This is a genomic window from Neisseria brasiliensis (genome assembly GCF_009671065.1).
Lineage (GTDB): Bacteria > Pseudomonadota > Gammaproteobacteria > Burkholderiales > Neisseriaceae > Neisseria > Neisseria brasiliensis.
In genome coordinates this window covers 2470358-2585700 of the sequence record NZ_CP046027.1, presented here as the reverse complement: position 1 = coordinate 2585700, position 115343 = coordinate 2470358, and the positions used below count along the sequence as shown (strand labels likewise).

The 115343-nt window shown below is 48.2% G+C and carries 121 protein-coding genes, 1 tRNA gene and 2 pseudogenes (2 of these 124 running past the window's edge); 88 read left to right on the top strand and 36 right to left on the bottom strand.

Translation table 11 applies throughout. From position 1 onward, the window contains the following. Positions 1-1611 carry the 3' portion of an alanine--tRNA ligase gene (gene alaS / locus GJV52_RS12925; protein WP_100562611.1) on the top strand. 1014 nt of this gene lie to the left of the window's left edge, so 1611 of the gene's 2625 nt are visible here — the last part of the coding sequence; its start codon lies off the left edge, out of view; the stop codon is at positions 1609-1611. A 166-nt stretch (positions 1612-1777) separates the two neighbouring features. After that, positions 1778-3181, top strand: coding sequence for an aspartate ammonia-lyase (gene aspA / locus GJV52_RS12920; RefSeq protein WP_095501582.1), 1404 nt, complete (start codon positions 1778-1780; stop codon positions 3179-3181). Between the two features lie 54 nt (positions 3182-3235). Here aspA and GJV52_RS12915 read toward each other — a convergent pair whose 3' ends face one another. Beyond that, on the bottom strand, positions 3236-4450 hold the full coding sequence (locus GJV52_RS12915) for a pyridoxal phosphate-dependent aminotransferase (RefSeq protein WP_095501581.1): 1215 nt from the start codon (positions 4448-4450) through the stop codon (positions 3236-3238). Positions 4451-4649: 199 nt separating this feature from the next. After that, positions 4650-4734, bottom strand: a tRNA-Leu gene (locus GJV52_RS12910). Positions 4735-4949: 215 nt separating this feature from the next. On the opposite strand from GJV52_RS12910, the gene GJV52_RS12905 reads away from it, so the two are divergent. Further along, positions 4950-5546 (top strand): MlaC/ttg2D family ABC transporter substrate-binding protein, encoded by a 597-nt coding sequence (locus GJV52_RS12905; RefSeq protein WP_095501580.1) that lies wholly within the window; start codon positions 4950-4952, stop codon positions 5544-5546. Between the two features lie 62 nt (positions 5547-5608). On the opposite strand, the gene GJV52_RS12900 is transcribed toward GJV52_RS12905, so the two are convergent. The 3 genes from GJV52_RS12900 to GJV52_RS12890 all read right to left on the bottom strand — a co-directional run bounded on the left by GJV52_RS12900 (position 5609) and on the right by GJV52_RS12890 (position 8549). Next, positions 5609-6847 (bottom strand): multifunctional CCA addition/repair protein, encoded by a 1239-nt coding sequence (locus tag GJV52_RS12900; RefSeq protein ID WP_100562612.1) that lies wholly within the window; start codon positions 6845-6847, stop codon positions 5609-5611. A gap of 51 nt (positions 6848-6898) precedes the next feature. Beyond that, positions 6899-8212 (bottom strand): DUF2130 domain-containing protein, encoded by a 1314-nt coding sequence (locus GJV52_RS12895; RefSeq protein ID WP_095501578.1) that lies wholly within the window; start codon positions 8210-8212, stop codon positions 6899-6901. Between the two features lie 97 nt (positions 8213-8309). Continuing rightward, the gene (locus GJV52_RS12890) at positions 8310-8549 is read right to left on the bottom strand and encodes a hypothetical protein (protein WP_154212922.1); all 240 of its coding nucleotides are present in this window, start codon (positions 8547-8549) and stop codon (positions 8310-8312) included. On the opposite strand from GJV52_RS12890, the pseudogene GJV52_RS12885 reads away from it, so the two are divergent. Further along, a pseudogene (locus GJV52_RS12885) lies at positions 8492-9928 on the top strand (TonB-dependent receptor domain-containing protein); the annotation flags it as partial. The gene GJV52_RS12890 and the pseudogene GJV52_RS12885 overlap by 58 nt on opposite strands. 305 nt (positions 9929-10233) lie before the next feature. Here the strand turns inward: GJV52_RS12885 and ruvB are convergent. Together ruvB and GJV52_RS12875 are read right to left on the bottom strand one after the other, a co-directional pair. Continuing rightward, on the bottom strand, positions 10234-11265 hold the full coding sequence (gene ruvB / locus GJV52_RS12880; RefSeq protein ID WP_095501576.1) for a Holliday junction branch migration DNA helicase RuvB: 1032 nt from the start codon (positions 11263-11265) through the stop codon (positions 10234-10236). Between the two features lie 68 nt (positions 11266-11333). Continuing rightward, positions 11334-11642, bottom strand: a complete 309-nt coding sequence (locus GJV52_RS12875) for a hypothetical protein (protein ID WP_100562616.1) — start codon at positions 11640-11642, stop codon at positions 11334-11336. Between the two features lie 245 nt (positions 11643-11887). On the opposite strand from GJV52_RS12875, the gene GJV52_RS12870 reads away from it, so the two are divergent. The 17 genes from GJV52_RS12870 (at position 11888) to GJV52_RS12785 (ending at position 28642) form a co-directional block, all read left to right on the top strand. Continuing rightward, the gene (locus GJV52_RS12870) at positions 11888-12787 is read left to right on the top strand and encodes a ParA family protein (RefSeq protein ID WP_100562618.1); all 900 of its coding nucleotides are present in this window, start codon (positions 11888-11890) and stop codon (positions 12785-12787) included. After that, entirely contained in the window at positions 12784-14358 is a 1575-nt protein-coding gene (locus GJV52_RS12865; protein WP_100562620.1) for a ParB family protein, read from the top strand. The genes GJV52_RS12870 and GJV52_RS12865 overlap by 4 nt, the downstream gene beginning before the upstream one ends. Next, a complete protein-coding gene (locus tag GJV52_RS12860; RefSeq protein WP_100562622.1) occupies positions 14355-14954 on the top strand; it encodes an STY4526/YPO1902 family pathogenicity island replication protein in 600 nt (199 codons plus the stop codon). The genes GJV52_RS12865 and GJV52_RS12860 overlap by 4 nt, the downstream gene beginning before the upstream one ends. 3 nt (positions 14955-14957) lie before the next feature. Then, complete coding sequence (locus GJV52_RS12855) at positions 14958-15695, top strand: hypothetical protein (protein WP_100562624.1); 738 nt, start codon at positions 14958-14960, stop codon at positions 15693-15695. Then, positions 15695-17272: a hypothetical protein gene (locus GJV52_RS12850; protein ID WP_195690049.1), complete on the top strand. Its 1578-nt coding sequence runs from the start codon at positions 15695-15697 to the stop codon at positions 17270-17272. Before GJV52_RS12855 ends, GJV52_RS12850 begins: the two co-directional genes overlap by 1 nt. Before the next feature lie 1105 nt (positions 17273-18377). Then, positions 18378-19424, top strand: a complete 1047-nt coding sequence (locus GJV52_RS12845; protein WP_100562627.1) for an AcaB family transcriptional regulator — start codon at positions 18378-18380, stop codon at positions 19422-19424. A gap of 73 nt (positions 19425-19497) precedes the next feature. Then, positions 19498-20067 carry a hypothetical protein gene (locus tag GJV52_RS12840; protein WP_100562629.1) on the top strand — a complete coding sequence of 190 codons (570 nt, stop codon included), beginning with the start codon at positions 19498-19500 and terminating at the stop codon, positions 20065-20067. Between the two features lie 572 nt (positions 20068-20639). Beyond that, entirely contained in the window at positions 20640-21077 is a 438-nt protein-coding gene (locus GJV52_RS12835; RefSeq protein WP_100562631.1) for a single-stranded DNA-binding protein, read from the top strand. Positions 21078-21266: 189 nt separating this feature from the next. Further along, a complete protein-coding gene (locus tag GJV52_RS12825; RefSeq protein WP_100562636.1) occupies positions 21267-23300 on the top strand; it encodes a DNA topoisomerase III in 2034 nt (677 codons plus the stop codon). Between the two features lie 93 nt (positions 23301-23393). Beyond that, positions 23394-23600, top strand: coding sequence for a hypothetical protein (locus tag GJV52_RS12820; protein WP_100562638.1), 207 nt, complete (start codon positions 23394-23396; stop codon positions 23598-23600). Positions 23601-23803: 203 nt separating this feature from the next. Continuing rightward, positions 23804-24379 carry a YcbK family protein gene (locus GJV52_RS12815; RefSeq protein ID WP_100562640.1) on the top strand — a complete coding sequence of 192 codons (576 nt, stop codon included), beginning with the start codon at positions 23804-23806 and terminating at the stop codon, positions 24377-24379. Between the two features lies 1 nt (position 24380). After that, entirely contained in the window at positions 24381-25067 is a 687-nt protein-coding gene (locus GJV52_RS12810; protein WP_100562642.1) for a hypothetical protein, read from the top strand. 338 nt (positions 25068-25405) lie between these two features. Beyond that, entirely contained in the window at positions 25406-25909 is a 504-nt protein-coding gene (locus GJV52_RS12805; protein WP_100562644.1) for a DUF3577 domain-containing protein, read from the top strand. A gap of 717 nt (positions 25910-26626) precedes the next feature. Beyond that, positions 26627-26974 (top strand): hypothetical protein, encoded by a 348-nt coding sequence (locus GJV52_RS12800; RefSeq protein ID WP_100562646.1) that lies wholly within the window; start codon positions 26627-26629, stop codon positions 26972-26974. 146 nt (positions 26975-27120) lie between these two features. Then, positions 27121-27621 (top strand): DUF3275 family protein, encoded by a 501-nt coding sequence (locus GJV52_RS12795; protein WP_229439444.1) that lies wholly within the window; start codon positions 27121-27123, stop codon positions 27619-27621. Between the two features lie 11 nt (positions 27622-27632). Next, a complete protein-coding gene (locus GJV52_RS12790) occupies positions 27633-28226 on the top strand; it encodes a hypothetical protein (protein WP_100562651.1) in 594 nt (197 codons plus the stop codon). 56 nt (positions 28227-28282) lie between these two features. Beyond that, positions 28283-28642: a hypothetical protein gene (locus GJV52_RS12785; protein WP_100562654.1), complete on the top strand. Its 360-nt coding sequence runs from the start codon at positions 28283-28285 to the stop codon at positions 28640-28642. Between the two features lie 27 nt (positions 28643-28669). Here GJV52_RS12785 and GJV52_RS12780 read toward each other — a convergent pair whose 3' ends face one another. Next, entirely contained in the window at positions 28670-28828 is a 159-nt protein-coding gene (locus tag GJV52_RS12780; protein WP_154212920.1) for a hypothetical protein, read from the bottom strand. Between the two features lie 42 nt (positions 28829-28870). Here GJV52_RS12780 and GJV52_RS12775 point away from each other — a divergent pair, with 42 nt between their 5' ends. From GJV52_RS12775 to GJV52_RS12635, 30 genes are all read left to right on the top strand, one after another. Further along, positions 28871-29296: a hypothetical protein gene (locus GJV52_RS12775; RefSeq protein WP_100562656.1), complete on the top strand. Its 426-nt coding sequence runs from the start codon at positions 28871-28873 to the stop codon at positions 29294-29296. Between the two features lie 542 nt (positions 29297-29838). After that, the gene (locus GJV52_RS13425) at positions 29839-29967 is read left to right on the top strand and encodes a hypothetical protein (RefSeq protein WP_255408749.1); all 129 of its coding nucleotides are present in this window, start codon (positions 29839-29841) and stop codon (positions 29965-29967) included. A 2-nt stretch (positions 29968-29969) separates the two neighbouring features. Continuing rightward, on the top strand, positions 29970-30098 hold the full coding sequence (locus GJV52_RS13420) for a hypothetical protein (RefSeq protein WP_255408750.1): 129 nt from the start codon (positions 29970-29972) through the stop codon (positions 30096-30098). A 136-nt stretch (positions 30099-30234) separates the two neighbouring features. Then, positions 30235-30954 (top strand): hypothetical protein, encoded by a 720-nt coding sequence (locus GJV52_RS12770; protein ID WP_154212919.1) that lies wholly within the window; start codon positions 30235-30237, stop codon positions 30952-30954. Between the two features lie 302 nt (positions 30955-31256). Next, entirely contained in the window at positions 31257-31553 is a 297-nt protein-coding gene (locus GJV52_RS12765) for a hypothetical protein (RefSeq protein ID WP_100562662.1), read from the top strand. A gap of 334 nt (positions 31554-31887) precedes the next feature. After that, on the top strand, positions 31888-32226 hold the full coding sequence (locus tag GJV52_RS12760; protein ID WP_100562664.1) for a hypothetical protein: 339 nt from the start codon (positions 31888-31890) through the stop codon (positions 32224-32226). 7 nt (positions 32227-32233) lie between these two features. After that, positions 32234-32680 (top strand): hypothetical protein, encoded by a 447-nt coding sequence (locus GJV52_RS12755; protein ID WP_154212918.1) that lies wholly within the window; start codon positions 32234-32236, stop codon positions 32678-32680. Positions 32681-32912: 232 nt separating this feature from the next. Beyond that, a complete protein-coding gene (locus GJV52_RS12750; RefSeq protein WP_100562668.1) occupies positions 32913-33476 on the top strand; it encodes a hypothetical protein in 564 nt (187 codons plus the stop codon). Between the two features lie 75 nt (positions 33477-33551). Continuing rightward, positions 33552-35936 (top strand): SNF2-related protein, encoded by a 2385-nt coding sequence (locus tag GJV52_RS12745; protein WP_100562670.1) that lies wholly within the window; start codon positions 33552-33554, stop codon positions 35934-35936. An 82-nt stretch (positions 35937-36018) separates the two neighbouring features. Then, positions 36019-36234, top strand: a complete 216-nt coding sequence (locus GJV52_RS12740; protein WP_100562673.1) for a hypothetical protein — start codon at positions 36019-36021, stop codon at positions 36232-36234. 175 nt (positions 36235-36409) lie between these two features. Continuing rightward, positions 36410-36685 (top strand): AbrB/MazE/SpoVT family DNA-binding domain-containing protein, encoded by a 276-nt coding sequence (locus GJV52_RS12735; RefSeq protein WP_100562675.1) that lies wholly within the window; start codon positions 36410-36412, stop codon positions 36683-36685. Next, positions 36682-37077, top strand: a complete 396-nt coding sequence (locus tag GJV52_RS12730; RefSeq protein ID WP_096295174.1) for a type II toxin-antitoxin system VapC family toxin — start codon at positions 36682-36684, stop codon at positions 37075-37077. The genes GJV52_RS12735 and GJV52_RS12730 overlap by 4 nt, the downstream gene beginning before the upstream one ends. A gap of 678 nt (positions 37078-37755) precedes the next feature. After that, on the top strand, positions 37756-38856 hold the full coding sequence (locus tag GJV52_RS12725) for a DUF6094 domain-containing protein (RefSeq protein WP_100562676.1): 1101 nt from the start codon (positions 37756-37758) through the stop codon (positions 38854-38856). Between the two features lie 70 nt (positions 38857-38926). Beyond that, positions 38927-39298 carry a hypothetical protein gene (locus GJV52_RS12720; RefSeq protein WP_229439442.1) on the top strand — a complete coding sequence of 124 codons (372 nt, stop codon included), beginning with the start codon at positions 38927-38929 and terminating at the stop codon, positions 39296-39298. 194 nt (positions 39299-39492) lie between these two features. Then, complete coding sequence (locus tag GJV52_RS12715) at positions 39493-39861, top strand: hypothetical protein (protein WP_100562677.1); 369 nt, start codon at positions 39493-39495, stop codon at positions 39859-39861. 288 nt (positions 39862-40149) lie between these two features. Further along, entirely contained in the window at positions 40150-40398 is a 249-nt protein-coding gene (locus tag GJV52_RS12710; protein WP_100562678.1) for a hypothetical protein, read from the top strand. Then, positions 40371-40532 carry a hypothetical protein gene (locus GJV52_RS12705; protein ID WP_154212917.1) on the top strand — a complete coding sequence of 54 codons (162 nt, stop codon included), beginning with the start codon at positions 40371-40373 and terminating at the stop codon, positions 40530-40532. Before GJV52_RS12710 ends, GJV52_RS12705 begins: the two co-directional genes overlap by 28 nt. Positions 40533-40678: 146 nt before the next feature. Further along, the gene (locus GJV52_RS12700) at positions 40679-41443 is read left to right on the top strand and encodes a hypothetical protein (RefSeq protein WP_100562679.1); all 765 of its coding nucleotides are present in this window, start codon (positions 40679-40681) and stop codon (positions 41441-41443) included. Positions 41444-41592: 149 nt separating this feature from the next. Continuing rightward, positions 41593-42348 (top strand): DUF1281 family ferredoxin-like fold protein, encoded by a 756-nt coding sequence (locus GJV52_RS12695; RefSeq protein WP_154212916.1) that lies wholly within the window; start codon positions 41593-41595, stop codon positions 42346-42348. Between the two features lie 88 nt (positions 42349-42436). After that, positions 42437-43204 carry a DUF1281 family ferredoxin-like fold protein gene (locus GJV52_RS12690; RefSeq protein WP_100562682.1) on the top strand — a complete coding sequence of 256 codons (768 nt, stop codon included), beginning with the start codon at positions 42437-42439 and terminating at the stop codon, positions 43202-43204. Positions 43205-43285: 81 nt separating this feature from the next. Then, complete coding sequence (locus GJV52_RS12685; protein WP_100562684.1) at positions 43286-43732, top strand: hypothetical protein; 447 nt, start codon at positions 43286-43288, stop codon at positions 43730-43732. Positions 43733-44012: 280 nt separating this feature from the next. After that, positions 44013-45788 carry a ShlB/FhaC/HecB family hemolysin secretion/activation protein gene (locus GJV52_RS12680; RefSeq protein ID WP_100562687.1) on the top strand — a complete coding sequence of 592 codons (1776 nt, stop codon included), beginning with the start codon at positions 44013-44015 and terminating at the stop codon, positions 45786-45788. Between the two features lie 70 nt (positions 45789-45858). After that, positions 45859-53616, top strand: coding sequence for a two-partner secretion domain-containing protein (locus tag GJV52_RS12675; RefSeq protein WP_154212915.1), 7758 nt, complete (start codon positions 45859-45861; stop codon positions 53614-53616). Continuing rightward, positions 53616-54062: a hypothetical protein gene (locus GJV52_RS12670; RefSeq protein ID WP_100564616.1), complete on the top strand. Its 447-nt coding sequence runs from the start codon at positions 53616-53618 to the stop codon at positions 54060-54062. The genes GJV52_RS12675 and GJV52_RS12670 overlap by 1 nt, the downstream gene beginning before the upstream one ends. Positions 54063-54144: 82 nt before the next feature. Continuing rightward, positions 54145-54312: a ribonuclease domain-containing protein gene (locus GJV52_RS12665; RefSeq protein ID WP_100564618.1), complete on the top strand. Its 168-nt coding sequence runs from the start codon at positions 54145-54147 to the stop codon at positions 54310-54312. 57 nt (positions 54313-54369) lie between these two features. After that, complete coding sequence (locus GJV52_RS12660) at positions 54370-55971, top strand: hemagglutinin repeat-containing protein (protein ID WP_154212914.1); 1602 nt, start codon at positions 54370-54372, stop codon at positions 55969-55971. A gap of 51 nt (positions 55972-56022) precedes the next feature. Beyond that, a complete protein-coding gene (locus GJV52_RS12655; RefSeq protein WP_100564626.1) occupies positions 56023-56466 on the top strand; it encodes a hypothetical protein in 444 nt (147 codons plus the stop codon). Between the two features lie 930 nt (positions 56467-57396). Then, a complete protein-coding gene (locus tag GJV52_RS12645) occupies positions 57397-61791 on the top strand; it encodes a hemagglutinin repeat-containing protein (protein ID WP_154212913.1) in 4395 nt (1464 codons plus the stop codon). Then, the gene (locus GJV52_RS12640; protein WP_100562691.1) at positions 61788-62183 is read left to right on the top strand and encodes an SMI1/KNR4 family protein; all 396 of its coding nucleotides are present in this window, start codon (positions 61788-61790) and stop codon (positions 62181-62183) included. Before GJV52_RS12645 ends, GJV52_RS12640 begins: the two co-directional genes overlap by 4 nt. Before the next feature lie 30 nt (positions 62184-62213). After that, positions 62214-62780: an RNA 2'-phosphotransferase gene (locus GJV52_RS12635; RefSeq protein ID WP_154212912.1), complete on the top strand. Its 567-nt coding sequence runs from the start codon at positions 62214-62216 to the stop codon at positions 62778-62780. Between the two features lie 187 nt (positions 62781-62967). Here GJV52_RS12635 and GJV52_RS12630 read toward each other — a convergent pair whose 3' ends face one another. Next, positions 62968-63663 carry a recombinase family protein gene (locus tag GJV52_RS12630; protein WP_100562695.1) on the bottom strand — a complete coding sequence of 232 codons (696 nt, stop codon included), beginning with the start codon at positions 63661-63663 and terminating at the stop codon, positions 62968-62970. Between the two features lie 233 nt (positions 63664-63896). Here GJV52_RS12630 and GJV52_RS12625 point away from each other — a divergent pair, with 233 nt between their 5' ends. Both GJV52_RS12625 and GJV52_RS12620 read left to right on the top strand, forming a co-directional pair. Then, entirely contained in the window at positions 63897-64163 is a 267-nt protein-coding gene (locus tag GJV52_RS12625) for a type II toxin-antitoxin system TacA family antitoxin (RefSeq protein ID WP_100562697.1), read from the top strand. A 3-nt stretch (positions 64164-64166) separates the two neighbouring features. Then, entirely contained in the window at positions 64167-64643 is a 477-nt protein-coding gene (locus GJV52_RS12620; protein ID WP_198511389.1) for a GNAT family N-acetyltransferase, read from the top strand. 82 nt (positions 64644-64725) lie between these two features. Here GJV52_RS12620 and GJV52_RS12615 read toward each other — a convergent pair whose 3' ends face one another. Next, positions 64726-65610, bottom strand: a complete 885-nt coding sequence (locus GJV52_RS12615) for a SprT-like domain-containing protein (protein WP_100562699.1) — start codon at positions 65608-65610, stop codon at positions 64726-64728. 146 nt (positions 65611-65756) lie between these two features. Here GJV52_RS12615 and GJV52_RS12610 point away from each other — a divergent pair, with 146 nt between their 5' ends. The 12 genes from GJV52_RS12610 (at position 65757) to GJV52_RS12555 (ending at position 73311) form a co-directional block, all read left to right on the top strand. After that, on the top strand, positions 65757-66488 hold the full coding sequence (locus GJV52_RS12610; RefSeq protein ID WP_100562701.1) for a DUF5131 family protein: 732 nt from the start codon (positions 65757-65759) through the stop codon (positions 66486-66488). A 44-nt stretch (positions 66489-66532) separates the two neighbouring features. Then, positions 66533-67801 carry a three-Cys-motif partner protein TcmP gene (locus GJV52_RS12605; protein ID WP_100562703.1) on the top strand — a complete coding sequence of 423 codons (1269 nt, stop codon included), beginning with the start codon at positions 66533-66535 and terminating at the stop codon, positions 67799-67801. A gap of 146 nt (positions 67802-67947) precedes the next feature. After that, on the top strand, positions 67948-68247 hold the full coding sequence (locus GJV52_RS12600) for a type II toxin-antitoxin system TacA family antitoxin (protein WP_229439440.1): 300 nt from the start codon (positions 67948-67950) through the stop codon (positions 68245-68247). 62 nt (positions 68248-68309) lie between these two features. Beyond that, a complete protein-coding gene (locus tag GJV52_RS12595) occupies positions 68310-68789 on the top strand; it encodes a GNAT family N-acetyltransferase (RefSeq protein WP_229439438.1) in 480 nt (159 codons plus the stop codon). Between the two features lie 164 nt (positions 68790-68953). After that, a complete protein-coding gene (locus GJV52_RS12590; RefSeq protein WP_100562708.1) occupies positions 68954-69901 on the top strand; it encodes a hypothetical protein in 948 nt (315 codons plus the stop codon). Positions 69902-70010: 109 nt separating this feature from the next. After that, positions 70011-70289, top strand: a complete 279-nt coding sequence (locus tag GJV52_RS12585) for a type II toxin-antitoxin system Phd/YefM family antitoxin (RefSeq protein WP_100562710.1) — start codon at positions 70011-70013, stop codon at positions 70287-70289. Further along, entirely contained in the window at positions 70264-70563 is a 300-nt protein-coding gene (locus tag GJV52_RS12580; RefSeq protein ID WP_100562712.1) for a Txe/YoeB family addiction module toxin, read from the top strand. Before GJV52_RS12585 ends, GJV52_RS12580 begins: the two co-directional genes overlap by 26 nt. 34 nt (positions 70564-70597) lie before the next feature. Beyond that, on the top strand, positions 70598-71305 hold the full coding sequence (locus GJV52_RS12575) for a hypothetical protein (RefSeq protein ID WP_100562715.1): 708 nt from the start codon (positions 70598-70600) through the stop codon (positions 71303-71305). Between the two features lie 218 nt (positions 71306-71523). Next, positions 71524-71820 carry a type II toxin-antitoxin system PrlF family antitoxin gene (locus GJV52_RS12570; RefSeq protein ID WP_100562717.1) on the top strand — a complete coding sequence of 99 codons (297 nt, stop codon included), beginning with the start codon at positions 71524-71526 and terminating at the stop codon, positions 71818-71820. Positions 71821-71837: 17 nt separating this feature from the next. Then, the gene (locus GJV52_RS12565) at positions 71838-72284 is read left to right on the top strand and encodes a type II toxin-antitoxin system YhaV family toxin (RefSeq protein WP_100562719.1); all 447 of its coding nucleotides are present in this window, start codon (positions 71838-71840) and stop codon (positions 72282-72284) included. 41 nt (positions 72285-72325) lie between these two features. Then, a complete protein-coding gene (locus GJV52_RS12560) occupies positions 72326-72718 on the top strand; it encodes a cold-shock protein (protein WP_100562721.1) in 393 nt (130 codons plus the stop codon). A 122-nt stretch (positions 72719-72840) separates the two neighbouring features. Next, positions 72841-73311, top strand: a complete 471-nt coding sequence (locus GJV52_RS12555) for a hypothetical protein (protein WP_100562723.1) — start codon at positions 72841-72843, stop codon at positions 73309-73311. A 29-nt stretch (positions 73312-73340) separates the two neighbouring features. Here the strand turns inward: GJV52_RS12555 and GJV52_RS13140 are convergent, their stop codons facing one another. The 4 genes from GJV52_RS13140 to GJV52_RS12540 all read right to left on the bottom strand — a co-directional run bounded on the left by GJV52_RS13140 (position 73341) and on the right by GJV52_RS12540 (position 78636). Further along, a complete protein-coding gene (locus tag GJV52_RS13140) occupies positions 73341-73508 on the bottom strand; it encodes a hypothetical protein (protein ID WP_195690048.1) in 168 nt (55 codons plus the stop codon). A 12-nt stretch (positions 73509-73520) separates the two neighbouring features. Further along, on the bottom strand, positions 73521-73922 hold the full coding sequence (locus tag GJV52_RS12550) for a M23 family metallopeptidase (RefSeq protein ID WP_229439436.1): 402 nt from the start codon (positions 73920-73922) through the stop codon (positions 73521-73523). 113 nt (positions 73923-74035) lie between these two features. Beyond that, the gene (locus GJV52_RS12545) at positions 74036-77110 is read right to left on the bottom strand and encodes a conjugal transfer protein TraG N-terminal domain-containing protein (RefSeq protein WP_100562727.1); all 3075 of its coding nucleotides are present in this window, start codon (positions 77108-77110) and stop codon (positions 74036-74038) included. Positions 77111-77121: 11 nt separating this feature from the next. Next, the gene (locus GJV52_RS12540; protein ID WP_100562729.1) at positions 77122-78636 is read right to left on the bottom strand and encodes a conjugal transfer protein TraH; all 1515 of its coding nucleotides are present in this window, start codon (positions 78634-78636) and stop codon (positions 77122-77124) included. A gap of 212 nt (positions 78637-78848) precedes the next feature. Here GJV52_RS12540 and GJV52_RS12535 point away from each other — a divergent pair, with 212 nt between their 5' ends. The 13 genes and pseudogenes from GJV52_RS12535 (at position 78849) to GJV52_RS12470 (ending at position 89861) form a co-directional block, all read left to right on the top strand. Continuing rightward, positions 78849-79079, top strand: coding sequence for an antitoxin (locus tag GJV52_RS12535; RefSeq protein ID WP_100562731.1), 231 nt, complete (start codon positions 78849-78851; stop codon positions 79077-79079). An 11-nt stretch (positions 79080-79090) separates the two neighbouring features. After that, positions 79091-79477: a type II toxin-antitoxin system tRNA(fMet)-specific endonuclease VapC gene (gene vapC, locus GJV52_RS12530; protein WP_229439435.1), complete on the top strand. Its 387-nt coding sequence runs from the start codon at positions 79091-79093 to the stop codon at positions 79475-79477. A 239-nt stretch (positions 79478-79716) separates the two neighbouring features. Then, positions 79717-81399: a type IV conjugative transfer system coupling protein TraD gene (gene traD, locus GJV52_RS12525; protein WP_229439433.1), complete on the top strand. Its 1683-nt coding sequence runs from the start codon at positions 79717-79719 to the stop codon at positions 81397-81399. Beyond that, on the top strand, positions 81389-82090 hold the full coding sequence (locus GJV52_RS12520) for a DUF4400 domain-containing protein (protein WP_100562735.1): 702 nt from the start codon (positions 81389-81391) through the stop codon (positions 82088-82090). The genes traD and GJV52_RS12520 overlap by 11 nt, the downstream gene beginning before the upstream one ends. Before the next feature lie 188 nt (positions 82091-82278). After that, positions 82279-82956 carry an IS1595-like element ISNme3 family transposase gene (locus GJV52_RS12515; RefSeq protein ID WP_095503842.1) on the top strand — a complete coding sequence of 226 codons (678 nt, stop codon included), beginning with the start codon at positions 82279-82281 and terminating at the stop codon, positions 82954-82956. 226 nt (positions 82957-83182) lie between these two features. Continuing rightward, a complete protein-coding gene (locus tag GJV52_RS12505; protein ID WP_100563981.1) occupies positions 83183-84094 on the top strand; it encodes a rolling circle replication-associated protein in 912 nt (303 codons plus the stop codon). 10 nt (positions 84095-84104) lie between these two features. Then, a complete protein-coding gene (locus tag GJV52_RS12500; RefSeq protein ID WP_100563983.1) occupies positions 84105-84380 on the top strand; it encodes a hypothetical protein in 276 nt (91 codons plus the stop codon). A 78-nt stretch (positions 84381-84458) separates the two neighbouring features. Then, positions 84459-84680 (top strand): hypothetical protein, encoded by a 222-nt coding sequence (locus tag GJV52_RS12495; RefSeq protein ID WP_100563985.1) that lies wholly within the window; start codon positions 84459-84461, stop codon positions 84678-84680. 9 nt (positions 84681-84689) lie between these two features. Then, positions 84690-84992, top strand: a complete 303-nt coding sequence (locus GJV52_RS12490; RefSeq protein ID WP_100563987.1) for a hypothetical protein — start codon at positions 84690-84692, stop codon at positions 84990-84992. Then, on the top strand, positions 84985-86904 hold the full coding sequence (locus GJV52_RS12485) for a virulence factor TspB C-terminal domain-related protein (protein ID WP_154212910.1): 1920 nt from the start codon (positions 84985-84987) through the stop codon (positions 86902-86904). The genes GJV52_RS12490 and GJV52_RS12485 overlap by 8 nt, the downstream gene beginning before the upstream one ends. A 1-nt stretch (position 86905) precedes the next feature. Further along, a complete protein-coding gene (locus GJV52_RS12480) occupies positions 86906-87184 on the top strand; it encodes a DUF2523 family protein (protein ID WP_100563991.1) in 279 nt (92 codons plus the stop codon). A gap of 9 nt (positions 87185-87193) precedes the next feature. Beyond that, positions 87194-87664: pseudogene (locus tag GJV52_RS13555) on the top strand (zonular occludens toxin domain-containing protein); the annotation flags it as partial. A gap of 1246 nt (positions 87665-88910) precedes the next feature. Beyond that, on the top strand, positions 88911-89861 hold the full coding sequence (locus tag GJV52_RS12470) for an IS110 family transposase (RefSeq protein ID WP_100564021.1): 951 nt from the start codon (positions 88911-88913) through the stop codon (positions 89859-89861). A gap of 54 nt (positions 89862-89915) precedes the next feature. Here GJV52_RS12470 and GJV52_RS12465 read toward each other — a convergent pair whose 3' ends face one another. Both GJV52_RS12465 and GJV52_RS12460 read right to left on the bottom strand, forming a co-directional pair. Beyond that, the gene (locus GJV52_RS12465; RefSeq protein ID WP_157798124.1) at positions 89916-90812 is read right to left on the bottom strand and encodes a site-specific integrase; all 897 of its coding nucleotides are present in this window, start codon (positions 90810-90812) and stop codon (positions 89916-89918) included. Positions 90813-91326: 514 nt separating this feature from the next. Beyond that, positions 91327-92847 (bottom strand): acetyl-CoA hydrolase/transferase family protein, encoded by a 1521-nt coding sequence (locus GJV52_RS12460; RefSeq protein WP_095502045.1) that lies wholly within the window; start codon positions 92845-92847, stop codon positions 91327-91329. A 345-nt stretch (positions 92848-93192) separates the two neighbouring features. Between GJV52_RS12460 and GJV52_RS12455 the strand changes: the two genes are divergently transcribed. Then, complete coding sequence (locus GJV52_RS12455) at positions 93193-93477, top strand: hypothetical protein (protein ID WP_095502044.1); 285 nt, start codon at positions 93193-93195, stop codon at positions 93475-93477. A 53-nt stretch (positions 93478-93530) separates the two neighbouring features. On the opposite strand, the gene grcA is transcribed toward GJV52_RS12455, so the two are convergent. After that, the gene (gene grcA / locus GJV52_RS12450; RefSeq protein WP_095502043.1) at positions 93531-93920 is read right to left on the bottom strand and encodes an autonomous glycyl radical cofactor GrcA; all 390 of its coding nucleotides are present in this window, start codon (positions 93918-93920) and stop codon (positions 93531-93533) included. Positions 93921-94132: 212 nt separating this feature from the next. Here grcA and earP point away from each other — a divergent pair, with 212 nt between their 5' ends. Together earP and efp are read left to right on the top strand one after the other, a co-directional pair. Then, on the top strand, positions 94133-95299 hold the full coding sequence (earP, locus tag GJV52_RS12445; RefSeq protein WP_095502042.1) for an elongation factor P maturation arginine rhamnosyltransferase EarP: 1167 nt from the start codon (positions 94133-94135) through the stop codon (positions 95297-95299). Between the two features lie 40 nt (positions 95300-95339). Further along, positions 95340-95900 (top strand): elongation factor P, encoded by a 561-nt coding sequence (efp, locus tag GJV52_RS12440; protein WP_095502041.1) that lies wholly within the window; start codon positions 95340-95342, stop codon positions 95898-95900. A gap of 61 nt (positions 95901-95961) precedes the next feature. On the opposite strand, the gene rpe is transcribed toward efp, so the two are convergent. Continuing rightward, complete coding sequence (gene rpe / locus GJV52_RS12435; protein ID WP_095502040.1) at positions 95962-96639, bottom strand: ribulose-phosphate 3-epimerase; 678 nt, start codon at positions 96637-96639, stop codon at positions 95962-95964. A gap of 277 nt (positions 96640-96916) precedes the next feature. Here rpe and GJV52_RS12430 point away from each other — a divergent pair, with 277 nt between their 5' ends. Then, entirely contained in the window at positions 96917-97348 is a 432-nt protein-coding gene (locus tag GJV52_RS12430; protein WP_369832070.1) for a Spy/CpxP family protein refolding chaperone, read from the top strand. Positions 97349-97398: 50 nt separating this feature from the next. Here GJV52_RS12430 and GJV52_RS12425 read toward each other — a convergent pair whose 3' ends face one another. From GJV52_RS12425 to lon, 4 genes are all read right to left on the bottom strand, one after another. Then, entirely contained in the window at positions 97399-98265 is an 867-nt protein-coding gene (locus tag GJV52_RS12425) for an ATP-binding protein (RefSeq protein WP_100563997.1), read from the bottom strand. Positions 98266-98288: 23 nt separating this feature from the next. Continuing rightward, positions 98289-98900, bottom strand: a complete 612-nt coding sequence (locus GJV52_RS12420; protein WP_095502038.1) for a riboflavin synthase subunit alpha — start codon at positions 98898-98900, stop codon at positions 98289-98291. A gap of 297 nt (positions 98901-99197) precedes the next feature. Further along, positions 99198-99467 (bottom strand): HU family DNA-binding protein, encoded by a 270-nt coding sequence (locus GJV52_RS12415; RefSeq protein WP_066078839.1) that lies wholly within the window; start codon positions 99465-99467, stop codon positions 99198-99200. Between the two features lie 186 nt (positions 99468-99653). Continuing rightward, entirely contained in the window at positions 99654-102107 is a 2454-nt protein-coding gene (lon, locus tag GJV52_RS12410) for an endopeptidase La (protein ID WP_100563999.1), read from the bottom strand. Between the two features lie 233 nt (positions 102108-102340). Between lon and GJV52_RS12405 the strand changes: the two genes are divergently transcribed. The 4 genes from GJV52_RS12405 to recA all read left to right on the top strand — a co-directional run bounded on the left by GJV52_RS12405 (position 102341) and on the right by recA (position 105576). Then, a complete protein-coding gene (locus GJV52_RS12405; RefSeq protein ID WP_100564001.1) occupies positions 102341-102628 on the top strand; it encodes a YbeD family protein in 288 nt (95 codons plus the stop codon). A gap of 1 nt (position 102629) precedes the next feature. After that, positions 102630-103244: a lipoyl(octanoyl) transferase LipB gene (lipB, locus tag GJV52_RS12400; protein WP_095502034.1), complete on the top strand. Its 615-nt coding sequence runs from the start codon at positions 102630-102632 to the stop codon at positions 103242-103244. Further along, entirely contained in the window at positions 103244-104227 is a 984-nt protein-coding gene (lipA, locus tag GJV52_RS12395; RefSeq protein ID WP_100564003.1) for a lipoyl synthase, read from the top strand. Before lipB ends, lipA begins: the two co-directional genes overlap by 1 nt. Before the next feature lie 302 nt (positions 104228-104529). Further along, positions 104530-105576 (top strand): recombinase RecA, encoded by a 1047-nt coding sequence (gene recA, locus GJV52_RS12390; protein WP_095502032.1) that lies wholly within the window; start codon positions 104530-104532, stop codon positions 105574-105576. Between the two features lie 221 nt (positions 105577-105797). On the opposite strand, the gene GJV52_RS12385 is transcribed toward recA, so the two are convergent. From GJV52_RS12385 to GJV52_RS12340, 11 genes are all read right to left on the bottom strand, one after another. Next, positions 105798-107024 (bottom strand): MFS transporter, encoded by a 1227-nt coding sequence (locus GJV52_RS12385; protein WP_095502031.1) that lies wholly within the window; start codon positions 107022-107024, stop codon positions 105798-105800. A 70-nt stretch (positions 107025-107094) separates the two neighbouring features. Next, positions 107095-108135 (bottom strand): Gfo/Idh/MocA family oxidoreductase, encoded by a 1041-nt coding sequence (locus tag GJV52_RS12380; protein ID WP_095502030.1) that lies wholly within the window; start codon positions 108133-108135, stop codon positions 107095-107097. Positions 108136-108369: 234 nt separating this feature from the next. Next, positions 108370-108570, bottom strand: coding sequence for an Rz1-like lysis system protein LysC (lysC, locus tag GJV52_RS13135; RefSeq protein ID WP_456152475.1), 201 nt, complete (start codon positions 108568-108570; stop codon positions 108370-108372). Beyond that, positions 108524-108865, bottom strand: coding sequence for a hypothetical protein (locus GJV52_RS12375; protein ID WP_229439431.1), 342 nt, complete (start codon positions 108863-108865; stop codon positions 108524-108526). The genes lysC and GJV52_RS12375 overlap by 47 nt, the downstream gene beginning before the upstream one ends. Next, complete coding sequence (locus GJV52_RS12370) at positions 108865-109020, bottom strand: hypothetical protein (RefSeq protein WP_195690093.1); 156 nt, start codon at positions 109018-109020, stop codon at positions 108865-108867. The genes GJV52_RS12375 and GJV52_RS12370 overlap by 1 nt, the downstream gene beginning before the upstream one ends. After that, a complete protein-coding gene (locus tag GJV52_RS12365; protein ID WP_100564009.1) occupies positions 109020-109526 on the bottom strand; it encodes a lysozyme in 507 nt (168 codons plus the stop codon). The genes GJV52_RS12370 and GJV52_RS12365 overlap by 1 nt, the downstream gene beginning before the upstream one ends. Then, the gene (locus GJV52_RS12360; RefSeq protein ID WP_100564011.1) at positions 109516-109761 is read right to left on the bottom strand and encodes a holin; all 246 of its coding nucleotides are present in this window, start codon (positions 109759-109761) and stop codon (positions 109516-109518) included. The genes GJV52_RS12365 and GJV52_RS12360 overlap by 11 nt, the downstream gene beginning before the upstream one ends. A gap of 51 nt (positions 109762-109812) precedes the next feature. After that, the gene (locus tag GJV52_RS12355; protein WP_100564013.1) at positions 109813-110142 is read right to left on the bottom strand and encodes a hypothetical protein; all 330 of its coding nucleotides are present in this window, start codon (positions 110140-110142) and stop codon (positions 109813-109815) included. An 87-nt stretch (positions 110143-110229) separates the two neighbouring features. Continuing rightward, positions 110230-110910: a hypothetical protein gene (locus tag GJV52_RS12350; protein ID WP_100564015.1), complete on the bottom strand. Its 681-nt coding sequence runs from the start codon at positions 110908-110910 to the stop codon at positions 110230-110232. A 402-nt stretch (positions 110911-111312) separates the two neighbouring features. Further along, positions 111313-112086, bottom strand: a complete 774-nt coding sequence (locus tag GJV52_RS12345; RefSeq protein ID WP_100564019.1) for a phage tail tip fiber protein — start codon at positions 112084-112086, stop codon at positions 111313-111315. Between the two features lie 95 nt (positions 112087-112181). Continuing rightward, positions 112182-113324: an RNA-guided endonuclease InsQ/TnpB family protein gene (locus GJV52_RS12340; RefSeq protein WP_095503172.1), complete on the bottom strand. Its 1143-nt coding sequence runs from the start codon at positions 113322-113324 to the stop codon at positions 112182-112184. Positions 113325-113368: 44 nt separating this feature from the next. On the opposite strand from GJV52_RS12340, the gene tnpA reads away from it, so the two are divergent. Together tnpA and GJV52_RS12330 are read left to right on the top strand one after the other, a co-directional pair. Further along, entirely contained in the window at positions 113369-113785 is a 417-nt protein-coding gene (tnpA, locus tag GJV52_RS12335; protein ID WP_095503171.1) for an IS200/IS605 family transposase, read from the top strand. Positions 113786-114346: 561 nt separating this feature from the next. Then, the gene (locus GJV52_RS12330) at positions 114347-114532 is read left to right on the top strand and encodes a ribbon-helix-helix protein, CopG family (protein WP_100562947.1); all 186 of its coding nucleotides are present in this window, start codon (positions 114347-114349) and stop codon (positions 114530-114532) included. Here the strand turns inward: GJV52_RS12330 and GJV52_RS12325 are convergent. The 3 genes in view from GJV52_RS12325 to GJV52_RS12320 are tightly spaced (at most 8 nt apart) and all read right to left on the bottom strand, a layout consistent with a single transcriptional unit that may run on beyond the window. Further along, positions 114488-115045, bottom strand: a complete 558-nt coding sequence (locus tag GJV52_RS12325; protein ID WP_100562948.1) for a hypothetical protein — start codon at positions 115043-115045, stop codon at positions 114488-114490. The two genes, GJV52_RS12330 and GJV52_RS12325, sit on opposite strands and share 45 nt — an antisense overlap. 8 nt (positions 115046-115053) lie before the next feature. Then, positions 115054-115185: a hypothetical protein gene (locus tag GJV52_RS13415; RefSeq protein WP_255408755.1), complete on the bottom strand. Its 132-nt coding sequence runs from the start codon at positions 115183-115185 to the stop codon at positions 115054-115056. Between the two features lie 2 nt (positions 115186-115187). Beyond that, on the bottom strand, positions 115188-115343 hold the 3' portion of the coding sequence (locus GJV52_RS12320) for a DUF1364 domain-containing protein (RefSeq protein ID WP_100562974.1). It continues 141 nt past the right edge of the window; 156 of the gene's 297 nt are visible here — the last part of the coding sequence; its start codon lies off the right edge, out of view; its stop codon occupies positions 115188-115190.

Below are 115343 nucleotides of genomic sequence, written 5' to 3'. Positions count from 1 at the left end.
AAAGCAATGGGCGAGGCTTATCCTGAATTGGTGGAAAAACAAGCGCAAATCGTAGAAGCCTTGAAAAACGAAGAAACCCGCTTTGCACAAACTTTAGAAACCGGCATGGCCTTGCTGGAAAATGCATTGGCCGATGGCACCAAAACCTTAAGCGGCGAAGTTATCTTCAAACTCTACGATACCTACGGTTTCCCATACGACTTAACCGCAGATATTTGTCGTGAACGTGGCATCGAATTGGACGAAGAAGGCTTTAACCGCGAGATGGAAGCCCAACGCGCCCGCGCCCGTGCCGCACAAAGCTTCAAAGCCAACACCCAATTGGCTTACGAAGGTCAAGATACCGAGTTCCAAGGCTACACCGAACTCCGCACTCAAGCCACTGTATTGGCTTTGTACAAAGACAGCGAAGCCGTGAACGAATTGGCTGAAGGCGAGAGCGGCGTGGTTGTGATTGATTTCACTCCGTTTTACGCCGAATCAGGCGGTCAAGTGGGCGATGTCGGTTTTATCTTTGCCGGAGAAAATCGCTTTGAAGTACGCGATACACAAAAAATCAAAGCTGCGGTATTCGGTCAATTCGGGGTGGTAACGTCAGGCCGTCTGAAAGTAGGCGATGCGGTGACCGCGGAAGTCGATAACGATGTACGTGATGCCAATATGCGCAACCACAGCGCCACCCACTTGATGCACAAAGCCTTGCGCGATGTATTGGGCGACCATGTAGAGCAAAAAGGCTCATTGGTTACCGCCGATTCAACCCGTTTCGATATTTCTCATCCGCAAGCCATCAGCGTGGAAGAAATTGCCGAAATCGAACACCGCGTGAACCAAGCCATTTTGGCCAACGTTGCAGTTGATGCCAATATTATGAGCATGGAAGATGCGCAAAAAACCGGCGCGATGATGCTGTTTGGCGAAAAATACGGTGACGAAGTGCGTGTGTTGCAAATGGGTGATTTCTCTACTGAATTATGCGGCGGCACCCACGTTGCCCGCACCGGCGACATCGGCCTGTTTAAAATCATCAGCGAAGGCGGCATCGCTGCAGGCGTGCGCCGTGTCGAAGCCATCACCGGTCTGAACGCTTTGAAATGGGCGCAAAACCAAGAACGTTTGGTGCGCGACATCATCGGCGAAGTGAAAGCCCAAACCGAGCGCGACGTATTGGCCAAAATCCAAGCCAACGCCGCCCAAACCAAAGCCTTGGAAAAAGACTTAGCCAAAGCCAAAGCCGAATTGGCCGTACACGCAGGTGCCAAGCTGCTGGATAACGCCAAAGACTTAGGCGCAGCCAAACTGGTTGTCGCCCAAATCGAAGCCGATGCCGCTGCTTTGCGTGAAATCGTGACCGATTTAAGCGGCAAATCCGATAAAGCCGTGATTCTGTTGGCCGCAGTTAACGAAGGCAAAGTTTCCTTGTGTGCCGGTGTATCTAAGCCGCTGACTGCAAAAGTCAAAGCCGGTGATTTGGTCAAATTCGTAGCAGAACAAGTCGGCGGCAAAGGCGGCGGCCGTCCTGATTTGGCACAAGCCGGAGGCACCGAAGCAGATAAGCTGCCGCAAGCCTTGGCAAGTGTTGAAGCTTGGGCGAACGAAAAATTGGCTTAATGAGTACAAAGGCCGTCTGAAAAGGGTTTCAGACGGCCCTTTATCCAAAAATCACCGCATAATTATGCCTTAAATATATGGACAAATCAGGCTAACAAGATTATCTTATCCCCTGTGTAGCCGCGTGCCGGTGATATCAATATTTTCTCAAAGAGGGTTTTAGAGTATGGGTTATCGTGTTGAATATGATTTATTGGGCGAACGTGAGATTCCGAGTGATGTGTATTGGGGCATCCACACCTTACGCGCTTTGGAAAACTTCCAGATTTCTTCGCAAAAAGTTGCGGATATGCCGCATTTTGTACGCAGCTTGGTACAGGTGAAAAAAGCGGCGGCGCAGGCCAATGGTAAATTAGGTGCGTTGTCGACGGAAGTGGCAGGTGCGATTGATAAGGCTTGCGATGAAATTTTGGTCAACGGCCGCTGCATGGATCAGTTTCCGACCGATGTGTTTCAGGGCGGGGCGGGTACTTCAGTCAACATGAATACCTGTGAAGTGATTGCCAACTTGGCTTTGGAGCAATTGGGTCAAGAGAAGGGTAATTATGAAGTCGTGAACCCGATTGATGATGTGAATGCCAGCCAATCAACCAACGATGTTTACCCGACTGCCTTCCGCTTGGCAGTGTATTACAGCGTGGGCGATTTCTTGAAAAATCTGATTGTGTTGAAAGATTCGTTTGCACAAAAAGCGGATGAATTCAAAGACGTATTGAAATTGGCGCGCACACAATTGCAAGATGCAGTGCCGATGACTTTGGGTCAGGAATTTAAATCGTTCCAAGTATTGTTGGACGAAGAAATCATCAATTTAGAGCGCACGCGCCAATTGTTGTTGGAAGTGAACTTGGGCGCAACCGCCATCGGTACCGGGGTGAACACGCCGGAAGGTTATGCCGATTTGGCAGTAAAAAAATTGGCAGCCATCAGCGGCTTGGATGTCAAGCTGACCGAAAACCTGATTGAAGCGACTTCCGACTGCGGCGCGTATGTGATGGTGCACAGCGCGGTGAAACGCACGGCGGTGAAAGTATCGAAAATCTGTAACGATTTGCGCTTGCTGTCATCTGGCCCGCGTGCCGGCTTTGGCGAAATCAATTTGCCTGAAATGCAAGCAGGCTCTTCGATTACACCGGCAAAAGTAAATCCGGTGATTCCGGAAATGGTGAGCCAAGTTTGCTTCAAAGTATTGGGCAACGACACCACGATTACCTTCGCTTCCGAAGCAGGGCAGTTGCAATTAAACGTGATGGAGCCGGTGATTGCGCAATGTATGCTGGAATCGATTTCACTGCTGAACAACGCTTGCGCGGGCTTGGCGGAAAAATGCGTGAAAGGCATTACGGCCAACCGTGAAGTATGCGAAAGCTATGTGTTCAATTCCATCGGTTTGATTACCTTCTTGAATCCGTACATCGGCCATGAAAACGGCGATTACATCGGCAAAATCTGTATGGCTACCGGCCAAAGCGTGCGCGATGTGATTTTGGATTTGGGCTTGATGGAAGCCGCAGATTTGGATCGTATTCTGTCGCGTGAAAACATGTTGAATGCGCAATTGAATAAATAATACGCTAAAAGAGAAAAGGCCGTCTGAAAGCAGACGGCCTTTTTTTGTATTTCACTATTGACGATAATTTTTCAAGAAACGTTCCAATTTCGCCATTGCTTCTTCAATTTGATGCACATAAGGCAAGGTGACGATGCGGAAGTGGTCGGGCTTAATCCAGTTGAAGCCGGAACCTTGCACGAACAATACTTTTTCCTGCACCAGCAAATCGTAAACGAATTTCATGTCGTCATGGATATTGTACATTTCCGTGTCAATTTTCGGGAACATATACATCGCACCCATCGGCTTCACGCAGGTGATGCCGGGGATTTGGTTCACCAGTTCGTAAGCTTTGTTGCGTTGCTCTAGCAAGCGGCCACCCGGTAAGATAAATTCGTTGATGCTTTGATAGCCGCCTAAGGCCGTCTGAATCGCGTGTTGCATAGGTGTAGTGGCACACAAGCGCATAGAGGCGAGCATTTCCAAGCCTTCGATATAACCTTGCGCGTGTTGTTTCGGACCATTGAGTACCATCCAGCCTTGACGGAAACCGGCCACACGGTAGGCTTTTGACAAGCCGTTAAAGGTAACGGTCAGCAAATCAGGGGCGAGGGCAGCGATATGGTGATGCACGGCACCATCATACAAAATCTTGTCGTAGATTTCATCGGCAAAAATAATCAGGCCGTGTTTGCGTGCCAATTCGGCGATTTCCAGCAGTATTTCTTTGCTGTACACCGCGCCGGTCGGGTTATTCGGATTAATCACCACAATCGCTTTGGTTTTCGGCGAGATTTTGGCTTCCATATCAGCCAAATCCGGAAACCAGTCTTTTTCTTCGTCGCACAAATAATGGCGCACATTACCACCTGCCAGCGTGGCAGCGGCCGTCCACAAAGGATAATCCGGCGCCGGAATCAGGATTTCATCGCCGTCGTTCAACAATGCCTGCATAGACATGGTGATCAGCTCGGATACGCCGTTGCCAATAAACACATCATTCACGGTAATGTCGCGCAAACCTTTAGTTTGGTAGTAATGCACGATGGCCTTACGCGCGGAATACAAACCCTTAGAATCGCAATAGCCTTGTGAGGTCGGCAGATTGCGGATAACGTCAACCAAAATTTCATCCGGCGCTTCAAAGCCGAAAGGCGCAGGGTTGCCGATATTCAGCTTCAAAATTTTATGGCCTTCTTCTTCCAGGCGCAGGGCTTCTTTGTGTACCGGGCCGCGGATGTCGTAGCAGACATGATCGAGTTTTGCAGATTTGGGAAAGCGATCCATGATGTGTGTTCCGTCAAATTGAAGATTGTTTACAATGTAGTAAATGTACCCTTTTTGTAATCAGAATAAAAGGGGATAAGCGACAATATTTGCGATTTTAGCAAATTTATCGGTAAAAACAGGCGAAAATGGCTAATTAGGCCGTCTGAAGCCGAGATACAAAAGCAAAAAGACCGCATAAAGCGGTCTTTTTAAAATTTGGTGCCCAGGGTCGGACTCGAACCGACACACCTTGCGGCGGGGGATTTTGAGTCCCCTGCGTCTACCAATTTCGCCACCTGGGCGGTGAAGAAGTCGTTATTATAGTGACTGCAAAAAATTTGTAAAGTAGTTTGCTCGACTTAATTTAAAAACGATTGATATATAATGATAATTTATTCATACGCTGCTAACTTATTTTCAGAAGGCCTGAATGGTTTTTTACATTTTATTAAAATTTCCTAATATCAAAGCAATTACAATAGCCAAACTTTCCCCACACCTTGATAAAGGAAAAAACATGACCCGTTATTTATCTGCTTTGATGTTGGCCGCGCCGATGGCAATTGTGGCTCCTTATGCTGCCGCTGCGACGCATCCTGCGCAAACGCAAATGCAGCAAAATATGGATACTGTGTTGAAGATTGCCAAAAGTTCGGCAAGTGAAGCGCAAAAAGTGAAGCAAATCGAAAGCTATGCCAACCGCTATCTGGATTATGAGCGCATTTCTGCTTTGGCTGTGGGCGCACCGTGGCGCAATTTTACCCCTAAGCAAAAAACTGAATTCATCAGCGCATTCAAAGACATGATTATCAACATGTATTCGCACTCTGCTTTAATGGGTGCGGCGGATGCTAAAGTGAAATTGTTGCCGAAAATGACTTCCAATGGCAACCGACACGATGTTTTCTCTGAAATCCAAACCAAAAGCGGTACCAAATACGAAGTGGCTTACCAGCTTTATCAAGTCGGCTCGGTATATAAAATCTACAATATCCGCGTAGATGGTGCCAGCTTGGTAACAATTTACCGAAATCAATTCAATGAGTTAATCCAACAAAAAGGCATTGACGGTGCGATTGCGACCGTGAAAGCCAAGGGCTTGAAAAAGCAGTAATGGATGGACAAAAAGGCCGTCTGAAAACGTTTGTTTTCAGACGGCCTTTTATATTTTTCGCCTTAATGGTGCTGCGCTCTAAAAGCTTCCTGAATCGGCTTGATTTTCTCCAAACGCGCTTCGTCTATGCGTTGGGCAATTAAATGTTGCTGCTGGTTTTGAGTGCACTGGGCGGCAATGTTACCGGCATCGATTTCATTGGCCGCTTGTAATAAATTCAACCAATATTCACGCTGCGGATATTCGGCATCTTCAAAATTCAGACGGCCTCGTTGGTCGGCCACGCATACATTCAAGGCCGTCTGAAATCGTTCAGGCCGTCTGAAGGCATCGGTTTTCTTTAAGGTATTCAATACAGTAGCCGGTTTGAGCTGCGCCACTTGATGAAAAATAATGTGCCAGCGACAAACCAACTCGGCCAATTCGGCACACGCACGCGGCGCACGCAAACGCTCGTTCACTTCTCGCACCAAACGCACACCGGCCAAGTCATGGCCGTGATGCTTGGGCAGAATGTCAGACGGCGTTTTGGCTTTGCCCAAATCGTGCAGTAGTGCGGCATAGCGTTCCGGCAAACTTAAGCCCATTTCAGCAGCTTTTTGCAACACCATTAGCGTGTGGATGCCGCTGTCGATTTCGGGATGGAAATCCGCCCGCTGCGGCACACCGAACAAAGCTTCTACTTCGGGCAGTAACACCGCCAGCGTACCGCATTCGCGCAAAACTTCAATCATTTTCGCCGGATTTTGCTCCATCAAGCCTTTGGCCAATTCCTGCCAAACCCGTTCCGCCACCAGCGCATCGACTTCGCCATCGACCACCATTTGCCGCATCAGCTGCATGGTTTCATCAGCCACTACAAAGCCATATCGCGCGGCAAAACGGGCAATGCGCAGAATCCTGACCGGATCTTCGGCAAAAGCAGGGGAAACATGGCGCAAAATGCCGTCTGAAAGATCTTGCTGCCCGCCGAACGGGTCGATAATCAGGCCGTCTGAATCTTGCGCCATGGCATTGATGGTTAAATCGCGGCGCATCAAATCTTGTTCCAGCGTCACATCTTTATCAGCATGAAACGCAAAACCGGCATAACCTTTGGCCGTTTTGCGCTCGGTGCGGGCGAGGGCGTATTCTTCGTGGCTGTCGGGATGCAGGAACACCGGAAAATCCTTACCCACCGGCTGAAAACCTTGCGCCAGCATGGTAAACGCATCGGCACCGACCACCACCCAGTCGCGGTCTTTGACTTCTAAGCCCAATAAATGATCGCGGACAGCACCGCCGACTAAATAAATCTGCATAGCAAACTTTCAGTGAAGTAAATGGTTTTCAGACGGCCTGAGACCTTTGTTTTATTTCGTAGCGTCGTTACCCAACGCTTCAAACGCCGCTTTCATAGTCGGATTTTTGCGCGTGAGTTTCTTCACGCTTAATTCTTCCGCCTTATTATTCGCTAAGCGCAAGTTGTTTTCCGAAGAGAGCAGCGCTTCTTTGGTTTTTTGCAAATGAGTGATGGTTTTGTCGATTTCTTCGATGGCCGTCTGAAACTTGCGGCTGGCCAATTCGTAATTGCGGGCAAACGCGGTTTTGAAGGTGTTTAAATCTTCTTCAAAATTCGTGATGTCGATATTTTGCGCACGCATTTGAGCGACTTCCTGCTTGTATTTCAAGGTATTCAGCGCAGCATTACGCAACAATGAAATCAGAGGAATGAAAAATTGCGGCCGCACGACATACATTTTCGGATAAGCGTACGACACATCGACAATGCCGCCGTTGTAAAGCTCGTTATCGGCTTCCAAAAGTGACACCAACACGGCATATTCGCATTTTTTCTCGCGGCGGTCTTTATCCAACTCTTTGAAAAAATGCTCGTTTTTCTTTTTGGTGGCGGTGGTTTCGTTTTCGTTTTTCATCTCAAACATAATCGAGATGATTTCATTGCCGTCTGAATCGCATTCGCGGTAGATATAGTCGCCTTTGCTGCCGCCGGTCGCGTCGTTATCCTTGCCGAACACGGCTTGCGGGAAAGCGGTAGTGCGGATGCGGTTAAACTCGGTTTCGCAATGCTGCTCAAGACTTTCGCCGACCATTTTGGTGGATTGGCGCGCTTTGAAATCTTTATAAAACGCAATCGCTTCATCTTTTTGCTTCAATTCGGCTTGATATTGCTCACGCAAGGCTTGTTTTTCCAATTCGCGCTCTTTGGCCTGTAATAAAAACCGCGCATTGAGTTCGCCCAACTCACGCTCTTTCACCGCGACGGCACGGTGGATTTCCAATTCTTTTTCAATGTTTTTCGATTCTTCCAACGATTTGGCCTGCAAACGCAGCGCGGCAATTTGCTGATCGCGCTCGGCCAATTGCGCTTTCAGACGGCCTTCCGCTTCGGCAACGGCCAATTGGCTGTCTTTTTCATGGCTTTTTAAATGCGCCGCCAATTCGGCCAATTCGCGTTCTTTGGCGGCAAGTTTTTGCTGATAAGCCGTTTCCAGCGTGTTTTCCGCCAGCTTGATTTCGGTGTCGAACTGGCGGCGGCTTTGTGCTAAACGCTCGTTTAATTCCTGCTGAAATTCCAGCGTGCGCACTTGGTTGGCAATGTCGGCATAACCGGCTTCATCTACGGTAAAAGCGGTGTGGCAATGTGGGCATTTGATTTCGGGCATGATGTTCTCGCGTGATGTGTTTGTGCGTTATTTTAGCAGAAAGGCCGTCTGAAAACTGGGTTTCAGACGGCCTTTCAGATGGTTTAAGCACATTGCGTTAATCGCATTTCACCGCGCCGACATCATAGTGAATATTGTGAAATTCATTCAGGCTGCTGCGGTGGCCGATGCTGATGATGATGCTTTCGGGCATTTTTTCGCGAATGGCGCGATAGAGCTGCGATTCGGTTGGCTCATCAAGGGCGGACGTGGCTTCATCGAGCAAAACCACTTTGGCGCGGTCGCGCGCGTATTCAAGATATTCAAAATACCAATGGCCGATTGTTTGACGCACCAAGCGGCGACACCAATTTGCTACCTTCGTGGAACTGGCAAAACACCCGCGGCCAAACCAATATGCTGACCTTTGAATATGACACCGACTACGATTTTCAAATCAGCGGCGGTATCGGCTACAACGATGCGCGCTATTACGGCACGCTGATTTCGCCAACAATAAGCACCACCGACAGCACTCAATACAACACCAACACCGCGCGTCTGACCGATCAGCGTTTTCAAACCACCAGCATGAATCTCACCGCTCGCGGCCAATTTGAAACCGGTGCGGTTGATCACACGTGGAGCGCAGCCTTAGACCGCATCGACCGCCGCCGCCAAACCTATCGCGGCAGCAAAGCAGGCAGCAGCAAAGCCACAATTGACGGCACCGGCTATATTGCCTCGCAACTGGCTTCGTTTACTGCCGACTATCCGACTACCATGGAAAGTACACCGAATCTGGATACCCGCATTGAAGTTAACAGCTTGGCCTTATCCGATACCATGGGTTTTGCCGATAACCGCTACCGCTTGACTTTAGGCGGTCGCTTGCAGCAAGTCGAACAAAAGAATAATCGTGATCAAACCAAAGCTGATGCCAGCCGCTTCAGCCCAATGTTGATGGCCGCGTGGGTGCCGCAACCGGATTTGGTCGTTTACGGCAACTACATGGAAGATTTGGAGCCGGCCAGCTTGAGCGTGGACGACACCACCGGCGATACCACCATGGCCAAACCGCGCGTCAGCCGTCAGTTTGAAATCGGCGTGCGTAAAAACTGGGGCGATTTTGTCACTACTTTAAATGCCTTCCAAATCCGCCGTCCGGGCTATTGGCGCGGCAACACCACCAGCGGAACCGATTTTGCCGCCAGTGGCGCAGCTGCGGGCGATGAGCAGGGCATTGAGCGCAATCGCAGTATCGAATTTAATGTTTACGCCAGCCTGCTCAACCAAACCTTACGCCCGAGCTTCGGTTTGATGTATTTGAAATCGCAAGTGAAAGATTATCCGAATTACAAAGACAATCTGGTCAGCGGCGTACAAGTTGTCAATCCGAGCGTGATTGCCAAAGCGGGCGTGGAATGGGATACGCCTTATGTGAAGGGCTTGACGTTGTCGGGCCATGTGCAGTATTTCGGCAAATCTTATCAAGACACGCAGAAACAATACGCTTTCCCGTCTTACACCTTGGTGGACATCGGCGCACGCTATCAAACCAAGCTGGGTAAAAACGATTTAACCGTGAGCACGGCAGTCGAAAACTTGTTCAACAAAGCTTATTGGCAAGTACAGCGCGGCCAGTATGACCGTAGCTTTGCCGTATTGGGCATGCCACGAACTTATTGGCTGAGACCTTTGCAAAACCCTAGATTTGAGTACAGTTCAAAGTTGTAGCAGCGCAGAAAGCGCAGACATATCATGAAGATAGGCAAGCTTTCGAGCAGCGCACAACGAAGAAATGTGCCAAAGATGGGGATTTTGCAAAGGTCTCTGGCTGAAAGCGGAATATTCGTTCTGATTTTGACAATGAAGAAAGGCCGTCTGAAAAAAAGTTTCAGACGGCCTTTATGTTTGATTTTTATGAATAATTTCTTATGTGCAAATAAATTGTACAAATAAATTGCGCTTTAATTCAATATAATATAAAGAATCATCAATTAAACCGCCTAAAACTTTCAGACGGCCTATCGATATCGAGTTTATTCAGCACCTTTCAAGCCAAAATGCAGGTAAGTGCGCTCGGTAGCGACACGACCACGCGGTGTGCGCTGTAAAAAGCCTTGTTGAATCAAATAAGGCTCAATCACATCTTCAATCGTATCGGTGGATTCGCCAATCGCCGCCGCGACGTTCTCCAAACCCACAGGGCCGCCGCTGAATTTGTGCAAAATGGCTTCGAGAAATTTTCTGTCCATCACGTCTAAGCCTTTGGCATCAACATCTAGCATGCTCAAAGCGGCATCGGCAATATCGGCATCAATTACACCATTATTTTTCACTTCGGCATAATCGCGCACACGGCGCAGCAGGCGGTTGGCAATACGCGGCGTACCACGGCTGCGTTTGGCCACTTCCATCGCACCTTCATCGCCCATGTTCAACGACAACAATTGCGCCGAACGGCTGACAATAGTCGCTAAATCATTGTTTTCATAGAATTCTAAGCGAGAAACAATACCGAAACGGTCACGCAGCGGATTGGTCAGCATACCTGCGCGCGTGGTGGCGCCAATCAACGTAAACGGTGGCAAGTCGATTTTTACCGAACGCGCCGCAGGGCCTTCGCCAATCATGATATCAAGCTGATAATCCTCAAGGGCAGGGTAGAGAATTTCTTCGACAACCGGACTCAAACGATGAATTTCATCAATAAAAAGAACATCATGCGGCTCAAGATTGGTTAACAGGGCTGCCAAGTCACCGGCGCGTTCCAATACCGGACCGCTGGTTTGGCGCAAGTTGACACCCAATTCTTTAGTAATAATATGCGCCAAGGTGGTCTTGCCCAAACCCGGCGGGCCAAACAATAAGGTATGATCAAGCGCTTCGCCGCGTTTTTTCGCTGCTTCAATAAAAATCGCTAATTGTTCCTTAGCCTTGGCTTGGCCGATGTAATCCGCCAGTGTTTTCGGGCGTAAGGCGCGTTCTAAAAGCTCTTCTTGGGCAGAAATCGATTGTGCCGCAATAATGCGCTGCGGCTGCTGGGCGGTAAGATTATCGGTTTGCAACATAATTCATCATTTCAATCATCGGCAAAAGCCGGAAATATTTTCAGACGGCCTCAAAGTTAATATAGCGCTTAGCCGCGCAATTCACGCCAAGCCAAGTAATCACGCAGCGGCGGCATGGGCGGATTAATACAATGCGGACACACGCCGGTGATGTCTTCATCGTCGCTGTCGATATGGTATTCATTCGGATCAAAACGCTGTTGCTGCAAAACCGCCTGAGCCAATGCCTGTGCCTGAATCACATCAAAATCAAAGCGCTGTAAAATTTCTTGAAGCAAACCGGTTTCAGTGGCGCTGAAATCGCCGCTGTTGACAATAATCATGCGCTGATAATCTTCGTTGATAATTTTCTCGCGCAGTAAATCGGTATTGAACATAAAGTCATTGGAAACATGAGATAATAGGCTGGATTATACAGCATAAGTGTATTCTTCGAGATGATTATATAAATTCGTATAATGTATATTATGTTAAATTATGGAATACAGGAAAAAATACCTGAATCCAACAGCGGTTTTCCCACCCCTCTAAAGGCATAATTTGCGTTTATTTATCTTCTTTTTTGGGTGAAAGTTGAAATTTATTTTTATCAATCTTCATCTTTCAATAGGAAGAATAAATTATGTCTGCACCCGTAATTTTAGCTGCCACCTCAACCAAAGGCGGGGTCGGTAAAACCACCTTGCTGGCCAATATCTCCGCCGTTCTCGCCGATATCGGACTGCGCGTTCTCATGGTTGATGCCGATGTCCAACCATCACTTTCCAAATTTTACCCGCTCAACTACCGTGCACCTAACGGCATCGTGGAATTGCTGCTTGGCGACAATTCTGATACCAATGTACGCTCAACAGTGTCCAATACGATTTTCCCAAATCTGGATATCATTATTTCCAACAATATCTCGGCCGATATCCAAACCAAAATCGCCAATCGTGCCGACCGTGCTTTCTTGCTGAAAGCCAAATTCCAAAATCCTTTTTTTCAAAATAATTACGATGTCATCTTAATCGATACACAAGGTGCAGTCGGAGCCTTGCAGGATGCGGCTTCGTTTGCCGCCAGTTGTCTGATTACTCCCATCATGCCTGAAATCCTCAGTGCCCGTGAGTTCGTCACCGGTACTCAGGAAGCTTTGTCACGACTGGCTCAAGGTGAAGTGATGGGACTTGGAACCCCACAGCTGCGTGCTGTTATCTACGCTCAAGACCGCAGCAAAGATGCAAAACTGATTGCCCAAGAAATCCGCGAATTTTTCAGTGCGTCACTCGATGACCGTAAAAAGCTGCTTCAAACTACCGTTCCAGAAGCAAAATCGTATAAAGAAGCGGCAACGTTGCGCATCCCTGTACATTGCCATGAGCAGGAACACCCAGGCAAGCTGATGCCTGCCTATGAGGTGATGCACAATATTGTTTACGAGATTTTCCCGGGCATCCAAGAACGTCAACTGCGCGGAAGCTGTTTCAACAACATGACCACCCTGCTGCCTGAGGAAAAATCTGAGGGAGTGTTGTCATGAGCGTAAACAACAAATTGAACCAAGGTGTGGCCGGTTTGAGCCTCCGTATTGATACCCCGGCTCAGACAAGCATGCTCTTAAATGACAAACCGGCCATGGCTAACGGCATGTTCATGCAGCTGCCGGTGGCCGAAATCGAGTTTTTCGACAAAAACCCGCGCCGCCAACATGATGAGGCCAGCTACGCTGCCATCAAAGAATCCATCCGTGCCACCGGTATCCAACAGCCTGTACATGTGACCCAGCGTCCAGGAGAAAACCATTACGTTCTGGCTCAGGGGGGCAATACACGTTTGAAAATCATGCGTGAACTGTATCAAGAAACAGGAGAAAGTCGTTTTCGAAACATTCCCTGTTTCTACGTGGCCTATACAAACGAAACCGAGCTTCAGATTGCCCATCTGATTGAAAACGAACAGCGTGCAGAGATGTGCTTTTGGGATAAGGCCTGCGCCTATGCGGAGGTGCGCGATATTTTTCAGGATGAGAGCGATAAACGTCTGTCTCTGCGCGAATTAGAAGTAATGTTTGGTGCAGCAGGTTTGGTTGTTTCTCACAAAACCCTGAACCTGTTCTTCTTTGCCTCAGATTCTTTGCAGGAACTGGGACGTTATGCCTATGAACTGTCAAATCCGAAGGTATCTGAAATCAAAAAATTGCATACAGCCATGGCTGTTGCAGCCAAAAAGGCCGGTGAAGCCGACGGCTTTCTCGCAACATGGTCGGATATTCTGGAACAGTGGCACGAACAATACACAGCAGACACTTTGGATGTGACTGCCCTGCTCGACTTTGTCAGCGACCGTTTCAAAACAGTGTATGGCACAGCCGCCTTTATTGATGAAAATGAAACTGGCTCAAACGACACCCAATATTCGGAATCTGGTTCAAACTTCTTAAAAAATCATCCATCTTCTGCAAAATTAAACGCTGAAGAAATCGGTGCGGTGCAGCGCCAAGCTGCACCTGCCACCGAAGGTGGCACTCTTGTGTCCAACAAAACTGTGCCAGTGTCTTTCACGCCGACAGGCGCGGCGCAGCCGGAGGTCGACCCTCCGGCTGGGACGGCACATGCAGTAGAAGCTGAAACAGTCGAACAAATCACCAAAACCCTGCATACCGCAGTCAAAAAATGGCTGAACCGTGTCGGCTTGGCTGAATGTTTTAAAAGCAATCCCGCTTTCCCACTTGGCTTCTATATTGAATATCCGGATTTTTCAGCAATTGCCAATAATCCTGATGTCATTTCCCCTTTTATTGTCGATAACCTTCATACCGAGGCCGGCAATGTGTTTACCTATTTGTGGAAGCTGTGCGGATTAGATGAGCTGATGCTCAATATTGATGATGCGGACAACCCTATTCTGGCACTCCCCGATGATTCAAAAGTCCGTATTGCCTATCACGATCCGGATAAATGGGATGAATTTTTGAATTTCGGGATTGGTGACCGCCCCACTCTGGTTAACTGCGTCTTACACTGGCAAACCCATGCAAATCATCCATTCTGCCCTGTTTTAGAGGAAATTCATTTGCTCGTTCGTCAAGTCAACGCTCAAGGAGAGGCATGATGACGAAGAACAAGCCTTTTGTTTACCGCATGGTCAGTACCGACAATCTCCATACTTTCTTGGCTTTGAGCAAGCTGGCTGCAGCGCCGCATTCAAAAAATGAGGCCTCATACAATGCGATTGCGCTGCGAGAGCATAAAGAGACTTTGGCCAAGCTGCGTCAAATGGACACCAAGCAATTGGAAAAATTAGCCAAACATTCCATTGGTGTCGTGAGCTACCTGATTGATCTGGACTGTCTGCAGAACAATCTGAACGTATTTGAAAAAAATGTTCAGCAGTATGAAGAAGAGCTTCAACGTGTCCGCTGGCTTGTAACCCGCAAAGCCAGTAATCAGATGATTGTGGATTTGTGCCCACTGGTTACCGTGGAAGAAATTAAAAAGGTCCGCCTTGACTTGGGAATACCTGTATCCCGAGGCCGTCTGAAAATGCCCGATACGGGTACTAGACTGCAAATTTTGAAAGCATGGCAAAACAGTCAGTCAGAGAAAAATCTTTATCTGCGCTACCAAAGCCTGTCTGCCGAATTTCTGAATTTGGATTTGGGTCAACTGTATACAGTAATTACAGACGATAAGTATTTTGGAGGATAAGGGATGAATACCGATATCAAATCATCTTTGTTTGTGCCAGGATTCCCCGCGCCCGATTATCGCGAGCATACATTGAAGAGCCTGGCTGCTCTGTGGGATGAACCGGCAACTTATGTCAAACAGTTCGCGGAAGCCATGCAATCTGTGACGCAAGGTTACTTTTTAAGCTACTTCACTGAGAAATGTATGCCCGGTGAGTGGGTTTCCCTTAATAACGACATCGTATTCGATGAGGCCGGTTTGACCCCTAAACAGTGGCGTAACATTCGACAGCAATTGATGGGAAAAGGCCTTTTATTAAACAAGCGCACCGTATTCCCAACAGATTCCCTGTTCACGCTGGATGACCTGCTGCTTGAGCGCACCATTCGCGAACATAGCACACGGAACATTACAGCGATCGGGTGTCCACCGGTATCCATCAACAAGTTGCACCTGAAAACACTGGCCAGCTTGGGCTTGTCGTTCAAGTCGGTTTTGTATTTATCATTTTTGCAGAACGAAACCGAATATGTCGCTTTTCAAAATCGGGGGGAATGGTCTCCATGGACTTACCTTGCCGAAGGCCATGTAACGGAAATGACGCGCTTGTCACGACGCGAGCAGGAAACTGCCATTGCAGAGCTGGGTAAAATCGGTTTGATCGAAGTCAAGTTGGAAGGTATGCCTGCAACCAGAAGCGGCCGATACAGCTTGAAGGTGCTCGGTGCTTTAACCGCACAATATTTGAACAGGACGTAATGATGACAACACTGACCTTGCCCCCACCGTCCCTGTTTAATACCGAGCTCTCACAGTGCTGGGAAGCTCTTCAGGGCGGTCGCACAATCGCGGTATACCGGTGCCTGATTGAGATTACAGGCTCTCTCAAAGCTGCCGCCATGCTGTCTCAGCTGCTGTATTGGACACGCGTCAGCAAGGAGGTTGCGCAACGTGATGGGTGGATTTACAAATCCATCGCACAAATGCAAGAGGAAACCGGCCTGACACCGAGAGAACAGGATACCTGTAAAGATAAACTGAAAAAGCTGAATCTGATTCAAACACGCCGAAAAGGCATAGGTGCGCCTTTGGCGTTCAAGGTCAATTTGGATGAGCTGTCTGCTGCTGTCTGCATGAATGAAGGAAATAGTGGCAATGTCGAACTGACCTTGGATGAGCTGCAAAACAGAAGCTCTTTATTTTACCGCCGCTATTTCAGTAAGCGTATCGCTTACCACCGTGATTTGGTCACGCTGACTGGGTGTATCCACGCAGCGGTCATGTTGACCTGTGCTTTGCAGGATGCTGTCAATCAATTGAACACCCACAAGCACCATGCCTTTTCGTCGCTGACGGCTGCTGAATGGCAGGAGCGGATTGTGTTGTCCGATAAATCACAGCGCACCGCACGTAACCGGCTTAAGGATTTGAAATTCATTTTTGAAAAACATTTCCTGGCCAGCCGCCGGATTTTCACCTTGGTGAATGGTCGTGCCATCTTGGAAACCATACGGAACCTGCTGAATACACCCGCACAGGAAAACCGTAGTAAATTGTCCGAAAAGGCAGAATTTCGCAGATTGGCGGAAAGGGCCAAAAAAGATTGGCGGAAAGGGCCAAATATGGAGGAGCAAGGTTCTCAGGGCGGTTTTTCGGCAGATTTACCCTCTTCTAAAAATATGACATTCGGAATCGACAAAAGGGAGGATTCAGAATCGACAAATGGGGAAATTAAGAAACCACAAAACAGGAAATTCATTTCCGACAAATGGGCAGTTTCAGAATCAACAAATGGGCAGATTGTTATATATTTAAATTACAAAGGTGTTTTTAACTACAACTACAAAACCGTGTTGCCGAACAAAAAACAGGCAATTCAAGGGAATGTTGTGGTAGTTGATGAGGAGTTGATTTACCCGAAAACATTCAACAAGACCATGCAGGAACAAGCTCAAACCATCTTTGGCCGTTACTGTCCGAATGCCAGTCTGAAACAAAAACAGGAAATTCTGGACGAAATTTCGGGGCAACTGAAACCGGTAAACAGCCCTTTGGGTTTGCTGATGACGTTCTGTAAACTGGCAGGACAGAATCAGTTTACAGCCATGGTTGCACACAAGGTCAGCGAGACCCGTAAAACGCAGGCATTAAATCGAAAACGCCAAGAGGAAATGTCACAGCTCCCATCTGAAAAACCGGATTCTCCCTATGCAGGTCTCTCGGTTGAAGAGTTGCGTGAAATGACCAGAAATGCAGTGAACAAAGCCAAAATAAAGGGCAATGCCGATAAACCGAATTTGCTGTCAAGACCTTTGACAGCAAATCCACAAGAGTAAGCAAACGCATGATTGGGGATACGGAACTGATTCTGACATCATGGTTTGAGTCCGGATATTTCTGTATCGAAGTCAGAAAAAACGGCCAAGTTTGGGATTGTGAAAAAAAGCTTTGTGTGAAAAACCAAACATCAGCAAACTTGGCTGAAGAGGAAACCCTCTTTTGGAATGGGTGGTCGAAACGATTTGTCGAAGCAAATTAATCTTTTCTGAAGCAGATAGCTGTCAAGAGTCTTGACAGCGCTGGAGACGCGCAGCGCCATCTGTATCCGTTTTTCGTGGTCGGTTGCAGGTAGGTATAGACATCGTGCTGTTAAGGGGCTTAACAGCGTCCGCGCGGCCCGGTGCTGTCAAGGGGCTTGACAGGGTGTCTGGATGGCCATGATTTTCAGACGGCCGCGCGGCTCAGCGGAAAACTGTAACGGTGGGTTCCCGCTGTTAAGGGGCTTAACAGCGTCCGCGCGGCCCGGTGCTGTCAAGGGGCTTGACAGGGTGTCTGGATGGCCATGATTTTCAGACGGCCGCGCGGCTCAGCGGAAAACTGTAACGGTGGGTTCCCGCTGTTAAGGGGCTTAACAGCGTCCGCGCGGCCCGGTGCTGTCAAGGGGCTTGACAGGGTGTCTGGATGGCCATGATTTTCAGACGGCCGCGCGGCTCAGCGGAAAACTGTAACGGTGGGTTCCCGCTGTTAAGGGGCTTAACAGCGTCCGCGCGGCCCGGTGCTGTCAAGGGGCTTGACAGGGTGTCTGGATGGCCATGATTTTCAGACGGCCGCGCGGCTCAGCGGAAAACTGTAACGGTGGGTTCCCGCTGTTAAGGGGCTTAACAGCGTCCGCGCGGCCCGGTGCTGTCAAGGGGCTTGACAGGGTGTCTGGATGGCCATGATTTTCAGACGGCCGCGCGGCTCAGCGGAAAACTGTAACGGTGGGTTCCCGCTGTTAAGGGGCTTAACAGCGTCCGCGCGGCCCGATAACCATACCAAGGGAGCTTTCGGCAGCATTAAAGCCGATGACTGCTGGGAAAGACCGGTTTCTATGACAGCAGCTTGTCAAAGGATGTGACAAGCTGCCCATTTAAAAAACATTAAAACGGATTGGAATAGCATATGGAATTAAAACAACATCACGTCATTAAACCTGGGAGTATCCATGTTCATCAGGAGTTTCATCTGAAGGTTGGTAACAAAAACTCTCCGTTCAGCAACGGTTACGATATGCCGCGTGCAGCAGAATCGCTTGGTAACAAGGTATTCGAGGCGGTTTCGGAAGAAGATCCACAGTTTACTGAGTGGGAGGTATTTAAGGCTCATGAATTGCTCTTGAAAAACTACCTAGGCAGAAATAATAAGCGCAAAGGTAATCTGGTTTGGGGTACCTACGAGATTTTGCCGTCTGAAAACGACCGCTTCAGTAAAATCGGAAATCTGACTTCCTCAAGCAGTGACAAATTTCTTCTGCATACCAAGCAAGGGGTTCGTATGTGGGAGGGAAACAATAACCGCCGAAATGGAGCGCGCTGGCCGGGTATCAAATACGGACTCAGTCTGAGTGGGGAGCTGTTCAGTGCGGCTATGGCAGACAATCCGTATGCTCAATATCACCTTTGTAGTCTTGAAGAACAGATTCAAGAAATCAATGTCTATATCCACGATGCTCAAGATGATGTAGATAAACAAATTCAGGAGCTGGCCTCTAGCGGTTTGAGTATTTCGATCGTCCGCAACGATGATCCGGTAGAAGTGAGCTTGATGAATACGAGAGGATATGGCTTTAAATTGGTTAAAATGCTGATGGACTATGACCAGTTTGTATGTGCGGTAAAAACCCTGACTACTAAGGGTATGATGTCCAATAAACAAGGTAACGATATTCTTTACAATGGTAGTCGCTTAATGAGACGCACTTTGAATTACCTGTACACGGTAGTCATGGAAATTCGATCGATTCGTAATATCCGAAGAGACAGTCTGTTTGATGATGCAACTCGTGCGAAGCTGAAAATGGCAACAGAGCAAGGTGCATTGCCCCATTTGCCAATGAGTCTGTGGATGTATGACAAACAACCGTCACTTGTATATATCCAGAAAAAAATGAAGCCGGATGAATTACAGAAGCTGGCGGCGGTGCTGAAGGAAGAGGGACTTGCCGAGTAATAACAATGGGCTGTAACCTATCAGGATGCAGCCCATTATCTTTGATCGGTCAGAAACTTTGGATGGAGTCAAAATGGAAAATGGTAAGAGGAAAAATACTGAAAATAGGCGTGAAAAAAGTCAACTTGATTTGTGTTACTGCAAAAGCCTTTTAAGGGTAAGGGGGATAACCGAGCTGGAGGCTAAGATAGAGGAAAAACTCAACGAGCTGTCAGATCTTGTTACAGAAGCTAAAGAGTATTATCGTGAATGTATGGGTTACCGGTTTGTAATGAGGATAATGTACCAGCAGTCACCCATTAGTTACAAAGGCATGCCGAAGTTAAATACCGATACATTACACATCCCCATTATGAATTTCACCAGTACGCAGTACGAGGGGAATACGGTCATCAAAAGACAAGTTGTATTTTCTTGGGAGAATATCAGCACTGCACTTGATGAGGCAAATGCTTCTTTGGATGAGCGCTTACTGCATATGCGTGTCTACTATGCGTTTAAAGATTTTTACTGTCGAAGTAGGGGTATTTCTCAGGAGTTAAGTTCCCTATACCATTCAAAAGCTCATTTTGAGAAAATGATTCAGCATGAAAAAATGGCTGTTCATAATCTGCCGAAATTCATGACTGAGAAAGTTGAGTAACTTTGATAGATGAAGAAAGGTTGTAACCTACGGTTACAACCTTTCTTATTAGCAGGCGCGGCCGTCTGAAAATCATGGCCATCCAGACACCCTGTCAAGCCCCTTGACAGCACCGGGCCGCGCGGACGCTGTTAAGCCCCTTAACAGCGGGAACCCACCGTTACAGTTTTCCGCTGAGCCGCGCGGCCGTCTGAAAATCATGGCCATCCAGACACCCTGTCAAGCCCCTTGACAGCACCGGGCCGCGCGGACGCTGTTAAGCCCCTTAACAGCGGGAACCCACCGTTACAGTTTTCCGCTGAGCCGCGCGGCCGTCTGAAAATCATGGCCATCCAGACACCCTGTCAAGCCCCTTGACAGCACCGGGCCGCGCGGACGCTGTTAAGCCCCTTAACAGCGGGAACCCACCGTTACAGTTTTCCGCTGAGCCGCGCGGCCGTCTGAAAATCATGGCCATCTCTTGACAAGATGTCATGAACTCCGTAATAATACCCCATCCTTAATCTCATGATGGGGTATTTTATCCCTAATTCTTTCTGCCATATTTTCTCTATTTCTTCAGGAGTTAAAATATGTCAGTTCAACTTTCTGTGCGCGGTAATCTTGGCAAAGATTTTAACTTGCGCCCTGTATCCAACCCAAGCAGCAGTGAACCAAGCATGGTTCTTAATTTCTCTGTTGCTTCTCCAAATCTTAAACGCAATGCCGAAGGCAAATGGGAAACGGTATCGACCGAGTGGATTAACTGTGAATACTGGAATCGTGAAGCCGCACATCTACACAAAATCTTAAAAACCGGTATGCCTGTCTATTTGGAAGGCGACGAGCGTTTCGAAAACTATACGAATCGTGATGGCATCGAAGTGCGTGCCCGCATCCTACGCGTGAAAAATCTGTTCATTGTCCCAAATGAACGTATCGAAGGTATTTCTTTGCGCCCTGCTCGTGACCCTGCATCAGGTAAAAATCAAGCTCCAGATGATGCGCTGGATGATGATATTCCGATGTAACCATGGCTGAGAAAAAGACATCAGCTTGGTATGAGATAACCTGCTGGGCAAAGGCTGTTCTGACCGAAGCGAAAGATATTATCTGGACCACTCTGTTATACGGGACTTTGCTCGCAGGTATCTCTTGGGTTATTTACACCACTTTTCTTTGGGTGTTTTCCGAATTGAAAAAAAGTATTGGGATTTGAGATGCGCTTATTCCTCTGTGAGAAACCTAGTCAGGCAAAAGACATCGGTAAGGTACTCGGTGTTTTGGACGGCCGCTATGACGGCTATTTCCAAAAAGGTGATACCGCTGTGACTTGGGCATTCGGGCACATTTTGAGTCAAGCCATGCCTGCTGCTTACGGTGAGGAATTTGCTGATTTTGGCAACATCACAGCCCTTCCTGTTCTGCCTCAGCAATGGAAAATGGAAATCCAGCCGAAGGCGGCCAAGCAGTTCAAAATCATCAAAGGGCTGCTGGCCAAAGCCGGGGAAGTTGTTATTGCAACAGATGCTGACCGTGAGGGTGAGGTTATCGGCCGCGAAATCCTGGAATATTGCGGTTACCGGGGCAAGGTATCGCGTTTCTGGACCAGTGGACTGGATCCTGCCTCGGTTAAAAAAGCCTTGGCAAGAATCAAACCCGGCCGGGAGACAGAAACCCTGTATCAGGCCGGACTGGCGCGGGGGCGTGCAGACTGGCTGGTCGGTATGAACCTGAGCCGGGCATACACCGTGGCATATTCAACAGGCTTCGGAAAAGAACACACCCTATCCATCGGCCGCATTCAGACACCGACGCTGAATCTGGTGGTACGCCGCGACCACATTATCGACAATTTCCAACCCTATCCGTATTACGTTTTGAGTGCCGTGTTTCAGACGGCCTCAAAAGAACAGTTTGCGGCGCAATGGCAGATTCCTGATGAGTTGAAAAATTCAGACGGCCTGTGTACCGACAAATTGTTTGTCGAAAACTTGGCCAAACAGCTGGCCAACGCGACAGGTCGTGTCGTTTCCGCCAAAACCGAGCGAAAAAAGACACCGGCACCGTTGCCGTACAGTCTGTCGGCTTTACAGAAAGAAGCCGGTAAAAAACTGGGCATTTCCGCTTCAAAAGTGTTGAAAATCGCCCAAGAATTGTACGAAAAGCACAAAATTACCTCTTACCCGCGTACTCCGTGCCGTTATCTGCCTCAGTCGCAGCAAAGCGAAGTGGCCGATGTATTTGCAGCCATGGAGGCCATTGACAGCAGTTTGGCACCGGTGTTGGCCAAAGCCGATCACAACCGCCCGTCACGGGTATGGAACGACACTCAGGTCAACAAACATTCGCACCATGCGATTATTCCGACCAAGGTCAGCAATTTCAATTTAGCCCAGCTGGATAAAAACGAGCGCGAAATCTATCTGATGATACGCAACCGTTACATCGCCCAGTTTTATCCCGACTACGAATACGATGCCACCGTGATTGTCGCCGAGAGCTGTGGCCAGCAGTTCAAAGCCACCGGCCAAACCCCGAAAATCCAAGGCTGGAAAACCTGGCTCGGCAAAACGGAAGATGAAGACGGTGATGAAAACGAAAATACGGTGTTGCCGGCCGTTTCAGACGGCCAACAACTGACCGTTACCGGCAGTAAACCCGAAAGCAAGAAAACCGCGCCGCCGCCGCGCTTTACCGAAGCCACCCTATTGGACGAAATGCAGACCCTGTCTGACTTTCTCAAAACTGTGGACGACGAACAGATTAAGAAAATCCTCCGCAGCACCGAAGGACTGGGAACAGAGGCCACCCGCGCCAACATCATCGACCGCCTGTTTGAGATGAGCTACATCGAGAAGCAGAAAGGCAAAATCGTTTCTACCGAAAAAGGCCGCAAACTGATTGCCCAAATACCGGTCATGGTGGCTGATCCCGTTACCACCGCCAAATGGGAGCTGGCTTTGGCCGGCATTGAATCGGGCAAGTTGACGATGGCGGATTTTATGGCCTATCAGGAAGACTTGATTCAGCAGCTGGTTGATCAGGCCAAGGCCGATGCAGTGAAAAGGCCGAAAGTGGTAAAACCGGCCGCTTCAGCTCAGCCGAATAACATTGCCAAGAACAAAGCCGGAGATACCTGCCCGGATTGTGGTGGTACGTTGCAGGAAAAAGCGTTGAAGAATGAACCGGAGAAGAAGTATTTGGGGTGTTCTAAGTATCCTGAGTGCAAGCATTTTGAATGGGTGCAGTGAGAATATTATTTTGGAGGCATAAATTGTGTGAAAAGCTGGAACACGCGGCGAGTCGATAGGCTGTGATTATTTGTTTTTCGAAGGAAAGTTAAAATGAAACAGAAGTATCAAGTAGAAATCCGTTTTCAACTTAACGGAAAAGATGTGGTTGTTGAAAATTATTCCGGTGAAATCAGTAGTCAGATGTTACGACGAGACTCACTAGGGCAACAATTATTGGATGCAATTGAATCTGTCAATACTGCCTGCCGCCGATTGGAGACAGCAGGGAAAATAGGTGATTATCTCTCCTGCGAGTGAGAAGAATGATCGATTTCCTTAAACTTTTGCAGGTAATCAGCCTCGTGTTCTTTGACTTGCAAAGCAATTTTAAATAATGATTGAACATCACTATCTTTAAAGCTAGATTAATAGTAGTTCTCTCTACCGCTTATCATAACTGATGCCAAATGGACGGTGGAGAGACTGAGGCCATTTTGGAAGACTAAAAATGAGGTTCAAATATGGATTTAAGTCGTCGGGACTTTTTAGGACGGGCAACTGCAGTGGCCGGCTTGGTCGCTGTAGGCGGTGCGGGCTTGCTCATCCCGGATTATGCAGCTGCAACTGACATGGCGGATTTCTGGACTCGGGATCGCATCATCAGCTGTCGTCGTGCGGATACCAAAGAAAAACACGATATTCGCTTTTTTACAGCCAATCAGGGCTATATTGAGGACAGTTACCGCCGTGCCTGCTGGATGATGCGGGACGCAAAAGATGGCAATTCGGTTATCGCGGTTGATGTCGGGTTGCTCAACCTGCTCTATGCGATGCAGGAATGGGCTCGTGTATCCGGTAAGCCTGATCCGATCATTACCATCAACAGTGCTTATCGGACTCCACGCCGTAACGCAACCATTGAAGGCGCAGCGCGTAACTCACTACATATGCGAGGTAAAGCAGTAGACATTACCATGCGCGGCGTGACGCTTGGGCAGTTAGAGCAAATGGCACAGTATTATAAAGTTGGCGGCATTGGCATATACGACAGCTTCATTCATTTGGACACCGGGCGATACCGTAGCTGGAGGGGGTAGCATGGCTTTATTAGACAGGGTTCTCGAGCATCCGCCTGCTTGGGCGGAAGATATTCTTCAACCGTGGGATGAGGCTGCTTATCAGGAAAAAGCTCCTTTTATCTCGCGACATTATTGGACTTCGCAAGGGAGCATCAATGTTTTTAGCGTGGTTGGAACGATTCATTCCGATTACCAAAATCATTCATGGCTGCATCTCTTACAAAACGGTAAAAGGATGCATCTTAATTTGCCCTTACTTGAAAGCAATCCGCATTACTACCATGATACTTGCCCCAAAGAGCCTCCAATGTATTTTAAAACTTTGGACGGCCGCCGCTTTTACATCGATGATGACGGCAATCACCGAACCTGTATCGCACGATTCTATTTTTATGAGCAAGGCTTAACTCAGTTACATGGTGTGGTGATCAACCACTACCAGATTGATGAAGAATTTTTCAGCATCTACCAGCAGTTGGAACAGGAAATTCGACGACAGAGTTTAAAAATATGGCTCAAACCAACCCGTAAATTGATTGGGCGTGACGATACGGCAGGCTGGAAAGAAGATTTGTTTGAGACGGAGTTGAAATGGCAGGAGGGTTCTCAGACTTTACTCCTGGATAAGTCGGCAGCCTTAGAGAAACTGGAGGCATTACGCCGTAGAAAGCACTCATGGCTTTCCAAGTTGTTTTCAAAATTTTAAAGTTAACTTCAAGCAAGCAGTTTGGACGGCATCTCTTAATGCCGTCTTTTTTTGTTGGATATCCGTACAAAAGTACAATTACCCTGTTGACAGTATGAAATTTTGGGCATATATTAAAACTGTATTTCAAGTTTGTGGCTTTTCTTAAAAGCTTCGTCATTTAGCCGCTCGAGAATGAAATCCGATTCGTCGGATTAGCGGTACACACTTTCAACCCGCCTTTATTCAGTAAGGCTTCTAAGTCAGTTACGGCATTCGAAAAAGCCGTATTAACCCTTTGGGGATATATTTATCCCCATATGGATTGATATATCCCCTGTTTTTTATGGAGATATATCATGACTCAATCTAATCAAACTCAAAACCAATACTTCAATCTGACTGCCGACGGCATCGGTTTTTTGAACCGTCCCCGCACAGTAACAGCTAAAAAAGGTACCCCTTACTTTGCTGCTACGATTCAGGCCTCTCGTGGTGATTCCGGCGATAAGACACGTTTTGACGTGCGCATCGTTGGTGGCCATGCAAAGGAACTCTTTGAGCAGCTGTTGCAGGAATTTCCTAATTTGCAGGCCACTCAGATGAAGGATCGTCCGACAGTCATTGTCGGGTTTCGTGTAGGTGATTTACAGCCCATCAAGTTTGAAACCGAAGATCGCAAGACCGGTGAAAAAATTGAGACGCTGAGCATCGATGCGCGACTGCTGAAATTCAAGTTCATCAAGGTGAATGGCGAATTTTGGTACCGATCGTCACAAGACGAACCATCTCAAACCGATACGGAGAATACGGCCCCTGCCCCTCGCTCTACCGAGGAAGCGGCTGAAAATCCGACTCAGTAATTAAGAAAGCAGGAAGCCTTTTGGCTTCCTCTTCTTAAACCTCCCCTATTCGTTCAGAAAATTAAGCACCTGCCAATCTCGGATGTTTAATTTTCTGAACGAACTCCTTCTCAATTTTAAAGCAGTACAAGGGCAGGCAACCTTGTAAAAAACAGCTTGGCTTTAAACCTAATTTTGTTTTCTTACCGATGCCCATATCAGTGTGGGCATCCGTAAGTTGATAAGTGCTCCTTAACAATTCGGATTTTTATTTATTGAATACTTGGATTTACCAAGTTCATTTTTCGAGCCACCCTTAGGGTGGCTTACCCAAATGTTTTGGAAGGAATATTTGGGTAAGCTTCCCCGGTTGACAGACCGTTTTCTGTCTGCGTATAGCTGTGTTAAAAGTACGTCCAATCATTCGTGATTGCCACAGCCTTATTTTAAACAAACCGTACATCCGGTTCTTATTACCTCTGAAATGCGGTGCAGCTTTTCAGGGCTCAACTGGGCTTTTGCCCCGAACTCACATTTTTATGTGGGTTCTTCAAGCCAATTTCCCAGAGATTGTCTTGAAGAGCTTATATTTTTACGGTTGACAGACCGTCTCCTTCTGTCTTGCTGTAGCCGTTAATCATCAGCGTATGTATTCGTACATTCACGGCCTTTTCTTTCAACCCATCGGGGCACCTTCCCCGACGGGTCTGGTGTCCCCCTTTTTTTCTGGAGTACACCATGTTTCATTTCTTTTCCCGCCGAAATACCGGCGTTCTCCCCATCAAACCTGCGGACATCCGCAAAGGTATGGTTCTGACTCACCTGCCCACCGGCACGCGCCGTACAGCGGTACATGCTGCATCTAGCGGGCTGCTTTTGATAGACGATGACGGACATCTGTTCGGGCCGTCTGAAAAAGAGCTTGCACAGCAATACTGCCTGCGTGGCCACCAGCTCCGCTGCGGCTTCGAAATTGAAGCTCTGTGGAAGAAAGCCCGCCAACTGCATCAGGCCGACAAGCGCCTGCTGACACGTTTGGGCTGGCGGCTGAGTCCCGAAACCATCCGCCGTGCTCTGGCAGCCTGATCGGGCTGCTTTCAAATTTTTCTATTCAACCCTATGGGGATATACCCCATCAGGGCGGTATATCCTTTTTTTGGAGATATACCATGTCTGTTACCCTTCCCGCTACTTTAAATGTTATTGAAAAAACTGGCCGTAACGGTGTTTTTATGGCCGCTGAACTGATTACCGACATCGGCACGTTCGACTTGAAACACCGTGTGCTGGAGCAGTTTTCACAAGGCACATACAGCGGTGTGTTCACCATCCTGCGCATCTACAATCAGAGCGTCTCATGGAAAAACGGCACCTGGACCAAATTGTGTGCTGAATTGGATTGGGAGGCTCTGCGCATTATGGCTCAATCTGAGGAAACCGTTCCGAGCTCGGCCATGGCCGTTGCTGAAATGGTAGCCGAAGAAGAAGCCGTAACCACTCAGACTCCCACTTCTGCTGAAGCTACGTCCACGACGGCACCGAGTATGCCGTCTGATGAAGACCTGGTATCGGATATGGCACAGCTTCAGTTCAAGCTGGATGCGTCAGAGCCGGTGAAGTTGGATGCAAGCATGGAAGACCGTCAGGCTTTCCGTGAGTTGCGCGACAAGCTGAAAGCCCACGGCTACCGCTTTGAAGGCAGCAGCCAGTCTTGGCATCCTGCCACAGCATAAGGAGGTAGATTATGCTGTTTCAAACTTCATCGCACGATTTGTTTTCGGACGCGTTTTTCATCCTTAACGACCGGCTGATGTTCGCATCACTCTACGGCCGTGATGCCAACCTGCTGTCGCTGTTGGCCGTTTTGAATAACAACGGCCTCAGCGGTCAGGAGCGTTTGGGCTTCCGCGAACCGGATTCTGCTGCCACTTATCCTCCGTGTTCGACCGCACGGTATTTCTCCGGCCTTTACAAGCACATGACCAAAATCCAGACACAGCCTTACGGTGTGCTGGTTCATGCGTTTGTATACGCCGGCGACATCGTGCAGCAGGATTTGGATGCCAAAACAGCCTGGCTGGTATCGGACAACACCGATACCGACCTGTCCGAAGGTATTTGGCAGACGGTTAGCCGTTTGAGCAACATACCGCTGTTGGATGGTTGGTCGGCACAGATACTGCCTCGCCTGCGGGAACAGGGCTGTGTCCGCCACTATCCGCCGGGCATCAATGCCGAAGCAGCCTTGGTTGGTGTGCAGGCCTGCCATATCCGGATTCCGGATGATTTTGACCTTCAGGTCAGCAGCCTGCTTAAAACCGGCGTATTAACCGTCTGATGACTTTAACCCCTTGGGGATATGCTCCGAGGGCATATCCCCTTTCAGGAGCGGATATGAAGCCTCTTATTTACCTGAAAGTCTATACCGATTCAGCCCCATACGATGTTGCCTGGAAACAGGCGGATCTGGAGGTTGAAATCGCCGGCGGAACCGTACGTTTTTACTGTACGGTCGAGCTGGATGAACGCTGTGACATCTTGGCCAAGAGCCTGCGGATTGCAGATTTCGGAAATTCCGAATTTCTCTACGACGGCTCTGTTGACCAAGATACCGTATTACTGCCCGAAGCACATCCCTGCGTCAGTGACAACATCTATCCGGTGTCGTTGCTACGACCGGAGGTGTTCAGTCACGCACTGGCCAATGCTGCAGCAGCAGTAGTCGGACAGTTGTATGAAACGGAGTATGTGTAGCCCTCAAACCTGCATCAAGCAGGTTTTTTAGTGGTGCTGATGGTTTTCAGACGGCCTCGGCATCGCTAAAAAGCCTGTTTCCAACGCCGACAGTCGTATCACTGTCTCGGTGCTGCCGTTAAACATCACCAACCGCATTCGTGCGGCCACGGCTTTTTTCAACCCATTGGGGATACACGTCCCCACGGGGTCATGTATTCCCTGATTTTGATTTTTAGGAGAACCACCATGACCCAGTCAATCTACACCCAAAACGAAGCCCTGATCATGGGCGATTACGGCGCAGCGGAAGTATTCCGCCAGCTGATACTCAGCCTGTTCAACGGTTACACCTATCCGATGCCGGTGCTGACCGTTTCACGTTTGGACAGCAAGCATTTCCCATTGTTTGCCGACATGCTCGAAGCCTATCACCGCGATGGTGAAACGGCTGAACTGCGTGAGCTGGCCTGCAAGGTTCTGGAACGTTTTCCGGAACTGCGCGTCCGCTGCGTTCACCCGGAGAGCACTGCATTGGAAGAGCTGGAACGTGCACTGGCGTTTTACGATCAGTGCAAAGAAGATTCGGAGTCCCGAGCCACCGGTGCATTTGCCGATTCAAAGGAGATGCTGATCAATGCCGTCCGTCATCTGATTAAGCAAAGCCGGGGCTAAACCTGTTTTTTAACCCCTGTATTTTGTACAGTACCGGCCGACTGGCCGATTTTAAGTACCTTTTCAACCTGCTTTCGAGCAGGTTTTTTCAGACGGCCTCAAGTTAAGGCCGTCTGAAAAAACCTGTTTCCAACGCTGACAGTCGTATCACTGTCTCGGTGCTGCCGTTAAACATCACCAACCGCATTCGTGCGGCCACGGCTTTCTTTCAACCCCGACCCGGCGGCGACATCTTTTCCGCCGGGGAATGTGTCCCCGCTTTTAAAAAAGGAGGACACTATTGATACACCCTAATCTGTGGAGAAGGATTAAATCCCGATTCCCTGTTGCCAAACGTCTTTTTGACTTTTGGTTCAAGCTGTTTGAAAATATTACGATATGGAGCCTGGCTTCCATGTTGCCGTATTTCAAACTGACCTCGGATTCGCTTGCCGAACGGTGTGCGAATATTGCGTATTTACTTTTGATTGCTGTCTCTTCGTTTTACGTCATGTACTTTTTGGCAGATAACGAAGCATGGATGAGCAGAAAGGAAACGAATCATGAATGACCTGAGCGTCATGCTTTTGATTGTTCTGTCAATCTTGATTGCGATTGCGGCGGTACTCCGTAAACTCGGCAAACTCCATCAGCAGGAGCTTGAAGAGAAGCGAAAAGAACAATCGCAATGATCATGAATGATTTAACTTTTATCCTCTTACCTGTATTGGCATTCGGTATGATTGCCGTTTATGTGCTCCGTAAGCTCAGCATCCTGCACAAGCAGGAACTCGAGCAGAAGCGCAAAGAACAGCAGCCGTAATACAGTCTGATTTTTTCAACACTTAATCCCACCACAGCCCATGCTGCCGGTGGGATTGTCATATCTTTTTATCCAACCCTATGGGGATACCGTTCCCCAAGGGGCGGTATGCCCTTTTATTTTGAAAGGAAATACCGTGGGTACTTCAAACTTTATGTTCAATCACCGCTTGGATGTCGTAACGGCTCTGACTGCCTCCCAATTCGATGTGGATGCCTACAACGAAGGAATGAACGAAGAAGACCGTCTGCAGCCGGATGATTACGAACGTATCGGCGACATCATCGGTTTCTATACCGAGGATTTCATCGCTGACTTCAAACACCGTGCAGACGAACCGCACCGTAACCGCTATACGAAAAACCGCAACCGTAAACACCGCATCGACGGTTTCTACATTGAAACTACTACTGATGAGGTTGAAGACCGTGGCTGCCACTACGACCGCAACTACGGCGGGACGAAGCTGGCTGAAATCACGGCCGAAACGCTGTTTTTCGGGGAGCGTATCTGCATGACGATGGAAGTCATCATGCGGCACGGCTATTACGAAGGTACCAATATCGACCAGCAAATCAATTTGGGAACCGCTTTCTCAAGTTACAGCTGGGAGGATTACAGTGCCGAAGAAATAGACGGCGCGGTTGACTGCATCATCGATGAATACGCCGACTACCGTATTGCCACCAAAGCCCAAATTTTCTGCTATCACAAAGGCATCGCCAAACGCCTCTCGGCTTTGGAAGCTGCACTGTGGCAGCGTTATGAGGAATTAGTATCCCCGTATTGCGAGGAATACCGTGTGGCCGCGCGTTTCTGCAACGGTGAAACCTGGTATGAAAAGGCAGCAGCATAGCCCGAACATATCTCAACCTGCTTTCGAGCAGGTTTTTTCAGATGGCCTTAACTTGAGGCCGTCTGAAAAAACCTGTTTCACACAGCTGACAGACTGTTCCTTCTGTCTCGATGTTGCCGTTAACCATCATCAGCCGCATTCGTGCGGCCACGGCTTTCTTTTAACCCCGACCGGCGGTGATATCTTCTCCGCCGGAGGATGTATCTCCGCCTTTTTTTCAATGAGGAGATACATTATGATGTACGAACTATCCGGTTCTTTGCCGGGAAAAGTTTTGAGTTGGTCTGGCGGGGTGGTAACATATGTTTAAGAAATTCTTAAAACTTGTGTTTCCGTTTCGCAAGCCCGTTTCAAAACGAATATTCGATTTGTGGCTGAAAATTCTGGAAGACACGGCTGTTGCCTCGATTATTGCAATCGGGCCTTACCTGTGGATAGACGGCGGCTCTGTTTGGAACCGTTGCCTGAATGTGCTGATACTGCTGCTGATTAGTTATACGGCTCAGTTATTGGTGCATTACTTGGTGTTGTATGAATCCAAACTGACAATGCCCCAAACCGATAACCCGGATCAATCCGATGAAAGGAAAAAACCATGACTGCCCTGACTTGGTTCCTACTCAGTGTTCTGGTGCTTATGTGGGTAGCTATTTTCAAGCTATCTAAAATGAGCGAAGAAGACAAGGAGTAGGAAGAGCCATGATTATGACCTACAGCCTGCTGGTTGTGATTGCCGCGATGTTGTTCGGCATTCACAAGCTGGTTAAGTTTGGCGAATCACAACGCAAACAGGATAAGGATCAATAAACCTATCCGTATTTTCCAACCCATCCATCCCACCACAGCCCAGGCTGCCGGTGGGATTTCCATATCAACCATCGGGGGATACTGCCTCGAAGGGGACGGATCTCCCGCTTTTTAAGGAGAACTGTCATGTTCAACGAGATCATCTACCGCGATACTGCCTCTGCTTTTGAAGACTGGCTTAAAATCCTGCGCCGTTTGGGATGCAGCAGCTACTGGAACAGCTACGCTTTGGCCGATGCAGTTTGGGAAGTTGCCCGAACCCATGAGAAAATCCCGCATTTCGGCAATATTGCCCAAGAGCTTGTTCTGACGGCCATCGAACGCTGGTTGTTTGACGAACGTCCCGATTGGACGGTTGCCTATGAAGTTAATGCCCTTGCTTCCTGGTTGAATATCAATGGCACCAACATTACCGACTATTGGCAGTTTATGGCCATGTTTGATGCAGCTGCAGCAGCTGCCTGAGAGGTGAATGATGTTAAACAAGCTGTGCAAATGTGCTTACGAAACCTTGAAACAGAAAGAGGCAGAATATTCGGTACTGCTGGAGGAGAATCAGGCCTTTGTCTGTGCGGAATACCGGCCCGATTGGCGTTTGCTGGGATTAGATTTCGACAATGAAGCCCATCACCCGCTGCTGACAGCCTTGGATGATTTTTTCATAGATACCTGCCTGAATCTGGCCAAACGGGATGAAGGGCTATACGTTGTTGTGTTGGCCAACTCAGAAAGCAAGCGTAAAAAGCGGTTGAGCAGTGCTTTGAGTCGTGAGGAATGCGGCAATCTGCTCATGCGGCTGAGCGAGTCGGATTTGTATGACCCGCAATCTCTTTTGGTAGAGCGCGCTGATGATTGGCGGCTTCACAATCTGCCGTTCTCCGAGGTTTTGGCGGAAACGGTTTTATTCAGTACACGGTAATATGTGGACGGTGCGAACCTGCTTTCGAGCAGGTTTTTTAGCTACGCTGAAACTTCGTTTTCAGACGGCCTCGGCGCAGCTAAAAACCTGTTTCCAACGCCGACAGTCGTTTCACTGTCTCGATGCTGCCGTTAAACATCATCAACCGCATTCGTGCGGCCACGGCATTTTTTTAACCCATCCGGGGCATCCGTCTCCGGACACGATGCCCCTTTATTTTTAGGAGTGCATCATGCGTTACCTTAACGAAAAAACCTTGGAAATCCGTATTACCCAAGACGCATTGGGCAAATACGGTTGCGATATTGTTTGTCCGCACACGGACGAGCTGATTTTCGGCTGGGATCCTGAATTCGATACTGTTCAGGAAGCCCTGACGGCTGCGGTTGTACGGCCGGAGGTCGGTTTGTGCTCCGAGTCGACAAAGCCTTTATCCCGGCCGGATTTGGATTGGGACTTTGTCGAGGCGCATTACCCCGACTACCACCGCTGCGACATCATCTGCCAATCCGGCGATATGGCGGCCTGCTTTGAGTTTGCCGGCATCAATCCCGATGAACTCATCACCGCCGATGCCGTAGGCCGTCTGAAAGCGCTGGCTCCGGACAGGCTGGAAAGCCGTGAGCCTTCGTATCAACAGGTTCGGGCATTTGACGATTTTGTCGGCTGCGGTCTGACCTTTGGTCAGGCGGCGCGGCAAATCGATGATTACTGTTTGGCCAAAGCGGTATTAAACTGTCCTGACGCGCTGCCCGCTGAAACACTGGAGTGGGCGCAGACTGTCTTGGCCGACTAATCTGTTTTTCTTTTTTCAACCCTTTGGGGACTGTTCCCCGAAGGGGGCAGTCCCCGTTTTTTTGGAGACTGCATCATGGAATTTCATGTACAACCCCGTCCACCCCTGGAACAGGTATTTGAGGAACTCGAAGACCTCGACCAATTCATACGCCACAAGGAGGCGGTGGAACAATTCAACCGTCTGCTGGAGCAGCTGCGCGGCAATGACTTGTCCCTGTCTCAGTTTTTGGACGATTTCGGCGGCAGCCTTTTTGAGGCGGTTACCGAACAAAACCGGCCTCTGTACCAAGGCCAAACCCATGCCGCCCATGAGGCGGTGCTGGACAGTCTGCCCCGTCAGCTGTTTCCCGCCCAGCGGGAAGTGGTGCGTGCGGTCAATCAGCTGTTGCAGGTGGAAGACCAACCGGCGGCCGTTATCAATGCCGAGATGGGTACGGGCAAAACCATGATGGCCATTGCCTGTGCCGCTGTTGCCCATGCCTCCGGTGTATCTCGGACGCTGGTTTTGAGTCCGCCCCATTTGGTCTACAAATGGCGGCGCGAAATTCTTAAAACCGTCCCAGATGCGCGGGTGTGGGTACTCAACGGCACAGACACGCTGGCCAAGCTGCTTAAAATCCGCCAGATGCGCGAAGCACCGACTGTTCCCGAGTTTTTTATATTGGGACGGGTCAGGATGCGGATGGGCTACCACTGGCGGCCGGCGTATGCCGTACGCAAGCAGTACCGGAAAGATTACGCCGAAGGCAAGCACTTTATCCGCACGGACAGACTGTTTTGTTGTCCGAAATGCGGCTGCGAGTTGAGGAGTGAGGAAGGCGAGTCTTTCTATTCGGAAACTGAAGTGAAGGCATTTTTGGGTAAATCCAGACGTTTCTGTAAGTGTGGCGAACCTTGGTGGACCTTGTGCCGCAAAGACAGCAACACTGTCCAGCAGAGCGTGTACGAGCGCGTTATCGGTGCGGTGGCCGCGCTGCCGGGACTGGGGCCGAAAACGGCACAGAAACTGGTGGCGCAGTTCGGTGAGGCCATGCTGGCGGATATCCTGGAAAACAACATCCAGGCATTTGCCAACCTGATGGACGAACACGGCGAGTTTGTGTTTAACGACCGTCAGGCGGCACGGTTGGATCGGGCTTTGGGTAAAACCGAGTTTTCTCTGGGTGTAGGCGGCTACCAGCCGACCGAGTTCATCAAGCGCTATCTGCCGAAAGGATACTTCGGACTGATGGTGGTGGATGAGGGCCATGAGTACAAGAACTACGGTACGGCTCAAGGTCAGGCCATGGGTGTATTGGCACGCTGTGTCCGCAAGGTGTTATGTCTGACCGGCACACTGATGGGCGGATATGCAGACGACCTGTTCTACCTGCTGTGGCGGCTGAATCCTCAGGCCATGCTGGCCGACGGCTTCGGTTACAACAAAACCAATACCTTGGGGACGGCGGCGATGGCGTTCATGCGCCAACACGGTGTACTCAAGGAGGTCATCCGCAGCAACGGCAGCGAGTTCGACGGCGGTTCGTTTACCAGTTCCAAAGCCAAGCGTACTTCGGTGCGTACGGCCAAGGCACCGGGCTTCGGCCCCTTGGGCATCATGCGCTACATTCTTCCGGTGACGGTGTTCCTGAAACTCAGGGACTTGGGCGAAGGCGTTCTGCCTCCGTACGAGGAAATCTTCCGGCCGGTGGCGATGACACCGCGACAGGAAAGCATCTACCGTGACATGAGCCTGAGGCTGCAGCAACGCCTGAAACAGGCTTTGGCCAAAGGCGACAACACCCTCACCGGTGTAGTCACCAACACGCTTTTGGCCTGGCCGGACTGCGGCCACCAGCCGGAACGGGTGGTTTGGAAACGATGGAACGAGCTGCTGTTCGAAGCAGAAGCCGTTTTTGAAGAGTCCGAACCTTCTCCCAAAGAAGCTGACCTGCTGGCAGTGGTGAAGGAGGAACTGGCCCAGGGGCGTAAATGCCTGGTCTATACCGTTTACACCGACACCCGCGATACCGCCGGCCGTCTGCAGAAGCTGTTGCAGGCGGAAGGCATCAAAGCAGCGGTGATGCGTGCTTCGGTGAAGGCCGATGAGCGCGAGGACTGGGTGGCCACACGTTTGGATGAAGGTTGCGAGGTAGTCATCTGCAATCCGGAGCTGGTGAAAACCGGCCTGGATCTGCTGGCCTTCCCGACTATCTACTTCATGCAGACCGGCTACAACGTCTATACCCTGATGCAGGCGGCACGACGCTCTTGGCGGATTGGCCAAAAGGAACATGTGAAGGTGTATTTTGCCGGTTACATGGAGACTGCCCAGCAAATCTGTCTGGAACTGATGGCAAAAAAAATCGCCGTAGCCCAATCCACCTCCGGCGATATGCCGGATACCGGTTTGGATATTCTGAATCAGGCGGAAGACTCCGTGGAAGTCCAGTTGGCCAAACGGCTGCTGGATCAGTAAACCGTTTCACCCGAAATGCCGCGTACGGTTTTTCAGACGGCCTTGCGGCCGTCTGAAACCGCCGCCGCACCAAGGAGGTAAGATGAGATACAGCAACAACAAGGATTTTGCAGACTATGTCGGCAAGCTCGTCCGCAGCGGCAAATGGGCATACATCCCCAAGGGCCGCCGCAGGCACGGCTGCTTGCAACACGAGAGCGGTCGTAAATGCCCGGTACCCTTCACACCGGACAACAACCCGCGCAGTTTGCTGAACTTCAAAGCCCTGACCCGGCAGATTGAAGCGGAAAGTGCCTGAATTTTCCGCCGCAAGCCGGCGGTTTCTACAACCTGCTCCGAGCAGGTTTTTTCAGACGGTCTGCAAACCGGAGACCGTCTGAAAAAAACCTACTGTTATTATCTGTAGGCCTAAAACCATTCCGGTTTAAAAGTAAGGTATAATAACCTTACTTTTAAACAGAGGGGCATGTATTATGGGAACCGCTTTAAAGCTGACGGCCAAGAACCAGATTACTTTGAGAAAAGAGTTTTTGGCGCACTTGGGCATAGGAACCGGCGACAAACTCGAAATCAGCAAGCTGCCCAACGGCGAACTCAAGATCAGCGCAGCCAAAAAGACACGCAGCTTTTCCGATGTGGCCGGTTTACTGGCACGCAAAGGCGGCCGCTCTTTCAGTATCGAAGAAATTAATGAGTCTGTTGCCGATGCCTATGCGGCAGCAGGGGTGTCTGGCAAGGATGCAAAATGAAGGTTACTGCAGACACCAATGTCTTGGTACGTTTATTGACCCGGGACGATGAAAAGCAGGCGCTGATCGCGGAAAACATCCTCTCAAAAGCAGAGAAAGTCTGCGTACCCACCTCCGTATTCTGTGAACTGGTTTGGGTTTTAATGCGGTTGTACCGTTACAGCAAAGAAGAGGTTGCAGCCGCAATCAGGACAATGACCGAAATCGAAAACCTGATGTATGAGAAAAATACCGTCGATGCCGGCTTGGAACAGTTGGAATGCGGCGGCGATTTTGCCGACGGCGTAAATGAATATACCGGTAGAAGGATATTTGACGGACAATTCGTGACTTTTGATAAAAAAGCGGTGGCCGTTTTGAAAAAACGGAACATTCCCGCCAAACTGCTTTAAGTTTTACACAGCCGGCAGACTGTTTCTTCTGTCCCGGGTGCTGCCGTTAGCCATCACCCAACCGCATGAGTGCGGCCACGGCTTTTTTCCAACTTTTTAACCAACCCTATGGGGATATACCATCCCCTGTCAGGGCATCGGTGTATCCCCCCATTTTTATGGAGACACCGATGTGAAATTTTTTAAATACTTGAAATTCAGTTTCCCATTACACAAGGAAACACTTGAATCGTGGATTAAACTACTGGATGATGTGACAAAAGCTGCAATAATTGCGGTTTTACCGCTACTCTGAATTAATTCGCATTCATTAACCGAACGCGCTGTGGGCGTGGTTGTTTTGGCAATCATTGGATATTTCTCCCAAATTTTCGCCGACTTACTGCGTAAAAAGCGTGATTCACTAACCCGAAAGGACTAGCCATGCTGATTGGCGGACTTTTATTTCTCCTCTTTCTTTTGCTTGCCTGGTACTTTTCTGTTTTGAAGTATTTGGATAACAAAGGCTTATTAGAGGAAAAAGAGAACCACTAGGTTCGATTTAAACCAACCCGGCCCTTCGGGCCTTATGAATCCCACACGCCGCAACCCTGCGACGGTGGGATTTTTTGCATTCATCTTCTCAACCCTCAGGGGGCTCCCCCTAGGGCAGCCTCCGCCTTTTCTACGGAGGCTTCCATGAATTCCACCAATCATCTGATGCACCCGCGCACCGCGCACAACCATGCCGACAACGGCTATTTCCCGACCGATGCGGCCACACTGGAAGGCATTGCTGCGCGGCTGGATATTGCCGGCGGCAATATCCGCATCTTCGATCCCTGCTGCGGCACCGGTGCTGCGCTGGCTGTCTTGGCCGAACACCTGAGCAGCTGCGGTGCACACTGCCACAGCTTCGGTGTGGAGCTGGACAGTAACCGCGCACTCGAGGCCGCAGGGATGCTGGATTTCGTTGTCCAAAGTGACATTGAAAACTGCATCCTGCAACCGCGCACCGTGGGTTTGCTGTTTCTCAATCCGCCATACGGTTTTTCCACTGCCGACAACCTCAGTGCGGAACGCACCAAACGTTTGGAGGAAATATTCTTCAACCGCACGGTGCCGGTACTGCAGGAAGGCGGCATTCTGGTGCTGATTATTCCCGAAGCTGCCTTAACTGACCGCTTTACAGCCGACATCGCTTCCCGGTTTACCGAACTGAGAATGTACCGTGCCGCCGTCGATACCTACCGCCAGTTGGTGATTATGGGTAAAGCCGGCCGCAACATCGGTAAGGTACTGGCCAAGGAGCAACAACAACTGCTGTTACAGCCGGAAGCCGCCATCCCCATTCATTTGGCCGATACCGACTATTGGTATGAAGTCCCTGAAGCAACGGCCAAACCGTTCCGGCCGATTAACCGCAAGGTTGAAGCTGCCGGTTTGTCTGTCGAACTTTCAAGTGCGGGCAATCAAACTCTATGGCCACATTTTGACCGTTTTTTTCAGGTGGATGCGTCCATGGAAAAGCGCCGGCCACTGTGTGCGCTGGGTAAATGGCATGCTGCACTGGCTTTGGCCGCCGGCCAAGTCAGCGGCATTGTGACAGCTGCAGACGGCCGCCGGCTGCTGATAAAAGGCAGCACCCATAAAATCAAAGTCAGCAGCACCGAAGAAGTGATGAAGGCAGATGGCAGCGTCGAATACGTCATCACGAATCTCGACCGCTTCGTACCGAGCATCCGCGCCATCGATCTGTCTGATGGCGCCGGTTTTGGTGATGTGCTGACCATTAAATAGTTTTTAACCAACCCTGCGGGTGGCTGCCCGTCGGGGTGGCCTCCCGCTTTTTCTTTTAAAGGAGAAGAGTATGACCACCGCGATGAGCCTAAACCAACCCGTTTTACCCGAACTGATGTTATCTTATCTGGAGCAGAGCAAACCGGACCTGTTTCCCTTGGGGAAAACGGTCTGTACGGCCAATTCTCTGTATTGGGCACAGGAAAACCTGCCTCAGCAGCTGACTGAAACCCATCTTTGGCAACTGATTCTGCTCAAGGCCCATGTCACCGGCTGCTGGCAGGATATGGATCCCGAAGACCGCCGTCTGAATCTTCAGGCCCTGGAACCTGGAAACGAAGGGCGGGTTTTATCTGCCTACACCCTGCTGGAACAAAAAATCTACGTCATAACGGAATGGGACAGAAGCTATACCACCATTCTGTTGGCCGAAGATTATTGAGCATGATTCAGACGGCCTCCGTCTGTTCTGTGCCTAAAAATTAGGCAATCGCGCAAACCAAAGCCCAACCGAATTTTGCCCGAGCTGTCTGCCGGTTTATCCACTGTTTTTGCGGATAAACCTTTTTCCAACCTGCGTGGAAGCCCGTCTTCCACGAACGGGTTTTACGCTTTGTTTGCCCTTAAGGAGCTGTTATGAACCCGTCTGTAATCGAGCTGATGCGCCAATGGCTGCAACAGCATGACAATCCGTACATCGTGGGCGTATCGAAGGAACTGGCTGCACCATTTAATGCTGAGTTCCGCCGCCGCTGCCCCAAGCTGTATGAAGTGGCCAAAGAACATGTCCGCTTGTGCCGTCGCCATACACGGCGCTACGGCCTGGGTCAGCCGGTGTATACCTACATCGACTATCAGGACATCAATGCTTATCCGCTGCCTGCTATCGACCCGTATCCGAAAGCACCGACCGCTGCCGTGCTTCTGGCCGATACAGCCATGATGCTGGCCGCCCGTTATCCGTCGCTGACGGATGGCAGCCGGCTTTTTTCACCTGCTGTTTGAGGTTTGACCTGCCTTTCGAGGCAGGTTTTTAGCTTCGCTGAAACGCGCAGGGCTCGTTTTCAGACGGCCTCGGCGCAGCTAAAAACCTGTTTTCAACGCCGACAGTCGTTTTACTGTCCCGGTGCTGCCGTTAAACATCACCAACCGCATTCGTGCGGCTACGGCTTTCTTTCAACTTTTATCAACCCTGTGGGGACATTCACCCCACCAGGGACGGCATGTCTTCACGCAATATGGAGGACATGCCTTGATATATTTCACTTCCAAATACGTACAGGAGTGCAGAAAATGAATCCTGCAGACCTGATACGCCTACCCATGGCTAAGCGCTTGTTTGACTTTTGGTATAAACTGTTTGAAGATGTTACCAAAGCCAGCTTGATTGCAATTCTGCCGTATTTCAAACTGAGCGAGGCTCCGATTGAATATCGGTGGCTGAACGTTTTTGTATTTTTAACCCTTGCTTTCTCCTGCTACTGCATTCTGTATTGGCTTGCTGATAATGAGGCATGGATGAGCAGGAAGGAGGAGGACTGATGGACTCATTGACTGTATTTCTGCTGATTGTGCTTGCACTGGTCTGGACGTTTTTCTTTATTGCCCGACATTCGGTTAACAAACTGAAAAAAGAGCATGAAGAAAAAATGAAAGCCGGCAAAAACAGAATCTGAAGTAACATTCAACCCGTACCGCGCAGCGGTACACCCGACTCCCACCCACACCTTAGGTGTCGGTGGGAATCTTTTTTCAACCCAACACGGGATACTTCGTCCCGTCAGGGTTCGCGGTATTCCGATTTTCAAAAAGGAGTTTCACCGTGAACACCGTTTCCAATACCTATATCGTTTGGTTCCACCGCGAATTCGAGGCGGCCGCAAGTGCGTCCGAAGCCTTAAACGGCCAAGTGCTGCGGATGACGGATGCGGAATATCCGGAACCGGCAGACGTGGTCGGCGAAAGACTGCGTGAGCTGGGCTATTCCGGCGATCTGGTTGATGCCGTCCTACCGGTGGCCGAGTATATCCGCAACGAAAACGTGCATGAATCCATGCCGAGCCGCAGTGACAACTGTTACAGCGCGGCGGTGGTAATCCCGACGCTTCCCAACCGGGAAAACTGGCTGGCTGCCTACCGTCAACCAGCGTTCCTCAGTACCTTGTCCGATGATGTTGCACGAGAAGTATTCGGCAGCATGATGGCCGGCCGGGCTGTGGATTACGCCCTGCTGATGCAGGCGGTGTCTGATTGCACCAACGGCCAGCCGCAGGATTTCCTGCTGGTTCCCGTCGCTGCGAATTTCGGTGGTTATGACGACATTGCCTATCTGCTGAAGGATGTCGAATACGGCCCGCAGAACATCGAAAGCGTTCTGGCTGACAAGCTGGACGAGGTCGATGCCGAATGGCTGTACCGGCGCAACAGCAAAACCATCTCTTGGTGGATGTTTAATCAAGCTCTTACTCTGGAAGATTTCGGCCATGAACCCGGCAGGATTTTGGAAGTGCCGGCCAAAGTACGCTGGGAAGTGGTTTACCGCTGGGCCTGCTATACCGTCAAAGCCTATCTCGACAGCCTGAAGTAAGGGCTGTTTCAAAAAGCACTTGTTACCTGAAATGTGCGCCGGTTTTGCCGACGGTAACTTTATCCAACCGGGCGCAAGCCTGTTTTTAACCCGACGGGGTCGCGATGCCCCGTCAGGGGTGTCCGGCTCCTTTTTTATGGAGCAATATCATGCCTAACCATGTTACCAACATCATGACCGTAAACGGTCCGGCCGAAGCAGTAGCCGAATTGAAAGCCGCGTGGTTCCGAGCCGGCATTCCCGACCAAAAAAGCAGCCCTGAGCTGCCGGATATGGTGGTCGATTTCAACACCCTCCTGCCCCAGCCGGAAGGTATGGACATCGAGCACGGTTCGATGTCATCCAGTGCCGAAGACTGGCTGACGATGAAAGACGACTGGCTTTTGTCTGATGAAGCATTCAGCAAGATCTGGCTCGCATCGAGACTGAAACAGCACTTTGAAACGCTTGTGGATTGGCAGACCGATACGGTCGGCCGTCTGAAAGAGCGGGTACTGTCCACCCCTGGTTCACTCGAGAAAATCGGCCTCAACCGGCCTTATCTGGAGCAGATTCAGCGCAACATTGCCGTGCATGCCTGGCCGACCTGGTATGAATGGTGCAACCGCCACTGGGGAACCAAGTGGAATGCCTACCATCAGTACCTCAACGAATGGTCGGATACTTCGTTTTCCGTTGCTTTCGATACAGCGTGGTCGCCGCCGGAACCGCTGTTTGAAACTCTGGCCGATGCTTTTTCGAATGTTGAAATGGTGGTGCGCTACATCGACGAAGGCGGCGGCTTTGCAGGCACCTTCGTCGCTTCAGACGGCCTGCTGGAGGACTTCCCTTGTGAAGATGGCGATTTTAAAGCTTTCGCAGCGGAGCACTTCGGTTGGACGTTTGATGACGATGATGACGAGTAACTCACCGCATTTGTTTAACCTGTAACCCTGAGGGGCGGTCTGCCCCTCAGGGGGGCATACTGCTCCTGTTTTTTTTAAGGATTCTGTTATGCCTAATTGGTGTTCCAATAGCTTTACCGTGACCGGCACACAGCCGGAAATCGACCGCCTCACCGCACTGATTGTGCGTGAGAATCACGAAAACCACCCAGACAAAGGCGACGGCCTGATTCTGGATTTCAACGGCCTTTTGCCGGTTCCTGAAACTTTGGCCAAACTCGATTACCATGCACTCAATCTGCTGATGATCATACTGGCCCGGGCAGAACCGGATACATTGTTACCCGAAGCTCTGAAGCCTGACCGCACCGGCCCGACACGTCTTTTGGCTGAAAAGTTGGCCGAAGACTTTCCCGGCTGGCAGGAAATGACGGCAGATGATTTGCTAGGCCGTCTGAATGCCGATTCTGAGTTAGCCGAACGCTACGACTATCAGCGCGACGTATTCGAATCCGCCCGAGCTTGTCAGCAGGCGTTCGGAGAGATGAGTGCTTATACGTGGCGAACCAAGCATTGGGGAGTCGGCCGCGAAGCCTTCTATTGCCGGGTATCACCGGCTCCGGGTAAGCTGACCGTATCCTTTGAATCCGCATGGTGCCCGCCGGAAGGTTTTTACCGTGCACTTGTCGAAGACTTTCCCACGCTGGACTTTGAAGCCATCTATCTCGAGGAGAGCAACGGCGTAGCCGGGCGGTATCGTAATGAAGGCGCTGTCCTGATTGACGAGCAGGTGTCGGACAGCGGCCGCAATATCCGTCAGTTTGCCATCGAAGTGTTCGGCTACGAATACGAAGATGATGAAGATGATGACGAATAAGGCTGTCTGAAAAGCAACCCACCCGACGGGTGTATCCCGTCAGGGCATACATCCGTCTCTTTGTATCTGAAGGAGCAACGTATGTATGAATCCGAACTGAAGTTTTACCTTTGCAGCAATATCTACGACCGGCGCATTATGCTTCGTCTGGATTTGCCTGAAACCCGTGACGCAGATAGCACGTTTCATTGCAGTGATGAGGATGTGCCAGTAGCTGAAGCAGATATCGAGATCGATGCCGAGCGGCTGATGCTGGCCTTGGCCGTCCGCAGCCGCTACGCCGATGTTTTAGGCAGCGTTACCATCCCGATTCTGATTCACTCTCCAAGCTATGGCGGCAAAATCCGACAAGACAAGCTGGAAATCAACAGCGCCCGCCACAGCAATAACTTTTGGACAACCGCTTGGTTTATCAACGATTGGACAGGTTCGTGGTATTCCTTTGACACCGACCGCCATTGGCCGGTGGAAAAGCAGTACCTGATGAAATACCTGGAAGACTTGTTGATTCTGTGCGGTAAACGCTAAACCCCAACGGCTGCTTCGGCAGCCGTTTTTTATGCAACAACAATATCTATTTTGACTGAAATAGTGTGGATTTCCCCTGCTATCGCGCAATTCATTCACTCGGCCCTAAATTTAAGGTGAATTTCAAATATAATATTGATTATATTATATAAAATAACAAGTCAATTACTAATTGAAGTGGCCGACTATCCAAATAATTGACCTTTGGTTGTATGAACTTTGCTTTTCTTTACCCTATTCCAATAACATGGCTCAGTCAAACACCTTACAGGTTCCAAGCATGTCCGCCTTTCACTTTTCTTCAAGCTGCCGTTCATTGATGTTGCCGTTCGCTTTGCTGGCAACTACGGCTATGCCGGCTCTGGCTGATGAACGACAAGCAGGTCTGATTCAGCAAGAACAAGCCCGGCAGGAGCAGCAACGTCTCCGCCAACTTGAGCAGCAAATGCAGTCTGCCCCGGATGTGCGCTTAGACCGAACCGCAGAAGCCGTTTCCTCATTGCTGCTTCCTCAAAACGAATTGCCCTGTTTCACCGTTCACGATATTTCTTTGGTTGGCGATTCTGCAAACAAATTCCAATTTGCACTGAATAAAGCCATCAAACAATCCGGTTTCAAGCCCGGGATGTGTTTGGGTGCACAAGGCATTAACCACATCATGACTTTGGCGCAAAATGCAATTATCGAGCGCGGTTACACCTCCACGCGTATTTTGGCGGCACCGCAGGACTTGAACAGCGGCAAGCTGGTCTTGACGGTTATGGCGGGCAAGATCGGCCGCATCCGTTTTGATGAAAGCCATGCCGCAGCAACCCATGTCGGTCGGATTACCGCATTTCAAAACGAATTTCCTTCTGCTTCAGACGGCCTGTTGAATCTGCGTGATTTGGAACAGGGTTTGGAAAACCTCAAGCGTATTCCGACGGCTGAGGCAGATATTCAAATTGTGCCGTCTGAAACGCCGAATGTCACTGATGTGGTGGTGCAGTGGCGGCAACGTACCCTACCTTATCGTTTTACTTTGGGTTTTGATAATTCAGGCAGCAAAGCCACCGGTCGTTATCAAGGCAATGCGACTTTCTCTGCCGATAATCCGTTTGGTCTGAGTGATTTGTTTTATGCCTCGTATAGCCATGATTTGGGTACGCGGTCGGCAGAAACGGATTCAGACGGTCATACGGTTAAAGGTGGAACCAATGGGTATGCCTTCCATTATTCAGTACCGTTCGGCAAATGGTTATGGTCTTGGAACCACAGCTACTACCGTTATCATCAGGCGGTGGCTGGTGATTCGGAGATATATGACTACAACGGTAAAAGCTGGAACAGCGATGTTGGCGTGAGCCGCCTGCTTTACCGTGATGCCCGCCGTAAAACCCACGCTGCATTCAAATTGTGGCAACGTGAAACGCAAAGCTTTATCAATGATGCGGAAATCGAAGTGCAACGCCGCCGCACGGCCGGTTGGTCTGCCAATTTAAACCATAAGGAATACATCGGCCAAGCCACACTGAACTTGGGCTTGGGTTACAAGCGTGGCACGGGGCGGAACAACAGCCTGTCTGCGCCCGAAGAAGCCTTTGGTGAAGGCACATCCCGCATGAAAATCCTCACTGCCGATGCCGGTGTCAATCTGCCGTTTCAGTTAGGCAAACAGAATCTTACGTTCGACAGTAATCTTCATGCGCAATGGAATAAAACGCCATTGACACCTTTGGACAAAATTTCTATCGGCAACCGTTATACCGTTCGTGGTTTTGACGGCGAAACGACCTTATCCGCCGAGCGCGGCTGGTATTGGCGCAATGATTTGTCTTGGCACTATCAACCTAATCATCAGTTTTATCTGAGGATGGATACCGGCCATGTTTCCGGCCGTTCTGCCGAATATTTACTGGGGCAAAGTTTGACCGGTGCAGCCGTAGGTGCACGCGGTCAGGTTAAGGCGGGCGGACAGTTCTTCTATGACGTTTTCGTGGGTAAACCCATTAAAAAGCCCGAACATTTCCGTACTGCCAACACGACTGTCGGCATCAATCTGAATTACAGTTTCTAATCCCATCCCTACCCTCATGCCGTCTGAAAACCGAAGGCATGGGGGTATTCTTGCTTCATAGGAATCCGCCATGAACAAAACCTGCTACAAAGTTATCTTCAATAAAAAGCGCGGCATGATGATGGCCGTTGCCGAAAACACCACCCGCGACGGTAAAAACGTGCAAGACAGCGAAGCGGCTGTTTCAGACGGCCTCTCGCAAGGTGCTGCCAAGTTTCAAATGCACACGGCGGCGTTTTCGGTGTTGCTGGCGGTCGGTTCGGCCGTGATGGTACCGGCCTATGCCGCAGGGATTTCGGCGGACAAGTCCGCGCCTTTGAGCCAACAACCCACCGTTTTACAGACGGCCAATGGGCTGCCGCAAGTCAACATCCAAACCCCGACCGCAGGCGGTGTGTCGGTCAACCAATACCGCCAATTCGACGTGGACAAACGCGGTGCCATCTTGAACAACAGCCGCAGCAATGTGCAGACGCAGCAGGCCGGTTGGATACAGGGTAATCCGTGGCTGGCGCGCGGCGAAGCCAAGGTGATTGTGAATCAGGTCAACAGCGTCAATCCGTCGCTGCTGAACGGTTATGTGGAAGTGGCGGGTCGTCGTGCCGATGTGGTATTGGCCAATCCTGCCGGTATTCAGGTAAACGGCGCAGGTTTTATCAATGCGTCGGGGGTAACGCTCACCACGGGTAAGCCGTTGTTTGACAATGGCAATCTCACCGGCTTCCAAGTGCGTGACGGCAATATCGCCGTCAACGGCGGCGGTTTGGACACTTCAAGTGCCGACTACACCCGCATTTTGGCTCGTGCCGCGCAAATCAATGCCGGTGTATGGGCAAAAGATTTAAGCGTGGTATCGGGCAGCAACGATGTGGCGGCGGACGGCAGCCACACCCAAGTTTCAGACGGCCGCCCTGCTCCTGCTGTGGCCATCGACACCGCACAACTGGGCGGCATGTATGCCAACAAAATTACGCTGGTTTCTACCGACAAAGGCTCGGCCATTCATCATGCCGGCCAAGCCTTTGCCACGGCTGGCGGCGTGACCCTGAGTGCCGACGGCAAAATCGGCAACAGCGGCAGCATTGTCGCTAGCGGTCAAACCCCAAGCGGGCAAGGTTCGGCAGTTTCAATAAACGCGGCCGACTTTATTAACAGCGGCAGCGTATCATCTCAAGGCAAAACCGCGATTCAAAGCCCGAAAGTCAGCAACAGCGGTCTGATCACCTCATCCGACGAACTGAATATCCGCACGCAAAACCTCGACAACAGCCAAACCCTGCAGGCTGCCCGTTTCGACATCGAAACCGGCCGTCTGAACAACAGCGGCAATATGGCGCAAACCGGCTTGCAAAGCCTCACTATTGAAGCCGACAAATTGAACAACAGCGGTTTAATCGGTTATGCCGAGCAAGACCATGCTTCCGGCAAGGGCAGCAAAGCCTCCCCTGCTGCACCCGCCGCGCCGACCACCGCAACCGGCGCGGGTTCTACCCAAAGTCAAAGCCAAACCGCAGCCGCGCCACTCAATCTTGCCCAAGGCCGTTTAAAAGTTTCAGACGGCCTGGACAACAGCGGCAACCTTACCGCCAACGACGGCATCGAATTAAGCACGCAAAACAGCCTGGCCAACAGCGGCAAACTGCATTTGGGCAAGCTCAATGCCCAAGGCGCATTGCTGGACAACCGCGAAGGCGAAATCATCACCCGCCAAGCCGAGATTACCGCGCAAACATTGGACAACCGCCAAGGTAAACTCACCACCACCGAAACCCTCGCCATCCGCAACCAAACCACCGATAACCGCGAAGGGAGCCTGCAATCCGGGGGCAGCTTGGCTGCGGCCGTCCAAACCTTAGACAATAGCAACGGCCAACTCACCGTTAACCAGGAAGCCGATATCAAAGCCGCTTCCCTGCTCAATCCAAACGGCCAAATCGATACAGGCCGTCTGAAAGCCGAAGCTGTCCGTCTGGACAATACCTCAGGCAAAATCCGCAGCGATGAAATGACCGAACTCAAGGTTTCAGACGGCCTCAACAACCAAAGCGGCCTGATCGGTTCCGCCAAAAACATCCGCATCCACGACGGCAATCAGCAAACCTTAACGCTGAACAACGCCTCGGGCGAAATCCTGGCTGGGCAAAACCTCGATATCCAAGCCCAAACACTCGCCAAGCAAGGCACGCTGGCCGCCAATCAAAACCTGTCGCTCAAGCTCAAAGACAGCTTTACCGCCGAACAAGACATCCGCGCCGGACAAGGTTTGCACATCAGCAGCGAAGGCGACCTCAACAACAGCTACACGCTGGAAGGCGGCCGCTTTGTACTCTTGGAAGCTGAAAACATCAACCATACCTCTACCGGTGTCATCCAATCCGGCAGTGATACCCGTCTTAAAGCCGACAATATTACCAACCGTGGTCTAATCAACAGCAACGGCTTAACGCTTTTAGAAGCGGGCGATACCGTATTGAACATCGGTACCGGCCGCGTGTATGGTGACTGGGTGGGCGTTGAAGCAGGCAAACTGGTAAATAAAGAAGAAACGGCCAATGGCGAAACCAAAGCCGCCACCATTGCCGCGCGCGAGCATTTGGCCGTGGGGGCGAAGGAGATTGTGAATCAGGAGCATGCCAAGCTGAACAGCGAAGGCAGCCTGAGCATCGGCGGCAGCTTGGATGAGCAGCATCAGGCGCAAGGCATGGCCGACCGTTTGGTGAATGCCAGTGCTACGATTGAAGCCGGTGGGAATGCACGAATCGCAGCGAAAACTCTGGAAAACCCGAACAAACACTTCGAATTGGAAGAATATCTGGCGGAAACCAGCGAGCAAATCAAAGAATACGCACCAGAGGGAGAGGCTGTCCGTTATCGTGAAGGCAGGGATGGGACGTTTGATAATTCGCGCGGTGAAAAAGACCAAAAGACCGCCGGCTTTCATTTCCCGGATGGCAGCCAAGTTGAAGCCGAACATTGGAATGTATGGGATTACCATACCAAAACATATCGTCAGCGGATTAAAACAAGCAAACCAGCGGAAATTCTGGTTGGCGGCAATCTGACTGCTGTGGGCAGCCGCTGGCTGAACTCAGACAGCCGCATATTGATTGACGGTAATTTGGATTCAGACGGCCTAGAGGAAAACATCAACAATCAAGGCACAAAAGGGCAAGGCCGAGTAGAAACCGTCGGACGGCAACACCTTTCTACATGGGAAAAGCGTTGGTATGACAAAAAACGCCGGCCACGTCGCGTAGAACGAGAGCATACCGCGTATAACCCTGTAAGCACCTTCAGTCACGATTTAGATAATCCGGCTCTTAAATATCAGGAAAATGCCTCACTGGCCAAACCTCAAAGCCTGACGGAAACCGCCACTCCAAACCCAACCACCGTTACCCACGGTGGCAGCACCCCTGCGCCCATTAAAACCCTCAACACCGATACCAAGCTGCCCACATCCAGCCTGTATGCCGTCAACCCGGCTAATCCGTCGTATCTGGTCGAAACCGATCCTGCCTTTACCAACTACAAACAATGGCTGGGCAGCGATTATATGCTCAACGCCCTCAAACTCGACCCAAGCAGCATGCACAAACGCCTGGGCGACGGCTATTACGAGCAAAAACTGGTGAACGAGCAAGTCGCCCGCTTAACCGGCTACCGCCGCCTCGACGGCTACAGCAACGACGAAGAGCAGTTCAAAGCCCTGATGGAAGCCGGCATCACCTTTGCCCGCGAGCAGCAGCTCACGCCGGGTATCCGCCTTTCCGCCGAACAAATCGCCCGTTTGACCAGCGACATCGTCTGGTTGGAAACACAAACCCTCACCTTAATCGACGGCAGCACGGTGGATGTGTTGGCACCCAAAGTCTACCTCACCGTCAAACCCGGCGACATCAACGCCCACGGCGGCTTAATCAGTGCCGACAAGCTGGCGATGGACGGCACGGGCAGCATCATCAACAGCGGTACGCTGGCCGGACGCAAAATCGTTGATTTGGCCGTTACCGACATCACCAACAGCGGTGTGGTTCAAGGCGGTAAAGTACGCTTACGCGGCCAAGACGTGAACATCGAAGGCGGCACCGTTGAAGCCGACACGCTCCTTGCCGTTGAAGCCGACCGCATTCGCGTTGCCTCCACCACCGTCACCGGTGGAGATGAGCGCAACGGTCAAACCCAAATCGACCGTGTGGCCGGTTTGTATGTCAACAACGCTTCAGACGGCCTCTTAAGCCTCAAAGCCAACGAAAGCATCAACTTTGTGGCGGCCAACCTGCGCAACGAAGCGGCCAAGGGCCAAACCCAAATCGTTTCAGACGGCCGCATCGATTTAGGCACCGCCAAGCTCGAGTCACACAGTAAACGGGGAGAATTGAGCGACCGCAACCACCGCCACGTTACCCAAACTTCTGAAGCCGGTACCACCATCAGCGCGGCGGGCGATATCCTGATTTCGGCCAAAGATGATTTAAGCATCCGCCAAGGCAGCATCGCCAGCGATGAAGGCAGCGTTTCCCTCTACGGCCGCAACGTCAGCATCACCGAAGGCCGCCAAACATTGGATTTGGACGAATCGGTTTACAGCAAATCTCGCGGTTTTGCTTCCAAAAAATCCAGCCTCGACCAATACCGCCGCCGGCATGACGAGGCCGTTGGCAGCGAAATCAGCGGCGCCCAAGTGCTGATTGCAGCCGATAACGATTTAACCGTCCGCGGCAGTAACGTGGTTTCAGACGGCCTCACGCTATTGACGGCAGGCAATGATGCCGACATCACCGCCGCACAAAGCAGCTATCACGACAGCGAATTCCACCAAACCAAAAAATCCGGCCTGATGGGCTCGGGCGGCATCGGTTTCACGATCGGCAGCAAAAAAGACGCCGCCGACAGCGGCAGCCGAACGTTGGTGAATCACGGTTCGACCGTCGGCAGTTTAACCGGCGACACCGTCATTTCCGCCGCACAAAACTACCGCCAAACCGGCTCGACCGTCTCCGCGCCCGAAGGCGACGTATTGATTCGTGCGCGCAACATCGACATCGAAGCGGCGCAGGATACTTACGCCACCGACTACCAACATACCTTCGAACAAAAAGGGCTGACCGTAGCGGTGAACGTCCCCGTCGTTCAGGCCGTACAAAGCGCGGTGGCGGCCGCCAAAACCGTCGGCCAAAGCAAAAACGACCGCGTCAACGCTATGGCCGCGGCCAATACCGCATGGCAGACACGTCAGTTGTTGGCCAAAGAAAGCCACCCGGCCAACCTGAAAGGTTTGTCGGACACCGCCGCCGCCCTATCCGACGGCGATTTGAAATCCGCCGCCGACGCCGCCAACATCAGCGTCTCCTTTACCTACGGCCAACAAAAAAACACCGACCAAAGCCATACCGAAGGCACCACCGCCCAAGGCAGCCAAGTCATCGGCGGCGGCCAAGTCAGCCTGATGGCCGACGAAGGCCGTCTGAACATCACCGGCTCCGACGTGGCCGGTAAAGAAGGTACCCTGCTGCGCGCCCAAGACATCGTGTTGCAATCGGCCGAACAACACCACAGCGAACGCAGCGACAACCGCAGCAGCGGCTGGAATGCCGGGGTAGCCGTCGCATTGCAAAGCGGCAAACCGGCTGTCGGCTTTACCGTCGGCGGCAACCGCGGCAAAGGTTACGGCAACGGTGATGACGTGACCCACCGCCACAGCCGCATCGGCGATGCCGACGGCCATACCGTGATCCAAAGCAGCGTCGACACCACCCTGAAAGGCGCACAGGTCAGCGGCAAAGGCATCGCCCTCACTGCCCGAAACCTCAATATCGAAAGCGTACAAGACAGCGCCGTTTACCGCAGCCGCCAACAAAACATCAGCGGCTCGGTCACCGTCGGTTACGGCGCATCCGCGAGTGCCGATTACAACCGAAGCAAAACCAACGCCGACCACCTCAGCGTTACCGAACAATCCGGCCTCTTCGCCGGCGACGACGGCTTCCAAGTGAATGTGAAAAACCATACCGACTTAAAAGGCGGTATGATTACTTCTTCCGAAGCCGCCGAGCAAAACGGCAAAAACCGCTTTCAGACGGCCACCCTCAACCAAAGCGACATTCACAACCACAGCCGCTATGACGCCGACGGTTTCGGCATCGGCGTATCGGCTACGCTCAGCGGTCAGACACTGGGGCAAAAAGCGCCCGAAGCCGGCAGCCATATTCAAAACGTTGCCGGTAAAAACAGCATCGGCAGCACCCTCGGCTACGGCAGCGACGGCGACAGCCAAAGCAGCTTCACCAAGAGCGGCATCGGAACGCGCAACATCGTCATCGGCAACGACACCGACGGCACACAGGCAGCATCGGTTTACACCGCCACCCGCAGCGAAACCGCCGAAGCCAACTCAGGCCGTCTGAACAATGTGTTTGATAAAGAGAAGGTTCAGAACGAGATTGATTTGCAGCGCAGTGTGAGTCAGGATTTCAGCAGAAATGTGCAGGAAGCCAGAACCGAAATCAACCGCAAAGTTGACAATCATAAAGAATTGGCCAAAGCAGCAGAAAACGAAGCCGCCCAAGCATTGCAAAACGGCGATTTGGCCACCTACCGCGAAGCCGTACAAACCGCCAACGAGCACCATCAAAAAGCCGACGATTGGCAAAAAGGCGGCGTAGCCCTAGCTGCCGTGGCCACAGGTTTGAGCGCACCGACCGACAGCGCATTGGGTATCGCCGCCGCCACCGCCAGCCCTGCCGCCGCCTACCAAATCGGCCAATACTTTAAAGGCGTAGCCGCTCAAAATTCAGACGGCCAATTAACCGCCGCACAAGAAACCGCCCGCGCAGTGGCCCACGGCGTCATCGCTGCGGCCACTTCAGCAGCCGGAGACCACAACGCCCTCACCGCCGCAATCAGCGCAGGAGGCGCAGAAGCCGCCGCGCCGTATGTAAGCCGATGGCTGTATGGCGAGAAAGACGGCAGTAAATTAACCGCCGAGCAGAAGCAGACGGTTTCGAGCATCCTGAGCTTGGGCGGAGTGGCGGTAGGTGCGGCTGCAGGCGGCTCGGGATCGGACTGGGTAGCCGGCGGGCAGGCTGCGCAGACGGCAGTGGAGAATAACACAGCAGCAGCGAGACATGTCCGAAGACAACAACGGATTGAACTGACTGCGGATGCTACAGATGAATTATTTAGTTTGTTGACAGGAAATCTCAGCGACATTAAACAATCATGGGCACAATTAAGTAGGGAATTACAATACGAGAAATTACTTGAGACACAGCAGCAATTGGAGCGATTGGGCTATCGAGTACCTTTGGTAAGAATATTGGATAGAAATGGTAATTCCGTTGTTGACTTAGAGGCGAGCAGAAAGAATATGTCCTATGCTGTATCTAGGTTGAACAATGCTTCTCAATCTGAAAAAGCGGCATTTAATGAAGCTAAAAGGTCTGGGCATATTTTGAAAAATGATAAGCCGTTGGCTGTGAGATTTGTAACTTATAGGGATCCAGCTCGTAATATAAATGATCGTGCTGTTGAATATCTTTATCAAAATACTAAAGGTGAATATGTTGTACTTCAAAGACATCATTTGGGGCATATGTATCTGGTAACGGATAGTGGAAATTTAATTGACACCAACTCATCCCAGCCTGCACATTGGAATGTTCGTCATTATTCTAAGGAAATGAAAATCAACCCTACTATTTGGGAAAGCCAAGCTGAAGCTAGTTTAGTTTCCAACTCTCTATCTCGTAGTCAATATGGTGAGCCAATAAGCTATCCTAAGAATCGTAACGTTCCAGACCATATTCCATATAAAAGGACAAAATAATGCAAACAAACATATTGAGTGAGTTTAAGTTTTTTAATGGTATTCCAATAAGGATAAATAAAAAATGGCAATTTATATTAAAAAATAGCTGGAAAAATCTTTTTGATTATCCAATTTTCGTTGAGGATGGCAATTTTTATTTAGAAGAGGGTGGTGATCTCACTATGAGCTTATCGCTCCCTTTAGTAGAGAATCAAGATGGTCCCTTTAGAGATGACTTATTTATGATTTCTCTAATAGCAATTGATATAAAATATTCAGGCGATATTCAAATATTATTAGAAAAAAAAATAAACAATTTATACTTTTCAATATGTAAAATAGAAGAAAATATATTTAAAATATCTATAGATATAGATAATAATCTTTTTTATATTTACACAAGGGAAATTTATATTGGTGCTATGTATAGAAAGATAAATGGAGAATACAGAACTATTCATTAAAGCAAGCGTAGGTTGGGTCATGACCCAACATGACTTAAAAGTATAAGGTCTTGTTGGGTTTTCAACCCAACCTACGCTTGCTATGAAAAAAGGTTGGAAACCTGGTAAAGCTCTAAATAATACTGTACCAGGTGGACAATTAGGAGGAGATATTTTCGCAAATGCAACTAATATTTTACCTTCAAAAGGTGGAAGAATATGGTATGAAGCTGATATTGGAATAACAAATACAATGTCTAGCAAGCCGTAGCCCGCATGAAACCTAAAATCCACAGGTAGGGTGTGTGCCCCGGCACGCACGCGTTCTATGGATTTGAAATTAATGCCGTCTGAAAAAATCTTGTCAATTTTTCAGACGGCATTTTATTATCTCACCTCCGCCAACCTGCGCAACGAAGCAGCCAACAACCAAAGCCATACCGAAGGCACCACCGCCCAAGCCAGCCAAGTCATCGGCGGCGGCCAAGTCAGCCTGATGGCGGACGAAGGCCGTCTGAACATCACCGGTTCCGACGTGGCCGGTAAAGAAGGTACCCTGCTGCGCGCCCAAGACATCTTGCTGCAATCGGCCGAACAACACCACAGCGAACGCAGCGACAACCGCAGCAGCGGCTGGAATGCCGGGGTTGCCGTCAGCTACGGTCAAAACGGCCTTGCCTTCGGCTTTACCGGCGGCGGCAACTACGGCAAAGGTTACGGCAACGGCGACGACGTGACCCACCGCCATACCCATATCGGCGACGCCGGTAGTCACACCGTCATCCAAAGCGGCGGCGACACCACCCTCAAAGGCGCGCAGGTCAGCGGCAAAGGCATCGCCCTTACCACCCAAAACCTCAACATCGAAAGCGTACAGGATACCGCCGTTTACCGCAGCCGCCGGCAAAATCTCAGCGGCCAGATTACCGTCGGCTACGGCGCATCAGCCGGCGGTAGCTACGGCAAAAGCAACACCAATGCCGACCATGCCAGCGTTATCGAACAATCCGGCCTCTTTGCCGGCGACGACGGCTTCCAAGTGAATGTGAAAAACCATACCGACTTAAAAGGCGGTATCATCACCTCATCCGAAGCCGCCGAACAAAACAACCGCAACCGCTTTCAGACGGACACCCTCAACCAAAGCGACATTCGCAACCACAGCCGCTATGATGCCGACGGTTTCGGCATCGGCGTATCGGGCAGCCTCAGCGGCCAAACGCTGGGGCAAAAAGCCCCTGCCGCCGACAGCCGCCTCCAAACCGTTGCCGGTAAAAACAGCATCGGCAGCACCCTCGGCTACGGCAGCGACGGCGACAGCCAAAGCAGCTTCACCAAGAGCGGCATCGGAACGCGCAACATCGTCATCGGCAACGACACCGACGGCACACAGGCAGCATCGGTTTACACCGCCACCCGCAGCGAAACCGCCGAAGCCAACTCAGGCCGTCTGAACAATGTGTTTGATAAAGAGAAGGTTCAAAACGAGATTGATTTGCAGCGGAATGTGAGTCAGGATTTCAGCCGCAATGTACAGGAGGTAAAATCCGAACTCAACCGCCATATTGCCGATTTGGATGCCCGTAAAGAAGCCGGATTCATCAGCAATGAAGAATATGAAAAGCAACTTGCCAAATACGATACGTTAAAATTGCTCACTGATACCGTCAGTATGGGGCTGGCCACTCCGAGCGACAGCTTGGGTGGTTCACTCTTGGCCGCAGCCACTCCTGCCGTCAGCCGCGAAATCGGCGATTATTTCAAAAAACTCGACCCCGAAACCGGTAAAGACCGACAAGGTACGCCCGCGCATTTGGCGGCACATATGGTTTGGAATGCCGCCGTTGCCTATGCTACAGGAAATAATACCGCTGCCGCCGCACTATCCGCAGGCAGTGCCGAAGCAGCGGCTCCGGTGATTTCCAATTGACTGTTCAACCAAAAAGACCCGGCCAAACTCAATGAAGAGCAGAAAGCGGCATTGGCCAATATTACGGGTTTGCTGGGCAGCGGCTTTGGTGCGGCTACGGGTGATTACCGCAATGCCGTTTCAGACGGCCTTATCGGGCAGGCAGTAACGGAACACAATAATACGGCACAAGTAGGCAAAGTCGTAGGTGGTGCAGGAATTGCAGCCTTAGGCTGTCTGTTTGATAAAAACTGCGGCAGTGTATTGGATAAAGTTGCCGAAACGCTGGCAGAACAGCGGAAACAGGCTCAGGCAGAACAAGAAGCGATATTTGCAGCCATTCAGAATGCGCAGAAAGGCGATAAAAAAGCCCAGCCGAAGCCGCAGCAGCAAGTAAGTCAGGCTGCGACGGGTGCACCTATGCCGCCTGATGATGAAGGTAATAATAGGAATCAAGATTCTGACCTAGAAAAAATACTGGAAAGGTCTAATAAATTATCCAATAGAAACAGCTGAACCCAATATGAAAGGAATATTCCTAATAGAACTAATGATAGAGCATGGAAACAGGCTCAAAATGATTTTGATAGTTTGCGTTTACAAAATATTAGACAAATAAATACTCAATATGGTCAAGGTAGAATAGGCACATTACCTGATGGTAGAACGGTAACTGTTCGCCCCGGGAGTTCGAACGGTAGTCCGACTTTACAAATTAACAGCAAGACATCAAATAAAGTAATTAAGATACGATATTAACCGAAAGGATTGAAATGTTGAATTCATTAAAAAAAATTGGCTCAAAAGAAGATTTTTTTCCCTATTTTTAAATTCTAATTGGTCTATATCTAAAGAATTTATTAATAATAAAAATTGGATCGCAGTACCTGTTCCTAATAATCTAACGCTAATAGAATCTGAATGGATGTCAAATGCTATACATTCTCTTCATGTCAATAAATATTTAGAATATACATTTGAATTTAATGGTGATATTTCTATAAAAATTATAGAAAATAATCAAAATAATATTTTTTATAGCGACTTTAATAATAGTGATAAATATGTTATCTTAACCAATGATAATTTAGATTTTTTGTATTTTAAAAATCAAAATAATCTATATCATTTATTTTGTGGAGAATACGATTTCATATATCAATGTTTAAAATGTTCTCATAAAACGGCAGAAAATATATTCTTCTATTATGGGGTAAATGACTATGATGAAAATACAGACGAATATTTGTATTTGAAAGATATATGGGAGTATTACAGTAAGCCGTAGCCTGCATCAATATCCTATTCGGGGCGTAGCAAGCTGTAGCCTGCATAAAACCTAAAATCCACGCGTTCTATGGATTTGAAATTAATGCCGTCTGAAAAATTGATAAGATTTTTTCAGACGGCATTTTCATAAAAGTAAACGTCCGATACCTTGTATGCATGCTGGGCGCCCTCAACCCCGACGACACCCTGCACAAACGCCTGGGCGACGGCTATTACGAGCAAAAACTGGTGAACGAGCAAGTCGCCCGCTTAACCGGCTACCGCCGCCTCGACGGCTACAGCAACGACGAAGAGCAGTTCAAAGCCCTGATGGAAGCCGGCATCACCTTTGCCCGCGAGCAGCAGCTCACGCCGGGTATCCGCCTTTCCGCCGAACAAATCGCCCGTTTGACCAGCGACATCGTCTGGTTGGAAACACAAACCCTCACCTTAATCGACGGCAGCACGGTGGATGTGTTGGCACCCAAAGTCTACCTCACCGTCAAACCCGGCGACATCAACGCCCACGGCGGCTTAATCAGTGCCGACAAGCTGGCGATGGACGGCACGGGCAGCATCATCAACAGCGGTACGCTGGCCGGACGCAAAATCGTTGATTTGGCCGTTACCGACATCACCAACAGCGGTGTGGTTCAAGGCGGTAAAGTACGCTTACGCGGCCAAGACGTGAACATCGAAGGCGGCACCGTTGAAGCCGACACGCTCCTTGCCGTTGAAGCCGACCGCATTCGCGTTGCCTCCACCACCGTCACCGGTGGAGATGAGCGCAACGGTCAAACCCAAATCGACCGTGTGGCCGGTTTGTATGTCAACAACGCTTCAGACGGCCTCTTAAGCCTCAAAGCCAACGAAAGCATCAACTTTGTGGCGGCCAACCTGCGCAACGAAGCGGCCAAGGGCCAAACCCAAATCGTTTCAGACGGCCGCATCGATTTAGGCACCGCCAAGCTCGAGTCACACAGTAAACGGGGAGAATTGAGCGACCGCAACCACCGCCACGTTACCCAAACTTCTGAAGCCGGTACCACCATCAGCGCGGCGGGCGATATCCTGATTTCGGCCAAAGATGATTTAAGCATCCGCCAAGGCAGCATCGCCAGCGATGAAGGCAGCGTTTCCCTCTACGGCCGCAACGTCAGCATCACCGAAGGCCGCCAAACATTGGATTTGGACGAATCGGTTTACAGCAAATCTCGCGGTTTTGCTTCCAAAAAATCCAGCCTCGACCAATACCGCCGCCGGCATGACGAGGCCGTTGGCAGCGAAATCAGCGGCGCCCAAGTGCTGATTGCAGCCGATAACGATTTAACCGTCCGCGGCAGTAACGTGGTTTCAGACGGCCTCACGCTATTGACGGCAGGCAATGATGCCGACATCACCGCCGCACAAAGCAGCTATCACGACAGCGAATTCCACCAAACCAAAAAATCCGGCCTGATGGGCTCGGGCGGCATCGGTTTCACGATCGGCAGCAAAAAAGACGCCGCCGACAGCGGCAGCCGAACGTTGGTGAATCACGGTTCGACCGTCGGCAGTTTAACCGGCGACACCGTCATTTCCGCCGCACAAAACTACCGCCAAACCGGCTCGACCGTCTCCGCGCCCGAAGGCGACGTATTGATTCGTGCGCGCAACATCGACATCGAAGCGGCGCAGGATACTTACGCCACCGACTACCAACATACCTTCGAACAAAAAGGGCTGACCGTAGCGGTGAACGTCCCCGTCGTTCAGGCCGTACAAAGCGCGGTGGCGGCCGCCAAAACCGTCGGCCAAAGCAAAAACGACCGCGTCAACGCTATGGCCGCGGCCAATACCGCATGGCAGACACGTCAGTTGTTGGCCAAAGAAAGCCACCCGGCCAACCTGAAAGGTTTGTCGGACACCGCCGCCGCCCTATCCGACGGCGATTTGAAATCCGCCGCCGACGCCGCCAACATCAGCGTCTCCTTTACCTACGGCCAACAAAAAAACACCGACCAAAGCCATACCGAAGGCACCACCGCCCAAGGCAGCCAAGTCATCGGCGGCGGCCAAGTCAGCCTGATGGCCGACGAAGGCCGTCTGAACATCACCGGCTCCGACGTGGCCGGTAAAGAAGGTACCCTGCTGCGCGCCCAAGACATCGTGTTGCAATCGGCCGAACAACACCACAGCGAACGCAGCGACAACCGCAGCAGCGGCTGGAATGCCGGGGTAGCCGTCGCATTGCAAAGCGGCAAACCGGCTGTCGGCTTTACCGTCGGCGGCAACCGCGGCAAAGGTTACGGCAACGGTGATGACGTGACCCACCGCCACAGCCGCATCGGCGATGCCGACGGCCATACCGTGATCCAAAGCAGCGTCGACACCACCCTGAAAGGCGCACAGGTCAGCGGCAAAGGCATCGCCCTCACTGCCCGAAACCTCAATATCGAAAGCGTACAAGACAGCGCCGTTTACCGCAGCCGCCAACAAAACATCAGCGGCTCGGTCACCGTCGGTTACGGCGCATCCGCGAGTGCCGATTACAACCGAAGCAAAACCAACGCCGACCACCTCAGCGTTACCGAACAATCCGGCCTCTTCGCCGGCGACGACGGCTTCCAAGTGAATGTGAAAAACCATACCGACTTAAAAGGCGGTATGATTACTTCTTCCGAAGCCGCCGAGCAAAACGGCAAAAACCGCTTTCAGACGGCCACCCTCAACCAAAGCGACATTCACAACCACAGCCGCTATGACGCCGACGGTTTCGGCATCGGCGTATCGGCTACGCTCAGCGGTCAGACACTGGGGCAAAAAGCGCCCGAAGCCGGCAGCCATATTCAAAACGTTGCCGGTAAAAACAGCATCGGCAGCACCCTCGGCTACGGCAGCGACGGCGGCAAACAAAGCAGCGTCACCAAGAGCGGCATCAGTACGCGTAATATCGTTATCGGTAACGATAGCGACGGCACACAGGCAAAAGCGGCATACACCGCCACCCGCAGCGAAACCGCCGAAGCCAACTCAGGCCGTCTGAACAATGCGTTTGACAAAGAGAAGGTTCAAAACGAGATTGATTTGCAGCGGAATGTGAGTCAGGATTTCAGCCGCAATGTCAGCCAAATAAAAGGCGAAATTGGCCAACAAATCGACCGCCTTAAAGCAGAAAAAGAAGTTGGTGAAATCAGTGAAGCCGAATACCGCAATAAACTGCAAAACCTGCAATATTTGAATGTTGGCATTAGCAGCATCGCCACTGCATTGATGACCCCGACCGACAGCGCGTTAGGCATCACCGCAGCAGCGGCCAGACCAGCCGTATCCTACCGAATCGGCCAGTATTTCAAAGAAAACGAAGTCTCAAACCAACTCGACGGCGGTAACCGCCCAACCGAAGGTAGTAAAGAGCACATCGCTCTGCATACCCTCAACGGTATTCTTACCGGCGCAGCAGGTGGCAGCAACGCCCTGCTCTCCGGCCTAGCATCCGGCGGTGCCGAGTTGATCGCCCCCACTCTGTCGCGTAGTTTGTACAATAAAGAATCAAAAGATTTAAGCGCCGAAGAAAAGGCCACCATCAGCTCGCTGACAGCGGTATTTGGTGCGGCGGTTGGTGCGGCTTCGGGTAATGGTTCGGATGCAGTAGCGGGCAGCTTGACAGCGCAGAATACAGCCGAGAATAACGATAATTTCAGATTGGATGGATACACCCCTGATGAACGCTCCATTAGAAATTATGCTGGAAAAATTTATTCAGGAGACAAACAAAAAGCAGCCGAATTCATACGTGAATACGAGAAATATCAATTAACTGCGATGCTCAAGGCAGGAAAAGAGATTATCGTTGACACATGGGATACTATCCGACATCCTGTTGATTCAGCAGCATCGTTGTATGAGGCGGTAACGAATCCGAAACAAACATACAAAAATATTGTGCTCTCTTATCAAGAATGGAATACTCTGTACAATAATGCACTGATTACCGATATTCCTTTAGCTGCTCGTATGAAAGCTGAAATGAATGCAACGATTGGTGCAAATGCCTCTGCAATTATCATTAGTGGCGGAACAGCGGCATTGGTGCAAAAATCATTGCAAACGGGGAAATTGGCTCAGACTGTACGAGTTGTTAAGAATACGGTAAAAATTCCCGATTCCATTCCTACGACATCAATCAATCCAAATACAATTAGATTTTCACAAAATACTGTTTCATACAGCAAAATAGATAGAGCAACAGGAAAGCCTTTTACTTATGATGATTTGGTGTCAAGTATGAAAACCAAGGGATGGCAAGGTGAGCCTGTTGATATTATCAAAATGCCGGACAATAAATTAACGAGCATGGATAATACTCGTATCAGGGCTGCGCGTGATGCGGGAATTAATGTTAAAGCAAATGTTCATAACTTTAATGATCCTTTACCAGATAGAATGATTACATCTGGACGATTTGGTGATGCCAAAACTTGGGGGGAGGCTATCACCAAGAGAATAAGTGATCAACGCCCAAAATCATTTGGGAATAACAACCCATCAGGAACACCAACAGCTCCTAAAATTACAGGAAAATCCAAATGAGTAACTCTTTAAATTTACAATTTCTATTTTCAGATAAACTACCAAAAGGATTTAAGTTCCCTAGCTCGTTTATTGATTTTATTAAAAATAGTCAATCAGTTGATTTAACACCATGGTGGTTTTTTCATACTCGGGAAGGAGCATTTGATATATGGTTAGAAGATATACGTAATCAATATCCTAAAAGGCAATTAGTTCCTTTCGCTATGGTGAATTATTCAGATGATATTGCCTGCTTTGATGCAAGCATAGAGTCTACCGATGATCCGATAGTATTTTATGTACACGCATTCGCAAGCCCAGGCTGGGAGGATAGAGGTAGCGTCCCTAATTTCAATGAATGGCTAAAACAGGCACTCCAAGAAGCCCAAGAATACCAAAGTGCAGAATGATATTTAGCATTTTTCAGTATTGGATTGAATATGGAAAAACCAATTAATCAAATCAGTAAATTTTTAAGCTATATTTTAAGGCATCAACCAGAAGCCATCGGATTGATTCTGGATATCAATGGCTGGGTAGATATCGATGAATTATTAGCTAAAGCTGAACAGCACGGTGAAATCATAGATAAACATTTACTGTATGAGGTAGTGAGCCAAAATGATAAAAAGCGGTTCACGATCTCGGATGACGGCATGAGAATTCGAGCGGAACAAGGACATTCAACCAAACAAGTTGATATAGACTATATCGAAAAACAACCACCTGAAATTTTATACCATGGTACCGCCAATCGATTTTTGGATTCTATTTTGCAACAAGGCTTAATATCAGGAAATCGTCATTATGTGCATTTATCAAGCGATTTAAGTGTCGCCACTGAAGTGGGAAAGCGATACGGGAAAGTGGTGATATTGGAAATCAAAGCAGAAGAAATGTATAAGCAAGGATTTCAATTCTATCTGACAAAAAATAATGTTTGGCTTACTAAGCAAGTACCAAGCAATTTTCTTAATCACATAGATTGTAGCAAGTCATCACCTTAATTAAATATTCACTCTCATCGTTATTAATTTGCAGCGGAAAGTAAGCAAGCCGTAGCCTGCATGAAACTTAAAATCCATGTGTAGCGGCACGCACGCGTTCTATGGACTGCAAGTGCAAGGCCGTCTGAAAACACGCCCAAGTTTTCAGACGGCCTTTTTTCTTTACCTCAAATAAGTAACCCTATTACTATGGAGTACTTTTCTTAAAAATATCAAATTGCCCTTTACTACCCGAATGGTGAGCGGCACGGTGTGCCCGTCTTACTTTACTGACGGTTGAGGTGCTGCAATTCAAAGCAGAGGCAATACCGGTAATGCTCACGCCTTGTAAGGTAAGCTGGATAATGTTTTTGTGAAGCTGCTTATCAGCCGGCCGCCCTTTCATCCGCCCGTCTTTTCTGGCTCTCTCAATACCCTGCTGTGCCCGCCCCCGCCGTGTTTTCCAGTCTTCATGGGCTATGCTAAGTGCCATGCGTAGAAACATTTTCTGCAAAGCGTCCATCAATGGTTCGGTGAGGTATTTGGGTAAGGAATCGCTTTGCCCCATCAGTTCATCGATATTGCCGAAAGAAAAAACATCCGGTACATGCAGCTTGGCACCCTTTTCGGTAATCCGATGAATCAGAAGCTCTGCTTCTCTGGGTGGTAAGCGGGTGATGCGGTCGATTTTTTCCGCAATTACCCAATCGCCATCTTGAAGGTCGTCAATCAGCCTGTTCAACTCCGGCCGACTGGCATTCACCCCACTTGCCTTCTCTTCATAGACACCGGCTATGTAAAAACCATTTTTCTTAGCTTCCTCGATGATTTCACGTTGCCGCTCTAAATTTTGCTGCTGGGTACTGACCCGAAGATAAATTCGGGCAATTTTTTGTCTATCCATGTATTTTAAATCCTACATTTAAGCCAGTGGATTTTGAGTTTCTGTTTTTATATTTTACATGGACGAAATCATCCCTGTAAATAACCCATGGTCAAAATACAGTAGCAAAACAAATTTATATCGTACGATATAAAATAGAATCAGTTCCTTCAGTTATGGTTTCCTGATTCAATTTGACCAATAAATCCCCATTGTGTTACATTGTATATAAAATGTAATACAAGGATTCTCTGATGTTAAAAACTGCCCCTATCAATCTGAGAGCCTTAGAGGCACAGAAAAACTTGATCGACCAAGCAGCTGCGCTTTTGGGAAAAACGCGTTCCGAGTTTATATTGGAAGCTTCCTGCTCAGCAGCAGAAAATACCTTAATGGATAAAACCGTTTTCTCCCTGACCTCCGATGAATACCAACAGTTTATTCATTTACTCGAGCAGCCAACCGAACCGAATGATGGCTTTGAAAAGCTTATGTCTATGACACCGGTTTGGGAGCGCTAAGTAATGGATAGGCTGACAGCCCCCGAACTTTTAAATGATACGCACTGCCTAGACGGCTTCAATTGCGGCGTTGCATCTTTGAATGAATGGTTGGTAAAAAGCGCGCTGAAAAATCAGAACAGTAATGCCAGCCGCACATTTGTAGTGTGTAACCAGGCGGGTAGTGTCGTGGGCTATTATTGTCTGGCTGCTGGATCTCTAACCCACGAAGAGGCAATCGGTTCATTCCGAAGAAATATGCCTTCACCAATTCCGGTGATTGTTTTAGGCAGATTGGCAGTTGATGTTCGAGCTCAAGGAAAAGAATTGGGTAAAAGTCTGTTGCGGGATGCGTTTCTGAGGGCTTACAAAATTAGTCAGCATTTAGGGGCTAGGGGATTGCTGGTACATGCAATCAGTGAAGAAGCCAGACAGTTCTACTTAAAAAACGGCTTCACCGCCTCCCCTATCTCGCCTTATACCCTGATGCACAAATTATAGTAGTGCTGACAAACTCGAAGCGGATGATGTTTCTCATCCGCTTTTTCCCCATTCTCCTCACCAACTCCTCAGTTGCTGCCTTTCAACATAGCCCATCTTCTGTTTGAGTATCATAACCATCTGATAATTTGACAAATGGCACCTTGCATTTTCCACACCATAAATCAAGTGATGGTTTCCCCCATGCTTTATCGCCGCATGACTGACAACAGTAAACTGTTTTCCGTTTGGAAGCTGCTTCTTTTTCCTGAGCCTCGCTTAAGACGGCTACATCAATATCGAACTGTTCCGAGAACGGCTGCATGAGAGAAATCTCTGCGCGTTGATCTTCCTCGGTATATGGCTCAATCAATCGTGTATCAACTTGGCTGTCATCCATGGCCGTAGTTTCTGCTGAAATCTCCTCAAAGACCTGCTCCAATACAGAGGCCAGATTTTCCAACTCATTATGCCGGACCTGGGCGGATTCCGTTTTCGCATGCCTGTCGTAAAACGGTAGCTGGTAGCCCATCTTGGAAAAGGCAACGCATTGAAAATAGAATGCACCGTTTTTAATTGGGTAATCACTCATTTTCTGCCCGGTCCGCTTACCGCCAGGTTTGCCTGTACTACTCGGCATCAGGCCAATAGATTCCATCTTGTCCGCCCATTCCTTATTATGGTAGGTGCGGTGACTGGGCTTTCCAAACTCGTGCTGCCACAGGTGTACCATCTCATGCACCAGCGTCTGCATCAGTTCCAGCGGCCGATGAGTGATGAAGTATTGAGGGTTCAGTGCAATCTCGTGGACAGTGCCCTCACCTTTTCCCTTCTGCCACCTGTCACCGGAAAAGTAACCCATAACATTGCTGTCCCGTTGCAATGTTAACAGGCATGACGGCAGTTGGCCGGCGAATAAGCGGCTGTTGAAAAAATCATAGGCATCCTGGATGAAGTTATACATCTGAATGGTTGGCTTGGCGGTCATTCTAATTGCCTGTTTTTATATCGTACGATATAATTTTAAAATAGAAAAAAGAAATTATCCAGTATAAACATATATTTCTTTTGTTGTTTGTACAGTGTTACAATTGTTTAAATTTGTAATACCGTAGTAAATCGGGATATTTAATCATGGCGAATACCAGTAAAATCGAATGGACTGAACGGACTTGGAATCCTGCGGTCGGTTGCACAAAAGTTTCCCCGGGATGTAAAAACTGCTACGCAGAAACCATGGCCTGTCGTCTAAAAGCGATGAAAACCCCCGGTTATGAGGATGGTTTTAAACTTAAAATCCTCCCTGAGCGTCTCACAGAACCATTAAAGCGAAAAATACCGACCACTTATTTTGTCAACTCCATGTCGGATCTTTTTCATGAAGACATACCCTTTGAATTTATAGAAGACGTTATTTCCGTAGTAGAGAAAGCAGATTGGCATACTTTTCAAATTCTGACCAAGCGTGCAGAAAGAATGGAAGCGTTCTTTAAAAACCGTCAAGTGCCTAAAAATGCTTGGTTGGGGGTGACTGTGGAGGATAAAAAATACGGCGTACCAAGAATAGATAATTTGCGCCGGATAAATGCCAGCATCCGCTTCCTCTCTGTTGAACCTTTACTTGAAGACCTTGGAGAAATTGATTTGACCCATATCCACTGGGTTATTGTTGGCGGCGAATCTGGCAGCAAAGCCAGACCAATGAGTATAGATTGGGTTGAAAATGTGCGCCTACAATGCTCAAATTCAGGAGTTGCTTTCTTTTTTAAACAATGGGGCGGCTGGGGAGCCGACGGAAAAAAACGAGCTAAAAAAGCAAATGGCCGAGAATTGAATGGGCGCACTTGGGATGAAATGCCAATATAACAATCTGATTTTGATATAAACATAAAAATACAAAGGAACACCCAATGTCTTACCGTCCATATAGCTGGAGTCATGGTCCGGCAGAAATACAACAGCACAGTGTTGCAAAATTAAATGTTTTAAGGGCTTATCTACTTGAATATTTTAAAACGCTGACTAGCAGCCGGAGAAGAAAGGAACTAAAGCTGACTATTGTTGACGGTTTTGCAGGAGGCGGACTTTACCACCATAAGGATACTAAGGAAGTCATACACGGCTCACCATTAGTATGTCTTGAATCAGTCAGAGAGGCGGAATTCACCCTGAATCAGAATCGCACCAATAAGCTAGTCTTAGATATTGATTATTTCTTTATTGAGGAAAATAAAGACACTTACAATCACCTATTGAGAACTTTACAATTTCAGGGTTACGACATAACTCCTAACAGTAAAATCCATGTTGAAAATGAAAATTTCCATAATCGTGTCAACGATATTGTTAATTTTGTAAATAAAAAAAGTCCAAGAAATGGCCGTTCAATTTTTATCTTAGATCAATATGGTTATTCTGATGTTCCGACAGGTTTAATTCGAAATATTTTCCATAAATTACCCAAAGCGGAAGTTATTCTGACATTCAATATAGACTCTTTAATTAATTTTGCCAGCGATTCAGACACTACCGATCGCCTACTGAAAAAAATTGGCATCATCGTGCCAGATGCCTTTAAAAGCATCGGGTTAAATGAACTCAAAAAGCACAAGAAAGATTGGCGTTTTTTTATTCAAAGTGTTTTACATGAAAATCTGGTTAAGGCATGTGGTGCAAAATTCTACACAACCTTTTTTATCCGCAATACAGGAGGACACGGTGACTACTGGCTAATTCATATGTCAAGCCACTATAGAGCTCGTGATGTTATGACTGAAGTTCACTGGAAACATCAAAATAATTTCATCCATTATGGTGATGCGGGTATGAATATGTTTAATTTAGTAGGCTATACCCCTGGAAACGACCATCATTTCTCAGGACAAACAGCCTTAGGTTTTGAGTTTGACGATATTGCAAAGAGGTCCAGCATCCAACAACTCATGGAAGAAATGCCCAGATTGATTTATGCTAATAATAACGGTATGAAACTAGAAGATTTCTTTTCAAATACTTGTAATCAGTCACCTGCCACATTGAATATTTATGGGGAAGCACTAGATGAGCTGAGAAAAGAAAAAGAAATCATCATTATAGGTAAAAATAAATCCATAAAGAGAAGCGGCAGAATCAAAAAAGATGACTTCATTTTACCCAATCCTCAAGGAAAGTTATTATAAATCAACAAATAATCAAGCATCAGTTCATGGTGCAATGTAGCATAAATCTTCAGGTACGGAAAACTTCCGTACCTGAAGATTTATGCTAGAATACAGGAGACTCAAATACAGGAGACTCAAATATTCAAAACAAGAGGTAAACAATTATGGCGAATTTATCATTGGAAATGAGCCGTCTTGACATGAAAATTGACAAAGAGACCAAGCTTCTTGCTGAGCGTGCTGCAGCCGCCAGCGGACAAAGCCTCAGTAGCTATATTTACAACCTCATCCGCAAAGATGCTCCCCAGATTCTTGAGGAACAGCAAAAGATTGTTTTGACAAACCTACAATACGAAGAATTTATTAGGGCCTGCAATATTGAAGCAACCGATGATTGGCCGTTATCTGACAAGCTGATTGCTGTTGGACGCGCAATGGATCAAGAAGACACCAAATGGCGTTAATTTTTGAACAACTAGATAAAAGTAGACATCATGTTTGAAAATTCAGCTGTGGAAAACCGATTATGGATGCCTACATACGACAATATGCGGAACGAAATGCCAAATTGGGAATCAGCCGGACATGGGTAGCCTTAGAGAAAGAACCGGATCAATTAGAAGCTTTTCCAAAGCTACACACTACGGAAAAATCAGAAATTGCCGGGTATTTCACATTATCAGTGCAATCCATTAACTCCTCAGAGTTAAAATCTCTGGAACTCCCTCAATACCCAACTCCCGTTACCTTACTGGCTCGCCTAGCTGTTTCCAGCTTACACCAAGGTAAAGGAATTGGCAGAAAGCTACTGCTGGCAGCTCTAAAAAAGGCATTAGATACATCTGATAACGGTTTACCGACTTATGCAGTGATTCTTGATGTCTTAGATGAAGATGCCCGTAAATTTTACGATAGCTTCAATTTTTTCAATCCTTTGGGAGATTTGGAAGGGAGCAAATTGTTTGTCCCCATGTCGGTAGTGAGAAAACTGGTTACTCAAATTTAGCCTGAACCGGTAATCCCCGATAACTGCAACTACCTCCAAGCAGGTGCAGTTATCGGGGATTCGTCAACCAATGGGCGACAGTTATCAAATTGAATTTGTTTGGGTATTTTATCCAGCTCGATCTGATTATAATAATGCTAACCACCCCCCCCTCTCAGCCGGCCATGAAATTACTCGCCTACGCTTCCTCCGACGGCTTTGAAACCATTACCCCACTGGCCGCCAAATCTCTCAATTTGACCACTGTGTACAGCCGCCACAGTCCGGGGCATCGCTTGGAAATGTATGTCAACCGGCGCGGCAGCAGGCATTTTTTTGCTTATAAAGGTAACCGGCATCCGAATGGTCATACCGCGCCGGAATCATTAACACATACACTCTGTAAAACGGTATTGACGCAGCTGGCCAACGAGGGATTGCCCACATTACTTAAAGCCACTTATAAAACCGAACAACAGCGCCCTATCCCGTTGACTTTGGTTTCCGGTGTGTGCGAACACGAAATAACGGCCAATGGGCGAAAATATATCATCGACACCTTTTGCCGTTTCATCCAACCTGAAGCGGGCGAATGGCTGCTCTCTGAAGAATGCCGCTGGGGCGGCCGAATAGCGTTTGAGTTTTTTCATACCAGCGGACTGGCTGCCAACCATGCGAAGTGCCGCGACTTAGAAGCTGCCGGAATCCCGGTGTTTCAAATTGCTATCAGGCCGGGAAGCTTCTTCTATATCGATGAGGAAGAGCTGGTCGACTTGGATGTTGAGGAGACTGAAGAACGGATAAGCAACCATTGCCGTAAAATTGCGAATGCGTTTAAAAAGCAGATTGTGGGTGTGTTGTTCAACTACCCTGAATCAATGGCCTTCCGGAATGGGCAAGATTTATATGGTCAGCTTCATGCTGCCGAGGCGCAGATTAGGGAACTTGAAGCCCAGCATCACCACGCAGCCGAACAAATCAACATTTTGTTGGCGGATAACACCCGTTTAAACAGGGAAAATGCCGAATACCTCGACCGATTGCGCAGCATTCAAGAAATCAGGCCGTCTGAAAAACAGACTGAGGAGAAACAAAGTAGTAAACAGCCGTTTTGGAGATGGTGGTTCAAATAGCAGAAATCGAAATTTTACCCTTTGAATTTAAAATTAACTTCTCTTTCTTATTTCTGTTTAGTACAAAATCCTGTACAATGAAGTCCTATCGAAATAGGAAGGAATTGATATGTCAGCTACTGTATTGAGTTACTCTGAGGCAAGGGGATCATTAAAGCAAGTCATGGACGACGTATGTCATAACCACAGTCCTGCTATTATTACGCGGCGACAAGGAGAACATGTTGTTATGATGTCGTTAGATGACTATAACAGCATGGAAGAAACCTTATATTTGCTTAAGTCTCCTGCAAACGCAGCACACTTATATGAGTCCATTGAAGCCGTCAAAGCAGGCAAAACATTTGTACGGGATTTACCTAATGTCCAAACAGAAGCAGCAGAATAAAACAGAAGCCAAGCAAAGGCTGCTATGCTGGACAGACAAGTCTTGGGGTGATTTGCAATACTGGTATAAGCAAAATCAGGATAAATACGAAACTATTATCGATCTTCTGGATGAATGCAGACGAAACCCTTTTAAAGGCAAAGGGAAACCCGAACCTTTAAAGGGAAATTTGACCGGGTACTGGTCGCGCCGTATAGACAGGGAACACCGGTTGGTTTATCTGCCTGAGGATGGTCATATTTATGTGGTATCCTGTCGTTACCACTACGAATAATAGAAACAAAAACTATCAAAGGTGAAGCTAAATCATGAAAACAAAAATCTATACTTGCCTTTTGGCTGCTACATTAACACTGTCCGGCTGTGCCGAAACAGGCCTCTCCATTGCGGCCAATGTCATTGGTTCCACGGTCGGTAATGCTCTCGCCTATGGTAAATATGCTTCGGTTGGTCAATCTTGGAAAATTCGTGATACTGATTTTCGTGAATTGGATCCAAACCAATACCCTAAATTGGCTGATTACATCCGATTGGCCAAAGATGGCCAGGCAGTACAGATTCTTCCGGAAGTGTCTGCTTTTAAAGCCTTCACTATAGAGGATTTTAAGGCATACCGCCAACAAAACCGTGCCGGAACCATCCGTCCTGATGGTTCGGCTGAAGATATGTATATTCTTGCATCTCTCGACATGAAGAAAACGTCTGATCTGGAGGATATCGGCCATCAGGCATTTGAGAAAAAAGCCATCGTTATGGTGCGAGGCCTGAAAAATGATTCAATCGAAGAATCAATGTCGGCAGCAAAATTTATTACGGACCAAGGCGCTGTTGTTTTAATTGCGCCGGCTGTCATGGAGATTCTGAAAGCCAGATTTTCGCCGACATTTGCAACCGTTCAAATCAAGGCTGATGGTTCAATTGGATGTACCCCATCTGCGGGAAAGAAAACATGCCCGGCTTATGGCGGTACGACAGGCTTTTTGCGTCCTGTTTTCGTTATTGGTGGCAAATCATAGTCAGTTTTTTTGTAAGCTCACATAATTGCTCTTTTCAAAATCATGCTCTTGACAAGGTAAGGGGATTTCCTTACAATAAGCATTAGCAATAGTGTGTTGCTAACATTATCTTTCATTTATCAGGATATCTGAATCCCTGATGCCGATTGTAAAGGCGCATTCACACCATGAGTTGATATTGTGAAGCGTTATGTTATAGGCAGGGAGTAGAAATTAATATGAACATTATCTTGAATGCTGTGTCAACCATGACCAGTAAAAACCAAACAACCATTCCGGAATCAGTGCGCAAAGCATTGGGATTGGAGAAGCAGGACAAGCTCCGTTTTTCAGTATTGGAAGGCGGTCAGGTGCTGCTTGAAAAAGACGTGATTGATGAAGAAGAATGTGACAACGACCCTGTTGTCCATAAATTTCTGAGCTTTTTGGAGCAATCCATGCAAGATGCCCCCGAATCGATTCGTCCTGCTTCCTCTTCCCGTTATGCCCGCTATCGTCAACTGGCCGGAGATTAACGTAATAGAGGAACAAGATGCCTGACGAGCAGATGAAAATAAATGGCTATGCCATTTATGAACACGAGTGTTTTATTCAGCAGATGGAAGCCCTTGCTGAGCAAGTAGAGAGCCAAAAAAAGGCTGGAAAAACCGAAAAATCAGATGAAGCAAAGCTTCTGAAGCGGATACTTGATGAAATAGATGCCATTGCTCAAGCGCCCGACAATAAAAAATACCGTCTGGGTCAGACTATGGGTAGTGAATATAAGCATTGGCGGCGGGCAAAGATTATGGGAAGGTACAGGTTATTCTTCCGATACGACTCGACCAGTAAAATCATTATTCTTGCCTGGATAAACGATTCGGATACGAAACGGACCTACGGCAGCAAAAATGATGCTTATGCGGTATTTAAAAAAATGCTCGAAAGTGGCAATCCACCATCAGATTGGCAGGCATTATTGAACGAAACAGTGAAATAGCGTATCCGAGGGGGCTTACGTCAATTAAGGAGAATAGTGCAATGAAAGGCAAAGTAAAATGGTTCAACGCCAATAAAGGTAGCGGCTACATTATCGGCGATGATGGTGAAGAATATTTTTACCGTTTGGATGATTTGCCTATCCGCAGCGGCGATATTGTAGAATTCACTCCTACTCAAAACGCCCGTGGTGAAGTGGCTAAAGAAGTCAAACTGCTGCAAAAAGCACCCTATTCAGACAAAGATAGGAGGAACTATCAAAACATCAACATTACTTCAAACCACTCGACTGTCAAAAAATCCGGCTGTTTTATCGCCACTGCAGTATATGGCAGCTACGATGCCCCCGAAGTTTTGGTGTTACGCCGTTTCCGTGATGAAAAGCTGCTGACTTCCCGCTACGGCAGAAAATTCGTTAACTTATACTACCGCTAATCTCCGCCGGTTGCAGATTTTTTGGAAACCCGACCCAAACTGGCTGGGATTGTCCGTAAAATACTGAATATACTGTTTGTCGGCAGACTCAACTAGGCGAAAATAGAGCGAAAGGAGACATCATGAAAAAATTCATCAAATGGACCGCCATACTCGTTGTGATGTTCGGCATCGCCACCCTGCTCTCCATGGTGGCGGGTAAGGATGTTTCCTGGGCTGCGTTTACCGACGACACCAACTGGGGTGTTGGTGTGCTGTTCGCACCATTGCTGACTGCGGTGTGCTGGGCTGTTTGGCCTGCCCCTGCTACTCGCCATAAATTTTTTATGCCTACTTTTACCGGCACACCTGTCTCAAACCAAGAAGCATACACATGGGAGGAACAATGGGATTTTGTTCACGATCCGGCATTTTCCCACCGCCCCGGAAATATTTGGTTTGATACTGATGATGATGCGAATAAATCCAATATTTTTCAATGGGATGAATTTTTTGAGGAACAAGAACAAAATGAGCACAAAGTCGATGATTCACTCGATCTTCACTTATATGATGACCCTTGCAATATGTGGTACTCTGTTAACAATGAATAAATTAAAGGCAGCTAAAAGCTGCCTTTAATTTATTCGGAGCTTTCCAAAGCCTGTTCGACCGCAGCCAAGCTCTTGTAAAACGCTGTCTTCCCCTCCTCGCTCTGAAGCTCGGTACCGCCGCTGAAACTCAGGCGGACAGCGCAGTCGCTTAAATCATCTGACTCTTCGATTTCAATAATGATATGGGCAATACTCATTCTACTTCCTTTCTATTTAGATCTTGCAATTTCATTTAACGTTTTACCACGCCACGCACTGACCGGAAGCACATTACCTGACGGCGTGTAAAGCATGGCATCCAGATGTGGTCCTGTCACGCCGCCACTGGCACCAAGTTGGCCAATCTTTTGACCTTTAGCAACAGAGTCACCATATCGTAAAGGGCTGGCTCCCTTCATATGAGAAGCACGATAGCGAACCCCATTTGAAGCTTGGATCACTACAGTATGCCCCCATCCTACAGTTACTTTACGACCGTTTCGAATTACAGTTTTTGCCTGGTAACGACTCTCCACGACCCGACCGCTAAAAGGTGCTAATAATGGTGTGCCGACAGTACCGCGATAATCTTCACCTTTATGTTCTTTCACTGTTTTTAAAATCGGATGCACCCGCTTACCAAACGGACTGATAATCGTATGCGCACCGGGTAAAAGCGGCCCCAGCGTTTCTTTGCCGCTGCCGTATGATTTTGCCCCGTTGCCCCGATAACCATCGGTCGGGGCTACTGCTTTGGGCGGAAGGTGCGGGATCCGCTGCCCGGGCGCTGTTTCAGATCATTGGCCAGATTCGGGTTTCTGCCCAAATGAGCTTCGGTTTGATTGGCACCGGAACCGAGAGGGCCTTTACCATCGCGGACATCCTGCATCACCTGTTCACGCCGCTCACCACCGGCATTCCACGGCAAAACATGAGAATTCAGCTCCATCATCATGCCATTGCTGTTTTCGTCCGCTTTTCGTGCCCGATTGGCCAAATCATCGACACGGCTGTCATAGCGATGACCGCTTTGAGCCACATCGCTGTCGACACCACTTCTGGCTTGATTGAAATCCTGCTCATAGTCGAGGCCGCGTTTGCTGATGGCCGCATCCACCGAATCCGCGCGAATCCCGCTGCGGGCGGCACGCTCGCGCACGCCCTCAAATGCGGCCTGGGAGGCACCGGCCACCGAAGCAACATTGCTCTGATACGAAGAATCAACTGTGTTCTGCGGACGGCTATCAGGGGTGAGTCCGCCATCCGATTTCCAGCCTGCCGTTTGTGCGGCGACATCCATCTGAGCGCTGCGACGGTCGGCCGTAGAGATGGCCGTCTGAAAGGTATTACCCTCACCGCTGTTTAGCTGAGACAGGGTCAGATCCGGATTATTCGCAATCAGGTCGTTAGTATTGTCGTAGGTGACGGTTTTACCGTTGCCGTAAGTGCGCTGAGCCTGCTCACGGTAGCTTTGAGCCTCGTTGAAGCTGTCGGTAGCCGAACGGCTGGCCTGCTGCGCACGCTGTATGCTGGCACTTGCGCCTTGCGCCAGTTCGTCTCCGGAGGACAGTGAGTTTTTATAGGCCGCAGAGCTGCTGACTTTGTCGGTAAAGCTGCTGTCGAAGGTAATGCCTTCCTTGTGACCAGCAGAGATTGATTTACCGATGTCTGCAACGAGAGCGTCTTTGTTAATAGCGTCTCCTTTCCATCCCCCTTGAACATTACCTTTCAACGTATTGGATATTATGCGTGCAATAGAGGCTTCAACTCCAGATTGGCGGCCTAATTGATCTAGACCTTTCATGCCTTTTGACATAGATCCTGTCAATTTGTCTAGCTGTTGTGAATCCATTCCAATCCCTAAACTTGCGGTTAAAGCAGATTGGATAGCTGAGGAATTTGAATAAGAATGCTTCTGGGCAAGGTTCTGAGCCTGCTCCTGAGTCCACGACATTTTCTGAGATTGCGCCGCATCCAAGCCCATACCGTAACCCGAATCCGCACTCTGTCCAAAGCTGTGTTTCCCGGCCCAAGCCAAGGTTTGCGCCTGCCCCAAAGCCATGCTTTCCTGATAGGCCGCCTGATGTTGTCTGGCCGCTGTTTCTGCGCGGTCAGCCATGCGGCCGTAGTTTTCCGATTCGCTGATTTGCGATTGTGACGATACGGCCAAACTGCTGTTGCGTGCCTGATAGCGGCTGGTTCCGCTGGCTGCATTCATCCAAGAGGTACCGGCCGCCGAATGCGCGGTCGTCATCTGCGGATCGGTATATACCGGGTTGAGTGAGTATTTATTGGCGTTGGCATTGTTGTAATTCATATTGCCGGCGGCAAAATTGCCCGTACCTGCTTGTGAACCGGCCGATTCCGCACCGGACTTCGCCGCAGTGGCCATGCCGGTCAGTGCGCCCAGCAAGGTGCGTCCGCCCATAACCAATGCGCCGGAAATAACTGGAACCAGCCACATTGCACCAGCCGCCGCTGCTTGGGCATCAGCCGCAGCCATCAACAGGCCATCGCCGGAGCCAGGGGTAATCATGCCGACGGCTGTTTCGGCATTAAACAGACGGCGTGTATGAATGGTCAGCACAAAATTGATGATACTGGCCACCGGTGCCCACAACTGAATCCAAAACAGTGCCATCACATAGAACATGATCAACTTGAATGCCGCAATCCCGGCCAGAAGTGCCAAAATCACCACAAACGGAAAAATCCCAATCAGTACCGCTTCGGCCACAGAGCGCACCACCGGCAGGTTTTTGCTCGCCATAAGTCCGCCGGTTTTTTGGGCGGTAATATACTGGTTACGTGCCTGGGTAAAGGCAAACACTTCCTGAACACGGGCAGCATGGTTGTTGCGCTGACCGTTGATTATCGTGCTTTGACGGATGATTTCCACCATGGCTGACTGCTCGATGTTTTTCAAGGTATCGACACGGGCATTGTTGAGCAGGTATTGGAATGAATTGTTACCGAGTGTGGCCAATGCAGTAGCTTTATTGGGTGCGGTTGATGTACCTAATCCGGCAAATACTTTATCTGCAACGTAATTAGGCAAATAACCTTGTGAGTAGAATTCAGTCCGTGCTTTGAGCAGTTGATAGGCTTTGTCGCAAGTCATCGAAGTGCTGCCGCCCTCATACTGCAAGCGGCTGTTGGCAAAGTTCCCGCCGACATTGGCACCACTTTTTAATTTTGACACATTGGTAAACATGGCACGGTTGGTGTTACCTAAAGTCGCCAGGATGTCCGCACTGTCGCGCAAATCTTCAACCGTATAGAAATGGTACAGGTTCAAATCGAAAAACGAACACTGGTTCATAAACAATGCCCAGTCCTGCGTTAATGTTGCATCAGGAATAGACACGTCCCGAATCTGTTCAATCAGCCGCGCACCGAACAAGACACCGGTTTGGCTGTAGTTAAGTTCGTTGGGTATATTGTAGATTTGCTCTGCCCTGCGGGTCAGATGATGACCAAAGGTGCTGACCATATTGGCCGAATAGGCCAAACCGATGGGGACGTTGCCGACGGTATATTGGCGGCCGGTAAAACCGTGACCGGCGGTTTCGGTAATCAGTACAGTGGTTTTGGGTACCATCATGCCCATCCACACACCGGCAATCACAAAGAGGTAGACAAAGTTGTCTTTGAGGTCGATTTTATAGACGGCCACAAACAAGGTAACCAAAAAACCGAAAAGTGCAGCGGCTTGGAGTGCACCAGTCATGGTATTGGAAGAGGAAAGTGTGGCTACTGCATTAAATACACCTTGAACCGCCTCGCCGTTTCCCGCAAAAGTAAAATATTCGACTGCCATGGCTCCCCCTATTACAAGCGATTCATTTGGTCAAATGCCATACTACGGCCAGAATCGACAAATTGGCTGCGCCATTGGCTGTCGGACTGTGCCATAGCAGACATCATGCTTTGTTCGATTTCGATTTTGGCAAGCGCATGATTGCGTTCAGCATAAATCTTGCCGCGCAGCTCGGCTAAATTATCCATAATCTTCTTCGCTTCTATACCGCTGACTTCGTCCGTCTTGCTGTACAGGCTGACAGCTGTGCGGAGGTGGCGTTCGGCTGAAGAAAGAATACCTGCGGCCACATCGATGGCGATGGTGTCGGTTACGGCGGTCTTTTCCAAATTCTTGGTGCCGAGAAAAGCATCAGCCACGGCCATGCGTAAAATAGGCAGACTGCTGTTGGCCACCAGTACGGATACTTCTCTCACTTCTTGTTCTGTCCAATTGGCATTGCTGCGAATTTTAGCAGGCATGGCTTTCAAGCGTTCCCGTACGATATAGCGCAGGGATTTGATTTGAACATTATTTTTTTCTGAACAGATTTCTTTCTTACGTTCACTGCCGTCACGACAAGTCCACATATCGACGGTCACATATTGCTTGTCGACGGAATTTTCTTTGCCGGAGAGCAGCTCTCCGATGCCTGTAATCCGTGGGGCAAACGATTGCACGCCTGCACTAACCGTACCCTCACCGTCTTCTTTAGGTGTTGGGAAAACAGCTGTACCGGCAATACTGTAATAAAAGTCCATAGCATCAAAATTGCCTAAATCCAGATCTTTGATATCGGACGTATGTTTTTTCATCGCCTCATAGGTGAGATTGCCGCCTGTGAAGCTGATGGTATCTTGAGGCGAATTAGTGCCTGCTGCCTGTTTTGAGACCCTGGCTAAATTCTTACCGTAACGACAGAACCATGAAGCATCTGAAGCATCATCTGCACTGCCTGAGCTGACGGCGGCTGCCTGACAGTTTGAACTGGCGCTCTCTGCAACAGCACCCATCACACCCCCGACAAGGCTCTGTGCCATTTGGCAGGAATTCATGTTATGGGAATTGACTGACTGAGCCAGATCGCGAATGCCGTTGATGGCATCCTGAATCATCGGATCCAACGCCTTTAAAGCCAAGTCAAATGCGACACCGGCAGCATTGTTACCCAAGTTGCGGGTAAACTGAATAAACTCCTCTTTACTGACGAAAGAGAACGAGCCGCCGAAGATGTCGATGCCGCCGCAGCCGGCATTAACTGATGGCAGTTGAATATTGCCGAGACTGAGATTCGATACCGGCGCTCTGGCACTGAAACTGCCGCCGGTATAGAGGCTGCCGCTTTGTCCGTGGAAGGCACCTGCTTCGGTGTAATTGGTGGCGGCTCCCATGGAGTTGAACATATTGGCCATGTCGCTTTCGATTCCGGCATGGGTATGCACCGGAACAGTCAGCGATACGCTTAAGACCAGATATTTTGTAGCAGAAAGACAAATAGCCAGCAATTTAGCCGGCAGTTTTGGGGATTTGATAAATTGAATCTTCATAACCGTCCCTGGGAAAAGAAACGGTTATAGCAAGATGCTTTGCTATAACCAGGAAAATCAGTTATGCAAAGACTTGAGATTAAGGAGATTCCATTCTACGCCAAACTGTTCTAATGTCAACAGTTTGATACTTGGATTTATTTGAACGACAGATGCCAGGGAAAGTGTGGTATATTTCATAGATACATATCTTTTCACGGAAGGGCAATATCATGCAAACAGCCAAAATATTCACCACCGGACGTTCCCAGGCAGTCCGGCTCCCTAAGGCCTTCCAATTCGACGGCCGGGAAGTTTTTATCAAACATTTTGCCGGAGGCGTATTGCTCATCCCTAAGGAAAAAAGCTGGCAGAGCATGGCTGAGGCGGTTGGGGAATTCGAGTCGGATTTTGTTTTGCAGCGGGAAGCTCAACCCGAACAGTCGAGAGAAGAAATCCTATGAGGATCAAATATTTGCTTGATACCAACATCTGCATTTACATCATCAACCAAAAACCAAAATATGTATTTGAAAAATTTGAAGAATACAACCCTGGAGAGATTGCGGTTTCCAGTATTACCGCATGCGAGCTGGCTTTTGGGGTAGAAAAATCAGGTTCGTTAAAAAACAGGGCGGCATTGGAAAAATTTCTGGTCCCACTGGATGTTTTGCCTTTTGACGAGTCGGCCATTTGGCATTATGCACGTATACGTCAGCACCTGCAGAGTAAAGGCACGCCTATCGGTTTGGATCTTCTGATTGCAGCGCATGCCCTGTCTTTGAATGTTCCACTTGTGAGCAATAATACCAAGGAATTTGAACGGGTTGAGGGGCTGTATCTGGAAAACTGGATCCAATAGCGGATTCTGCTTATTCTGCAGAATCTTGGGTATAATTAGGATAACCATACAGACGGCATCTGTCTAAACCTGCCTGTACGCTTGCCGCAAACTGCGTACGCTGTCCTAGGGCAGCGCGGTATTTTTCATTTTACCAACCCTGTGGGGATATGCTTCCCTGCAGGGCGGTATATCCCCGCTTTTTTATGGTACGTCAGCCGGAAAATCAGCATTTACTCAAGCCATCTGCGCTATATCGCATGGCCAGAAAATATGAAATTGAAACACCTGGGACAAATTGGCTGACACGATTCACCCGCCAAAATGCTTGGTGGAATCCTGTTGCGCCATTGCCGCCTGTCGGTGGATCGCCAGAACTACACGGTATTGAAATCGATGAGCACGATATTTGGGAAGACTTAGGTGAGCGTGTCGGCCACAAAGTCGTCTTGGGTACGACACGAGTCGGTAAAACCCGACTTTGCGAGACCATGCTGGTTCAAGACATTGCCCGGGGCGATGTCACCATCGCATTTGACCCCAAGGGTGATGCGGATTTAATGATTCGCATGTATGTGGAAGCCCAAAAAGCAGGCCGGCCTTTCTATATGTTTCATCTCGGATTCCCTGAACACAGTTGCCGCTACAACCCCATCAGCGACTATGGCCGTATCACCGAGGTAGCCACCCGTATTGCCAACCAACTGCCCAGCGAAGGCCAATCCGCCGCCTTTAGAGACTTTGTATGGCGTTTCGTAAACGTTTTAACCAAAACGATGGAAGGACTCTCCATCAAACCGAATTACGAAAACATCTATAAAGCTGCCGCCAACGTCGATCAGCTGGCCGGGGATTATTTCCGCTTGATTTTAGATAAAAATTATCCCGGATGGCTGAATGAATTTAATGATTTCTCATTGCCGGAATCGGAAGCGAAAACGGCCGTTAAAACCGGTCGTAATCTGGACACCATCAAACTGGGTTCGTTCCTGAAAGCAAAACAGCACAATGAACCTTTGATTGATGCCTTAGGCGGCATTTTATCCAATGACCGCTCCTACTTTGAAAAACTTGTCAGCTCGCTCTACCCGCTCCTGGAAAAACTGACAACCGGCGATGTCGCCAAACTGATTAGCCCGGATACCACCGACTTGCTGGATCCCCGCCCGATTATGGACTGGCGCAAAGTAATTGAAAGCAACGCTGTGGTTTATATCGGCTTAGATTCACTCTCTGATGCAGAGGTAGCCGGTGCAGTTGGCAATGCCATGTTTGCAGACCTTACATCACTGGCTGGGCAAATCTACAAACATGGCCATGGCTTTGGCCAAAGCGGCACTACAGGCAAACGCAAGATTGCTATCCATGCAGATGAATTTAACGAACTGATTGGTGATGAATTTATCCCGTTGCTGAACAAAGCAGGCGGCGCAGGTTATCAGGTCACCGTTTATACCCAAACATGGAAAGACGTGGAGGCAAAAATAGGTTCTCCTGCCAAAGCGGGCCAAATTGGCGGTAACCTTAATACCATGATTATGTTGCGCGTCAAGACGGCCGAAACAGCCGAAATGCTGACCAATCAGCTGCCTGAAGTCAAAGTCATGACCAGCACGTTGGTCTCCAGAGCAAATGATGTGGCTTTCCCCGATAGCCATGAGGATTTCGGTAGTGGAAATGAAGATCGGATTGGCTCTGAAACCGTACCGATGCTCACGGTTGCAGATTTAACGCAATTGCCCAAAGGGCAGGCATTTGCATTGATTGAGGGTGGGCAACTTTATAAACTCCGGCTCCCACTACCCAAAACAGACCCTGATGAGGCCAAACTTATTCCAAGTCATATCACTGATATCGCTGTCGCGATGCGTGCATCCTACCGTTTAAGCTCACCATCCACTGATGAGGAGGCATTTGTAGAGGGGGTATCCTATGTCGGCTAAATCTAGCGGCTGGTACATGAACTCGCTGCCTTTGAAATTTCTGCTTTCACCATTTAAAGCAATTTACACGGTATTTCTGATTGTATTGATTATTTTTGGGCTTTCTCTTGTAACACAAAACTATCTGCAAACTCCCGATTTATTAGAGCAAGAATTAGCGCGTTTGGAGCACATCAATCATAATCAGCCAATACTGTGGCAGGATAGGCCGTCTGAAAAACTGAACATCACTGTTTCCAGAACATCCTATCGTACCTTAAGCACAGTCTTCTTCGAGTGGACCCAAGTAAACAAAGCCTTGGCTGCGCAATCTGAATCAGATTTCGGCTATCGGTTCAAAAATTACCTGATTCCTCGACTGGACTTGCTCAAACATTTTGATAAGACCCTACAGGTTATCTCGATACGCATCGGGAATATTTGCCTATTTATCGGCTTGGCTGCTCTTCTCTATATTTTGGCTCTGATAGACGGCCTCGTCATGCGACGGATTCGGCAAGAGAATGCTTCGCGCGAAAGCGCCGGCATTTACCATCGAGCAAAATATTGGCGCAGCGGCATCATCTGGCTCAGTATCTTATTTTATTTGTGTAGCCCGATTGTACTGTCTCCTTATTGGCTTTTAGTCCCTATATCAAGCAGCGCCTATATGGTATTCCTTCAAGCGAAATATCTGAAAAAATACCTTTAACAATAAAATGGAAAGGTCACCTGAATACTATTCAGACGGCCTCTTATATATTACGTCCCATGCAAGGGGCGTAAAAAATCGTTAATACCCCTTGACAAGTTTATTAACCGACTTTCAAGGGGTCTGAAATGTCAATTTGTTAGGGGCTTAGGAAGCAAAATCATCAAAAAACCTGATAAGCTCCTAATATGAAACTAAAAAATAAGTATCAAAAGTTCAGCAAAATTTCAGAGCAAAAGTTTAGAGAAATAATCCGCTGTTTTGCTCTTGATTTGACCGCTTCCGATACTGCTAAAATGACCGGCATTAGTGTACGCAGTATCAATCCTATTTTCCTGAAAATCAGACACAGGATTGCTGCTCTGTGCGAACAAAGCTCACCACTGTCCGGTGTGGTCGAATTAGATGAATCTTACTTTGGTGCGCGACGTATCAGGGGTAAGCGCGGTCGCGGAGCGTCAGGTAAAACCATCGTATTTGGCATACTGAAACGCAATGGCGTGGTCTATACGGAAATCGTTCCCGACGCTTCGAAAGCCTCACTAATCAAGGTCATACGTGGTCACATATCTGCTGACAGTGAAATCAATACTGACGGCTGGAAAGCATATGACGGTCTTGTCGATATGGGCTATGAGAAGCATTACCGTGTCCATCATGGTTCCAATGAGTTTGCTCGAGGAAAGCAACATATCAATGGTATTGAATCTTTTTGGAGTTATGCTAAGGGGCGTTTGGCTAAATTTCATGGTATTTCCAAAGAGATGTTTTATCTACATCTCAAAGAAACGGAGTTTAGGTTTAACCACCGGCATGAAGATTTAGGTAAAATATTAATGAAGATGCTTCGAAATAACCCAATTTAATATTTTTGCTTCCTAAGCCCCTTTGTTATTACACCATCACACCACAACCGGAAACAAATCCGATTGCCTATATTTGTCGCGTATTCGTTGAAACTAACGATGTGCCGACTATTCACGAAGCTAAAAATTTCCCTGTTTTAAGCCCATACGGCCAACAATCCGCTTTTGACACCGCCGATTTATACGGCAAATTAACCGTATCCGCTCTGATGTCGGAGGTGCAATCATGAACCGTTCGGCTTCAGCGTGCGCGAAGCGCGCGCTTCCTTGTCTAAATAGTAACAACTGCATTGAGACTGAAAACCCGATTAAAAACAATGAAAAAGAAATGCCGATTGGTTATGAAAAATTTTTGCCAAACGACATGAAACCCGAATTTAACGAGTTTTCAACATCACACAAAAAATCATCAACCGCTTTGGAAATGAATGTTCATCAATTCATTGAAACATTCGGCCTAAACCATGTTGGCTTTTTAACGCTGACCTTTGCCGATGATGTTCAAGAAGTGAAAGAAGCGCAACGCCGTTTCCACAGCTTACGCACCAATTTTCTGAAAAAACACTTTGAACACTACATTTGCGTATACGAGCGCACAAAGCGCGGTCGTATTCATTTTCATCTGATTGTTAACACACGTGAAGATATTCGCCGTGGTCTGAATTTCAAACAAATTCAAGCCCGAAACTACACAAGTGCAAACAAAGCATTGCGCCAATTATGGCAAATCCTGCGTGAAAACATGGATAAATACGGCTTTGGCCGTTCTGAATTACTGCCAGTAAAAACCAACAGCAAAGGACTAGCCAAATACGTTGCAAAATACATTTCAAAGCATATCAACAGCCGACTGCCTGAAGACAAAGGCTATCGGCTGATTCGTACCACCATTGACAAAAAAAGCTTGTGGAAGATTGCAAACAGCAATTTTTCGTTTGTATCGGCTGGTTCGCGCCTGTGGCGCGAGAAGCTCCAGCAATGGATTATTTGCATTGAGCCATATTTAAAAGAGTATTCAAAACATGAATTTAACCGCGTTTTGAAACCTATTACAGAAGATAACTACAACAGAATTTTAAGCAGCTTAGTAAGCCCGAAATGGGCATTTTATAACCGTAAAACCATTGTCAACATGTAAGGAAATCATCATGACCCAGCAAGCAGAAAAACCCAAAACACAAGGCTTTTATGTAACAGCCACCTTTGACCGTCTTTTCGACAAAGAGCGTAAAAACGAAGACGGCACATACACAAAAACCCACTATGTCGGCCTTTTAGTCCGTTCTGATGACGGCACCGGTTTATGCGAAGTTCGCACCAAGAATCCTGATAAATACAGCACTTTGACGCGTGATCAAGTTATCACATTGCGCATTTTCCCACGTGCTTTTAAAAACAACATGTACTATTCAGACGAACAGTAAACAAGATTCAGGGTTATGGGCTGCGCCCTGATTAGACCCATAGCAGCCCACCACTTTTTTAACTTAAAGGAAAACATCATGAAATTTCAAAATTTCAAAACCAAAGCAAAAACCGCACTTGCTGCAACTACCGTAGCTGCTCTGTCGGCCCCTGTAATGGCTGAAGACTTGATGAACCAAGCTTCAACCGAAATCGGTTCCTTGAAAACAGGTATTGTAGCTCTGGGCGTTGTTGTTGTCGGTATCGCAATTGCCATCGTTTCAATCGGCATTGTGAAACGCGCAATCAACAAAGCTTAAGGCAACATCATGGGTTATCAAGTAGGCCGAATCTGTTATTCAACAGAACAGGAAGCAATTAACGTCTTGATGACCCAAGTTGTGCCAACGATAGATAAAGACGGGGTGTTACATCATCCCGTTTTTAATGGCACTTCTTGGACATACAAACAGCAAACCGTAATGCCCACATTCCCCCAATGCGATGAACACTACTATACAAAACATGCCCAACAAATCGGCACCAATCTAGTGGCCGTTTTTATAAGCATTTGCGTAGTTTTCATAGCTGTCAGGGCTATATTTTTAATGATGAAAGAAAAAGATGAATGAATCCCGAAACAGTATTCACAATAAATCTATTGCCGTACATCGTGGCGTGTGTGGCCTTGTACTTAGTAGCTTCATCGTTCAAGTAGCCTATGCCGATGTAAGCTTACCGCCCCCAGCTGTTCACCAAACCACAAATAACGGATTCCCCAGCAGTCAAGCCTTGAAGAATCAAGGGTATGACCCATCTACAGGCGTTTTACGCGTTGATGAGCGCAATCGCGGTACATCAACCGTTACCAAGAGCGGAGATACGATTACAGGCCAACAGCAAAAGACAGTAACCGTTACTGGCAATTATGGCGAAAAAGGCACGATGTCAACCGCTGCCACACAAAAAACATCTGTTTCAAAATTAGGCACAGCTGCCAATCTTGCTGTTATTGGTTCTATTGCAGGCCAAAGTCAAAAAGAAAATGCAAATAAAATTGGCAGTCAAATTGCACAGGGTGATTATTTTGGAGCAGCCTCCACTTCTATAGAAGTAGCTCATCAAGTTTTAGATAATTTCACTTTAGGATTGTGGAAAGGTATTCCAGAAGGATATAACGGTATTTCCGAATTAAGAAAGGCTGCTGATAATTTTAATAAAGAGATGTATGGGGGCTCTGCAAGCCAACAAGCAAGCCAATTAGGCCAAGTAGCACAACAAGCAGCAGCACAACAAGCCCAAGCCGAGCGAAACGGCGATTTAGGCGGTGCTATTGCCCAAGCAGCAGCAGCGAAAGCAGCGCAAGGGGCTGCCGAAGCAGCTAAAAAAACATCAACAGACAAAGAAAATGAAGCTAAGGGTTTATATACTCATGAAGTTATTTTTAGAATAGAGATACATTCTCATGATGGTTCTCCTGTCGAAATTGTTTATAAAAATGCTTCGTTTAGTCATTCGTCACCTCTTACTGGTTCAAATTCAGTCAGTCAAAAAAATGGTATGTATTATGTTTATGTTCCGGGCTATGGTAAATATTTATCTATTGAACGTCCGTCATATAGTCAAAACAAGTTTTCCTATGCTTTTGCTTCATGGAAGCCTCAATCCGGCATAAGTGAGCAAGCAGCACAATCAATTTCAGAAAACATGACATTAACAGGCAATGACATTCAAAAAATTCTTGAACGCATGTTAGAAAGCCAACAAACCAATCATAAAGAATTAATGGAACAACTGGCAAAAATGGGCGATACCGTCGAACAGGCAACAACGTCAAAAGAATTTACACCGTCCGTTGCTTATTCTGATCCGTACACCCCAGCCGGTTCAGATACCCCACAGCAAACAAGGTTTGAGATTGACAAAAACGGCAATATAACCACTTCGACAGTTTCAAGACCCGACTTGAAACCAAACAGCAGCCAAGCACCAACAAGAACCGTTGTAATACCCAATAAAGCCGAAACAGGGCAGCAGACAGGCCAAAAAGAGACTGGAGAGAACACCACGCCTACCACAGGCGAAACAGGCCAGCAAACACCCACTACAGGCCAAACAGGGCAGCAAACACCCACTACAGGCCAAACAGGGCAGCAAACACCCACTACAGGCCAAACAGGGCAGCAAACACCCACTACAGGCCAAACAGGGCAGACAGCCCAAACCAATCAACAGAACCAGCAGCAAAAAGAATTCTGTGAAAAAAATCCCAATTCCGCAGCCTGTGCCAAATTGGGGGAAGCTGATTACGAAGATATAGCCATACCTGAACAAACCATAGATTTAAGCTTTCAACCGTCAAGCCATTTCAGCACAACAGGAACATGCCCAATGCCCAGAAGTGTTGATTTCGGTATGTTCGGAAGTCATGAATTTAGCTATGAACCGCTTTGCGATTTTGCAGCGAAAATCAGGCCGATTCTGATTGCCATCACGATTTTAAGCTGTGCATGGTTTGTTTCAGGCGCATTAAAGGAAGTTTGATATGTGGGGTCAGCTAATTACCAGTGTATTAATGACTGTTGCAGGTCGGATTATTGCAGCATTCGGCCTTTCATTCGTTAGTTATGTAGGCATGAATGAAATTCAGCAATTTCTTATGGAAGCCATAAGCGCACAAATCGGCGGTTTCCCCGATGAAGCCTTGCAAATTGTCATGATTGCAGGCTTAGGCGTTATGCTTAACTGGATATTCGGCGCCTTTGCCTTTGTCGTTTCCGTAAAAAGCCTATCCAAGCTATCCACCATCGTTGCACAAAAGTAGGGGAAATTTATGTTATCACTTATTACAGGCGTTCCAGGTTCAGGCAAAACATTGAAGCTTATCTCTGATTTAATGACCCGAGACGATTTAAAAAACCGCCCATTATTTTTAGACGGCATTCCTGATGTTGACGAAAAAATTATTCCGCATATGCCGATTCCTGAAGGTGAAAGCATGCAGACGTGGCACAAATGGGCTCCGACCGGCGCAATCCTTGTGATTGACGAATGTCAAAGGGTATTCCGCCCACGGCCAAGCGGTTCAAAGGTGCCTGACTTCGTGGCAGAATTAGAAACTCACCGCCATCGCGGTTTAGATTTTTTCCTGCTCACGCAACACCCCCGCTTAATTGACGCCAACGTCCGCAGCTTGATTGGTCACCATACCCATATCAGCAAAACCAATCTAGGCATACGCAGAAAAGTAGAATGGCAACGCTGTGCCAATCCTGAAGCAAGGTCTGATGTTTCAGAAGGTATTGTCAGCGTGTACAAATTGGATAAACGCGCTTTCGGCGTGTATAAATCCGCTGAAGAACACACCAAGATAAAAACCAAACGTAGTAAGGTTATCTATGTCTTGCCCATGATTCTAGCCGTTATCATTTCCGCCTTGATTTTCTTCTATGGCTGGTTTCAAGACATGGGCAAGCCCATCGAACGGCCACAAATTGAAGCGCAAGCTTCAAGCCCCGAAGCGGTGGGCGGTACGGTGGGCGCTCCAGCGCCAAACGGAACGGCCAACGCGCAGGGGCAATACGCCCATGGGAAAACAATGGCCATGCCACCTGAACCGCCTAAACCACACCTAAGCGAAGAAGACTATAAACCGCGTATTGAAGGTCAACCGCATACCGCCCCTATATATGACAATCTTAATAGACAGGTTAAAACCATGCCGTTCCCTGTTGCCTGTGTCAAAAACGCAAACCGCTGCACTTGCTATACCGAACAGGGAACGCCAATTAAAGAAATGAAGAAATCCCAATGTCTTGATTACGTAGAAAACGGCATTTATAATCCGTACAAACAGCAACAAACGGTACAAAACCAAGCTCCAGCGGTAGAATATACGCCGGAACAAGTAGCGCAAGTTGCTGTGATGGGCGGTCAAAGTCCGCAGAATTTAATGTATGACGGATACGCTGAAAAAGCGTTGAGTAATACAGGTGCGAAAGTAGGTATATGACAGTTTGGCAATTTATAGGCGCGTGCCTTTTTGTTTATGCGGTAATTCATCTTCATAGAAAATACGGCATGGCGATATTTAAAATCTTTGCACTTGAAGCCTTAATTGGTATAAGCATAGCAGCATTAATAATTTGCTCTTATATTTACCTAACCACCTAACCACAAGTCAAGGGGCGGGCGTCCGTAAAGGATTGTAAAGACGGCTTTATCGTCTTTATAATCCTTTATGGATACCCCTTGACGCTAGCCCACCCAAAAACGCTATTAGCAAGGGTTGGGGGCGGTTTTCCCCCAACCCCTGCCACACGGCGAGTGTCCCCGAAGGGTCGCCGAAGGCAAAACCAAAAGCCCTAAGCCCTGAACGTGAAACCAGCATTTTCAGGGCTTGGCGTTTGACGAAACACCAAGCAAAGCCCACGACTTCGAAAGCACGGCCAAAGCCCAAGCTTGCAGGAAAGATAGAAGCGTGGGCTTTCGTACATCTGAAGTTTGAACACTATCTAGGGCAAGAAGCCCGAATTTATAAGGTAAAACCCATGTACTTAGGCATAGACGTATCTAAGCTTACAATAGATTGCTGTCTGATTTCAGACGGCCAAAACCATCAAAAAAAATTCAGCAACAATCCAAAAGGATTTCAACAACTGACAGACTGGCTTAATTTCCACCATGCACCCAGCACCTTACATTGCTGTTGCGAAGCTACCGGCACATATTACGAAGCACTCGCCCAATACCTGCACCACCTATACACAGTAACCGTAGAGAATCCCCGAAAAATAAAAGGCTATGCCATCGCCGAATTGCAACGATCCAAAACAGACAAACAAGACGCCAAACTGATTGCCCAATACTGCCAAGACCGCCATCACAAGCTAAATCCGTGGCAACCGCCTACCGTTGAACAAAAGCAACTTCAAGAACTCGCCCGATACCTAGACCATCTGAAACAACAACGCGCCACCGAAAAAAACAAACACCACGAAGCACCCGACTACATCAAACCCCACATTCAAACCACCATCGACAATCTGAACAGCCAAATCAAAACCGTCAAAAAACAACTTAACCAGTTCTACAAATCTAATCCCAACTACAACACCCAGCGCAAACGATTAAAGACCATCACAGGCATAGGCGAACAAGCAGCAGCCGTCTTACTGGCCGTTTACCAACGACACAACTTCAAGACATCAAAACAGTTCACGGCTTATCTTGGCCTTGATCCAAAAGACCACCAATCAGGAACCAGCGTAAAAGGCAAAAGTCGAATATCAAAAATAGGCAATGCCGATATTAGAAAAAGTCTATACATGCCCGCGCTTGTAGCCTACCGTTGCAATGCCTTTCCCGACTTTGTAGGCCGTCTGAAAGCAAAAGGCAAACCTATCAAGCTGATACTTGTTGCGCTCATGCGTAAGCTGGCCGTGATAGCGTTTACGCTGTTGGCTAACGGCCAAGATTTTGACAAAGCACGATATATATAGCCATCGGTAAATAAAAAACACCCTGAATAAATCAGGGTGTGCATTGTTGCAACGTCAAGAAATGTAAATATTATTGACTGTGCAATACACTATCTTTCCTATTTTTGGTTTGACTGAATAACGCGGATGAAGCCGGAGTGATTCGATAAGTCTCTCCAAATCAACCGCATAATACTTTTGGATGGTTTCAACCGATTTATACCCCATGAATTCTTGAGTGAGACGGGCATCACGACATTTGAAAAACAACCTCCTCCCACAAGCAGACCTCAGCATATGAGGTTTGATATGAAATCCAAAAACTTGAGAGGTAAGTGAATAAGTAATTCTGTATAACTCATTCGCAGATAACATATGCCCTCTTTTACCTGCAAATAGGTATGTCTCATCGGAGAAAAGTGAAGGCCCTATTCTTTGGCTCAATAAACGTATATAGATTCCCAAATACTCAATAGATTTTTTATCTAAATAGATCCGTTGTGGGTTTAGAAACCGCTCATCCAATACAATAGATTGGCCAACAAAATCAACATGACGAACCCGTATTCCAACCAGTTCGTTCACTCGCAATGCTGCTGTGCAGAATAAATCGATTATGCACCACTGCCTCATTGCCTGATAACACTCCAAATCCTCAGGCTCAAGCCATATCAACTTATCAAGCTGTATCATACACGGAAGCTTAGGATGCACTTTAAAGGTTCTGCATGCTGAGAAGCAGTAACTGTGCTGAGAATGTGAAGTAGCATACCATCTTCCAAACATATTCCAAGCCGAAACATATAAATTTAGGCTCGGATTGATAACACCGTTTCTACCTGTCGTTTTTAACAATAGCTTGTGATACTCAACAAGTGTCTTTTTAAAAACTTGCAGACTTACCAATGTCTCATCTTGGTGTTTATAGCCTAAATCCACCAAAATCAGTCCAAATTGGTTCAGCTTCGACAAATACGCCGACTTCGTCGATTTCGAATACTTTTGCTCCGCAATGAACTCTTGGAATATGTAATATGGCCAATATGCAGAGTTTGACTTTACCTTCCGTAATTCCCTATTATATGCCATATGAAACATAAATCCTTTACTTCCCCAGAGAGGTTACAGCGTAAATTTATTTTTCATAAAATTCAACCTATTGAGCAACTTCTTTATCTCTAATACAATATAATAAATTTCAAGTTAAATCTTAAGCAGTAATTTAAATTTGTACTCTGGGAAGGTATAGATTTAAAACACAAGGAGTGAAAAGTCCAATATTAAACAGCATTTTATCTCAACTCATCCAATCCTGGTAAATATTGTATATTATGTTAGGGGCTTAGGAATTTTTTATTTGGTTTCTAGCTAAGAATACGCTTAATGTCGGATACAAGTATCCGACCTACTCTTTATCATCAAATTCACAAATAAAAAGCAGCTTGAAAACATCAAGCTGCTTTTTTCAATGAAGGTTTACTTCATTTTATTTGATACGCATGTCGCCGGTTTCAACAAAACGTTGGTGCCATGACAAGGCTTCCATCAACAGGTGTGGTGTGTGTAGGCCACCTGCTTTTTCGGCGCGGTCGTAGTAGTCACGCAACATGTCGCGGTATTCTGGGTGCGCACAGTTGTTGATAATCAATTGAGCGCGTTGGCGTGGTGATTTGCCGCGCAAATCGGCCATACCTTGCTCCGTAACGATAAACATCACGTCGTGTTCGGTATGGTCGTGGTGTGAAACCATTGGTACGATACATGAAATCGCGCCGTCTTTGGCCACAGATGGCGATACGAAGAATGAGAAGAAGGCATTACGGGTAAAGTCGCCTGAGCCACCGATGCCGTTCATCATTTTGGTACCCATCACGTGGGTGGAGTTTACGTTGCCGTAGATGTCGGCTTCAATCATAGCGTTCATGCCGATGATGCCCAAGCGGCGGATGACTTCAGGATTGTTGGTGTATTCCATCGGGCGCAGAATCAGTTTGTCGCGCAGGAAGTCGATGTTATCGTTAAAGCGTTGCAATGCATCCGGGCTGAATGACAAGGCGGTGGCTGATGCGTGTTGCATTTTGCCGGCCAAAATCAAGTCTAACATACCATCTTGCAATACTTCGGTGTAACCGGTCAAATCGTCAAACGGTGCATCCAACAAGCCCGCCATCACGGCATTGGCGACGTTGCCGACGCCTGATTGCAAAGGCAGCAGATTTTTCGGCAAGCGGCCTGCTTTGACTTCGTGGCTGAAGAAATCGATGATTTGCGCGGCAATCGCTTTTGAGTTTTCATCAGGATCAGCGAATTTGCTGTTGCGGTCACCCGCGTCGGTCAACACGATGGCGGCGATTTTCTCTTCCGGACATTCCAAATAAGGCGAACCCACGCGGTCGAACGGGCCGGTGATGGCGATTGGTTTGCGGTGCGGCGGCACGCCGATATCGAACACCACGTCGTGCATGCCTTCCAATTTGGCATTTTGTGCGGCGTTAACTTCAATAATAACTTTTTTCGCGGCTTTCAGCGCTTCGTTACCGTGGCCGATACCCATGGCCGGAATCAATTTACCTTCTTTGGTAATACCGGATACTTCGATAATCGCCAAATCAAAATCGCCATAGAAACCTTGGCGCATTTGTTGCTCAACGTGCGACAAGTGCATGTCTTGGTAAGCGATGTTACCGGCGTTGATGCTGTTGCGCAGTGATGGGTCTGATTGGAAAGGATTGCGGAAATGCACAGCATTGGCAGCGGCCAATACACCATCACACTCAGGCGCGGTTGAGGCGCCGGTAATCATGCCGATACTGAATGGGCGGCCGGCAGCGTGTTCGGCTTTGGCTTTTTCTGCAATGGCAGTCGGCAGAAGTTTCGGATAGCCTGCGCCGGTAAAGCCGGTAATGGCAACATTCATGCCGTTTTGAACAAATTCGGCTGCTTGCTCGGCAGACATAATCTTGTTGCGCAAGCCTTCGTGCTGGATGCGTTCTTCTGCATTAATCATTTGCTTTCTCCTTTGGTTTGGATCTTGAGCGTGGTCGCTGTTTTTTAAACTAAAAATCGGCAATCTGTTTTTCAGACGGCCTTAAAATAACATAGCGCTACAAACTATATAACAAAGCTTTCAAAGTGTAAAGAATGCCGTCTGAACGGCTTAATGGAACGGGATTTTAGTGCCACCGCACACGACAAACCATTCTCCAAAGTAAATAGACGGCGCTGATTTTGGCTAAATCAGTTTCAGACGGCCTCTTCTTTTTAATGTGATTAATGACAAATGCTACTAGACGATTCCGCCACTTGCGTGAATAATACGCCTTTATTGAAATACTGCGGTTTTGATTGAACAATGAATGATTCCAAAGGTTTGCTGATTCGCTGGCTGATTGTGTGCCTGATTCCGCTCATCACTATGCTGGCTTTTGTGTTGATTCCGCCGCCGGATCATACGCAATATCTGATTAACGGCATTATTCTGGCTTGCGAAGCGACGTTTTTATTCAAATTCGTGCTTTTTGACGTGATTAAGCATCATTTGAAAGGGGAACTTGAATTAAAGCGCAAAACCATGTTGCTGTTTATCCCGATTGTGTTGCTGATTATTTATTTGGTGCATTACTTCGGTGGTTTTTAATACAAAAGGCCGTCTGAAAAAATTCAGACGGCCTTTGATACACCTTAAAGCAATTACAGGCTGTTGGTGAATGTGCGGGTAATCACGTCGCGTTGTTGTTCAGGCGTCAAAGAATTGAAACGCACAGCATAGCCGGAAACGCGGATGGTCAATTGCGGATATTTGTCCGGATTGGCTACGGCATCTTCCAAAGTCTCGCGGGTCAAAACATTGACGTTCAAATGTTGGCCGCCTTCCACTTTAGGACGCGCGCTCACGTCCAGCGGAATTTCTTTGTAAGACACTTCGCCCAAATCAGCCAAAGCCACTACAGCATCGGCTTGATAGCCACTCTCCTCTTTTGCCACCAAGCAACGGGCTTCGTTGGTGCTGTCGTCCAGCAACCAGAATGAGTTCAACAATGCTTCGTTTTGCGCTTGTGTAATTTGAATACCTTTAACCATAACTACCTTCTCTTTCATTAATGTAGAAAAAATCTTAATTCAGCCTTATTTTATACCCTATACCCGAAAAGAAATTGATATAAATCAAGTTACAAAACACTACAGCTTAACTATTTAAGCAATTGTCTTTAATCGTTAAATTATCAAAATCTGATTTGGGTAACCGCATAATATTTTACCCCAGCACCATTGCTGATTTGTGAACATAATTTATGAATAATGAAATAATCAGGCCGTCTGAAAAAAAATCCTGCTGGCTGTTTTGCAATGTCATTGATAATTTCGGCGACATTGGTGTGTCGTGGCGTTTGGCACAGGCACTTCATCAAGAACTGGATTGGCAGGTGCATTTGTGGGTGGACGATGTGTCCGCTTTACAGGCGATCTGCCCTGATTTGCCGGCCGTTCCCTGCGTGCATCAAAATATTGCCGTGCATAAATGGGCGGCACAATCCGCCAATGATGTCACCACCCTGCCCTCGCCGCACATCGTCATCGAAACCTTCGCCTGCGACCTGCCGGAAAATGTTTTAACCATCATTCAGCAATACCGTCCCCTTTGGCTCAACTGGGAATACTTGAGCGCGGAAGACAGCAACGAGCGCCTGCATTTGCTGCCATCGGTGCAAGCCAACGGTGTGCAGAAATTTTTCTGGTTTATGGGCTTCAGCAAAAAAAGCGGCGGCCTGATACGCGAAGCCGATTTTTGCCAACGTATTGACTTTGATGCCAACCTGTTCAGACGGCATTATGGCTTACCCGCTAAAACTGCCGAAGAATGGTTATTGTTCGGCTATCGCAGCCCGGTTTGGGCAAGCTGGCTGGAAATGTGGCAGCAACACGGCCAGCCTATTACGCTGCTGTTGGCCGGTCATCAAATCATCGACAGCCTGAAAGCAGCGCAAGCCATTCCCCAAAACGCTTTACAGCACGCCTGCGATACATTTCAGACGGCCTGTGTCACGCTGGTTAGCATTCCTTTTGTGCCGCAACAAGATTTCGACAAGCTGTTGCAGCTTTCAGACGGCCTGATGATTCGCGGCGAAGACAGCTTCGTGCGCGCGCAATTGGCGGCAAAGCCGTTTTTCTGGCACATTTATCCGCAAGACGAAATGGTACATTTGGAAAAGCTGCATGCGTTTTGGCAGAAAACCGCGCCGTTTTATCCGCCCCATCTTATGGCCGCACATCAATCCTTATCCGATGAACTCAATGGTGCACATGAATTATCGGCCGAACAGCGTCTCCACGCTTGGCAAACGCTGATGGCACACCGAGAAGAATGGCAGCAAAGTGTCGCAGATTGGCAGAAATTTTTGTTTTCCCAACCAACCGCGCTGGAAAAACTAGCCAAATTTGTTTCAAATACGCTAAAATAGCGCGTTTATTTTGTAACTAGAATCTGATTGGAAACACACAATGAAAACAGCTCAAGAACTGCGCCCGGGTAACGTATTCATGGTCGGCAGCGACCCAATGGTGGTACAAAAAACCGAATACATCAAAGGTGGCCGCAGCTCAGCCAAAGTCAGCATGAAGTTGAAAAACCTGCTGACCGGTGCGGCTTCTGAAACCATCGTTAAAGCCGACGACAAATTCGACGTCGTGGTATTGTCACGCAAAAACTGTACTTACAGCTACTTTGCTGACCCAATGTATGTCTTCATGGACGAAGAATTCAACCAATACGAAATCGAAGCTGAAAACATCGGCGACGCATTGAAATTCATCGTTGACGGCATGGAAGACCAATGCGAAGTGACCTTCTACGAAGGCAACCCGATTTCTGTTGAATTGCCAACCATCATCGTGCGCGAAGTAGAATACACCGAGCCTGCGGTTAAAGGCGATACTTCAGGTAAAGTGATGAAAACTGCCCGCTTGGTTGGCGGCACCGAAATCCAAGTAATGGCGTACATCGAAACCGGCGACAAAGTCGAAATCGATACCCGCACCGGTGAATTCCGCAAACGTGCTTAATTATCTGATTTAAAATAAAAATAGGCCGTCTGAATATTTCAGACGGCCTATTTTTATTGATTCACACACGCGCCAATTCTTCACGCATTTGATCAATTACCGCTTTATAATCCGGTTTGCCAAAAATAGCCGAACCGGCCACAAAGGTATCCGCACCAGCAGCAGCAATCTCGGCAATATTATCCACTTTTACGCCGCCATCAACTTCCAGCGCAATGCGTCGGCCGGTTTCTGCTTCATATTTGTCTAACATAGCGCGCACTTGGCGGATTTTCACCAAGGTTTGCGGGATAAAGCTTTGTCCGCCAAAGCCCGGATTCACCGACATCAACAACACCATGTCCAAACGATCCAAAACATTTTCCAACCCGCTCACCGAAGTGGCCGGATTCAATACCAAACCGGCTTGGCAGCCCAAATCACGAATCAGGCTTAAGCTGCGGTCAACGTGTTTGCTGGCTTCTGGGTGAAAAGTAATGATGCTGGCGCCGGCTTTGGCAAAGGATTGAATCAAATCATCTACCGGCTCAACCATCAAATGCACATCAATCGGCACACTGGCATATGGTTTCAATGCCGAACAAATCATCGGGCCAAAGGTGAGATTCGGCACATAATGGTTATCCATCACGTCAAAGTGAATCAAATCGGCACCTGCTGCAATGACGTTGCTGACTTCTTCACCCAATCGGGCAAAATCGGCAGAAAGAATGCTCGGGGAAATACGATAGTGGCTCATAGATGCTCCAAAATTTAAAATTTGATGAGTGTGGCTGATGGTTGACGTTTATTTTAACGCAAATCAGCATATTATGTATTTATTTAAAATCTTAATGAATAAATGCAACGTTTCTGAAAAAATAATTACATGATTTATAACCTACTGAAAATAAAGCATACATTAGTGTTTGTTAATTTATAATTAACGATAATCCAACCAAAATTAACGCGTATGAAACCGCCGTTGACATGCATATCCGTTATATTGCATATGTATTCAAAATTAGGAAATTGCTGTGTTTGTTGTGTTGAAATCCCCTTTAGTTTTTCAGGTTTTATCGTTTGCTGCTCTGTTGGTGTGCAGTAGTGTGATTTATGCCGCGCCCCACGCTTCACAATTGGATGATTTTCATCCTAATTGCAATTTCCGCCAATTGAATCTCAGCCAAGAGCAGCATTCTGCGCTGCGTCGTATCCGCTCCGATTATAAAGTCGCCGCCGACAAAGCCTACAAAAAAGAACAGCGCACCGACCGCACACGCCGCCGCAACATTATGAAAATTTTGACCAATCCTAATTTTGATCAAAACAACGCGCGCGATTATGTGGAAAGCCGTTATCTGTCGCGCATGGATTTTGCCGTGGACCAATTGGCGATTCAACACCGAATTTATCATTTGTTAAGCCCGAGCCAGCGCCAAATTTGGCTGGATAGCTGCTTGCGCTAATTTTACCGAACAGGCAATCAACAAAGGCACTTTTTCAAGTGCCTTTTGTTTTAGTCGATTACCCGTTGCTCTGGCAAACGCCCTGCCCAATCACAGGCAAATTGCCATGCCGAGCGGCCGGATCGGTTGCTGCGCATTTGTGCCCACAATAAAGCTGCTTTTTTGGCAGTTTCATCGTATTCCACGCCAAAGTCGACCAGCCAATTTTCCACCGCCTGCAAATAATCATTCTGATCAAACGGATAAAAGCTCAGCCACAAACCAAAACGGTCGGATAAAGACACTTTTTCTTCTACCGCTTCTTTTTGATGGATCTCACCACGAATACCGGTCGTACCGCCGTTTTCATCCATGTATTCAGGCATTAAGTGACGGCGGTTGGACGTGGCATACACTAACACATTGCTGCATCGTTGCGATAAGCCGCCATCTAAAGTGGTTTTCAATGCTTTATAGGTTTCATCACCGGTTTCAAACGACAAATCGTCGCAGAAAATAATGAATTTTTCCGGGCGTTCGGCCAAAAGTGGCAACAATGCCGGCAGCGTGATTAAATCGCTTTTATCCACTTCAACCAAACGCAAACCTTGATCGGCATACTCATGTAGCAAAGCTTTCACCAGCGACGATTTGCCCGTACCGCGCGAACCGGTCATCAACACATTATTTGCCGGACGGCCTGCCAAAAATTGCTCGGTATTGCGAATCAAGCGCTCGGTTTGCGAACCGACTGCTGCCAAGCGGCTGAGGGGGAAAGTATGCGGATTGGGCAGGCTTTCCAATACGCCTTTGAGCCCTACACTTTGCCAGCGGTAAGCCAGCGCATTCCAATTAATGGCAGTTTGTTCTGACGGTAAAATCAAATCCAAGCGGTTTAATACCGCATCGGCTTTTTTCAAAAATTCAGTAAGTTCCATAGTTTTTCTTTTCAGACGGCCTGTTATTGATGTTGCGCCATCACGCGCAAAACGGTATCGACAATGGCTTGTGTTTGCGGGTCGATTTCAATATTGATTTCATCGCCGACTTGGCGCGTACCGAATAAGGTGCACTCTAAGGTTTCGGGAATTAGGTGGACGTTGAATTCATCGTCGGTCACGTCGCCAATCGTCAGACTGCAACCATCCAAGCCGACAAAGCCTTTGGTTAGGATATAAGGCTTCAAATCCGCAGGCAGGCGAAACCAAAGCGTGCGGTTAAATTCATTTTCATCAATGCGCGTAATCGTGGTGGTGGCCATAATATGCCCACTCATCACATGGCCGCCGATTTCGTCGCCAAACTTGGCCGCCCGTTCCAAATTGACCCAATCTCCTGCTTTCAGACGGCCTAAATTTGTTTTGGCCAAGGTTTCGTTCATTAAGTCGAAGCTGACTTGATTGGCCTCAATCTCGGTAATGGTTAGGCAACAGCCGTTGTTGGCCACGGATGCGCCGGTTTGCAGATTATCGGCCATATTGAGTGGCAGCTCGACGATGTGCGTGCGGAAATCAGGCGATGGTTGGTTTACCGCAACAATGCGCCCCATGCCTTGTACAATACCTGTAAACATTTTGATGCCTTGTTTTTTTGATTAATGCAATTGTAACGCAAAATTCAATAGGCCGTCTGAAAGTATGTATATTTTTCAGACGGTGCGAGGCCTTTATAAAATCCCTATCTTTGGCACATTTCTTCGTTGTGCGCTGCTCGAAAGCTTAGCCTTTTTGTGATATGTCTTCGCTTTTTATGCTGCTACAACTTTGAACTGTACTCAAATCTAGGGTTTTACAAATGTCTCGGCTTTTATTTATCCAAACAAAAAACCGAATCATCAGATTCGGTTTTGAGCATTAGGCCGTATGAAAGATTACAGCGCGTCTTTCAATGCTTTACCGGCACGGAATTTAGGAGTTTTAGCAGCAGCAATAGTCAAAGGCTCGCCAGTTTTAGGGTTGCGACCTTGACGCTCGGCACGTTCGCCAACGTAGAAAGTACCAAAACCTACTAAAGTGACAGTGTCACCTTTTTTCAGCGCTTCGGTTACGGCATTAGTAGTCGCATCCAATGCTTTTTGGGCAGCCGCTTTTGAAATACCAGCTTCTTGAGCAATCGCTTCGATTAATTCAGACTTGTTCACAATCAGTCCCTTCCTATCGTTGAAAATAATGGAGAACCCGATGATTCGGGCTTTTCGTACTTTTGAGTACCTGTGTGCTTTATAGCAATTCTGAAATTACCATGTCAAGCGAAAAGATACGGAATTGCTTTATTTTTCAGGCTTTGCAAGCAAACCCGTATTCTTTTACAACACATTTACACCAAATCAGTGTTTTGTCGCTTTGGCTCTTGACGGCCTGATTTTCGGGCTTTCGGCCAAGGCCTCCACGCTTTCCAACGGTGCTTGCCAAGGCTGCGGCTGATATTCCAAACCTAAAGCCAACACTTCGTCAATCCATTTCACAGGATGGATTTCCAAACCGGTTTTCACATTTTCCGGAATTTCTTCCAAGTCTTTAATGTTGTCTTTCGGAATCAACACATGCTTGATACCGCCGCGCAATGCCGCCAGCAGTTTCTCTTTCAAGCCGCCAATCGGCAATACTTCGCCGCGCAAGGTAATCTCGCCCGTCATCGCCACATCAGCGCGCACCGGAATGCCGGTAAACGCAGAAACCATCGCCAAAGTCATGGCAATACCTGCGCTCGGGCCGTCTTTCGGCGTAGCACCTTCCGGTACATGCACGTGCATATCTTGCTTCTCGTAGAAGTTCGGCGCCAAACCGACTGACTCGGCGCGTGAACGCAATACCGACCAAGCCGCAGTCACCGACTCCTTCATCACATCGCCCAATTGGCCGGTCGATTGAATGTTGCCTTTACCCGGCAAAGCCACGGCTTCTACGGTCAACAATTCGCCGCCAACTTCCGTCCACGCCAAACCGGTTACCTGACCCACACGGTTTTCATTCTCAGCCACACCGAAATCAAAACGGCGCACACCTAGATAATCATGCAGATTATCGGCATTCACCACAATCGCTTTCAGTTTGGTTTTGCGGGTTTTGGCTTTTTGTGCATCTTCTTTCAGTTGCACCGCCATCACCACTTTGCGGCAGATTTTGGCAATTTCGCGGTCAAGCGAGCGCACACCGGCCTCACGCGTGTAATAACGCACGATATCGCGTACGGCAGATTCTTCAATCACCATTTCACCATCACGCACGCCGTTGCGTTCCATTTGCTTCGGCACCAAATACTGCATTGCGATGCTGACTTTTTCATCTTCGGTGTAACCTGACAGGCGGATGATTTCCATGCGGTCAAGCAAGGCCGATGGAATATTCATGCTGTTGGAGGTGGCGATAAACAGAACATCGCTCAAATCGTAATCCACTTCGACGAAGTGATCAGAAAACGCATTGTTTTGCTCCGGATCGAGTACTTCCAACAAAGCCGAAGCCGGATCGCCGCGGAAATCATTGCCCAATTTGTCGATTTCATCAAGCAAGAACAACGGATTTTTCACTTCTGCTTTAATCATGCTTTGAATGATTTTTCCCGGCATCGAACCGATATAGGTACGGCGGTGGCCGCGGATTTCGCTTTCGTCTTTCACGCCACCCAAAGCCATGCGCACATATTTGCGGCCTGTGGCTTTGGCAATCGATTGACCCAACGAGGTTTTACCTACGCCCGGTGGACCGACCAAACACAGAATCGGTCCCTTCAGTTTGTCGCTGCGCTTTTGCACCGCCAAGTATTCCAAAATGCGTTCTTTGACTTTTTCCAAACCAAAATGGTCGGCATTCAAAACCAAATCTGCTTTGGCAATGTCTTTGATAACGCGCGTTTTTTTCTTCCACGGCAAATCTAGCAGCGTATCGATGTAGTTGCGCACCACAGTTGATTCGGCCGACATTGGCGGCATCATCTTCAGCTTTTTCAGTTCGCTCAAAGCTTTTTCTTGCGCTTCTTTGCTCATGCTGGCTGCTTTGATTTTGGCTTCCAAAGCATCCAATTCTCCACGCTCGTCTTCTTCGCCCAATTCTTTCTGAATGGCTTTGACTTGCTCATTGAGATAATACTCACGCTGCGATTTTTCCATTTGGCGTTTCACACGGCCACGAATGCGCTTCTCAACCTGCATGATGTCGAGTTCGGCTTCCAATTGACCCAGCAAAAATTCCATGCGGCCGGCAATACTGGCGGTTTCCAAGATTTCTTGCCGCTGCTCCAGCTTCAATTGCAAATGCGCGGCAATGGTATCAACCAAGCGGCTGTTTTCACTGATGCCATTAATGGTATTTACCACCTCAGCCGGAATTTTTTTGTTCAATTTGGCGTATTGCTCAAATTGTGACAATAAAGTGCGACGCAGCGCTTCCACATCAGGATTGGCTTCGTCTTCATTCTCATTCACGGCTTCAACGTGCGACAAGAATAAATCGCCTTTGTCTTCCACCGTCAGCGCACGGGCGCGGCGCACGCCTTCTACCAATACCTTCACCGTACCATCCGGCAGCTTTAATACCTGCAACACTTGGGCAACCGTACCCATGCGGTGCAAATCTTTGGCAGACGGCTCTTCGATATTCGGATCCAATTGCGCCAGCAAAAACACCGGATCATCGTTGCTCATCGCCATTTCCAGCGCAGCAATCGATTTTGGGCGACCGACAAACAACGGCAGCACCATGTGCGGATAAACCACGACATCACGCAGCGGCAGCGTGGCCAGCGCGCTGTATTCCTCAAAATATTTGTTGTCTTCTGACATATGTGTATCTCTTGCGGTTTTGAATCAAGTTGCCTCGTAAGTTGGGCTGAAAGATTGGATTTCAAGACTTGAAAATCGGCTTAATGCGCATATTTGCCTGATAACCATTTTAAATGCAAGGACAAGTCAGGTTAACAAGGCTTGGCGTTTGCGTTAAAATATGCCTGAACACAAAATCAGGTCGTCTGAACAGCATTTATCGGCTTTCAGACGGCCTTAACAAGGAATACCTCATGTCTGATCAAACCCATACACCCGAGCAAGCCGAAACCCTGCTTGAGTTTCCGTGTATCTTCCCTTTAAAAGTAATGGGCATTACCCACCCTGAATTTGTCAGCTCGATTTTAGCTGCCATTCAGGAACACGCCCCAAATACCACCGAAGCGCACGTGACCACCCGCCCGAGCAGCAAAGGCAACTACACCGGCGCTACCGTAAAAATCGAAGCCACCAGCAAAGAGCAGCTCGATAATATCTACCGCGCCCTGACTTCGCATGAAATGGTGAAAGTGGTTTACTAAGATGAAAATCGTGCAGAAAGGCTTGGTAGAATATCAGCCGACATTCGAAGCGATGAAAGCGTTTAATGCCAACCGCGACGAACATACTGAAGACGAATTGTGGGTGGTCGAGCATCCGCCGGTGTTTACCCAAGGTTTGGCCGGAAAGCCCGAGCATCTATTGATTCGTGACGATATTCCTGTGGTGCAAATCGACCGTGGTGGCCAAATCACTTACCACGGCCCCGGCCAATTGGTGATTTACACCATGATTGACTTCAAGCGCCGCAAAACCAGCGTGCGCCACATCGTTTCTGCACTAGAAAACAGCATCATTGCCACCTTGGCCGAATACAGCATTGAAGCCGCTGCCGACCCGAAACGTCCCGGTGTGTATGTAGGCGAACGCAAAATCGCTTCACTCGGTTTACGCATCAAAAACGGCTCGGTCTATCATGGCTTAGCTTTGAATGTAAACATGGACTTAAGCCCGTTTAGCCACATCAACCCTTGCGGCTATGCCGGTATGGAAATGACCCAAATCGCGGATTTCATCAATCCGTGCCCCACGCTTGCAGAAGTGGCCGATAAACTCACCGGCCATCTGAACACGCAACTGACCTCGAAAGAATCATGATGAGTGAAATTAAAATTGACGATCCCAAACGCGGCGTAAAATTACGCGGTGCCGACAAAACTGCCCGCATTCCGATTAAAGTGGTGCCGTTGCAGGAAAAATTGAAAAAGCCGGAATGGATTCGTGCCAAATTACCTACTAAAAAATTCTTTGAAATCAAAGATATTTTACGCGAACAAAAAATGCACACCGTGTGTGAAGAAGCCTCTTGCCCGAATATCGGCGAATGCTTTAGCAAAGGCACAGCCACTTTCATGATTATGGGCGATATTTGTACCCGTCGTTGTCCGTTTTGCGACGTGGGTCACGGCCGCCCTAACCTATTGGATCCGGATGAGCCACAAAATCTGGCTGAATCTGTTGCCGCCATGAACTTACGTTATGTGGTAATTACTTCCGTTGACCGCGATGATTTACGTGACGGCGGAGCACAACACTTTGCCGACTGCATCAAAGCCATCCGCGAGCGCAGCCCGAACACCAAAATCGAAATTCTTGTACCGGATTTCCGCGGCCGTTTGGACATTGCCCTGAAAATTTTGGCCGAAACACCGCCGGATGTGATGAACCACAATTTGGAAACCCATCCGAGCCTGTATAAAAAAGCCCGTCCGGGTGCCAATTACCAGCATTCGTTGGATTTGTTGCGCCGCTATAAAGAAATGATGCCGCATATTCCAACCAAATCCGGCATCATGGTCGGTTTGGGTGAAACCGATGAAGACGTGCGCGAAATCATGCGTGATATGCGCGCCCACAATATTGAGATGATTACCATCGGCCAATATCTGCAACCTTCAGACGGCCATTTGCCGGTGTTGCGTTATGTGACACCCGAACAATTCAAAATCTTTGAAAAAGAAGCGTATGAATTGGGCTTTAGCAATGCCGCCATTGGCGCGATGGTTCGATCCAGCTACCACGCGGACGAACAAGCTGCCGAAGCCCTGCGCGAAAGCCACGGCGGCGGTTGCAGCCATTAAATCAAACGTGTTTATCATGCCGTCTGAACTTTTCAGACGGCATGATTTTTCAGTTTGTATCATCGCTCAATACGGCTTTTTAAAGCTTTTATGCTATACTTTCAGGCTGAATATGCGCAAAACTGCCACACACTTTATTTTCCTAACATGATGTTTTTATGGAAATTAATGACAGACTTTAAACAATATTCAGGCCGTCTGAAAATTAAAACAAAATAAAACTATACTTTTTCTTAATTTATGCGATAATAGCTAAATAAATTCTTAGTTAATTCGTGACAACACTTACAGAAAGTACCATTATGTCAGATGAAAAAAGCAAAGCCCTTGCCGCTGCCTTAGCCCAAATCGAAAAAAACTTCGGTAAAGGCTCTATCATGAAGATGGATGGCAGCCATCAAGAAGAAAACTTAGAAGTCATCTCAACCGGCTCGCTCGGCTTGGACTTAGCTTTGGGCGTAGGCGGTTTGCCGCGCGGCCGCGTGGTTGAAATCTTCGGCCCTGAATCATCCGGTAAAACCACTTTGTGTTTGGAAGCCATTGCACAATGCCAAAAATCAGGCGGTGTATGTGCATTCATCGATGCCGAGCACGCATTTGACCCGATTTATGCGCGCAAATTGGGCGTAAAAGTGGAAGAATTGTACCTTTCCCAACCGGACACCGGCGAACAAGCCTTAGAAATCTGTGATACTTTGGTACGCTCCGGCGGTGTGGACATGGTCGTGGTTGACTCGGTAGCCGCATTGGTACCGAAAGCCGAAATCGAAGGCGAAATGGGCGACAGCCACGTCGGTTTACAAGCGCGCTTGATGAGCCAAGCCTTGCGTAAACTGACCGGCCACATCAAACGCACCAACACTTTGGTGGTATTCATTAACCAAATCCGCATGAAAATCGGTGTGATGTTCGGCAGCCCGGAAACCACTACCGGCGGTAACGCGTTGAAATTCTACGCTTCCGTGCGCTTGGATATCCGTCGTACCGGCCAAATCAAAAAAGGCGACGACGTGATTGGTAACGAAACCAAAGTTAAAGTGATTAAAAACAAAGTAGCGCCGCCGTTCCGTCAAGCCGAATTTGATATTCTGTATGGCGAAGGCGTGAGCTGGGAAGGCGAATTGATCGACATCGGCGTGAAACACGACATCGTTGAAAAATCCGGCGCATGGTACAGCTACAACGGCGCGAAAATCGGCCAAGGCAAAGACAACGTGCGCTTGTGGCTGAAAGAAAACCCGGAAGTTGCCAACGAAATCGATGCCAAAATCCGTGCAGCAGTCGGCATCAACATTGACATCACCGAAGGTAAAATTGACGATACCGATGGCGAACGTCCTGAAGAGTAAAATCGTGACGGCAACGTGGACTTAATGTCTCATAAAAAAGAGCAGGCTTAGCACCTGCTCTTTTTATTTGTTTTTGAATTGCTTAAGGCGGAGAGCGTTGCAAAGCTCAGTTTAAACTAAGAAAGCTATGCTCGTCATTCCCGCCTGTGCGGGAATGACGATTTAAAGATTTACGAGTTTTGCAAAAATATCAGGCCGTCTGAAAGTAAATACTCCCCAGCCTAAACCTTTCCTATTTTCGCTTCACGAATCGGTAAATTCAACAAAGCAGCCATAGCGGCAAGCACCATATCCGCGTACCACATCCAGTTGTAATCACCAAAAGCCGTAATCGCAATACCGCCCAAATACGCGCCAAGAAAACCGCCGATTTGGTGCGACAACAAAGTTAAGCCGAATAAAGTCGCCAGATAACGCAGACCAAACAATTTGCCGGTAATCGCGGCAGTCGGCGGCACTGTGGCCAGCCATGTCAAACCTAGCCCGAATGCGAATAAGTAAAACGTCCAATCAGTACGCGGCATCATCAGGTAAATCAAAATCAGCAAGGCACGCGAAGCATACATCCAAAACAAAATATATTTGCTGCGAAATTTGCCCACACACCAGCCGGCTGCCAAGCTGCCAATTACATTGGCGATGCCGATAATGGCCAGCGACCACGAAGCTACCGTCGGCGGCAAACCGCACAAGGCCACTTCAGTCGGCAAATGCGTCACCAAAAAAGCAATGTGAAAGCCGCAGGTAAAAAAGCCCAAATGCAACAAAATATAGCTGCGGTCTTTAAATGCTTGTGAAACAGCCTGTTTCAAAGTCTGTTCAGGTTGTACATTCGGGGCCGTCTGAACGGCCACCGCGCCCGATTCTCTGCGCGTGAGCCAACGTGCAATCGGGATAATCAGCAAACTCACCAACGCCAACACATACATGGCACCGCGCCAACCGATGGCCGGAAGAAAAATCAATCCTTGCAACACAGGCGAGAACAGAAATTGGCCGAACGAGCCGCCTGCATTTACTACACCCGAAGCCGTGCCGCGCATTGATGGTGGCAGCTTATTGGAAACTTGGCTCATCAAAATCGAATGACTACCCGCCCCCGACCCCATCGCCAACATCACCCCCATGCTCAAGGTTAAGCCCCAAGTAGTGGTGAGCGACGGAATCAGCGCGCAACCAATGGCCAGAAGAATTGTGCCCCACAACAACACCGGCCACGCGCCAAAGCGATCCGCCAACGCGCCCGACAGCGGTTGTGCCACGCCCCACATCAATTGACACATCGCCATCGCAAAACTGATGCCGGCAATGCTCAATGCAGTGGAATTGACCATCGGCTGCACAAACAAGCCGAGCGACATCCTGATGCCCATGGTAATCATCAACACCGCCGCCGCGGCAAACGCAATCAGCCACAATAATTTCGTCTGATGAATCTCTGTCTGCATATTATTCTCTTGATGGATATGTAAACAATGCCGTCTGAAACCAATGTTCAGACGGCATCTTCATCACAAATCAAACCTTAGTCCGTCTGCCCGTCTGCGCGCTTTCATAGGCTTTTTCAATTAAACCTAACACTTGCGCCACCTGTCGTGCATTCACCGCCAAAGGCTCGCCTTCAGTCAAAGCGGCATAAAGATTTCGATAAAACGCACCATAATCGCCGCGCTCGCTCGGCATGGTTTGGCGCATGATTTGACCGTCGATTTCCGTGTGCAACACGCCCCATTCTTGCGACGTTTCTACATTCCAATTACCTTCAGGCAATATACCGCCAACCAGCAAGGCTTCTTGATTATCCGCGTCCTGCTTGATATACGAACCTTTTTTACCGTGCAGCGTCATAAACGGCAAAGGCTCGCGGGCATATTTGGTGCCAATCAGCGACACCTTCAGGCCGTCTGAATAATACAGCGCGATGTCGAAATTATCATCACTCAACGCGCCTTCATGCTGGTGGCGGATATCGGCATACAGTTCAGACGGCATACCAAATAAATCCACCGCCATATCCAATAAATGCGAGCCCAAATCATACACCAAGCCCACACCTGCGCCGCCGGTTTCCTTCCAACGCTTTTTGTTCAAGCCCGCCGCATAGCGTTCAAAACGAAATTCCGCATCGACAATCTCGCCTAACAGGCCGTCTGAAAGCAGTTTTTTGGCCGTGAGCGGCGCGCTGTCCCAACGGCGGTTTTGATAAACGCTCAACAACACGCCCTGTTCATCAGCCAAATCCGCCAAGATTAACGCTTCTTCCGCCGTGGCACACAGCGGCTTTTCCACCACCACATGCTTGCCCGCCGATAAAGCTTGTTTAGCCAATTCAAAATGCGTTTGATTCGGCGTAGTAATCACGATTAAATCCACGTCATCAGTGAGCAAATCATCAAAATTGCGCACGGTTTCCGCATCCGGCAACACGTTTTTGGCCTTGTCGCTGCTGCGTTCAAACACCTTAACCACATCAAAACGACCGTCCACACGCCAAAATGGCAGATGAAACACTTGCGCCGACATGCCGAATCCGGCCAAGCCGATGTTGATTTTTTTCATACGATTTCCTTTTCAGACGGCCTAATCACAGAATATCCGTTATAATAGCGCATTACAGCAAAAAACCATATTTAATAAGGCGTTTATGGGGTTTCCTGTTCCGCAAAAGCATAATAATAGCCCTTAAATTTCCCTTTAAAATCAATACTTGCCTTTTCTTTTGCGGAATGGATAAATAGAAAAAAGACCGTCTGAAATATCCAATATTCTAGGATATTTCAGACGGTCTTTCCGTCACTTCGGCCATGCTTCGACCAATGCTTTGTGGCGTGCTTTGCAGTCATTGTATTGATGAACTGTTTGCACCGCCCACGGCAAAATTTCTGCGCCTGTTTTGCCGGTCAGTTTTTGCAATGGTGGGCATGGCTGCACTAAATCGGCTGGCGGTTTACTCGCTGTCGGCAATGGTGGCGTTAAGCTCTTGCAAGCCGTCATCGTCAAGGCACACATTGCGATATACAGGGCGCTCGACAATTTTTTGTACTTCAACATAGCGGATTCTTTCTTTCTGTTCGTTTTCGGCTTTGGCCGTCTGATATTCAAAGCTGGCTTGGTGTGCCTGTTCGGCTTGCTGTTTGGCTGCTTCGGCCAAACGTGCCGACACTTCTGCGTAGGCCGTTTTATAGCCTGCTTCGTATCGGTTGTTGCTATACAGGGCAACAAGCCACACGGCGGCCATCAAAGCTGCCAATGCGGCCAACCATTTCCAATATTTCAAAATAAACACCATTATTTCGCTTCCTTTTCGTAGTAGGCCAACATGGTTCGATAATTGGATAGTTCACGTTCGGCATGTTCAAAAGCCGCCAAATCGGCGGATTCGCTGGCTTCGCGGCTTTTTGTTTCCCATTCGGCAATCATGCGGCGGCAAAAATCAATTTCCATCAGTTCGCCGCCATGCATTTGTTGTAACGGTCAAGCTGCCGCGTCCACACGCCCCAGCAGTTGTTTTTGCGGATTGAGCAATTACGGCCACCGGCATAGCGGTACTTCAACAGGGCTTGGCAGGCGGCTTTGTGATTGCCTTTGTTCAATTCGCGGCGCATTGACGATTTATTCCAGTTCGCCATGCCGAAGTTGTATGCGAAATCAAGGTAAACATCATATTCAGTCTGCGACAATGCCACATTCGGAATGCTGGCGCGAAACTTGATTTCATCTTTCGACAGGTGGGCGCGTGCATATTCCACCGCCTTATCTTTCGTAATTGCGGGGTCGGTCATTTTCACGCGGCGGCCATCGGGGTATTGGGTTGTACCAATACCAATAGTCGGCACGCCCACCGAATCACGGTAAGGCTTCGCGCGAAAGCCCTCATGCTGGATTAAGGTCGAAAAAAAACCGAGCGACACAGTCAGCCCGGCTACCCAGTATTTCGTTTTATTTTGCATCGAAACTCCTCAACAATCTTTTTTTCTCCAGTTCGTGTTTTTCTGTTTGCCGCCGATCTTCTCGCATTTTAAAAAACACATTGACAATAAATCCGCCAAGAGCTACTAAAACACCTATCCACATTGCCCAATCCACTTGCAGCAACGCGCCAACCACGCTAGCACCAGCGCCGCCATAGGTATAGCGGCTCGCAATATCAGAGGCAGCGGTTACTGGCTGTTCAAAGTTTTTCATGTGATTAACCTTAAGTAAAAGGCCGTCTGAATTTCAGACGGCCTGTATTGATTACTCGCTCAAGTCAGCTTTAACCAACTCAGCACCGGTAAATTGATGCGGGTTGGGATTGTCGCTATCAACCAATGAGGTCAGTGCCCAATCAATCACATCCACGCCACGCGGCGGATCTTCAGACAGCGAAAATGACACGCTGCCCAATGCGCGCTTGCCCTTGTCGTACAAGTCTTGGTTGTAATAGCTGTCAACCGTGGCCGTGTAGTATTTGTTGGTTAAGTCAAGGTGAACACCCGAAATAATATGAAACGATGCCGGAACACCGGTGTTCACATCTTCAACATCGGCCTTGATGCCGATAATCATTTGCTGTTTAGCTGCCATAAATTTCCTTTCTTAGGTAATAAAAAGCCCGCAAGTGCGGGCAAGATTAAAGAGAAAGGCCGTCATTTTCAGACGGCCTATATAGAACTACATACTTGTTACATCTACAACAAGTGCAAGAGTATCATACAGATTAAGTTTAGTATTACGAACACCAATTATTGCAAGCTTGCGCTCTGGAGCATCTACCAATACAGGTTGATTAAATTTATACACCCCCTCGCCCAACTCTCTAAAACGTTCGTTAGCAAACATGAATCCCCGATATCTTTGAGTAAACTCAGAGGTTGCTGCTAAAGGTCTCGCTTTTCCCGTCACATATAAAAAATCCAAACGGCCAAGTATCTTCAATGATTTTAAATTACTGTCAAAGACAAGTTCCCCTTGTTCATTAAACAGTCTCAACCCGTACTGACTTTGATGGTATTGAGCTAAAGAAGGCACATCTGCATAAACATAGCAAAAAACGCTGTCCTTCTCTTCTTCAGTCAACTCATGAAACTCTCGTGGAAAGTTAACTCTTAAAACCCGACCCCCCGAAGCTGTGGGGTATACTTTAGTGCTATAATAATATCTGCCAATGCGGCATACGCTACTCGCTACAATTATCTGTTTACATTCAGGCAAATTGACAAGGCAAAATTGTTCACCAGAAGCTGTGTCAGGCCTCCAGTCACGGGCAGGAATTTTTGCCACCAAAGCTAACGTTGTACGATTCTGGTCAAGTTGTACGGAACCATCCTCTCTATACGTTACTAATCCATACATACTAAAACTCCACAAAAGCAATATTTATATTTACGTTGCTGTAAAAAACATTGATGTATTCAGTGCTAAAAAAGAATTCTTGAATTTGTTGCTCCGTAGGATATCTATCTAGTGGCACTGGGGTAACGTTCCCCCAGTCAAATTTTAGTTCCTCAGAAATCCTGTAGAAGCTATCGGACCCCTCCCAAACGTGAGGCCAATTCTTGTTACCTGTCCAAGAATTAGGGGTACCCGTTCCATTATAGTAAGGGATAATCGCCCACCTAGACCTACCAGCAGGCAGCCGGACTACGCCCGACTGAACCCGCTCTTCCCCTAGTACCAGCTTGACAATCTTGGTAGGGGCTTCCGAGGTATCCAGAATTAAATTGCCCTCATCATCCCAAATGTTTAAACCATAACTCACAACTTTCCCAACCTTACTCGTAATACTCCATTCTCATCGTAAACCTCGGTTCTGTCACCATCTAAGTAGTAACCAACTTTCTTACCTACTTTAGTCACAGGGTTGGAGGAAATTACCACTGTACCATCTTTCCTTAGGTGAAATTTACCTCCTGCACCTATAATCTCAGGCGCACTAATCGTCTGCTTCGCCGCAATATGTCTACCCAAAATCGTGCCGTCAGCGACCAAGTCACCATTGAGTGCCATACCATTACGGGTGACGGTCATCATCGGGATAATCTTGCTGGTATGCGGCTGCACAAACCCGACTTTATCCGCCATCAGCAAGATTTGACTATCGGCAGTCTGCCCGTCTACACCCATCATCAAGCCCGATACTGCTTTTCGGCCACCTGCTAGCGTTTCAGCTTTTAAGGTGTAAAGGGATTGCACCTTGCCCTTAGTATCTGCAAGCGTTTCCTGCGTTTGCGTCAACTTGGCTTCAGCGTTGCCCACTTTTGAGATAGCTTCATTAACCTTCTTGGTAGTAGCTTCCTCCTTAGCAGCCTGAGCCGATTTAAATTCGGTTAAAGCCGCTTCGGTTGCAGCAGCTTTGGCTTCCAAGTCTTCAGGGGCAGGTGTCCAGTCTGAAGCAACTGTGCCTTTAGCAACTTTCAACTTTTTAAAGGATAACTCACCATCAAATGCATCACCACACAGCAGGTTGACGTCCTTCCCTCCCTGAAGGGAGGGAATTCCTACGGCGATTTGTGAACGGCATTGAGCCATTCACAAATCGCTTCGGTGGGTTTCTGCTGCTGACCGCCTTACTGCACGGTTCACTTCACAGACGCTACGGGCACGTCCTGCCCTGAAACTTCATTTTACTTTTGCGCTGCCAAAATCTCTTGACCGCGCTTTAACACATTGATTGCACCCACAATATCCGCATTGTTTTGATAGCCACATTGCACACATTCAAAGTTTGCCTGTGTTTGACGGTTATCTTTGGCAGTATGTCCGCAAGCTGGGCAACAACGACTGGTATTTTGTGGCGGAACAGCCACCAAATGCCCACCGCGCCACAACAGCTTATAGTCCAACTGACGGCGAAACTCAAACCAAGACTGGTCTAAAATCGCACGGTTTAAGCTTGATTTGGCAGCAACGTTTTTTCCATGCTGCACGGCGTTGCCTTTAGCGGATTTGGACATATTCGCCACCTGCAAATCTTCCACATACACAATCGCGTGGTTTTGGCTGATTGCGCTGCTGATTTGGTGCAGGTAGTTTTTACGGATATTGCTGATTTTGTGGTGCAAACGGCTGATTTTTGCTTTCAGTTTCTGCCAGTTTTTGCTGAATTTGGTTTTGTGTTTGAACTGTTTTTGCAGTTTTGCTAGTTTGCCTTTCAACGTTTTGAATGCGTTGATTGGCTCAAAAAACTGACCATTGGACAATGTTGCAAATTTGGCAACACCCATATCAATCCCAGTTTCGCCACCGTTTGGCTGCGCGATTTCCTGCTCGGTTTCGGTTTGCATAGATACAAACCATTTACCGCATTTTTGCGATACGGTTACGTTTTTCAGGCTGCCTGAAACGTGTCGGCTGTTGCGATAGCGCACCCAACCGATTTTGGGCAAATAGATACGATTATTTTGCTGCTCCAATTTACAGCCTTGCGGAAAGCGGAAACTGTCTTTTTCGCCTTTGCGTTTGAATTTGGGGAAATCTGCGCGTTTGGCAAAGAAGTTTTTGAATGCGCTTTCCAAGTCTTTCAAACTTTGCTGCAAAACTTGGCTGTGGCAGTCTTTTAGCCAGTCTAATTCTCGTTTCCATTCAGGCAGCAAATTTGCGATTTTGGTGTAGCTAAATTTGAACGAATTATCTTGTTGATATTGTTCGTTTTGATACGCCAAAGCACGATTGAATACGAAACGCGAACAACCGCAAAATTGTTTCATTTTGCGGATTTGCTCGCCGTTTGGCATCAGTTCAAATTTGAATGTTTTGAGTATTAACATGATTTCATGGATAATGGAATTTTTAGCAATTTTACACTTGGTCTATGGAAAAAGAAACTGATTTAAGACGTGGTCGGCACGTTGTTTTTAATCTTCATGTACATTTGGTATTTGTCGCAAAATATCGCCGAAAAGTGTTCACAAAAGAAATTTTGGACGATATGCGCGGTATTTTTGAGAGCGTCTGCACCGATTTTGAAGCGCAACTGGTGGAATTTGACGGCGAAGATGACCATGTTCATTTACTTGTGAACTATCCGCCCAAAGTGTCTATTTCAAAACTGGTGAACAGCTTGAAAGGTGTATCTAGCCGCATGATTAGACAGAAAAATTATCCAAGCATCAAACAAAAATTATGGGGCGGTGCGTTGTGGTCGCCGTCTTATTTTGCAGGTAGCTGTGGTGGTGCGCCGATTACGATTATTCGGCAGTATATTGAACAGCAGAAAACGCCTGATTAACTGAATATCAACGGTTTTAGGACTGCTACGCAGTCCGCGCCTTATATCTCCGCCGTGAACGGCGAAGTTTTACGGCGCAGCCTGATTAACTGAATATCAACGGTTTTAGGACTGCTACGCAGTCCGCGCCTTATATCTCCGCCGTGAACGGCGAAGTTTTACGGCGCAGCCTGATAAATGACAACCGCGCAAACTGAAAACCCGAACTTTTTGCAAACCGCCTGCTGTCTGAAGTTCGACTACCTGTGTCATGCTGTCGGTAAATTCGTCAGCGTTTCGGTTGTACAAGTTTGTAATATCAGCGGCTGGATTTTTATTGTAATGTACACTACAATTATCCCTGTTGAGTGGTTCAACAAGCGGAAATGACCACCGTTTCCGATGGGCACTCACAGAGGAAAATGAAATGAAGCACACTCTTCAAATCATTATTTTTCTGGTTCTGATGTTGGTAAGCAGCAAGGCTTACTAAGAACCTGAAAGACGGGGTGGCGGTAGCAGCCGCTGCCCCGATTCCTCAATCTTACAAAACCCAACCCAAAAAATCAAGGAAAAAAAATCATGGCGCAAACTCAAACCGAACGCAATCGGAAATACCACGAAAAACACGGCATCGTGCAGAAGAAATTCAATCTCGACAGCGAAACCGTTGCCCTGCTCGAACGTTTGGCCGCCGAACGGGGCGAAAGCCAAACGGCGGTATTAAAAGCAGCTTTGGCAGCCTTGGATAAAGGGCAGACCGTCTGAAGGCCGTTCTCGCCCGATAATGCCGCGCCGTCTAAATTCAGGGTCAAGTTTCGCCCACGCGCTATTCAGTAGGGCGTTGACAATCGCATTGACTTTCTTTTTCTGCCGGTAGATATATTTTCGGCCTAAGTCGTACTTATCCTGTATGGCTTCTTGTTTCAGATTGCCGAAAATATGAAATACCAGAGCTTCGCAAATAAAAATATTAACGCCCTTATTCTGCTGCCTGATAAACGCAACCAAATCAACAATGCCATCAGCCTTTATACAACTGGTGTAACATAACTCAACCACCGCTAATTCATAGTCATTCAAGACAGATTCAACGCCATCAATAACCCATGCGACATCGGTTAATCTATCTTCAGGCGATAACAGTCCGACCGCCCCGCAAATCGTTGCCCCACCCCGTTCCATGTTATCGCAAACAGCCGCCGTTCCGCTTTTCGGCTGAATGCCGATAACAACGCGCTTATAAGATTCCTTTAATGCCTCATCAACGTTTCGATACATCGTTTCCCCTAAATCTTACACGCACCACCGGCACACGCATCATCGTCCATTTCCGCATCTACACCATCTGGCGCCTCTACCCCGTCAAACGCGCTCAATGCTTCGTCCATGCCGTCTAAATCAAAATCGTCATTTTCCATCTTCACCCCGCCTTTAAAAGTCCCTGTTTAATCAAAAGCTGCTGCGTTCTCATCACACCTTCGGCAAAGGCCGTCTGAAGTTCGTCATGCGATAAATCCGTTTTCAGACGACCATCAACGGCATCATGGCATCGGTTGCACGCATAAGCTGCCTGAAT

Excerpts from the sequence above, each read along its gene's own strand:
- GJV52_RS12875 (WP_100562616.1), bottom strand. The coding sequence starts at position 11,642 with ATGTTCAATACCGATTTACTGCGCGAGAAAATTATCAACGAAGATTAT.
- GJV52_RS12485 (WP_154212910.1), top strand. The coding sequence starts at position 84,985 with ATGAATGAATCCCGAAACAGTATTCACAATAAATCTATTGCCGTACAT.
- GJV52_RS12660 (WP_154212914.1), top strand. The coding sequence starts at position 54,370 with ATGGATTTGAAATTAATGCCGTCTGAAAAAATCTTGTCAATTTTTCAG.
- GJV52_RS12710 (WP_100562678.1), top strand. The coding sequence starts at position 40,150 with ATGAATCCTGCAGACCTGATACGCCTACCCATGGCTAAGCGCTTGTTT.
- traD (WP_229439433.1), top strand. The coding sequence starts at position 79,717 with ATGGCCAGAAAATATGAAATTGAAACACCTGGGACAAATTGGCTGACA.
- GJV52_RS12685 (WP_100562684.1), top strand. The coding sequence starts at position 43,286 with ATGTATGAATCCGAACTGAAGTTTTACCTTTGCAGCAATATCTACGAC.
- GJV52_RS12605 (WP_100562703.1), top strand. The coding sequence starts at position 66,533 with ATGTCTTACCGTCCATATAGCTGGAGTCATGGTCCGGCAGAAATACAA.
- GJV52_RS12535 (WP_100562731.1), top strand. The coding sequence starts at position 78,849 with ATGCAAACAGCCAAAATATTCACCACCGGACGTTCCCAGGCAGTCCGG.
- GJV52_RS12615 (WP_100562699.1), bottom strand. The coding sequence starts at position 65,610 with ATGACCGCCAAGCCAACCATTCAGATGTATAACTTCATCCAGGATGCC.
- GJV52_RS12595 (WP_229439438.1), top strand. The coding sequence starts at position 68,310 with ATGGATGCCTACATACGACAATATGCGGAACGAAATGCCAAATTGGGA.
- GJV52_RS12915 (WP_095501581.1), bottom strand. The coding sequence starts at position 4,450 with ATGGATCGCTTTCCCAAATCTGCAAAACTCGATCATGTCTGCTACGAC.
- GJV52_RS13425 (WP_255408749.1), top strand. The coding sequence starts at position 29,839 with ATGAATGACCTGAGCGTCATGCTTTTGATTGTTCTGTCAATCTTGATT.
- GJV52_RS12765 (WP_100562662.1), top strand. The coding sequence starts at position 31,257 with ATGTTTAAGAAATTCTTAAAACTTGTGTTTCCGTTTCGCAAGCCCGTT.
- GJV52_RS12740 (WP_100562673.1), top strand. The coding sequence starts at position 36,019 with ATGAGATACAGCAACAACAAGGATTTTGCAGACTATGTCGGCAAGCTC.
- GJV52_RS12775 (WP_100562656.1), top strand. The coding sequence starts at position 28,871 with ATGACCCAGTCAATCTACACCCAAAACGAAGCCCTGATCATGGGCGAT.
- GJV52_RS12845 (WP_100562627.1), top strand. The coding sequence starts at position 18,378 with ATGGAATTAAAACAACATCACGTCATTAAACCTGGGAGTATCCATGTT.
- lysC (WP_456152475.1), bottom strand. The coding sequence starts at position 108,570 with ATGACGGCTTGCAAGAGCTTAACGCCACCATTGCCGACAGCGAGTAAA.
- GJV52_RS12835 (WP_100562631.1), top strand. The coding sequence starts at position 20,640 with ATGTCAGTTCAACTTTCTGTGCGCGGTAATCTTGGCAAAGATTTTAAC.
- ruvB (WP_095501576.1), bottom strand. The coding sequence starts at position 11,265 with ATGTTGCAAACCGATAATCTTACCGCCCAGCAGCCGCAGCGCATTATT.
- GJV52_RS12555 (WP_100562723.1), top strand. The coding sequence starts at position 72,841 with ATGAAAAAATTCATCAAATGGACCGCCATACTCGTTGTGATGTTCGGC.
- GJV52_RS12600 (WP_229439440.1), top strand. The coding sequence starts at position 67,948 with ATGGCGAATTTATCATTGGAAATGAGCCGTCTTGACATGAAAATTGAC.
- GJV52_RS12645 (WP_154212913.1), top strand. The coding sequence starts at position 57,397 with ATGCTGGGCGCCCTCAACCCCGACGACACCCTGCACAAACGCCTGGGC.
- GJV52_RS12360 (WP_100564011.1), bottom strand. The coding sequence starts at position 109,761 with ATGAAAAACTTTGAACAGCCAGTAACCGCTGCCTCTGATATTGCGAGC.
- GJV52_RS12855 (WP_100562624.1), top strand. The coding sequence starts at position 14,958 with ATGAATACCGATATCAAATCATCTTTGTTTGTGCCAGGATTCCCCGCG.
- GJV52_RS12815 (WP_100562640.1), top strand. The coding sequence starts at position 23,804 with ATGGATTTAAGTCGTCGGGACTTTTTAGGACGGGCAACTGCAGTGGCC.
- recA (WP_095502032.1), top strand. The coding sequence starts at position 104,530 with ATGTCAGATGAAAAAAGCAAAGCCCTTGCCGCTGCCTTAGCCCAAATC.
- GJV52_RS12365 (WP_100564009.1), bottom strand. The coding sequence starts at position 109,526 with ATGCAAAATAAAACGAAATACTGGGTAGCCGGGCTGACTGTGTCGCTC.
- GJV52_RS12385 (WP_095502031.1), bottom strand. The coding sequence starts at position 107,024 with ATGCAGACAGAGATTCATCAGACGAAATTATTGTGGCTGATTGCGTTT.
- GJV52_RS12565 (WP_100562719.1), top strand. The coding sequence starts at position 71,838 with ATGCCTGACGAGCAGATGAAAATAAATGGCTATGCCATTTATGAACAC.
- GJV52_RS12665 (WP_100564618.1), top strand. The coding sequence starts at position 54,145 with ATGAAAAAAGGTTGGAAACCTGGTAAAGCTCTAAATAATACTGTACCA.
- GJV52_RS12730 (WP_096295174.1), top strand. The coding sequence starts at position 36,682 with ATGAAGGTTACTGCAGACACCAATGTCTTGGTACGTTTATTGACCCGG.
- GJV52_RS13420 (WP_255408750.1), top strand. The coding sequence starts at position 29,970 with ATGAATGATTTAACTTTTATCCTCTTACCTGTATTGGCATTCGGTATG.
- GJV52_RS12795 (WP_229439444.1), top strand. The coding sequence starts at position 27,121 with ATGGCCGCTGAACTGATTACCGACATCGGCACGTTCGACTTGAAACAC.
- GJV52_RS12370 (WP_195690093.1), bottom strand. The coding sequence starts at position 109,020 with ATGGAAATTGATTTTTGCCGCCGCATGATTGCCGAATGGGAAACAAAA.
- GJV52_RS12480 (WP_100563991.1), top strand. The coding sequence starts at position 86,906 with ATGTGGGGTCAGCTAATTACCAGTGTATTAATGACTGTTGCAGGTCGG.
- GJV52_RS12515 (WP_095503842.1), top strand. The coding sequence starts at position 82,279 with ATGAAACTAAAAAATAAGTATCAAAAGTTCAGCAAAATTTCAGAGCAA.
- tnpA (WP_095503171.1), top strand. The coding sequence starts at position 113,369 with ATGGAAAAAGAAACTGATTTAAGACGTGGTCGGCACGTTGTTTTTAAT.
- GJV52_RS12580 (WP_100562712.1), top strand. The coding sequence starts at position 70,264 with ATGTCCAAACAGAAGCAGCAGAATAAAACAGAAGCCAAGCAAAGGCTG.
- GJV52_RS12695 (WP_154212916.1), top strand. The coding sequence starts at position 41,593 with ATGCCTAACCATGTTACCAACATCATGACCGTAAACGGTCCGGCCGAA.
- GJV52_RS12865 (WP_100562620.1), top strand. The coding sequence starts at position 12,784 with ATGAGCGTAAACAACAAATTGAACCAAGGTGTGGCCGGTTTGAGCCTC.
- GJV52_RS12635 (WP_154212912.1), top strand. The coding sequence starts at position 62,214 with ATGGAAAAACCAATTAATCAAATCAGTAAATTTTTAAGCTATATTTTA.
- GJV52_RS12325 (WP_100562948.1), bottom strand. The coding sequence starts at position 115,045 with ATGTATCGAAACGTTGATGAGGCATTAAAGGAATCTTATAAGCGCGTT.
- GJV52_RS12790 (WP_100562651.1), top strand. The coding sequence starts at position 27,633 with ATGCTGTTTCAAACTTCATCGCACGATTTGTTTTCGGACGCGTTTTTC.
- GJV52_RS12860 (WP_100562622.1), top strand. The coding sequence starts at position 14,355 with ATGATGACGAAGAACAAGCCTTTTGTTTACCGCATGGTCAGTACCGAC.
- GJV52_RS12870 (WP_100562618.1), top strand. The coding sequence starts at position 11,888 with ATGTCTGCACCCGTAATTTTAGCTGCCACCTCAACCAAAGGCGGGGTC.
- GJV52_RS12625 (WP_100562697.1), top strand. The coding sequence starts at position 63,897 with ATGTTAAAAACTGCCCCTATCAATCTGAGAGCCTTAGAGGCACAGAAA.
- GJV52_RS12895 (WP_095501578.1), bottom strand. The coding sequence starts at position 8,212 with ATGCCCGAAATCAAATGCCCACATTGCCACACCGCTTTTACCGTAGAT.
- GJV52_RS12455 (WP_095502044.1), top strand. The coding sequence starts at position 93,193 with ATGAATGATTCCAAAGGTTTGCTGATTCGCTGGCTGATTGTGTGCCTG.
- GJV52_RS12750 (WP_100562668.1), top strand. The coding sequence starts at position 32,913 with ATGCGTTACCTTAACGAAAAAACCTTGGAAATCCGTATTACCCAAGAC.
- GJV52_RS12490 (WP_100563987.1), top strand. The coding sequence starts at position 84,690 with ATGGGTTATCAAGTAGGCCGAATCTGTTATTCAACAGAACAGGAAGCA.
- GJV52_RS12620 (WP_198511389.1), top strand. The coding sequence starts at position 64,167 with ATGGATAGGCTGACAGCCCCCGAACTTTTAAATGATACGCACTGCCTA.
- GJV52_RS12725 (WP_100562676.1), top strand. The coding sequence starts at position 37,756 with ATGAATTCCACCAATCATCTGATGCACCCGCGCACCGCGCACAACCAT.
- GJV52_RS12810 (WP_100562642.1), top strand. The coding sequence starts at position 24,381 with ATGGCTTTATTAGACAGGGTTCTCGAGCATCCGCCTGCTTGGGCGGAA.
- GJV52_RS12610 (WP_100562701.1), top strand. The coding sequence starts at position 65,757 with ATGGCGAATACCAGTAAAATCGAATGGACTGAACGGACTTGGAATCCT.
- GJV52_RS13415 (WP_255408755.1), bottom strand. The coding sequence starts at position 115,185 with ATGGAAAATGACGATTTTGATTTAGACGGCATGGACGAAGCATTGAGC.
- GJV52_RS12680 (WP_100562687.1), top strand. The coding sequence starts at position 44,013 with ATGTCCGCCTTTCACTTTTCTTCAAGCTGCCGTTCATTGATGTTGCCG.
- GJV52_RS12720 (WP_229439442.1), top strand. The coding sequence starts at position 38,927 with ATGACCACCGCGATGAGCCTAAACCAACCCGTTTTACCCGAACTGATG.
- GJV52_RS12755 (WP_154212918.1), top strand. The coding sequence starts at position 32,234 with ATGATGTTAAACAAGCTGTGCAAATGTGCTTACGAAACCTTGAAACAG.
- GJV52_RS12470 (WP_100564021.1), top strand. The coding sequence starts at position 88,911 with ATGTACTTAGGCATAGACGTATCTAAGCTTACAATAGATTGCTGTCTG.
- lon (WP_100563999.1), bottom strand. The coding sequence starts at position 102,107 with ATGTCAGAAGACAACAAATATTTTGAGGAATACAGCGCGCTGGCCACG.
- GJV52_RS12540 (WP_100562729.1), bottom strand. The coding sequence starts at position 78,636 with ATGAAGATTCAATTTATCAAATCCCCAAAACTGCCGGCTAAATTGCTG.
- GJV52_RS12420 (WP_095502038.1), bottom strand. The coding sequence starts at position 98,900 with ATGTTTACAGGTATTGTACAAGGCATGGGGCGCATTGTTGCGGTAAAC.
- GJV52_RS12840 (WP_100562629.1), top strand. The coding sequence starts at position 19,498 with ATGGAAAATGGTAAGAGGAAAAATACTGAAAATAGGCGTGAAAAAAGT.
- GJV52_RS12350 (WP_100564015.1), bottom strand. The coding sequence starts at position 110,910 with ATGTATGGATTAGTAACGTATAGAGAGGATGGTTCCGTACAACTTGAC.
- lipA (WP_100564003.1), top strand. The coding sequence starts at position 103,244 with ATGAGTGAAATTAAAATTGACGATCCCAAACGCGGCGTAAAATTACGC.
- GJV52_RS12715 (WP_100562677.1), top strand. The coding sequence starts at position 39,493 with ATGAACCCGTCTGTAATCGAGCTGATGCGCCAATGGCTGCAACAGCAT.
- GJV52_RS12670 (WP_100564616.1), top strand. The coding sequence starts at position 53,616 with ATGCAAACAAACATATTGAGTGAGTTTAAGTTTTTTAATGGTATTCCA.
- GJV52_RS12330 (WP_100562947.1), top strand. The coding sequence starts at position 114,347 with ATGGCGCAAACTCAAACCGAACGCAATCGGAAATACCACGAAAAACAC.
- GJV52_RS12585 (WP_100562710.1), top strand. The coding sequence starts at position 70,011 with ATGTCAGCTACTGTATTGAGTTACTCTGAGGCAAGGGGATCATTAAAG.
- GJV52_RS12570 (WP_100562717.1), top strand. The coding sequence starts at position 71,524 with ATGAACATTATCTTGAATGCTGTGTCAACCATGACCAGTAAAAACCAA.
- efp (WP_095502041.1), top strand. The coding sequence starts at position 95,340 with ATGAAAACAGCTCAAGAACTGCGCCCGGGTAACGTATTCATGGTCGGC.
- GJV52_RS12825 (WP_100562636.1), top strand. The coding sequence starts at position 21,267 with ATGCGCTTATTCCTCTGTGAGAAACCTAGTCAGGCAAAAGACATCGGT.
- GJV52_RS12545 (WP_100562727.1), bottom strand. The coding sequence starts at position 77,110 with ATGGCAGTCGAATATTTTACTTTTGCGGGAAACGGCGAGGCGGTTCAA.
- GJV52_RS12900 (WP_100562612.1), bottom strand. The coding sequence starts at position 6,847 with ATGCAGATTTATTTAGTCGGCGGTGCTGTCCGCGATCATTTATTGGGC.
- GJV52_RS12785 (WP_100562654.1), top strand. The coding sequence starts at position 28,283 with ATGAAGCCTCTTATTTACCTGAAAGTCTATACCGATTCAGCCCCATAC.
- GJV52_RS12500 (WP_100563983.1), top strand. The coding sequence starts at position 84,105 with ATGACCCAGCAAGCAGAAAAACCCAAAACACAAGGCTTTTATGTAACA.
- GJV52_RS12375 (WP_229439431.1), bottom strand. The coding sequence starts at position 108,865 with ATGGTGTTTATTTTGAAATATTGGAAATGGTTGGCCGCATTGGCAGCT.
- GJV52_RS12905 (WP_095501580.1), top strand. The coding sequence starts at position 4,950 with ATGACCCGTTATTTATCTGCTTTGATGTTGGCCGCGCCGATGGCAATT.
- GJV52_RS12405 (WP_100564001.1), top strand. The coding sequence starts at position 102,341 with ATGTCTGATCAAACCCATACACCCGAGCAAGCCGAAACCCTGCTTGAG.
- GJV52_RS12820 (WP_100562638.1), top strand. The coding sequence starts at position 23,394 with ATGAAACAGAAGTATCAAGTAGAAATCCGTTTTCAACTTAACGGAAAA.
- GJV52_RS12745 (WP_100562670.1), top strand. The coding sequence starts at position 33,552 with ATGGAATTTCATGTACAACCCCGTCCACCCCTGGAACAGGTATTTGAG.
- GJV52_RS12675 (WP_154212915.1), top strand. The coding sequence starts at position 45,859 with ATGAACAAAACCTGCTACAAAGTTATCTTCAATAAAAAGCGCGGCATG.
- GJV52_RS12590 (WP_100562708.1), top strand. The coding sequence starts at position 68,954 with ATGAAATTACTCGCCTACGCTTCCTCCGACGGCTTTGAAACCATTACC.
- grcA (WP_095502043.1), bottom strand. The coding sequence starts at position 93,920 with ATGGTTAAAGGTATTCAAATTACACAAGCGCAAAACGAAGCATTGTTG.
- GJV52_RS12345 (WP_100564019.1), bottom strand. The coding sequence starts at position 112,086 with ATGGCTCAATGCCGTTCACAAATCGCCGTAGGAATTCCCTCCCTTCAG.
- GJV52_RS12850 (WP_195690049.1), top strand. The coding sequence starts at position 15,695 with ATGATGACAACACTGACCTTGCCCCCACCGTCCCTGTTTAATACCGAG.
- GJV52_RS12505 (WP_100563981.1), top strand. The coding sequence starts at position 83,183 with ATGAACCGTTCGGCTTCAGCGTGCGCGAAGCGCGCGCTTCCTTGTCTA.
- GJV52_RS12460 (WP_095502045.1), bottom strand. The coding sequence starts at position 92,847 with ATGATTAATGCAGAAGAACGCATCCAGCACGAAGGCTTGCGCAACAAG.
- GJV52_RS12735 (WP_100562675.1), top strand. The coding sequence starts at position 36,410 with ATGGGAACCGCTTTAAAGCTGACGGCCAAGAACCAGATTACTTTGAGA.
- rpe (WP_095502040.1), bottom strand. The coding sequence starts at position 96,639 with ATGAGCCACTATCGTATTTCCCCGAGCATTCTTTCTGCCGATTTTGCC.
- GJV52_RS12690 (WP_100562682.1), top strand. The coding sequence starts at position 42,437 with ATGCCTAATTGGTGTTCCAATAGCTTTACCGTGACCGGCACACAGCCG.
- aspA (WP_095501582.1), top strand. The coding sequence starts at position 1,778 with ATGGGTTATCGTGTTGAATATGATTTATTGGGCGAACGTGAGATTCCG.
- GJV52_RS12340 (WP_095503172.1), bottom strand. The coding sequence starts at position 113,324 with ATGTTAATACTCAAAACATTCAAATTTGAACTGATGCCAAACGGCGAG.
- lipB (WP_095502034.1), top strand. The coding sequence starts at position 102,630 with ATGAAAATCGTGCAGAAAGGCTTGGTAGAATATCAGCCGACATTCGAA.
- earP (WP_095502042.1), top strand. The coding sequence starts at position 94,133 with ATGAATAATGAAATAATCAGGCCGTCTGAAAAAAAATCCTGCTGGCTG.
- GJV52_RS12495 (WP_100563985.1), top strand. The coding sequence starts at position 84,459 with ATGAAATTTCAAAATTTCAAAACCAAAGCAAAAACCGCACTTGCTGCA.
- GJV52_RS12575 (WP_100562715.1), top strand. The coding sequence starts at position 70,598 with ATGAAAACAAAAATCTATACTTGCCTTTTGGCTGCTACATTAACACTG.
- GJV52_RS12760 (WP_100562664.1), top strand. The coding sequence starts at position 31,888 with ATGTTCAACGAGATCATCTACCGCGATACTGCCTCTGCTTTTGAAGAC.
- GJV52_RS12520 (WP_100562735.1), top strand. The coding sequence starts at position 81,389 with ATGTCGGCTAAATCTAGCGGCTGGTACATGAACTCGCTGCCTTTGAAA.
- GJV52_RS12630 (WP_100562695.1), bottom strand. The coding sequence starts at position 63,663 with ATGGATAGACAAAAAATTGCCCGAATTTATCTTCGGGTCAGTACCCAG.
- GJV52_RS12425 (WP_100563997.1), bottom strand. The coding sequence starts at position 98,265 with ATGGAACTTACTGAATTTTTGAAAAAAGCCGATGCGGTATTAAACCGC.
- GJV52_RS12640 (WP_100562691.1), top strand. The coding sequence starts at position 61,788 with ATGAGTAACTCTTTAAATTTACAATTTCTATTTTCAGATAAACTACCA.
- GJV52_RS12800 (WP_100562646.1), top strand. The coding sequence starts at position 26,627 with ATGTTTCATTTCTTTTCCCGCCGAAATACCGGCGTTCTCCCCATCAAA.
- GJV52_RS12380 (WP_095502030.1), bottom strand. The coding sequence starts at position 108,135 with ATGAAAAAAATCAACATCGGCTTGGCCGGATTCGGCATGTCGGCGCAA.
- GJV52_RS12355 (WP_100564013.1), bottom strand. The coding sequence starts at position 110,142 with ATGGCAGCTAAACAGCAAATGATTATCGGCATCAAGGCCGATGTTGAA.
- GJV52_RS12705 (WP_154212917.1), top strand. The coding sequence starts at position 40,371 with ATGGATGAGCAGGAAGGAGGAGGACTGATGGACTCATTGACTGTATTT.
- GJV52_RS12805 (WP_100562644.1), top strand. The coding sequence starts at position 25,406 with ATGACTCAATCTAATCAAACTCAAAACCAATACTTCAATCTGACTGCC.
- GJV52_RS13140 (WP_195690048.1), bottom strand. The coding sequence starts at position 73,508 with ATGAGTATTGCCCATATCATTATTGAAATCGAAGAGTCAGATGATTTA.
- GJV52_RS12560 (WP_100562721.1), top strand. The coding sequence starts at position 72,326 with ATGAAAGGCAAAGTAAAATGGTTCAACGCCAATAAAGGTAGCGGCTAC.